This window comes from Ulvibacter sp. 2305UL32-6 (assembly GCF_058148545.1).
Window position 1 is genome coordinate 115,343 of the sequence record NZ_JBYVKA010000002.1, and the last position, 115,343, is coordinate 230,685.

The following is a 115,343-nucleotide window of genomic DNA, read 5'->3' on the forward strand; positions in this document are numbered from 1 at the left end:
TGCGAGCCATTTCCGGATGCCTTAAAAACCCTGAACAAATGGTATGATGACGGTCATATTATCTGTTTTTTTACATCACGTACCGAAGCACATAGAGAAGTAACCGAAACTTGGTTAAACAAACACGGTTTTAAATATCACTCTATGCTTATGGGAAAACCTCGTGGAGGAAACTATCATTGGGTCGATAATCACCTTGTAAAGGCAACTCGCTACAAAGGGAAATTTACCGATCTAGTAGATAAAAAAGTGACGATTCAAGTCTTTAAAGATTAAATATTCAATATGAGTGAAGCGATAAAAGTACCAACGATGGCCGAGTATATGGCGCAAGGAAAACAACCCGAAGTATTGTTTTGGGTGGGTTGCGCTGGTAGTTTTGATGATCGCGCAAAAAAGATCACCAAAGCTTTTGTTAAACTACTCAACAATGCCGGTGTTGATTTTGCTGTGCTAGGAACTGAAGAAAGTTGCACTGGAGATCCTGCAAAGCGTGCTGGAAACGAATTTTTGTTTCAAATGCAGGCTGTGCCGAATATTGAAGTGCTTAATGGCTACGGAATAAAAAAAGTAGTAACTGCTTGTCCGCATTGCTTTAACACCATCAAAAATGAATATCCAGAATTAGGAGGGAATTACGAAGTATTACACCATACCCAATTCTTAAAAGATCTTTTAAATGAAGGCCGACTCAAAGTAGAAGGTGGTAAATTTAAAGGTAAACGTATCACGTTTCACGATCCATGCTATTTAGGTAGAGCTAACAATGAATACGAAGCACCTCGTGATCTGCTTCGGAAACTAGAAGTGGAACTCGTTGAGATGAAACGCTGCAAGACCCGTGGTTTATGCTGCGGTGCTGGTGGAGCGCAAATGTTTAAGGAACCTGAGCCAGGAAACAAAGACATCAATGTAGAGCGTACCGAAGAAGCCTTAGAAATACAACCCAAGATCATTGCTGCTGGTTGTCCTTTTTGCAATACCATGCTTACAGATGGCGTAAAAGCTAAACATGCCGAAGAATCGGTAGAAGTTTTAGATATTGCTGAGATGATCGCTTCTGCACAAGACCTATAAGCAGCATAGCATTTTTAACCTCATTTTCAATTAAAACATATGCTCACCGAATTTAAAGACCTACCCAATGATTCAAGAATTTGGATCTATCAAGCGAACAGAAAATTAACAGATACCGAGGTCACTACAATTGAAGCAAAAATGTCTGAGTTTCTGACGGAATGGACAGCGCATGGCGCTGATCTGGAGGCAGGATTTGAATTAAAATACAATCGCTTTATCATAATTGGTCTTAATCAACAAAATGCTTCGGCTTCTGGCTGTAGTATCGATGCTTCTGTACGCTTTATTCAAACCCTTGAAAAAGAAATGGATATTGATCTACTTGACAAGATGAATGTGACCTACTACAACGGAGAACATATTGCACATAAGTCTCTTACAGATTTTAGAAAGATGGCTAAGGCACGTTCGGTTTCTCCAAATACCATTGTTTTCAACAACTTAGTGAATACCAAAGCTGAATATTTAGAGAATTGGGAAGTGCCTGCTAAAGAAAGCTGGCACAGCCGATTTCTAGCATAGTTTTTGTAACTTATCATACATGAAAAAGACGCTTGCCTCCGCCATATTTTTAATATGCCATATCGCCATTTTTGCCCAACAGCAGAATCCGCTGATCGATACCAAGGATTTTCCGAACCAGCAAAAATGGGTCGATAGTGTCTATGGAAATATGTCGCTTCAGGAAAAGGTAGGGCAACTTTTTATGGTCGACGTATTTTCAAGTGACCCTAAATCTAAAACCGATAAGATCAATAAACTTATCGAAGAACAATACATTGGAGGTGTGATCTTTTCAAAAGGAGGTCCGCAACGCCAAGCCAAATTAAACAACGAGTTTCAAGCTAAAGCAAAAGTTCCTTTAATGATCGCAATGGATGCCGAGTGGGGCTTAGCCATGCGTCTCGATTCCACCTATGCCTATCCGTGGAATATGACTTTGGGTGCAATTACAGACAATAACGTGGTTGAACGCGTAGCAAAACGAATTGGCGAACATTGCAAACGCTTAGGCGTTCATATCAATTTTGCCCCTGTGGTTGATATAAATACTAATCCAGACAATCCCATTATTGGAAATCGTTCCTTTGGAGAAGATAAAGAAAATGTAACAGAAAAGGCCTTGGCATTTATGAAAGGAATGCAGCAAGCCGGTATTATGGCTAACGCAAAGCATTTTCCTGGGCATGGAGATACCGATACCGATTCTCATAAATCCCTGCCAACGATCAACTTTACAAAAGAACGCATAGACAGCATCGAACTGTATCCGTATAAAAGATTGATTAGAGAGGGGTTAAGCAGTGTGATGGTTGCACACTTAAATGTTCCTTCTTTGGAAGACCAACTTGATCTTCCGTCATCACTGTCAAAGACGATCGTAACCGAAATGCTCAAAGGAGAACTCGGCTTTAACGGATTGATCTTTACTGATGCCCTCAATATGAAGGGTGCTTCCAATTTTAAAAGTCCTGGAGAGATCGATCTGGCTGCGTTTTTAGCTGGAAATGACGTATTGCTCATTTCCGAAGATATTCCGAAGGCACATGCCTTAATAGTGAATGCATATCGTGAGCAGATAATTTCTGAAGAACGCCTAGCACATTCAGTTAAGAAAATATTGTACGCCAAATACAAACTTGGTCTTAACGCGTATACACCGGTTAACACCAATTACCTCGGTGAAGAGCTTAACTCGGTTATTGATGATGTTCTTATGGAAGAGGTGATGGAAAAAGCCTTGACCGTGGTTAAGAACAAAGACGCCATATTGCCTATTAAGGATTTAAAAGAAAAAAAGATCGCTTATGTTAACTTTGGAGATGATTCGGGGACACCTTTTCTCGAACAGATGCGTAAATATGCCAAGGTTGATTGGGTAAAAGCAACTAGTCTGGATAGTTATATTACAAAGTTAAAAAACTATAATTATGTGGTTGTTGGTTTTCATAAATCGAACGACAATCCGTGGAAAGATTATAAACTCACTGAAAAGGAATTGGTTTGGCTGTATGAAATTGCCCGAACCAATACGGTCATCTTAGATGTATTCGCCAGACCGTATGCCTTGCTAGACCTAAAAACGACGGCCAATTTTGAAGGGGTGATCGTTTCTTACCAAAACAGTGTAATTTCTCAGGAACTTTCGGCTCAACTGATCTTTGGAGCCCGGGAAGCGACAGGAAGACTTCCAGTTTCGTTGGGCGAAGATTTCCCTCTCAACACACATTTTGAAACTAAAAGTTTAAAACGTTTACAGTACGGAACACCCGAGTCGGTTGGCGTGAATAGCTATAAGCTAAACAAAATTGATTCGCTTGCCAAAGTGGGGTTGTACGCCGGAATGATGCCTGGAGCTCAAATTTTGGTTGCTAGAAAGGGGAAAGTTATCTATAGCAAAAACTTCGGTTATCATACGCAATCCAGAAAAAACTCGGTTAAAGACAATGATCTCTATGATGTAGCTTCACTCACAAAGATCTTAGCGTCACTTCCTATGGTAATGGGGCTTTATGACAGAGACCTTATCAGTATGAACACAAAACTCTCGGAGATGCTTCCAGAGTTTAAAAATTCAAATAAAAAAAATATCACGTTACAACGTATGTTAACTCATACGGCTAGACTTAAAGCCTGGATTCCATTTTATGCTCATACAATAGATTCGGTTACCAAAAAACCAAATAGTAAATACTATGCAACTACCAAAAATGGTGACTTTAAGATCCAAGTTGCGAATGATCTGTATATGCGTTCAGATTATATAGATACCATTTATAAGGAAATCAGAGAGAGTGATCTTCGCGATAGGGCTGGTTATAAGTATAGTGACCTTCCGTATTATCTTATTAAAAAATATCTAGAAGATTTCTACGGAACGTCTATGGAAACCATTGTACAGCGCAATCTATATGAATCGCTCGGTGCAAATTATACTACTTATTTGCCTCTTGAAAAATTTCAGAAGGTAGATATTGTGCCAACTGAAGAAGACAACTATTTTAGAATGCAAAAAGTACATGGCTATGTGCATGATCAAGGTGCTGCTATGCTTGGCGGCGTGAGCGGTCATGCCGGACTTTTTAGCAATGCAAACGATATTGCAAAGATCATGCAGTTGTATCTAAACAAAGGATTTTATGGAGGTGAACGCTTCTTTAAACCCGAAACTATTGATGCGTTCAATAAATGTTATTACTGTGAAAATAATATTCGGCGAGGCGTTGGTTTCGACAAGCCTCAATTGGGCGAATCTGGTCCTACTTGTGGCTGTGTGTCTATGACCAGTTTTGGACATAGCGGATTTACAGGTACTTTTACTTGGGCCGATCCTGAAGAAGAAATTGTTTACGTATTTTTATCTAATAGAACCTACCCAGATGCTAATAACCGGAGTTTAATAGGAAGCGACCTTCGTAGTAAAATACAGGAAGCCATCTATGAAGCTATCGATAGAGAAATTGATAATACCAGCCTATGAAAATCGCAATAGTTTGTTACCCAACTTTTGGCGGAAGCGGTGTTGTCGCTACAGAACTCGGCATCGCACTTGCTGAACGCGGACATGAAATTCATTTTGTGACCTATAAACAGCCAGTTCGCCTAGAGTTACTTTCAAGGAATATTCACTTCCACGAAGTATCGGTTCCAGATTACCCATTGTTCCATTATCAACCATACGAATTAGCACTTTCTAGCAAACTAGTTGACACAATTAAATTGCACGATATCGAACTCCTTCACGTGCATTATGCCATTCCGCATGCATATGCAGGGTATATGGCAAAAAAGATGCTACAAGAAGAGGGTATTTACGTTCCAATGGTTACTACATTACACGGAACCGACATCACCCTTGTTGGAAGTCACCCGTTTTACAAACCCGCAGTAACATTTAGTATAAATAATAGTGATATCGTGACCTCTGTTTCTGCAAGTTTAAAGCACGACACACTTCGCCTGTTTGATATTACCAATGAAATTCACGTTGTCCCCAACTTTATAGATTCAAAAGGCATAAACACCTCATTCACTGATTGTCAGCGTGATCTTATGGCTTCGGAAAACGAACGCATCATTACGCATGTGAGTAATTTACGCCCAGTTAAAAGGGTACGTGATGTAATTGAGATCTTCGATAAAATTCAGAAGGAAATTCCAGCCAAACTATTAATAGTAGGCGAGGGGCCAGAACGTGAGCCCTGCGAATTACTTTGCAAATTGAAAGGAATTTCAGATAAGGTGATGTTTTTAGGTAATAGCAACGAAGTAGATAAAATACTTTGTTTTAGCGATTTATTTTTGCTTCCTTCGGAAAAGGAAAGCTTTGGACTCGCCGCACTTGAGGCTATGTCTAACAGTGTTCCTGTTATTTCAACAAATACGGGTGGTTTACCAGAAGTGAATATTCAAGGCGTTAGCGGCTACTTGAGTGATATAGGAAATATCGACGAAATGGCTCGCAATGCGATCTCTATTTTAAAAGATGACGAAACACTCGCTACTTTTAAGAAACAAGCAAAAAACGCAGCACAACAGTTTGATACGTCCAATATCGTTCCGCTATACGAACACGTTTATGAATTAGCCATGTCAACCCTTTAATAACATACCATGAAATCACTTATACTCTTATTATTATTCGTAGCTGGTTGTGGATCCTCTAATGTTTCCGAAGAAAAAGAAAAGCCAGTTGATCTTCAAGATGAAGTAGATATTCCATTTACGGTACTTTATGGTGATAGTAGCGGAAATTTTATGGAACGGGAGATGATCGCGTTTAATGATGTAAAAGCTTTCGAAAATGCTTTGGCTACTGTAAACAAAACACGTAAACCAGGATTGATGGCTCCCGAAATTGATTTTTCGAAATATTCTGTGGCACTTTTAACCATGGGGCAGCAAACAACAGGAGGATATTCGATCAAAGTAGAAAGGGTAGAACTAACCGACCGTAACATTATTGTCTATTACAGTGAAAGCTTTCCTGACCCGCGATCACCAGTTACCATGGCGTTAACGAGCCCTTGGACCATGATTCAGTTTAAAAACGATAAGATGCCGGTCATTTTTGTTCCAGTTCTCAATTAGTAGTTTCTTTCAATAAACTCCATGGCATTTCCGTGTAAGATACGCTCAACGATAGTTTGGGCAGTAATTCTATTATAATCGTGTAGTGTAGCTTGATTCTTCTTTAAATAATCTTCGGCATATACTTTAAGTTCTCTTCCCATATCACGAATATTTTCGGCGGTCCACAACCCTTTAATTGGATTTACAATACCATCAAAATCACTACCTATAGCTTGTAAACCCCAACAAAATAACCCATTGGCATTTAACACTTCAGCAATGTGTTCTACTTGGCGCCAAACGAGTAATGATTTTTTCCTGATCTGTTTTCGTTTATTCGGAAAATAGATCTTTGATGTATTGATCGCTTCTTTACTTCCTATACGGCGCTCATCTAGTTGGAGACCGAACAATCCATTGCTCTTTGCCATGCGTACGATCTCATCATCATAAAAGTTGATATCGATGTCACTAAAAGAACGAGCCCTATCGGGATAATCTGTTTTATCCCACTGTACGATCGAGCGTTTCCCGTTGCAGGCACCATGGCTTGCAATTACTGGTATCCTTTCATTTGCATAGTTAGTCTCAAGCAGCTTATAATACGCTTTCCTAGCGGTTGTACTCATATGCTTTATGTCTAATGGAATACGATTCCCCTCTGTATTGTCTAATAACAATTTAATGACCTCCTGACCTAGCGAAGTGATGCCTGTGTTCATCTCACGTTCTTGATTTTCCTTTAACGCACCTATACTAATACTGCGGGCATGACCACATAACTCGTTATAAAAATGATGCGCAAATGTCAAAAAGATAGGGCGGTGCTCCCAATTCTTTACTTTTTTTACATTAGCGATAACCTCAACAGGATCGCCTGTATTCCTATCCATTTGCAGACCTGTATTAAACGAATGTCCACCCTCTATGGAAATGATAATATTAATGATCTTTCGCTTATCTGTATCCTTTTGAAGATTTTGTTGAATTTCAGAATAACTACTTACCAGACGATATGTATATGTGACCCCGTTTATCACCTGCGCCATATTGTCTAATTCTTTATAAAATTGAAGTTCATCAATAAGATCTTGGAAATAATCATCGTGATTTCGAACATAATCTATGCGACTCTGGCTCACACTGGCTGCCAAATTTACAAGCAGATCTGTAATTCCTTTGATCCCAAGCAGGCGTTTTGTTAGGAAGTGCTTTTCAAAAGGGTAGAGGCTTATAATCACCACTTGTGTCTTTGCTTTTGCCAAAGCAGTCAAGTCTGTTTGGGTAAACTTGGTAAGTGTGATCATTCGGTTTACAAAACGTTCTAGAAAGTTTGGCGGACTATAATGCCAGATCGAGTTTTTTCTTCCGGCATTTAAAATGTTCTGTTTTGGAGGATCATACTTAAAACTTTTGCTATACGGTTTGAGTGACGGATGACAATGAATATCTACGTAATGCGTTTCCATAAACGGTTATTTGGTTGGTTGTCACAAAGTTGCAATAAATTAAGCAGAACGGAAATAGGATTTTTCCTATAAAAATTAAAAGCAAACACCCCGTTCCTTTAATAAGAAACGGGGTGCCTACGAACATATATTTTTTAACCTAGAACTGGTAGCGTATCCCTAAGGCGATATCAAACTCTACGTCATCGCTGTAATCTCCAAAACCAAACTCTGGTCTAAAATCAAGCGATAGAATTAGCGGAATATCAAAATCGTATTCGATCCCAATATCACCTGCCGCAAAAGCATAGGTCTCATTGTCAAAATCTTTACCAAATACATCATCATCAAAATTAACTTGTACCAAACCCCCACCGGCTCCAACATACCAGTTAAAATTACCATCTAGGTTCCAAACCCATTGATACAAACCAGTAAGTTTAATGGCGGTCACATCACTTCTGCTACGCCATCCTAGACCAAACTCTAAACGATTATTATCTCCAAGACCTCGCTGATAGTTGATCTCTGTCCCGAGTCCGTCACTATCACCAAGACGAATACCGATCGCGTTTTCTGAAATGTTTTGTGCTTCTGTAGTAAACATAAGCCCCAATAATGCAATACTTAAAAATAGGATCTTTTTCATTTTTGTTTGTTTTTGTTTCATTGTTAACAACGATAAAATTAACATAATAGGATACCATAGGCTGTTAAAATGCTGCTAAAGTATTTCAGCAAAGGGCATGGTGATACTAGCTTAGTTTTCTACTTTTACAAAACAAGCCATGCAACATTCTCTCAAACAATTTAAGTCGGTTTTTGAAGGTGATTTTCATTATGATGATCTCCACAAGACTTTGTATGCTACAGATGCATCTGTGTATCGAAAGATGCCGTTAGCCGTTGCATTTCCTAAGAACAGTAAGGCGATCAAACAACTGATCGCTTTTGCTTTAGAACATAAAACATCTTTAGTTCCACGTACAGCAGGCACCTCACTGGCCGGCCAATGCGTAGGTGAAGGGATAGTGGTTGATGTGTCAAAATATTTTACAGAAATTCTCTCTGTAGACGCTAAAAACCGTACCGTTACCGTGCAGCCAGGTGTCATAAGAGATGAACTGAATGCATTTCTTCTGCCTTATGGTTTATTCTTTGGTCCCAATACTTCAACCTCAAACCGCTGTATGATAGGCGGGATGGTTGGGAACAACTCTAGCGGAACAACTTCGATACAATATGGAGTTACACGCGACAAAGTACTAAGGATGAATACGATTCTTTCAGATGGTTCGGATGCTGTTTTTTCTGAAATTTCTTCGGAAGTATTTTATCAAAAGGCGAAACTAACCACGCTAGAGGGGCAAATTTATAAAACCATTCTCGCTGAACTTGCTTCGGAAGAAGCTCAAAACGAAATTATAAGTCAGTTTCCAAAACCCGAAATACATCGCAGAAACACAGGCTACGCCGTTGATGCGTTGCTATCTTCCGAAGTATTTGGAGGCAATAAACCGTTTAACTTGTGTAAATTGTTAGCAGGAAGCGAAGGGACACTTGCGTTTACAACAGAGGTCACTCTACAGCTGGATGTGCTTCCTCCAATGCATGAAAGTATGGTGGTTGCTCACTACCAAACGCTTACCAATTGTCTCCAGGACGTAAACGCCGTTATGGAACACGATCTCTTTAGTTGCGAGATGATCGATGACACCATTTTAAATTGCACAAAGAACAACGCCAAATATGAACCTTATCGGTTTTTTGTTGAAGGCGAACCTAAGGCGCTGCTATTGTTAGAGTTACGATCCAACTCCCCTAAAGATCTGGAAAAACAGACTGCTTTCCTTCTAAATACATTGAAAGAAAGTAAGATGTCATATCATACACCAGTGCTTAAGGGTGCCGAAATTACCATGGCCATGGATCTTAGAAAAGCCGGATTGGGCCTGTTAGGAAATATGGTAGGTGATAAAAAAGCAGTGGCATGTATTGAAGATACTGCTGTTGCTTTGGTTGATCTTCCTGATTATATAAAGGAATTTACCGCATTAATGGATCGTTATAAGCAAGATGCCGTGTATTACGCCCATGCTGGCGCAGGAGAACTTCATTTACGACCAATTCTCAATTTAAAGGAAAAAGAGGGAGTTGAATATTTTAGAAAGATCACCACCGATGTAGCGCATCTCACCAAAAAATACCATGGTTCTTTTTCAGGGGAGCATGGCGATGGTATCGTGCGAGCCGAATTTCTACCTTTTTTAATTGGAGAGACTAATTACCAATGTTTAAGACGAATTAAAGCTGCCTTCGACTCAAATAACATCTTTAATCCAGGGAAGATCGTCGATGCCTATAAAATGGACGAATCTTTGCGATATCAGCCAGAGCACAAGGAACGTGAATTAGAAACGCTACTTAATTTTAGTGACTCACAAGGAATCTTACGACTTGCCGAAAAGTGTAACGGTAGTGGCGATTGTCGGAAATCAGCCGAAGCCTCAGGAACTATGTGCCCTAGCTATCAGGCAACCAAAAATGAAAAAGATACCACACGTGCTCGAGCAAACATGCTTCGCGAAGTGCTCACTAATAATACGGCCACCAATGCATTCGATTCAAAAGATCTCAAAGAAGTATTGAGTTTGTGCCTGAGCTGTAAAGCCTGTGCCACCGAATGCCCGAGTAATGTAGATATTGCCACAGCCAAAGCTGAATTTTTATACCAATATCGCAAATCACATGGAACATCGCGAGCAGATAAATTCTTCGGAAAAAGCAGCTATTACAATCAGTGGGCTGCCAAGTTTCCTAATTTGTCAAATGCACTGTTTCAAAATAAAATAAGTTCAAAATGGATCAAATCGTTTAGCGGAGTTGCGCGCGAAAGAACGCTTCCAAGTATTTCAACAAAAAGTTTTAATAAACATACTCAAAATTCTATAAATCAGTTTAATAAAATTAAAAAAGTAGTTTTATTTATAGATGAATTTAGTAAACATTTGGAAACGCATATTGCACAAGACACCTATGATCTTTTAACTGCTTTACATTATGAAGTACAAGTTGTAGATCACTTAGATAGTGCCCGCGCATTATTGTCAAAGGGATTTTTAAAAGAAGCTAAGAAAACTGCCAACACCAATATTCTATTTGTTGCTGAAATGATCTCTGAAGAGGTTCCGTTGCTTGGCATCGAACCTTCCGCCATACTCGGATTTCGGGATGAATACCTTCGGTTGGCAGACGATGTAGATACAGCTAAACGGATCGCGGCCCAAACATTTTTGATCGAAGAATTTTTAGCTTCGGAAATTTCCGAAGGAAACATTACGAGCGCCCAATTTACTTCCGAAGAAAAAAACATTAAGATCCATGTACATTGTCACCAAAAAGCATTGAGTAATCAAAAAGTGACCTTTGATGTGCTCAACCTTCCAAAGAACTACAAACCAACCTTAATTACTTCGGGATGCTGTGGGATGGCTGGTAGTTTTGGTTATGAAAAGGAGCATTACGATGTAAGTATGAAAATAGGGGAGTTAAGACTTTTTCCCGCCGTACGAAAAGCACCTAAAGAAACGATCATTGCTGCTAATGGAACTAGCTGTAGACATCAAATAAAAGATGGAACGACCCAAGAGGCGCTCCATCCAGTAACTATTTTAAAAAATGCATTGCTTTAGTTAGCAACATAAGTATCTAAAGTTGCCGTAGCCACCTGTGAATCTGATGCAGGGAATGGAAGATCAATTCCAAATGCACTTAAATCTTCTAACTCGTAATTTATTGACACCGTTGAAAGTGTGAGACCAACACGCTGCTCATACATATTGTTTGCTACAAGCACATCTTGCGAGGTCAAAATTGGCACAGGGATCACAAAGCCACCAACTTCTATCTGAGCTGTGATCTCTAAATTAAGAACGATCTCCGTTTCGGGATAGTAGGTTGCAACACCGTTAACCAAATCACCAATCTCAAGAGATTTATGCCTTGTGGTTACAATATAGGTGATCTCCAAAGGAATTTGTTCTACTGTTTCTTCCAGAATACCAGTTGTTGTACTAAGAACAGTATTAGCAGTGTCTACATTATAATCATATAAAATCATATCTGAGAAGGGGATCACAATGTTAGGAAAACCATCAACGGGAGCGCCTATAGATCCGCTAACTTTTAGTTGCGTTTCATTGCTTGCCAACGTGCTTCCTTCAAAAAGGCTTACCATAAAGCCGTTTGCTGGCTGTGTTGCATCCATTTGCGCGGTGGTATCACTGTTTGCCATGCTGGTACTACTAACATATAATGAATCGCGGGTTGTGCCTGCTTGATCCACATTATTATAGGTCCAATAGTTACCATCAACAAGCGGAAATGAGAGCCCAACAGCATCAACATCATCACCACCAGCGTCATCATCACTGCTACAGGCGGTTAGCAAAAGACTTGTTAAAGCCAAAAAGAAAAAAGAACGAATCTTCATAAGGTCTATATTTTAAGCTACAGTGTATTTTCTGAAGCAATTTTGACAAATATACACAAAACTATAAGTACTGATTTCACTATTTAAAATGATACTCCCATGCAATTCAGAAGGTATTTCTAGCCTCTAAAAAATAATTTAATCATTTTCCATGTAGTGATAAACCCTTGACATTTAACAGGTTAAAAACTAGCACAATTCAGTTAAAAACATGTTACTTCCTCATTAGCAGCACTTTAACTTTGTAATTAACAAGATGAGATATTATAGTGCAAATTATAGTCGTTTGCCTTCTACAACCCTAGAGCGCTATCATTTGAACACATAAACTCTTTCGTAAAAACCAATACTAATATCAGGGCTTTCCATAAAAGCAACTGCATTACGGACTGTACCTGTTTAACACTGAGAACTCATGGATGCACACACACAACCAGAAAAGAACCCAAAAGATAAAAATCTGCGTATTTTTATTCGTGAAGGAAAACCAATTGTTGAAGAACCAAAAGAATTTATCGCGGTACTTTTTACAAAAGACAAAAAATTCCTTGAACGCGCTATTGTAAAAAACGATGAAGTCGTTTTTGATTCGGAAATTTGCGAGAAAGATGCTTTTAAATTGCTCTTAGCTCCAAATAGAAAAGAAGTTAGGAAAGAGCAAAATTACGAAGTTCTTCAAACGAGACATAAGGCGTACGACCCTGTTGTCAACATCAATGCAGAAGGGCAATTTGAGATCTTACCTATCCCAGACCTATTTATCGACTTTTGGTTTATCAGAAAATGCCGCGTAAAAGGAAATGTGTCAAAATACTTCGACATTAGTGGCTATAACGCAAAAAAAGGACTTTGTAAAACACGAGTTCACATTTGTGAAGTTGATCGATTATTCTGGATTCTTCCAAGGATCCCTGACCATATTATCACTAAGATTCCAGATTTAATAATACGCCCCGAAATTCCATTTCCTGTTCCTGTAGAAAAAATTCCAAACATACCTCCATTCCCAGATCCTAATGGGCCACGGGCAGATCTAAATATTGATCAGATCTTTCAGGCCACAAGTTTTGAGCCTCCAAAACTACAAGAAGCAACAGATAAGATCTCTGAAAGCTATCTAAAGGAAAACAGACAAGCAATACAAGGAAATCAATCGGTGATGCAATTGCTTCAATCGAGCAATACAGCAAATATCAGACAAGCCGTTCTGAATAATTTCCAATTATTTCACCCCATTTTTTGCATCACACCTTGGCTCTGGCCATATTTCTACAAGTGTGATGAGATCAAGGTGGTTTATACAGATGACAATGGAGATTTTGATACAGAAATAATCTATAATCTTTTTGGCGATAAACCTGATCTTTACTTTTGGGTAGAAGCATTTATAGATAATCAATGGGAAACCGTTTACAAACCATCACTACCATGTAATATCTATTGGAATTATACCTGTGCCCAACAAGTAAATGTTATCGTTACAGACCCCAGAGTTCAATGGGACTGTACCGAAGACCTTACCGGAAAAGTAATTTGGGTCAAAACGATCAATTCCGGTACGAGTGTATCACATATAGAGCAAAGGGATGTAACTGGAGCACTAATTCAAGGACATTCATTAAAAAGACAAGGACTCACAGATAAATTTGAAACTGTGGGTAATTACCGTAGACCTTTTGGTAGCGGACTCTCATTTAAAGTTCAATTTAGTGATGCCGTACGGAGTGACCGCTATTCATACTATCGCTGGTCGTACCGTAAAGTAAAGCACGGAGACCTGTCCTTGGCTTATGGCGCACCAATTCCAATCAATAATCCAGCTCACAAAAGATATTCATTCACTTTTGAAGGAACAGACGGTTTTACTCATATCGACTATAATTACGCAAAATTAGGACCGTTAGAAGAAGCAGGAAAAGTAGGTTTATATCATATTCCAACGGTTTCACCAGCGCAAGCACCATTTTTAGCGCCAGAAACTGACGCTGGTTGGCAATCGCGAGACACTTGGACCATTGGATTCGATTCACATTTGGAAGGTGACGGTCTCTATGAGTTTACACTCGAACTTTTTGACAGCAATGGAAATTTGGTTGAAGATGTGCCGAACGAACTATTTCAAGTTCCGCATTACGACACCTTTGCACCATCTGTTTTAGCTCAAAGCGACAATTTAAGAAGCAGCGGACTAGGAAAATGTAATGCCTTTAAAATGCTTATGCGAATTGACAATAGTGAATGCAGTGCCTTGATTTCAAAAATTAAAGTAGACGGGGTAGAAAAAAATCCAACATGCTGTGGCTTTGTACCGTACAAGCCAACTTCCAATATCGAGATCAAATTTAGAGCGTATCACCCGCACAACTTTGCCGATTTGTCGTTTGTTATTCAAAAAGGTACGTGTAGTGACGGCGGTCAGTCTGGCAAAACCAATGCGCGAGGTATGGTCATTGGCGATGCAATTACCAATGATGGAGTAGGTTATTCAAGAAATAGTTTTAGCGAATATTCAAGAACCTTTACACCTGCTGATCTTTTGGGTATTTGTACTTCGGAAGGGAAAGCAGCATTTGCAGAGCATCTCTATGTGAATGCCCTGGCGGTTAATGGGAATACAGAGGTCAATCAATACGATGCTTCCAAATTAGCTGCTTTTGCCTTGGAACCTGAATAGAAGCAAAGATCACAACTTTATTAAACCAAAAAAGAGAGCCTAGGCTCTCTTTTTTATTGCCGCTTAATGTTTAATAGTACGATGTTGAAATGTCCGTGCTACTTTTCTTTCAATATTCCGCTGTAAGATTTACATTTGTTAAAAAGCACATTATGGCTGGCAATTCCTTCGGAAACATCTTTAACTTAACAACATTTGGTGAATCACACGGTGAAGCTATTGGCGGCATCATTGATGGTTGTCCCGCTGGACTTCCGATAGACCTGAAAGCAATTGAAGTAGAAATGCAGCGCCGAATGCCTGGACAATCGGCTATTGTAACTCAGCGAAAAGAACCAGACACAGTACAGTTTCTTTCTGGAATTTTTGAAGGAACTACTACGGGAACTCCTATTGGTTTCCTAATTCAAAACACCAACCAGAAATCGAACGACTATTCACATATCAAAGATACCTACCGCCCCTCACATGCAGATTACACCTATGATAAAAAATACGGTATCCGAGACTATAGAGGAGGAGGACGCTCTTCTGCAAGAGAAACTGCCTGTAGAGTAGTAGCAGGAGCGATCGCAAAACAACTTATCAAAGACGTTGTCATTACCGCATATGTATCTAGCGTTGGGAATTTGCGATTAGAAACAGCTTTTTCGAAATTAGATTTTTCTGAAATAGAAAAGAATCCTGTTCGTACTGCCGATCCTATTATGGCAAAAAAAATGGAAGCATACATAAAAGATATTCGCAAACAAGGAGATACTGTTGGCGGAACCATAACCTGCGTTATTGAAAATGTTCCTATTGGCCTTGGAGAACCTGTATTCGACAAACTTCATGCACAATTAGGTAAAGCTATGCTATCAATAAACGCTGTAAAAGGCTTTGAATATGGTAGCGGGTTTGAAGGGACTCGTCTTAAAGGAAGTGAGCATAATGATCTCTTTAATACAGATGGAAGCACCCAAACCAATCATAGTGGCGGAATTCAAGGGGGCATTAGCAACGGAGAAACCATTTACTTTAATGTTGCATTTAAACCCGTTGCTACTATTATGCAAAGTCAACAAACACTTACAAAAGAGGGCAAAATGACCGAAATGCAAGGTAAAGGTAGACATGATCCTTGTGTTGTACCTCGCGCTGTTCCTATTGTTGAAGCAATGGCAGCCTTAGTTATAGCCGATTTTTGGCTATTAAACAAAGTGTCAAAATTAGCTTAATGGCACAGGCGTATTTCATGAATGCCGACAAATAAGTCGAAAATTATTCGTGTAATCGTATCAAAAAAAATATCTTGTGGCAATGTATTTCAGCACTACATTTTACATAATCATTAAATCTTGCTTAAAAGACATATGAAAAAACTCGCATTACACTGGCAAATTTTATTAGGAATGGCTCTTGGGGTGATATTCGCCCTTGTTATGACCAATTTTGAATGGGGTGCCGACTTTATTGAAGATTGGATCAAACCCTTTGGAACCATTTTTATTAATGCATTGAAGTTAATTGCTATTCCGTTGATTCTTGCGGCCTTGATCAAAGGTATAACAGACCTTAAGGATATATCGAGTTTATCTAAAATGGGGCTTCGAACTATTGTTACCTATGTTGTCACCACAGTGATCGCCGTAAGTATTGGTCTTATGGTTGTGAGTGTTGTTCAACCTGGGAATAGCATCAATGAAGACACTAGATCTGAATTGGTTGAAGCATATGGAGGCGATGCTGCTATGAAAAAGCAGGCATCCGATAAGCAGAAAGATGCTGGCCCATTACAAGCGCTTATTGATCTGGTTCCCGACAATATTTTTAAATCGGCTGCCAGCAATGGAAATATGTTACAAGTTATTTTCTTTGCCGTTTTCTTCGGAATAGGATTGATCCTTATCCCCGAAGAAAAATCAAAAACAGTAAAAGACTTCTTTGATGGGGTTAATGAGGTTATCCTGAAAATGGTTGATCTTATTATGTTGGCTGCTCCTTTTGGCGTTTTTGCCTTATTAGCAGCATTGGTGGTTGAAGCACCTAGTACCGACCTGTTTGCGGCCTTGGCGATGTACGCTATATCTGTAGTTGGAGGGCTCTTATTAATGATTGGTGTTTATCTTTTAGCAGTATGGCTATTTACTAAAAGATCTCCCTTGTCATTTCTGAACGGAATTGGTCCAGCTCAACTTTTGGCTTTTTCTACAAGTTCGAGTGCAGCAACTTTGCCTGTAACAATGGAACGTACTATAGAGCATCTAGGTGTAGAGGAGGAGGTTGCTAGTTTTGTACTCCCTATTGGCGCAACTATTAATATGGACGGAACTAGCTTATATCAAGCTGTTGCAGCGGTTTTTATCGCCCAAGCCTTTGGTATGGATCTGTCCTTTGGAACACAGATGGGAATTATAGCCACCGCAACCCTAGCATCTATTGGTTCAGCTGCGGTACCAGGCGCTGGAATGGTAATGCTTGTAGGAGTTTTAGCTTATGCTGGAATCCCTGAGGCAGGATTGGCACTAATTTTTGCGGTAGATCGCCCCTTGGACATGTGTAGAACTGTTGTAAATGTTACTGGTGACGCCACTGTTTCTATGCTCGTTGCTAAATCACAAAACAAGCTCGGTGAACCCAAGGTCAAAGAATGGGACGATAATTATAAAAAATAAGCCCAGAATTTCAGTAAGTACAACACTTACGTAATCTTAAATATCTGATCTAAATATAGATTGCATTATTGCAATCCGGATGAACACATACCTACTTGAAGGCTATGACTAAAAACTCATAGTATGAAAACAATTTATTTAGCTTTTTCAGCACTTTGCATGTATTCCTTTGTTTCTGCGCAAGTAGGAATAGGAACAACCAACCCAAGTGCTGCATCGAACTTAGAAGTAAGTGGCTCTACGAATGGAGTCGCTCCTTACAGAGGTTTTATGCCTCCACGTGTTGACACCCCTGCAGAACGCGACCTAATTGCTACAACATCTACGGATGCTGGACTTATGATATTTGTTCGTAGTACAGGATGTCTACAACTATGGGATGGAGACAGCTGGGAAGATCTCGATTGCTACACCGTTCCACCTGTACCAACTCAACCTTGGATCAATGAGATCCATTATGAGAATACCGGTCCCGATGTAAGTGAAGGTGTTGAAATTGCAGGTCCGGCCGGAATAGACCTTAGTATTTATCAAGTGATCTTATACAATGGAAGTGGTGGTGCCTCTTATGCCAATATTGGACTTTCAGGTGTCATTGATGATGAAGGCTCAGGTTATGGAGCGCTTTGGTTTCCTGAAGCAGACATCCAAAATGGATCTCCAGATGGCATGGCACTATACAATACCGTAACAAGTACAGTTGTACAATTTTTAAGTTACGAAGGTGATTTTACAGCAACAAATAGTGTAGCCAATGGAAGTACTTCAGTTGACATTGGCGAGTCTGAACCAGGATCTACCCCCATAGGACAATCACTTCAACTCACGGGAAGTGGTAATCGTTATTCCGACTTCTCTTGGAATCCACCAGCAGCGTCTTCCGAAGGAAGTCTTAATATAGGTCAGATCATATTGTAGATTTTTAACCAACAAAAAAAATCTTCGTAAAAACTATATAGGTTTAGTACGAAGATTTTAAATTTATTTACAATATCGTTCCGAAGAGAAACTAGCCTTGCTTTTGTATTTCTACGGAATGAGGATATGGAATTTCAATGCCAGCTGCATCCAACGCATTCTTAGCCCGCTCAAGAGTTTCAAAATACACATCCCAATAATGCTCTGTTAAGCATGCCGGACGAACGGCAAAATCTACCGAACTATCTCCAAGCCCAGAGACTTCAACCATAGGAGCTGGGTCTTTTAAAACTTTATCTTGTGACGTAAGCACTTCCATGAGTACTTCTTTGGTTCGTTTAATATCGGCATCATAACTCACTCCAATTGTGTGAAATACCTTTAAAACACCATGTTCTGAGTAATTGGTAATGTTACCGTTAGAAAGCGCCCCGTTTGGCATGATTACCAATTTATTCTGTGGCGTTGTGATCTTTGTTGTAAAAAGATCTATGTCGGTTACCGTTCCTAATTCACCTTGCCCTTCTATAAGATCACCTATTTTGAATGGCTTAAAGATCATGATCAAAACACCACCTGCAAAATTTGATAATGAACCTTGTAATGCCAAACCTAACGCAAGACCGGCAGCAGCAATGATGGCTGCAAAGGAAGTTGTTTCAACACCTAAATTACCTAAGATAGCGAGAACTAAAAGTATGCGTAACATCCAGCCAAGCATATTTCCAAGGAAATTCTGCAGACTGATGTCATAATTTTTCTTGGCCATCACATGATTTACGCCTCTGATTATCTTCTTAATAACCCATGACCCAATGACCCAAATAAGTATGGCTCCCAAAATTTTTGGCCCGTAGTCAACTAAAAAATCAATGCCTCTTTCAATCCATTTTTCTATTTCCATCTTACAATACTTTAGTAATTAATAATTAAGTGCTAATTTAGTCATAGCTAACTATTTCAAGTCGTCCTTAAACGAGTAAAGGAGGTTGTTTATAGAAAACACACTAATCGAAAAACCATCAAAAAATGAACGTTTGTTTTATTATGTATCCTTGGGATGAAATGGATCCTGAAAATGATTCTACCTTGGCAATGATCCATGAATTTGCAAAAAGAGGTCATGGTCTTGCCATCACTACGCCTGCAAATCTTACCATCCGAGATAGTGTAGCCTTTGCCTTCTGTAGATGCTTGAAACGCACTGAAAAACTATCTAGCAACCTAAAGTCATTCCACGGAAAATCTCAATTTTATGACGAAATGCTACCGCTAGCTGGTTTTGATGTGATCATTCTACGAAGCAATCCACCACTAGATATGATCATGCTTAATTTCTTAGACAGTGTTAAGGACGACGTGTTTATTATGAACGATTTAGACGGAATACGCCGCGCAAATAATAAATTGTATACGGCAGTTTTTGAAGATGAGAACAATGAGATCCTTCCGCGAACACATGTAACCAAAAACAAAGAATATTTAAAGAAGACCATCAAAGAAGGTCCTGACAAGATGATCTTGAAGCCGCTCAATGGATTTGGTGGTTCAGGTGTGATCTTGATCGAAAAACGAGCAATGCTCAGTATTAATTCTCTTTTAGATTTCTATATTGATAATGCCGATGGCACTTCCAATTATGTAATCCTGCAAGATTATATTCCTGGCGCAGATCAAGGAGACGTTCGTATACTAATGCTTAACGGTCAACCTATTGGTGCCATGAAGCGCGTGCCAGGTGATGAAGACCATCGTTCTAATGTAAGCGCTGGTGGTTCTGTTGAAAAGCACACTCTTACAAAACAAGAAAAGGAACTCTGTAGACGTATTGGACCGAAACTCGTCAAAGACGGACTCTATTTTGTGGGTATTGATGTGATCAACGGAATGTTGGTTGAAGTGAATGTGATGTCTCCTGGAGGAATCACCTATATGAATAAAGTCTATAAAACTCGTATCCAAGAAAAGATCATCGATTTTGTAGAAGATATGGTTGAAGAACGCGTTACTGCCTTTGAACGTAAACAAAAACTGAGAAAGCATGTTAAAGATGCCTAGCCCGTATTAAAAGGGAATTTAACAAAGAAGTACTATTATGACCCTTAAACTTCCTGTTTCAGAAATCATTCAGAAAATAAATAACGAAGACACCTTTGAAGCAGTAGCCGAAGACTACTCGTTTACCATAAAGATCGAAGAATATGTGCCCTATGTCTGCGGCGCAGTTCACGACGGACATCAATTCCGAAGAGAGCTTTGGGAAAATTGTCTTCACACAGAGTACGATCGATGGTTTGAGGAAGATCCCTGTACCAAAGAGTTTGTCAAAACACATCCAATTGTTATCGCGGGCTGTGACAGTAGATTTGAATACGATTTAAATAGAGACCCTGAAAATGCAGTCTATGAAGATGCTTGGGGTAAAAAACTTTGGAAAACACCCTTAGAACCAAGTAAACATAAAAGAAGTTTAGATAAACACGCAGCATTCTATCGTGTAGTACACGCGCTCATCAAAAAACTTGAGGAAAAATTTGGTGTGTTGGTGGTGTATGATATGCATAGTTATAACTGGCGGCGGTGGGATAGAGAAGTCCCTGTCATTAACTTGGGAACCTCAAACGTAGATAATGATCGCTTCGGAACTATGATCGAAATATGGAGACAATCGCTTTCAGAGTTAGTTTTACCCAACGGACTTATATCAACTTCAAAAATCAATGATACTTTTCAAGGAAATGGTTATTTCCTAAAATTTATCACCAAAAACTTCCAAAATACCTTAGTTTTGGCGACAGAATTCAAGAAAATCTATTGTGACGAATTAAATCAGACACTCTTTCCTGAAGTGATCGATGCTATTGAAAAACAGCTTCAAACACGACTTAAAGAACACGCTTATTCGTTCTACAAAAACCATAAAACTCAATGATGGCTACCCCAGAGGCAATCAAAAATTTACACCCTAATTTATTTCAAGTTGATAATAATTTGAATCGTTTGGTTCAAAAAATTGAACTTCTCAATTATATCAACCCTATCAATATTGAGAGAGAAAAGCGCAACTTCTTCTCTTCCAAATACAATGAAAATCCAAAATTTCATTATCGCAAAATTGATTTTAATCCGCATAAACTACAACAAGCACTCTTTTCACAGGATATAGATGCTATTAGAGATGACGAATCGAGAGCTTTTTATAGAGACGTTATTTACGACTATTCCAGTTTAGTACAATGTATCGAAAACATCGGGAAGGACCGGAAATTTTACTATAACGCTCTGAAATCGTTTGGAACACCAAAAGAGAAAGATGTAGAGAATGCTCGCTTTATTCTTCATTTTGCAGATGAGGATTTCGACAAGGAGATGCTTCCTGTTTATTCTGCGGAAGAAGCTGCCGAATACTTTTCGGAGTTTACAAAACGATATTCTTTTGAGTTTAATATTCGTTTTTCAACCAAGATCTCGGCTGCAGCGATGGTTCAGAATAATACCCAAACTCTTATTCTAAAGAAAAATCATAAGTACAGCGCCAACCAATTAAAAGTATTGGCTAATCACGAAATTGGAGTTCATTTGGTAACAACATTCAATGGATTGCAACAGCCTTTGAAAATTTTTCACAACGGTTTTCCGAAGAACGTAGAAACCCAAGAAGGACTCGCAGTATTTAGCGAATACATGAGTGGGTGTCTAACTTTACACAGACTTAAAGAACTGGCTTACAGAGTTATTGCTACCGATAGCTTAATTAAAGGCTTTAACTTTTGTGACACCTTCGATCTTCTTCACAATCAGTATAAATTGAACCGTGAAGAAGCCTATAATATTTCATTACGCGCACATCGTGGAGGTGGGTTTACCAAAGATTACAAATATCTAACGGGACTTAAAAAGGTTTATGATCACTATCATGAGGGAAAAGATCTAAAGCCTTTATTGGCAGGAAAAGTTTCGCTTGATTATATTGAATTGGTTAATAAATGGCAAAAGGAAGGACTGGCAACCGAAATATCATATCAGAACAACGCCTTTGAAACTAATAACAACAACAACGAGAAACTGAATTTTATTCTTCAGAATTTAAAATAAATCTATGCCAAAGTCTATTGTTCTCTTCCTCTTTGGCCTTCTTATTTTTCTTTGTGGTTTTGCTCAAATTCAAGTAACAGACACCAATAGCCATGAGGCATTCGCCGAAAGTCTAACGAAATCTAAAGATCTTAAATACCAAGAGATCGTTAAGCGTTACAATGATTATTTACAAGATCATCCCGATGATATCGCCGTTCGTATTTCGAAATGTAAGTTTATAGGTTCTGCCTTTTACGACGATTATGAAGGTTATGACACCAATTGGGAGGCTACCGATGCCTGCCGAGACGCGCTGCTTGAAGCTTACCCTACAAATCCCAACGTACTAATTTACAAATTGGATGAACTCTATGGAGATGAAAAAGTAGCGCTGCTCGAAACAGCCATTCTGCTTCATGAGGAAGACAACGAGCTTTGGTCCGACAAAAATACAGCAAGCCTATTTGAGATGTATGCGTATGAATATCAGGATCTCGAAAATACAAAGGCCCTGCTTTATGCAAATAAAGCGGAGTTACATGACAGCTTGTTAGACCTTTCCTTACTTAAAGCTCGTATACAGCTCAATCTAAACGATCCTAAAAAAGCCAAAGACATCTTAGTTGAAAAATTAGAGGTAGATAGCCCCGTATGGCAATTAAGTCAGAAGGCAGAACTCTTGATCGAACTTGAAGAGTTTGATCGAGCTATGACGCTATACGATCGAATTAAGACTCAGGATTCGTCATATATAGAGAACACAAGTTTATATACCATCATGATAGGAGGGAATAAGCCTGAGTTAGCCAGAAAATATTTGGTAGCAGATACAATTGGTGAATGGACAAAAGCCGCTAGTTTGCAGCGGTTACTAGAACACGACATGAGCTACGGAACTACCGAAACAGCTTTAATTAGTTATAAACGAATGCAGGAGGTGAGCTATTATGACGATTTCTTCGGAATTAAGCGTTTAAAAATTTTTCTAAAAGATCCGCTTGGAGGGTTTTCAAGCATCGGACTCTCACACTTCTTTTTCTTAGGACTGTTAATGATCGTTTTAATGATCGTTCCTTATCTCTGGGTAGTGCCTGTTTATGCAATTGGGCGTTATTTCAACCAAAACTATGAGTTTACCCAATACTGGAATTTAAAACACTTTTGGTTTATAAGCATTGGTTATATGCTAGTTCAGGTATTAATGATCTTGGTTTTTTACTACCAAGATTATATGAATTACCTGTTCGATGTAACAGGTAGTTATTATTTGGAAGAAACAGAGGACTTGACCCAACCCAATGAAATGATCTTCTTTTCGGCAGCCATGCTGATCACGACCTTAATTTTTCTAAACAAAAGACGCTTAAAGTACGTTTTTGGTTCACGTTGGTCTATTGGTAAGATCATTGGAGCTAGTGTGCTTTTCTTTATTTTTAATATCGTAGTCTTACGGATCTTAGGCTCTTTTATTGACATTACTGATGCAGTAACCTACTTTGAGGCCTTATCAATTAAAGAAGAGATAGGTTTACTAATTACTGAAAAAGGCTTTTGGGTAACGGCACTCATCATCGCTGTTTTAGCTCCTATTTACGAAGAGATCATTTTTCGGGGAATCATTCTCAATAGTGTGAGCCGCTATATGGGCTTTATTCCGGCTAATATCATGCAAGCTACTTTATTTGGGGCCATTCACTTTAATTTAGCCCTGTTTCCGTTCTATTTTATCTTCGGAATAGTTACGGGCTATGTGACTAAAAGAAGCGAAGGATTACTGGCTGGAATTGGTTTTCATATGCTAAACAATTTTATTGTCGTTGCCGTCCTATATTACGCTACTCAGGTACTTGCTACCTTTCCAAACTAAAAAAGGACACCGAAGTGTCCTTTGATTTTACAAATTGATCTGTTTTCCTTTGGGATATTTTACCACATAGGTAAACTGCTTTTTACTGCTGGCATTTGAAGGCAACGCCAGGTTCCATTGAAGCACACCCGTCTTTACGTTATAATTTGCATCGCCCTCTTCCATATCATCTATTTTGATCTCTTTATTTTCTGAAATAGGAATACGGTCTTCCAAACGCAACGTAACAGGAGTTTTCTTATTGTTTTTTACTTCTATTTTATACCCTTTAGCTATAATTCGGTTTCCGCCGAAAAAAGATTTACTCTTAAAGTTATCGATCTTCTCACGTTTTACAACAACACTGGGATCAACACCCAGAGATACATTGAGACTATCGGCGGTTGCAAACGGATCAAGCTGCGTTTTTCCCGCATAATTTCCTTCAAAATAGATATTTGCTTCGCCCTGTAAGAGATCGTATTGCTCCCAATCTTTAATGGTTGCCGTTAAAAACACGTTCTCATTAAGTTCTGGCGCCGCATAATGCTGATAAGTCGCCGGCAAGGCAAACTTGTCAATTTCAACCACGGTGATCTCTGCATTTGAGTTGATGGTGTATTTTTTGTCAATTTCAAATCGAACAGCAGTAAGACCTGTTTCTTTACTCACACCAGCGCTCCCTGTTTTTCCTTTTGTGGCAATAAGCATAACTCCATTCACCCCTCTCGATCCATATATAGAGGTAGCCGAAGCTCCTTTTAATACACTAACACTAGAAATATCATCGGGATTAAGTTTATTAAAATTGTATTCAGAACCAGGAATACCGTCAATAACATATAATAAATCAGAAGTGCTATTTGAAGACATTCCTCTTATTCTAACTGTGCTATTAGCGCCAGAGAAACCACTTGAATTAAGAATTTGCACACCAGCAGCTTTCCCCGCTAATAATCGGTTTACATCTAAAGGATCGCGCGAACCTCTGGCTCTTGAAGAACCCGTCACAACAACCTCCTGCAACACCGCTTGATCTTCATTTAAAGACACATTCATTAAAGAAGAATGAATAGGCATTTGTGTGCTTTCAAACCCAACATAACTATAAACAAGTTCTCTTCCGCCGTTTACATGTAGCGTATAATTACCTTCAAAATCGGTTTGTGTTCCATTACTTGTGCCTTGTTCAATGACATTAACACCTGGCAACGGAACGCCCGAGTCATCGAGAACGGTCCCACTTACGGTACGAATGGTTGGGTTATACTTATAGCTCATATTTTTAACAGCATATTGGGGTTGGCGTCTTCCGTAGGTAAAATTTAAATACTTCGGAAGCAGTTCTGGTTTGGTATTATCTGTATTAGGATCACCTGTCGACAGCACTAACTGAACATCGTTCCAGTCGGTTCCGCTTTGCTGATAAATATTCGCTTTATAAGACAAATCGATAGGCGAGGACGTATTGCTCGCTCTCAGGTCATAAAAAGGAAACCAACCCGCATTATTTATCTTGTATTTGATCTTCAATGTAAGTGAAGTAGCTACTGGCGCATCAATCTTTACCGAGATCTCACCGCGTTTTTCTTGTTTTGTATCGGCTAATTTGGCAAGCTCATTTCCGTAGTCCCGAAACTGCTCATTGATCGTTACGATCTCTAAACGGAGTTCAAAAATTTCATTTTTGATCTCTGTAACACGCTGACGGTAGTAGGTTGCCGTCTCTTTTACCTTCTGAAGAGACAAATCGGTTGCATCGCTATTGATGCGTTGGTTTTTCTGAAGTAGTTTTAGTTCTTCTTCAAAACCATAGATCGTATTTTCTAAGGACGCCTTTTTCATTTCTAGCGCGTCTATAGTAGCTTCTATGGCCTTGTATTCTTCTGAAAGCACTTTCTTGTCTAAATAATCAATATTAAATTTTAAAGCAAGTATGGACGCCTTTTCAAGTCCGGAGATCTGAATGCTACTCTCCTCAATGTCTGGCGACAGATTATCAAAAAGCAGCTCATTAGCCCCAGGAATCACCATGACCGTGGCGGTTCGCTCAATAGAGGCACCTTCAAGATATACGGTGACCCGTTCAATTTTTGACGGTTTTGGCTTGACGTTTTCAGCAAAAAGAAACGCTGGAACAAGGAGTAGGAGTAGGAGTATTTTTTTCATGATGGTTGTGTTTAAATTCATCATAAAACTACTTCCGAAGTATATTATACGAAACAACCAATGAGTCAACCCAAGCTTTCAATTAGTAAAGGCGAGGTATGAAGTAGACTAGACTTTCAGAAACAAAAAAAGTAAGCCTTTCGACTTACCATTTTCAGTGTATTTTGTGTTTCTGAATGATATATTAAAGAAACTTTGCTTTTAATTCGGGTGTTGGAATCATACAACTTTCTCGTTGTCCATACCATTTATAGCGATTTTTGGCAATATAATCGTATACCCAATTCCGAAGAAACCTAGGAACGATCATAAAGCCGTAGAGTAGTGGCCATGCGCCAGAAAGACTTCGCGCAGCGCGTAAGGCGGCAGACGATTTTACATAGGCTTTGTCATTGTCTATCAAGATAATTGAATCGGTTTGCGCCGGGTCTATATTGAATTTTGCGATAAGTTGTTGACCAACCTCACTTTGAAGGGCAGCAAAGCGAAATGCATCCTTTTTATCACGCTTGATCACAAAGGTCACAGAGCTATTACAAAGATTGCAAACGCCATCAAAAAGAATTATTTTTTTATCTGTGTTCATAATTTGTTCCTGCCTGTGATGTTAAACCTTCTCTAATGCATCAACACTTACTTGCGTAGTAAAAATACCATAATTTACAACAGCTCTATTTTTTTCTAAGCTATCAATAGTACCAATAGATTTTCCATCGATCATACGCACGCGATCGCCCAATTTTAAGGTCACCTTCGGTTTTGGCGGCGGTGCCTTTTTGGCCTCTTCCTTTTCTTTCTTTTTGCGTTCGCGGATCACTTCTACCTTTTGCTCGACTTCCTTCTGTGTGATACGCTCTTTTGCCTTGACCTGTTGCTTCTGCTTGGGCGTAACCTTTTTACGTTTACTGTTTTCAATCATCACCAGTTTAAGCAGTTCATCTAATAGCGGTTTCTTCTTTTTATTATTGAAATAACGATCGGCAAGCGCATCTAATTTTTTCCCTAGGCTAATGTGCTTCATGTTCGCGTCATAAAGCTCTTGGTAGTTCTCTAATTTCTCTTGAACCCTAGCGTTCACTTCCTCCAACTGTTTGCTTTCTTGCTGCGCTTTTTTTGCTGAAGTTTCTAGCGTTTCACTCGTTTTCCGAAGTTTAGAACGTTCCTTTTGCAAATTAGCGATGGTCTTGTCAAAACGTATTTTACCCCGTTCTATCTTCTTTTTAGAGCGATTGATCAAGCTATAGGGGATTCCGTTTTTCTGAGCCACTTCAAAAGTAAATGAACTACCTGCTTCCCCTAAATGCAACTTGTAGAGCGGTTCAAGACTTTTGCTATCAAATAACATATTTGCATTGATCGCATGCGGTAATTCATTTGCCAGTAATTTCAGATTGGCATAATGTGTTGTAATAATTCCGAAGGCCTCACGCTCATAAAACACCTCTAAAAAGGTTTCAGCCAAAGCTCCACCTAATTCGGGATCACTACCTGTTCCAAATTCATCGATCAGGAAAAGTGTTTTTTCGTTACATTTCCGAAGAAAATGATTCATTTTTTTTAAACGATAACTATAGGTACTTAAGTGGTTTTCAATCGACTGATTATCACCAATATCTGTTAAGATTCGTTGAAAATAACAGACTTCACTTTTAGGGTCAACTGGCAATAGCATTCCACTTTGTAGCATCACTTGCAGCAAGCCCACTGTCTTGAGCGTAATACTCTTTCCACCAGCATTGGGTCCGGAAATAACGATAATGCGTTTTTCGTGCTCTAAGCCTATACTCTGCGGAAATGTCTTCTCTCTGCGTTTCTTGTTAGCTAACAATAATAGCGGATGATACGCATCGATCAGAAAAAACTGTCTTTCTTTTGAAATATTGGGAAGCACACCATTAATAGCTACGCTATAACGTGCTTTGGCATAAATCGTGTCAATATCTATTAAATACCTTTGGTAGGCAGCAAGTAGCTCCCTATATGGTCTTACAAACTCCGTAAGTGATTTTAGAATACGCTTGATCTCTTCCTGCTCCTCATACACCAAATTACTTAACTCGTTGGTAAATTCTAAGGTTTCCTGAGGTTCAATATATGCAATGCTTCCTGTTTTTGACTGCCCTAAAACCGCGCCTCGGATCTTTTTTCTATGCATCGCCTTAACCGCAAGCACTCTACGGTTGTCTACAATGGTTTCTCTTATTTCATCCAAATAATCTGCCTGAATGTACCGACTTAAAGCTTTGTTGAATGACGAATTAATTTGCCCTTTAACCACATTTAAACGTCGTCTAATAGCGGCAAGTTCGGGCGAAGCATCATTTTTGATCTCGCCATATTTATCAAAAATACTTCGAATTTCTTCGGAAATGACCGGGACATAATCTTCCGTTGCGCTAAAGTCACTCATATAACTATAGAACTCTTCAAATTTTTTAAAGAACTTTAATAGTATTTGCGTCGTTTCTGCTACCGATAGGATCTTTCGGAAACCGAAGGCTTCAAGGCGACTATTTTCAATATCTAAGAGCCGTAATTCTTGAAATATCGGCTCAAACCCGTGGTTTGGGATAGGACTATCACTTCCAAAAGATGCCGAAAATTCTTTGACACGATGTAATTCGGGTTCAATATCTTCGATATCCTTAAAAGGTTTGATCTCCAAAACCTGTTGATTACCAGGTTCGGTGATACAGTACTCAGATATTTGGTTTAAAACCGTAGGAAACTCAAGATCCTCTAATGTTTTTTTGTCAATGCCAGTCATATTGTATTCCGCTATAGCGAAAATCTCTTTCGTAATTGCTTATTTTTAATGACTACAAAAATACACATAATGAACGTAAACATTGAAGCTAGTTGGAAGCAAGTTTTGGCCGAAGAATTTGAAAAACCTTATTTTAAATCGTTAGCTGCCTTTGTAAGATCTGAATACTCCCAAACAACCTGTTATCCACCAGCTCCCGAGATTTTTGCAGCCTTTAACCATACACCTTTTAAAGAGGTGAAAGTGGTTATAATAGGGCAGGACCCATATCACGGACAAGGACAGGCCAATGGTTTGTGTTTTTCAGTGGCAGATGGTATCACGCATCCGCCTTCGCTTCAAAATATCTTTAAAGAACTAAAAACTGATGTTGACAAAGAGATTCCCAACAGCGGGAATTTAACCAGCTGGGCAGATCAAGGGGTGTTATTATTGAACGCTACCCTAACCGTGAGAGCGCACCAAGCCGGAAGTCATCAAGGAAAAGGGTGGGAGGTATTTACAGATCATGTGATCGAGAAAATTTCCGAAGAAAGAGAAGATATTGTATTTCTGCTTTGGGGTGGGTTTGCAAAGAAAAAAGGCAAAAAAATAGATGCCAAAAAGCATCATATTCTATTGAGTGGTCATCCGTCGCCTTTAAGCGCAAACAGAGGGTATTGGTTTGGAAATAAACATTTTAGCAAGACGAATGCTTACTTAAAGGAAAAAGGAAAGAAACCAATTAACTGGTAACTGGTTTACTTAAGAAACGGAGTGGTTTTACTACTACTCGTCTTCCGGAAAATCGGTTTCTGTGGCGTCGTTACAGCTAAATTCTAAAAGCAGAAAATTAATTGCTAGTAAGGCCCCAAGAATGATTAAAAAAGTTGTCATAATCTACTTACTTTACTCTAGTAAGATGTCAACATTGCCTTTGGGTTGCGCAATAACGTTAAAAAAAGTTAAAAATTTTTACTACAAAAGACTAAGATGTTAGTATTGAGCTTATTGGAACTGATTTTTCTATCAATTCTAATTGAACTAATTTTTCTTGAACCCTATTTACCTCGTCTTCACTAAGTTGTTCTTGGCTCCATTCGGTAAGAGAAAGCCATTTTTGAACATCCTCCAGTTTTTGTCCGTAGCGCTTTGAGATCATGGTATCGATGGCTGGAATATCCTTAAATTCTGCCGTTGTTCTATTTATTATCTCTAAGATCTTTTCTACACTTTCACGATCGTTTTCCCACACTTCATCGCGAACAGCAATAACAAAGCACGGCCAGGGTGTTGGACAAACCCCTACAAGATCTAACGGGCCTTCATCGACGAAGGGTTTTGTTGTAAACTTTTCCCACATAAAATAATCTCCTTTCCCCTCTGGGAGACCGTCGAGAGCACCTTGTAAGTTCTTTATCACTTCGAAATCAAGGTCTTTTTCAATATCCCAACCTTCATTTTCGGCATTGACATAAGCCATTAAGTGCGACCCAGATCCATATCTGCTAATAGCAGCTTTTGTTCCTTTTAGGTCTGAAACCGTTTCATAATCGGTGTTTTTTGCTACGTGGATTCCCCATAGCAACGGACTCTTAACAAAAACTTGAACAATCTTACTTGGGTTTCCCAAGACAATATCGCGAATGATGCCTTCGGTGAGTATAACAGCCATATCGATACTTCCATCGCGTAAGGCTTTGCACATTTGTCCGGTTCCGCCACTAAAATCTTCCCATCGCAAATTGATATTCTCTTCGTGATATTCTTTATTCCGAAGTGTTAGATACCACGGCAGGTTAAAATGTTCTGGCACACCGCCAATTTTGAAATTTTTCATGTTGTTACTAAAATATTGAGGGTATGAATGATCAACCTTTCTATAACTTTTTCGGGATGTTCGCTAAAGGTACCATTGGGCCTATTAGCGAGAATCGCATTCAATGAGATCGCTCTATGACCAAATAAGGTGGCCAAGCCATAAATTCCTGCGGTTTCCATTTCTAAGTTTGTAATGCGACTGCCTTGATATAAAAACTGTTGTAATTTATCATTTAAAGTGTCATCGGCTAGGGCTAGTCGTAATTGCCGTCCTTGTGGACCGTAAAAACCAACATTAGTCGCTGTAACGCCGTGAAACATGATTTCAGAAGTAAAAATAGCCATAAGTGCTTTATCTGCCGCTACCACATAGGGAGCCGATTTCTCCTTACTCCATTGGGTTTGATTTACGAATGCTTCGGAAAAAGATCGGTCTAAAAAATCAGTATTTGCGTAGAAATGCAGCAAACTATCAAACCCGATAGCCTTTTCAGATATCAAAAACGAATCGATCGGTATCTCTGGTTGAATAGCTCCACTTGTACCAACTCGGATAATATCAAGCTGTGTGTGTTCTTTTTTGATCGTTTTCGTCTTAAAATCGATATTAACAAGTGCGTCGAGCTCATTAAATACAATATCAATATTATCGGTGCCAATACCTGTAGAAATAACGGTTATTCGCTTTCCTTTATAAGAACCGGTCTGCGTCTTAAACTCGCGTTTTTGGACTTCAAATTCAATAGAATCAAAATGCTTCGTGACTTCTGAAACCCGATCTGGATCGCCTACGGTGATTATGGTATGTGCGATATCTCCCGGCTTTAAATGCAGGTGATAAACACTTCCGTCAGGATTTAAGATAAATTCAGATTCTTTAAGCTTCATGAACAGCTTCCAATTGTTGGGTATTTGCGTTGTAAAAGTAGTCGTATTTTAAAGCACCTCCAAACATCGTGTTATCTTTCAATTGATCGTAGGCATTTCCCGTGTCACTCAATAGCGCTTCTCCCTGTGTATTGAGGGTGAGAGATAATAATTCGGTAAAAAACGGTCGCATTCGAGCTATGATAGTTATCCATTGTAGATCGCCAAAGCCATAAAACTGTTGATTTTTAAGTAAATAATGGCATACTTGCTTTTCGGAAACAAATTCGTTTTCGTGAATAGCCTGTAGCACCATACGTTCAAGTTTATTGATGCCTGTGGATCTCTTCGGAAAACGCTGGAAATGAGCCTCTATACATGAATTTAAGTAGGGAAGTTTCTTTGTATTAAAGTTGATGTTTTTCAAGGCAGTATGATCTTCCGAAGTATAAACATCCCAAAAAGAAACCAAAGCTTTGATCTCAAGTGGAGTTAACAAGATACGTTGCTCTGAAGCTTCAAGGATCTGCGTATTACTCAATTCTGCCAGTCCGTAGTATTTTTCAGAATCATCAATAGTTCCACTACAGATCAAGTAGAGTGGGGTTGTAGTTGTTCTTTTAGATAAAAAATAAACGGCTGCGGCAAGATTTACATGACAAAACAGGTCGTATTCAAACCATAAAAAAACGCCGTTATAGTGTTCTATATTAAGATTATAGAAGCTGTCTGCAAATGCATTATAATTAACTCCTGTGCGTGTTTCCGAAGTAAAATTGCGCAAGAATGATGCGCGCTGATAATTAAATGGCTCTGAAAAAATAAGTTCTGTAGCAGGTCCTTCGCAAAGAATTTCCCGCCATGTCATGATCGTTCCAGGAAGATTAAGACTTTCTAATCGGGATGTAAACGCATCGCCATTGGTTATGTGTAGTAGTTTATCCACCAACCCGTTTGGTTTTAAACCCTTTGTCTTGCAGGAATTTCATGATTCGATCGCGGTAATCGCCTTGAATAATGATCTGCTCGTTTTTAAAGCTTCCTCCAACACTAAGCATTTGTTTGATCTCTTTTGCAAGCTGCTTAAAATCGCTGTCGGCTCCTGTATACCCCTCAATAATAGTGATGGGCTTTCCTTTTCGCTTTTCATATTTACAGATCAGCGGATCATCCTGTAACCAGAGGGTTTTCTTAGGCTCTTCCTGATTTTCTTCGGAAGGCTCATGATCTGGGAACAGGTTTTTTAATTGGTCTTGTAAATCCATTGTATAAACTTAGTTGCTTTATATTTTAATCAATTTCGACTAAATACCGTGCCTTGGGCCCGTAATGTCTTTCAAATTTATCGTTAAAAAAAGGAATCCCAATAGGAAAGATCAACACCAACAAAAAGTAGGGAATCTTTTCAAAAAAGATAGTTTCTTTTTCTTTTCTGGCGAACAAGGCTTTTAATACGCGCGACGTAAAATAACTGCAATACAGGAAACAAATTGGTAAGGTGATGAGATAGGCCGCAATTAAAAAACCGATGGAAGCCACAAACCAGCCGTCGGGATCTGGTTTGATTGTCGCTAATAACAAAGGATAGGAAAAAATGACGGTACTCAGTATCATAAAGACAAACCCATTCCAAAATAGTATTCTGTACCAAAGCGATTTCAACGGTTTTGGTGTTACATACTCGCTGTTAACTCTTACTGAAATCACATATTGCCAACATGCATAAACAAACGCAAGCGCGAAGAAAGGGTAAAGCATAAAAACGAAAACAGTAACCTGTTTTTCGTGATTTACCATAATTCCGGCATAAAGCAGTTGAAGTAAAAACCCCATTGCCGGAAGGATGAGCACCAAAAAAATGATCCAGCCCCAGCCAATCTTCAAAACTTTGTTAATGCCAGTGCGTCTCAAAGTTTCTGCGTTATTTCTTGATCAATCCTATTTCAACCAATCGTTGATGTAAAAATTCACCTGCAGTGATGTCTTCAAATGATTTTGGGTGGTCTTTATCAACACATTCTGGCATACAACTAAGATCCATATCGCCCCGAGGGTGCATAAAGAAAGGGATCGAGTAACGAGGCATATGCCATTGTTCGCGTGGTGGATTTACAACGCGATGTATGGTAGAGCGCAATTTGTTGTTGGTATGGCGCTCAAGCATATCTCCCACATTGATCACTAATTCGTCTTCCTCTGGAATAGCATCAATCCATTCACCATCTTTCCGAAGCACTTGTAAACCGCCTGTAGATGCCCCCATAAGCAATGTGATCAAATTAATATCACCATGCGCACCTGCTCGAACAGCACCTTTAGGCTCAGATGTGATAGGTGGGTAGTGAATTGGACGCAAAATACTATTTCCATTAGCTGCCCAATGATCAAAATAAAACTCGTCCACGCCAATATATAATGCCAAGGCGCGAAGCACATAAACACCTGTCTTCTCTAACATACGGTAGGCTTCCATCCCTGTTTTATTAAAATCAGGAAGCTCTTTAACTTGTACATTTTTTGGATATTCTTCAGGAAGATCAGCATCTGCCGCAGGTTCTTGTCCGAAATGCCAAAACTCCTTTAAATCACCTTCTTTCTTGCCTTTGGCGTGCTCTTTTCCGAAGCTAACATAGCCACGCTGCCCACCAAGGCCTTCGATTTCGTACGACTTCTTTGTCTCGATAGGTAATTTAAAAAATGCTTTCACTTCTTTATAAAGATCAGCCACCAGATCATCACTTAAAAAGTGATTCTTTAGTGATACGAAACCAATCTCTTCATAGGCTGATCCAATTTCATTGACAAATTTCTCTTTCCGTTTTGGATCTTCACTTAGAAAATCGGCCAGATCTACACTCGGGATATTATTCATACTGTTCGTGTTTATAGTACAAAGATACCAAAATCCCGTGGTATTTCCGAAGTGAAAAAAATCGTTTTAAAAGCACTGCTACGACGTATTTTTTCTACATTTGATCTTATCAAAACAATAGGATGAAATCGCAAACTGCAACCATTTCACATTTTACTTACGATCGCTCGCAGATCGACAACGAAACACTCATTACCCTATATAGATCAATGCTTAAGCCGCGTCTTATCGAAGAGAAGATGCTTATTCTATTGCGCCAAGGCAAGGTCTCTAAATGGTTTAGTGGCATTGGACAGGAAGCCATCTCGGTTGGGATTACAAGCGTTTTAACGAAAGAGGAGTATATTTTACCGATGCACCGTAATCTCGGGGTATTTACCACACGGGAGATTCCGTTATATCGCTTATTCTCGCAATGGCAAGGAAAAGCCAACGGATTTACAAAAGGTAGAGATCGTAGTTTTCACTTCGGAACACAAGAATTCAACATTGTTGGGATGATCTCGCATCTCGGACCACAATTTGGCGTAGCCGACGGAATTGCTTTAGCCAATCTCTTAAAAGATAATAAGCAGGTATGTGCCGTGTTTACAGGTGAAGGCGGAACAAGTGAAGGTGACATTCACGAGGCACTCAATGTGGCTTCTGTTTGGAAACTTCCCGTGCTTTTTTGTATTGAAAATAATGGATACGGACTCTCAACACCAACCACAGAACAGTATAATTGCGAAAATCTAGCCGATAGAGGCATTGGTTACGGAATGGAGTCTCATATCATTGACGGAAATAATATCTTAGAAGTTTACAGCAAAGTAAAGACCCTCACAGAAGATATGAGAATCAACCCGAGACCTGTTTTGCTTGAGTTTAAAACATTTAGAATGCGCGGGCATGAAGAGGCGAGTGGTACCAAATATGTGCCAACCGAACTTATTGAGGCTTGGGAAGCAAAAGATCCATTGGTAAATTTTGAAACTTTTTTAACTTCGGAAGGAATTCTTTCCGAAGAAATGATCGCAAATTTTACAACCGAATTTAAAGCCGAGATCGATGAAAATCTCGACATCGCTTTTAATGAGCCCACCATTACATCCGATTTAACTACTGAATTAAATGACGTATTCCAACAATCATCAATTCAAGAAGTTAAACCGAATAACAATACAGAAGAACTTCGTTTGATCGATGCCATTTCGCAAGGATTAAAGCAAAGTATGGAGCGTCATGACAATACGGTGATCATGGGGCAAGATATAGCCGAATACGGTGGTGTTTTTAAAATAACAGAGGGTTTTTTGGACGCCTTCGGAAAAGAGCGTGTGCGCAATACACCTATTTGTGAAAGCGCGATTGTTTCAGCGGCTATGGGACTTTCTATAAGCGGTTATAAGGCTATTATGGAGATGCAATTTGCAGATTTTGCAACCTCAGGATTTAACCCAATTATTAACTATTTGGCAAAGTCGCATTATCGTTGGAATCAGAATGCCGATGTGGTTGTTCGTATGCCGTGTGGTGCGGGTGTTGGCGCCGGCCCCTTTCACAGTCAGACGAACGAAGCGTGGTTTACACATACACCTGGATTAAAAGTTATATACCCGGCGTTTCCGCATGATGCTAAAGGCTTGATAGCTGCGGCCATTGAAGATCCTAATCCTGTCCTTTTCTTTGAGCACAAGGCTTTATACAGAAGTATTAGACAGGAAGTTCCAACAGATTATTACACTTTACCAATAGGGAAGGCGAGTTTATTAAAGGAAGGTGATGATATTACTATTATTACTTATGGCGCGGGAGTGCATTGGGCTTTGGACACATTAGCGACACTAAGTGAGGTTTCGGCAGATTTGTTAGACCTACGAACTCTAGCTCCTTTAGATACGGAAGCTATATACACTTCGGTACGTAAAACCGGGAAAGTGATCATCCTTCAGGAAGACTCCATGTTTGGTGGAATGGCAAGTGATATTTCAGCTTTGATCTCTGAGCATTGTTTTGAAAAACTAGATGCTCCTATTAAACGTGTGGCTAGTTTAGAAACGCCGATCCCGTTCGCCGAAGCATTAGAAAGACAATACCTTCCGAAGGATAAATTTAAGGACGAACTTTTAGCATTGATAGCTTATTAAAACTTTAACATTTGTCGTTAAACTTTAGACAAACCCCATTGTCTAAGGGTTCACAACAACTATCTTAGTACCACTAATCATTAAAAACTCTATATTATGGTACGTTGGATCATCATTTTTTTAGTAATCGCATTAGTTGCGGCAATCTTTGGATTTGGAGGCATCGCTGAAGGTGCAACCGATATCGCGCAGATAATTTTTTATATCTTTATTGTACTTCTGGTACTGTCTTTGTTATCGAGACTATTCAGAAAATAATTTTAATTTCAACCTAACATTAACAAATAAACACAAACATGAAAAAAGTACTTCTATTAGTTGTATTGGCAGCTACCGTGCTAGCGTGCGGAACGCCCAAAACGGTTATCGAGTCAAAAAAGGTGATCAAAGGCTATTGGTCTTTAGACAACATCTCTTACAGTGAATCTGGTAATTTTAACGTAACTATCTTTAATGACACCTCAAAAGAGTGTTTTGAAGGTACTACTTGGCGATTTATTCCCAATAACAATTCCGGAACGTATACAGTAGACAACAACGCATGCCCAACGGGCGACAGAAACTTTATCTTTTCTATAGTAGAAGAGAGCAAAGGTGCTGGTGTGTATGATTTTTTACTAAAACCAACCATGAAACAAGGGAAACCTGATAAAGATAATGCTGTTGGCTTTAGAGTGAATTTAGCACAGTTAAGTGACACCAGTATGCGCTGGCAACAAACGGTTATGCTTGAAGGTAAGCCATTTAAAATTAATATGAACTTTTCAAAAATAGAAGAATAATATGAAGACTCTTGTAAAAAGAATTTCGATCGTAGCCTTTGCAATGGCTATCCTTGTAAGTTTCACTAATTGTGAGGCTACAAAAAATGCAAATAACAAACAAAAAGGTGCCGTAATTGGTGCTACTGGTGGTGCTATTCTTGGTGCGATCTTAGGAAACAATGTCGGTAAAGGTGGTAACGGAGAAGTTGGCGCTGTACTTGGTGGTGTTGTAGGTGGCGCAGCGGGTGTGATCATTGGAAATAAAATGGATAAACAAGCTCAAAAGATCGAGCAGGAGATCCCAGGAGCTCAGGTAGAGCGTGTTGACGACGGTATTGTTGTAACTTTTGATGAGAATAGTGGTGTTTACTTTGATACTGCTAAATACAACATCAATAGTGCGTCTCAATCAACTTTAGACAAACTAACTGGCGTATTACAAGAATATCCTGATACTGACGTCCTTGTTATTGGACATACAGACAGTGTAGGTTCAGATGAATCTAATATGTTGCTTTCACAGCGTAGAGCGCAAGCGGTTACAACATATTTCACCACTACAAAAGGTCTTTCTGCTAACCGTTTCACAACGAACTGGTATGGTGAGCAAACACCTGTAGGTGATAATGCTACTGCTGAAGGTAGAGCACAAAATCGTCGCGTAAACGTTGTTATCGTTCCTAACGAAAAGATGAAAAATGATGCCGAAAAACAAGCTGGCAACTAATTTCATAAATTAATAATGAATCCCGCTCAATAGTTAATATTGCAGCGGGATTTTTTTTTCTTATTACTTTTGAGCTACTTGAATTATGCCTGAAAAAAAATACGATATTATTATCATTGGGGGCGGACTTGCGGGACTTTGTTGCGCACTTCATCTCGCTGATCATGCACGTATTTTATTGATAGAGAAACAACCCTATCCACATCATAAGGTTTGTGGCGAATATGTGTCTAATGAAGTTTTACCCTATCTTAAACACCTTGGTGTAGATCCAATGGTAGCAGGTGCTCAGGCTATTTCAAAATTTGAGATCAGTACTAAAAAGGGATCGGTAATTCACACCAAGCTTCCGTTGGGCGGCTTCGGAATAAGTCGGTATACTTTAGACAATCTGCTCTTCGAAGCCGCCCGCCCTCAGGTAGATTTTTGCTTCGGAACAGCCACTGCAATTTCTCAAGAAAATGACATAGCCAAAGTAACAACACAAGATAAACAGCTGTTTTACGGAAATATAACTGTAGGTGCCTTCGGAAAACGCTCTAACCTCGATATGGCGTTAAACCGACAGTTCACCAAACAAAAATCGTCTTGGCTAGCAGTTAAAGCACATTACAATTATGATCTCCCTAATGATACTGTAAGCCTACACAACTTTGAAGGAGGCTACTGTGGCTTATCACAAATTGAAACAGGTGCTGTTAACGCTTGCTATTTAACTAGCTATGATTCTTTTAAACGCTTCGGAAATATTGAGGAATTCCAAAATAACGTACTTTCAAAAAACAAACACCTAAAACATTTTTTTAATCAGGCTGTTCCGCGTTTTGAAAAACCTTTAACCATCAGTCAGATCTCCTTTGATCAAAAAAGATCTGTTCTAAATCATATATTTATGCTTGGTGATAGCGCCGGACTCATACATCCGCTCTGCGGAAACGGTATGGCAATGGCCATTCATAGTGCTAAATTATTTTCTGAAGGATACATAGCTTTTATATCGGGATCTATAAAAAGTCAAAAAGACCTTGAGCATTGGTATGAACAAACATGGAATGATACATTTGCAAAACGACTAAAGACAGGGCGAACTATTCAAAAGTTATTATTAAATCCTACCTTAACACATCTTGGGTTAATGGTAGCAAAAACATTTCCTTCTGTAGTTCCTAAAATTATAAAACAAACCCACGGTACAGCCATCCTATGATCACTTTTTCAACAACAAAACGATCAGAGCAATCTGAGATCATGGACAACTTCGATCTTAATGGCGAAGAGATGAAACTGCTGCTCACCGACCTTAAAGTGGTCAATTCATTGTTAGGAGGTACTTCAATTACGTTAGACGGAATCAAAAAACTATTACAAGACATTCCGAAGAGCCAAACAATTACAATTCTCGATATTGGCTGTGGTGATGGCGAATTGCTTCGGAAATGTGCTAACTTCGGAAAAAAACTAGGATATACCTTCAAATTGATAGGCGTCGACGCCAACGCACACATATTGGAAGAAGCAGCCGTACGTTCTTCAGAATATAACAATATCACTTTCAAACTAATCGATGTCTTTTCCGAAGAAAAGAGTCTTCCGAAGGCAGACATCATTCTGTGTACATTATTTCTTCATCATTTTAAAAATTCTGCTATTGTAAATTTATTGCAACGAGCAGCAAATGTGGCAAAAGTTGGAGTAGTGGTAAACGACTTACAACGAAGCGCATGGGCATTTAACCTCTTTAAACTCTTTAGTTCTGTATTTATTAAAACAAAAGTAGCTCGACACGACGGACTCGTCTCTATTGCACGTGGCTTTACAAAAGAAGAATTGCAGCAAATGACCAAAAAAATTAAAGGTTGTACAAGTACCGTACATTGGAAATGGGCATTCCGTTACCAATGGATACTAAAGAAAAACCATCCCTGATGTTCTATAGATTTCAAGTATCTTAGTTAAACATAAAAAATTCATTCTATTCAATACATGAGCGTAAAAATCACGGCTGTTGCCAAACAATTACCAAAATATACACGAACCACCGCCGAAATTCTCCCGTACGTGAATGCCTGGCTTGAAGGTCAGGAGCCCCGTTTTAAACGAAAAGTACTCAAGATCTTTGAAGGTGCTGGTGTTGACAGACGTTTCTCTATTATGGATGCACACGAAGTTTTTATGAAAAGTAGCTTTGAGGAGCGAAACGATATTTATGTACGTGAAATACGTAACTTAGGAAGAGAAGCTCTAATTAAAGCACTTGACAAGGCCCAATGGAAGCCCACCGATATTGATTTTATCATCACCGTGAGCTGCACAGGGATCATGATTCCGTCTGTGGATGCTTATTTGATCAATGATCTAAACATGCGGCAAGATGTAGTTCGCCTGCCAGTTACCGAAATGGGCTGCGCAGCAGGTGTAAGTGGTATTATCTATGCAAAGAACTTTTTAAAAGCAAATCCGGGGAAACGCGCCGCCGTCATTGCGCTTGAATCACCAACCGCTACCTTTCAGTTGAATGATTATTCTATGGTAAATATTGTAAGTGCCGCTATTTTCGGGGATGGTGCAGCCTGCGTATTATTGTCCTCTAACGACTTAGATGCAGGTCCAAAAATACTTGACGAGGCAATGTATCACTTTTACGATGCAACGACCATGATGGGCTTTAAACTAGTAAATACTGGGCTCCAGATGATATTAGACAAAGAAGTCCCTGAAAAGATCTCAAAACACTTTCCAGATATTATTTACCCGTTTTTAGAAAAAAATGGTAAAACAATTGACGATGTAGATCATCTTATCTTTCATCCCGGAGGTAAAAAAATTGTACAAACCGTTGAAGAGCTTTTCGGAAGCATGGGGAAAAGCATTGACGATACAAAGGAAACACTTAGGCTATACGGAAATATGAGCAGCGCTACTGTGCTCTACGTTCTCGAACGATTTATGGACAAAAAGCCTGCAGCCGGGTCCATCGGACTCATGCTGAGTTTCGGACCAGGTTTTTCAGCACAACGCGTACTATTAGAATTTTAAACGTATGACAGAAGAATTTAAAGATCAATGGGCCGTTATTTTGGGCGGTAGTAGCGGACTCGGACTCGCAAGTGCACAGAAACTTGCGCAGCATGGGATGAATATCTGCATTATACATCGCGATCGGAAGAGTAATCTTCCGGCATTTGAAGACGCCGTAAACAAAATTCAACACACTGGGGTTCAGGTAGTGGCGTTTAATAAAGATGCACTTCTCGCGGAAACACGTCAAACAATTATTGATTTTTTACCTAAAAAACGTGTCAAATTACTCTTACACAGTGTAGCAAAAGGCAGCTTAAAACCTATGAATAAGTCGGAAAAAGCCTTAACGAAAGCGGATCTCGATATTACGTTGCACGCCATGGCAACAAGCTGGTATGAATGGGCATCTCACTTTTTAAAAGAAGATCTTTTTACTGAAAATGCCAGATCTATTGCTTTTACAAGTGAAGGCAGTACAAAGGTTTGGCCAGGATACGGAGCCGTTTCAGCAGCAAAGGCGACTCTAGAATCTTTAATGCGCTCTATGGCAGTTGCATTTGCTCCCTATAGCATGACAACCAACTGCATTCAGGCAGGCGCTACCGAAACACCTTCGTTTTTAATGATCCCAGGGAGTGACAAACTTGCAGATATGGCAAAAAACAGAAACCCATTTAATAAACTCACACAACCTGAAGATGTTGCTAATAGTGTGTATTTGCTTTGTAAAGACGAAGCGAATTGGATCAATGGAACGATCTTAAAAGTTGATGGAGGCGAAAGTTTACGCTAATGGCATACTACAATTACATACTCGACGCATTACCATACACAACACCTTTCCTCTTTGTTGACGAACTGATTTCAGTTTCTGAAGAAGGCGCATCTGGTGTATATACATTTAAAAAAGACGAACATTTTTATCAGGGGCATTTTAAAGACAATCCAATCACACCGGGCGTCATCTTAACCGAATGTATGGCTCAGATTGGCGTGGTTTGCCTCGGAATCCACTTGTTAAGCACACAGAAAATTCAGCTTAAAAACAAAGCAATAGCCTTGAGCAATACAAATATTGACTTCTTAGGACCTGTATTTCCTGGCGAAACAGTGACCGTTCGCTCTGAAAAGGAATATTTTAGATTTGGGAAATTAAAGTGTAAAGTAAGTATGCGCAATGCGAATAATGAATTGGTTTGCAAAGGAACAATTAGTGGTATGATGGCATAAGTGTTTGGTGATGGAATATGGAGAAATATAGACTTAACTATGAGCGATAAATACTTTGAACTGTCAACTTTAAACTTCTAAATCCATGAAAAAAAGAGTCGTTATAACCGGGCTTGGCGTTGTTGCTCCAAATGGAGTAGGGCTTACTGCTTTTACGGAAGCCATCAAAAATGGCGTTTCGGGAATTGCACATTACCCCAATCTTGAGGCTTTAAACTTCTCTTGCCAATTGGGTGGAATTCCGTCTATTTCCGAAGAAAAAAAACGCGACTACTTTACCGAATTACAACTTCGAAACTTTAACAGCAGCGGTATTCTTTACGGTGTCATGGCTGGTATGGACGCCCTAAAGGATGCTGAGATCGAAACCCAAGGCGACAACCCTAATTGGAATTTCGGTATTATCTTCGGAACAGGCACCAGCGGTGTTGAAAAGTTTCGCGAGGCCATTTATAAATTAGATGAAGGTAATGTACGCAGACTCGGTAGCACCACGGTAATACAAACCATGGCTAGTGGTATTAGCGCGTATTTGGGTGGTATGAGTGGGGCAGCCAATATGGTAACAACTAATTCATCAGCATGCGCTACAGGAACCGAAGCCATTTTAATGGGTTATGAACGTATTGCGGCCGGCAAGGCTACGCAAATGCTCTGCGGAAGCACGAGTGACGACGGACCCTATGTTTGGGGTGGTTTTGACGCCATGAAAGTCACAACTTACAAACACAACAATGATCCCACACAGGCCTCACGCCCTATGAGTGCCACGGCCAGTGGTTTTGTACCGGGTAGTGGAGCAGGAGCCCTACTTCTTGAATCTTTGGAAAGTGCCGAAAAAAGAGGCGCTAAAATTTATGCTGAAGTCTTAGGTGGCGCTGTAAATAGCGGCGGACAAAGAGGGGGAGGTAGTATGACCGCACCAAATAGCGAAGCAGTGCAAAGATGTATTGCAGAAGCCTTACTGGATGCTGAGGTGAATGCTTCGGAAATAGATTATATCAACGGACATTTAACCGCCACCGTAAAAGATCCAGACGAGATCGCCAACTGGTGTGCTGCTTTGGGCCGAAGTGGAGCCAACTTTCCTTATATCAATTCGCTAAAAAGTATGGTGGGTCATTGCTTAGCAGCTAGTGGTAGTATTGAAGCGGTTTCGGCAGTATTGCAATTGTACAAAGGATTTGTGTTTCCGAATGTAAACTGCGACGATCTTCATCCAGAGATCGCTCAAATGATTGATGAAAAGTCACTTCCGAAGAAATACAAAGAAGTTCAACTAAAAACAGTAGCAAAAGCTAGTTTTGGTTTTGGGGATGTAAACGCGTGTGTTATCTTTAGAAAAAAATAAGCAATGACTTCCGAAGAAATTTATGCCAAAATTTTACCTATTGTAAAAGCCTATCTCCCCGAAGATGTATCTGAAGACGCCATTAATCCAGATAGCGACCTAACTCGCGAGCTTAATATTAATTCTGCCCATCTAGTAGATGTGGTTTTAGATGTAGAAGATGCTTTTGATGTAGAATTTGCAAATGAAGACATGGAATCATTACGTACCTTAAATGACGCAATAGCAATTATTCAGAGAAAATTATCAGTCTAGATGTTCCATATAGAATTTCAAAAAAAAAATCCGCAGATCCTTGCCGTTAAACTTACGGTTATGGGCGAACGTCATGTAAGAAGCGGTCATCCCTGGATCTTTTCAGAAAGTATAGAAAAGATCAATAAGGAAGGAAATGCTGGCGATATCGCGATCATTTTTAGTCATACCAAAAATAAACCTTTAGGGGTTGGGCTTTACGATCCAGATTCTCCTATTCGGATCAAAATGTTGCATCACGGAAGCGGTGCGAAACTCAATACCGAATTCTTTACTGAAAAAATTGCAAGAGCGTTCGCTCTACGTACCGAATTATTAGAAACAGAAACCAATAGCTATCGGCTGCTTTTTGGTGAAAATGATGGCTTTCCCGGCTTTATAGCCGATGTTTATGCCAATGTGCTTGTTGTTAAACTGTATTCAGCGATCTGGTTTCCCTATTTAGAAATGATACTATCACCTCTTTTAGAAATTTCAGGTTGTAATACGCTGGTATTGCGATTAAGTAGGAATCTACAACAACTAAGCACTCATGATTTTAAGGACGGACAGGTGCTTTTTGGTACGCTAGCAAACGAAGAAGTACATTTTGTGGAGCACGGCGTAAATTTTTCTGCCAATGTTATTAAAGGCCATAAAACGGGATACTTCCTCGACCATCGAGCCAACAGAAAAAGAGTAGGGGAACTTTCAAAAGGAAAAACCGTGTTAGATGTGTTTAGCTACGCTGGAGGTTTCTCTGTACATGCTTTGGCTCATGGTGCAAAAGAAGTTAGTAGTTTAGACATCAGCAAGCAAGCTTTAGAAATTGCTTTGGCCAATGGAAAACTCAATACATTTTCAGGAACACATAGAACGATCGTTGGTGATGCCTTTACGGAAATGCAACGTCTTGTGCATCTTGGCGAAGTATTTGACGTAGTTGTAATTGATCCGCCAAGTTTTGCCAAAAGTAAAAAGGAGATCGCAGTCGCCAAGAAAAAGTATTTTCAGTTAGCACAATTAGGCGAAAAGTTAACCGCTAAAAAGGGACTGTTAGTACTGGCTTCATGTAGTTCGCGTGTTTCTGCTTCCGAATTTTACGCTATCAATAAAGAAGCGCTTCATTCACAGACACGGCATTCAAAGTGCATTGAAAAAACGGGGCATGATATAGATCATCCTGTGTCATTTCCTGAAGGAGCCTACTTAAAATGTGGCTATTACCAGTTCTTGTCGTAAATACCCATTTCAGAATTACGGTCATAAAAAAACCTCCGATTTCTCGAAGGTTCTTTGTTATCTAATTCTTTTTATTTATTCAATAAAACTCTCACCCTTGGTTTTGTTTTCTGTGGTGGGTTCTTCGGTATACATTGTTTTTTCCAAACCAGCTGAATCAACCCCAAAGAAACGCAGTACTTCCGAAGCATTATCAATTTGTCTGGTTCGGTTACCATTAATGGCAATAGGATGCGAAAGTACTTTGTCGTTATGTTGTAAGATCTTTAACCAATCATCGGTACTAAATTCAGACGTATCTTCTACGTCAACTAAGCGTTTATCAATTAGATCGCCAACTTTACATCCCATTTTCTCGGCAAGCTCCGCCCATTCGGTATCTGCCACTTTTGTTTTGGCAATATCAATGGCGAGTAATTTGTCTTCCATTGCTTGCGCATAAGCTAGTACATGCGTCCCAACACGGGTGTTACTGCTATAAATTAAAGTGAATTGTCTATTAACTCTGGCGAGTACTCCCATGTGGTTCTGGTAAATTAGTGAGTTTGCATTTTATCTTTTTTCTTCTGAAGCTGAACTTTTACTTCATTGGTTGCCTTTGCAATGGCAGATTCAAAAGAATCGGTATTTGATTCAGCAAAAATGGTACTTCCGGGGACATTGATGCGTACACCCGAGATAAATCCTGTTTGAGGGCTACTCGTTTTTTCTCTTTTAAAGTAGACGTCTGCCGCCACCATAAAGTCGTATTTATTTTCAAGTTTGTTTATTTTTTCAGTTGCAAGTCCTTCTAAACGCTGACTAGCAGACACATCGTGATATTCAAAGTTGATATTCATAGTTTTAAGTTTTAAATCTATTTTAAAGATACGATACCTTCAAAAGCATCCCAAATTTTTAGTAGTTTTTTGGCAAACTATTGGTCATTTATTGTTTCTTCTGAAATTGGGATCGTTAAGGAGGCAATTATTCCGGCTACCAAAGAAACAGCAATGACGGCTAAAGACAACCATTCTGGGATCTCTACATGATGTGAAATAAGCATTTTTACACCTACATAACTTAAAATTGCGACTAAACTATAATTGATATAGCGAAACTTCTGCAGCATCCGGGAGATCAGGAAATACATAGATCGTAATCCAAGGATAGCAAGAATGTTGGAACTGAAAACGATAAATGGGTCGGAGGTGATAGCAAGTATAGCAGGAATGCTGTCAAGCGCAAAGAGAATATCGGTGAGCTCAATTATTAGTAAGGCAACAAACAAAGGAGTTGCCGCCCGAATTCCCATTCTTTTAATAAAAAAGTGTTCTCCTTCAATAGATTTGGTAACAGGAAACAATTTACGGATGAAACGATATAATTTAGACGTTTTGGGATCGAATTTGGTGCCAGATGAGGTCGCCATTTTAAAAGCAGTATACAACAAGAATACTCCAAATACATAGATGACCCAATCAAACTTATTGATCAGTACCACACCAAAAACGATCATTATGGCGCGAAATACAATAGCTCCCAGAATTCCCCAAAAGAGAACGCGATGTTGGTATTGCGCTGGTATTCCGAAGGAAGAAAAAATCACCGCGATCACAAACACATTGTCTATGCTTAGAGATAGCTCGATAAGATATCCTGTAATATATTTTAAAACAGCTTGATTGGCAGTTAAATTGGTTGGATTCGCAATGCTACCATTGCTATACAAGAAGTAGATGACTCCTGAAAAGGCGAAAGCCAATAAGACCCAAATGCTTGTCCAAATCGCCGCTTCTTTCGTTTGAACTACATGTGCTTTCTTATTAATGACGAACAGATCGAGTGCCAATAGCACGAGAACGCAAGCAATAAAAATTACCCAAATCATATCTGCTTTTTTACACAAATGTATGTGGTAAGCAAAACTAAAAGTGATAGCAAAATGTTAATTTCTGCAAAAAGCGTTAAATCTTTTTTAATTCGATTAAAAGGGTTCAAGATGCTTCGTAACTTATGAGAAAAATGACACTATGAAAGAACAGCCTTTATTGCAAGCATACAATATGAACGGTCTTTTGCTACCCAATAGAGTAGTAATGGCTCCCATGACTCGCAGTCGCGCAAAAAACAGTTCCAACGCACCTACAGAAGATCTTCAAGCTCGGTATTATACACAGCGAGCTACGGCCGGTCTTATCATTACCGAAGGTTCTCAAGTCTCTAAGCGTGCCGTAGGTTATATCTACACTCCCGGTATTCACAGCGCAGAACAAATTGAAGGTTGGAAGAAAGTAACACAATCGGTACACGAGGCTGGAGGAAGAATTTTTATTCAGTTATGGCATGTGGGACGTATTTCACATCCCGATTTTCACAATGGCGAAGCGCCTTGGGCTCCTTCAGCTATTAATCCAAATGCACAGGTGTTTACTCCTGAAGGCCAGAAGAATACGGTTAAACCAAAAGCCATGTCTTTGGAAGATATTGAAACAACGAAACAAGAGTTTGTACAAGCAGCTAAGAACGCGGTGGAAGCTGGCTTTGATGGCGTAGAGATCCATTCATCGAACGGTTATCTATTTCATCAGTTCTTTAGCAGTTTCAGTAATAATCGCACTGATGATTACGGCGGAAGTATTGAAAACCGCGCACGTTTCTTCTTTGAAGTATTGGATGCTATGAGTGAAGTGATTCCGCAGCAGAAGATAGGAGCGCGATTTAATCCGTCGCTTCATGGGATCTTCGGAATGGAAGTAACCGAAGACACCATCCCGACCTTCGATCATATCATTAAAAAGTTAAATGATGACTACGATCTCGCCTATATCCATTTATCGGAACCCTTTACCGATGTTTCTGATGTTCCTTATGCTGAAACTGAAATAGCTAAACGCTATCGGCCTATGTATAAAGGAACTTTGATGATCAATTCTGGTTTTGACCAAAAGTCAGGAAATAAAGTAATTGCCGATGGTTACGCCGATCTGGTTGCCTTCGGAAAATTATATATCTCAAACCCGGATCTGGTAGGGCGTTTCCGTGAAGATGTGGCAACTTCAGATTGGGACAAAGATACATTCTATACACAAGGGAAGGAAGGCTATATAGACTACGAGGCAAAAACACGAGATCTAATTCCTACTGCAAAATAAGCTAGAGCAACTATTTTTTCAGAAATTATAAAAAACACGTAATTACGAGAAGCAAAAGCTGAATTGAGCAGAAGTGCCATAACCCATCAGTGCTATTCCCGCTGTTAATCTTCTTGCTATTCTGTTAAAAGTTCACTAATTATGATTTTAATTGCGTTAAAATTAAAATCTATTCGTAAAAAAGAACTAGCTTTATCTTCCTGATTTTTAAAAACTTGCATATGGAAACCGAAAAAACAAAACGTCATGCCGACTTCCAAGATTCTTACCGACGATCTTCTAACTTTAGAAGTGTGGTAAAAAAAGAGCGATTGGAAATTTCGGAAAGTGGGGAAGTGATCCTTAAAAACACCTCCGAATAACCTAAACCCATCAACGTAAAAAAGGCAGTATCTTTAGTAAGACACTGCCTTTTTATTTTTATTGATCGCAAGATCTACTTGCCCGATTTTCTAACAATGCTGGTTTCTCCAATAACAATTCCTTTATCTACATCTGGATTTCCTTTGTAGACAATAGTAGCCTCGCCAAAGGAGGTTATTTTTAGTCTGTCTGCTACATTTAATTGAAATGTCCCGCTACCATAAGCCGTTAACTTTGTCTCTTTACTTTCAACATTTTGTGTGTTGACGGTGGTTTCGCCATAAGCCGTGATCTTTTGTTTTCCGACATCACCTCTTAAAATTTCTAAATTGCTTTCACCATATAAGGTGGCTTGCAACGATCTTAGGCTTACATTATTCATGACCACCTCAGACTCTCCAAATATTTTAAGGCGAAGACTTTCTGTATCAATGGTGCTTTCAAAAAGAAACTTTTCCTCCCCACGTAGATCTAGATCATTTATATTTTTATAGGTAACCGTAAGAACGGCAACTGTACCCTTATAAATAGGATTGCTACGTGTGTAATGTTCTGTTTTTTCCTTTTTATTTTTTGTTGTGATACGCGCATCCTTTAAAAATAGGCTTAGGGTGTTGTTTTTAACTTCCAGATTGAATTTCTCCATAGGTTCTGTGATCGATTCAACCACTACAGACTCCTTATCGCCCTGTTTAAAGGTCACAGATATATGCGGACTAACAACAACCGAATCAAAGCCGGAAACGTGAAAGCTTTTGGTTTGAGCGAAGGCAAAATTTGTAATTAAAAAGAAACTGAACAATGAAACTCTAATAGCATTTTGTAACATGATATGTTGTTTTGGTGAAGTTTTGTTTTTATAAAGATAGTCGGTTTCTAAAATTGTTACACTTGCTGCTTTTTTATTTAAAAATGTATCTGGCAATGACATATATCTTTCCGAAATATTGAATGTTTATTACTGCGGAAAGAGCTAAGAGCTTCACAAACAGAGATCGCGTTAACCCCTGTGACTCTTCTTAAACAGTTTTGGATCTGTAAAATTTCAGAAAAACTAAAACGATCAATGAGAGTCCGGCGCAGGCAGCAAAGCCCATAAATAGGGGAAGGGCGGTGTCTTTGATAAAACTTCCGATAAAAATACTGATGGGAACCGACATTAAGGTGGAAATCAAACCAGTGATGGCTGCGGCGATTCCGGCGATATGCCCAACGGGCTCCATGGCTATAGCGCGAAGATTTCCGAACATAAAGCCAAGCGAAAAGAAGATGATACCAAAAAAGGCTAAGATCACCGTGATATCTGGGTTTGGAGCGCCATAGAAGATGATCACATAGGTGACGGGAATAATAAAAAATGCTAGGAGGGAAGCGGTGATCAGGTTTTTCATACCAAAGCGCATCACAAAATTTGCGTTTAATAAAATTGCGAGTCCGATAGAAAATGCGAGTCCGGCGAAAATAAAAGGAAACGCATCTGCGAGTCCGAATTGCTGCTGAAAAATTTGCTGGGCGCTACTGAGGTAAACGAGGAAAGAACCCGTTACAAAGCCCGTAATGATGGTGTACCCAATGGTTGTTTGGTATTTGATCAACTCACGAAAACCATCGCTAAAAAGGTGTTTAGTCCAAGGAATTCGGTTGGCGTCGGTGAGGGTTTCGGGTTGTCGTTTCCAAAACCAGAAAGCGACCACTAGGCTGATGCCCATTTGTACGTAGAAAATAGCTTGCCAATTAAAATGATCGAGCAGAAATTTTCCTAAAAGTGGCGCGATGATGGGTACAAGGAGGAAAACGACTGTTACAAACGACATGATACGCGCCATATAATCACCGCGATACATATCCCGAATAATAGCAATGGCAATAGTGCGCGGCGCTGAGAGTCCGACACCCTGCAGTACGCGTCCGAGTAACATGATCTCCAGATTGGGTGCAAAAACACAGAGAAAACTAGCCGCGAGAAACACGGCAAAACCAGCGTATACCGTGGGTTTTCTACCTTTGCTGTCTGATACGGGGCCAAAGATCAACGGACCAACACCGAGCCCGAGAAAGATCATAATAATTAGGAGTTTGTTGTCTTCTACATCTGCTGTACCCACGGCGAGACCGATGATGTCTAGTGCTGGCAGAATGGCGTCTATCGCCAGAGCAACCACCGACATGAGGAATGCCATAAGGATGACAAATTCGGTTTGTGAATTGGGTTTTGCAATAGTAGGTTGAGACATGAGTGCAAAAATACTACTATTGGTTTAATGAGAGAATGAATTAATGAGGGAATGAGGGAATGAATTAATGAGTTAATAAGTAAATCGGGGTCTATGCACAACTTTCAACTTTTTACTTTTAGCTTTAAGCTTAAATTTTTCAACTAAAGTTCGTATCTTATTCAGAAAGAAAAATTAAATACTGTGTTATGAAAAAATTAATGATCCTTTTTATTGTGGGTGGTGTTTTGGCTGGGTGTCAGAGTACTAAGGTTATTGATCCTCAAGTTCAAAATTTACTGGCTGGAGGGAGTTTTGAGATCGTACAAGATTATGCGAATCCGTTGGTGAGCAGTGGATTGAATCAAGTAGCAAATTCGGGACTTTTACCGCCAGGCGATCAGGCGAGCAGCATTAGTTTGTTTGGTACAGACAACTATATTCGCGTTATAAATGACAGTGTTGCTGTAGATCTGCCGTATTTTGGAACACGCCGTGCGGGAAATGTGGTGGGCACGAACTCGGGGATTAGCTATCGCGGTGTTCCAGCTGATCTTGTTATAGAGTCGAACGAAGCAAAGAAAACCACACGCATCACATTTACCGGTCGTGGCCAGGGTGAAAATTTTGGTTTTAGTATTACGGTACAGCCCAATGGGAATTCATTTACGCAGGTAAATAGTATGACCCGAACAGCCATTTCGTATGACGGACATATAGGTGTGATCAAAGCATTAAAGAAAGAGTGAGTTTAAATAGACGTGCTGTGTATTTGCTGCTTTAGAAAATCATTACTGATTTTGGGTGAAGCGTTGAGCGTATAACTACACAAAACAAAAAGATAACTACAGCTTATAAAAGAAGGAGTTAGCAGCACCTTCTTAAATATTCTATTTTACATAATATAAATTATAGAACATTTATAACAAATAAGCGAAAAGGTGTTTATAATGTATTATTTGCTGATCTCTTCTATGCATTCCTCTCGCCAATATATGATTTTGTTAGTTTGGTTAAAGAGTATTTTGTGGCTCGTCGGATGCAGGAAAAACCAAGGCTGCACAAACCCTTGGAAACAACCCGCCCGAACGTGCCGTTCGGTACGGGCGGGTTTACGGCTCAGTCGCAATATTTTAAGAAGATTATGTTAGTCTTAAAAAGTAAATTTCATTGATAAGTAGCTTATACTCGGTGCATTCCTCTCGTTTGTGCCTCACTCGTCGGATGCAAGATTGTTTTACCAAAGTTTTCTGAGGCCGTTTTGCCAACGCCTCATCTGGGTAAAAATCTATTTTATTGCTCAATCAATAATTCATCAGTTATTTTAATAAGTTCTATTATTTTACTTTCATCATAAACTTCTGGATGAGCTTTCGAAAATTCTCCTTTAAGATTTCCCTTATCATTATCAAAATACTTACCTGAATCATTTTTATGTGCTTCAGAAATTGCTAAATCATATAATATATTAACTCCTTTTTCTGCTGGCGACCAATGCTGACCATATGCTTCTTTTGCCATTTTGGTATTTAAGAGTGAACCAGGATTTACTGCAATAGTAGTAACGTTAGGATGTTGTTTTGCAAAGTTAAAAGACCACATTGTTAAAGCTAATTTACTTTGCGCATAAGCTTCATTCTCATTTACAGTAGCATCTCCTGTTAAAACACCTTTTCTAACTGTAGATTGTGCTGCAGAACTTAAATTGATAATTCTTGGTGCTTTTGAATTTTTAATATTTAAAAGAATAGCATTTGTCAAAATAAAAGGTGCCAAATAGTTTACGGCTATTCTAATATCTAATCCATCTTTTGTTTTATCTATAGAACTTTTTAATATGCCTGCGTTGTTGATTAATATATCAATTGTTGGAATGTCATTTTTTATTTGTTCAGCTAGTTTTTTAACTGCTTTTAAATCTGAGAAATCTGCTACAAGGCCTTTAATTTTTTGGTTATTTGATGTTGTTTTAATTTCTGAAACAACTGTATTTACTTTAGTCTCATTTCTTCCGTGAACGTAAATTGTATGGCCTTCCTTTGCCAATTTTAAAGCAGTTAATTTCCCTATTCCGTCTGTACTTCCTGTAATTATAATTGTTTTACTCATGATTAATTTATTTGTTTTGATTGTCACTTTGAGCACAGTAGAAAAGTTGTTTTGTTTCTCGACTGTACTCTAAAGGACAACTGTATAAGTGATAGATACTAATATTTTGTAATTTACCTAAATATTAAATCTAAACCGAACTGAATTGTTTAAGTTTTAACTAAAGAATTTCGAGTCTTTTAAAATGGTGCAAAGCTATCTTTTGGACTTTCTGGTATACTCCAACGTTCGCGAGCTGTTGCATTTTCTGTTATGACAACATTAGATGATGAATTATTACCATAACTGTTTGCACCACCTCTTGGAATCTGCATACGGTCTCCGTATAACCATACTACCAAATTACTACGCTGTCCAGTTGTGATAGGATGTGTTGCATGTGGTACGTTTCCGGTATGAATTATTGCTTTACCTGGTTCAAAAATAGTTTGAACAACTTTTCCTGTGGTTTTGTCATGAAAATCAACTTGTGAACCTGTAAATTTTTCCTCTGGCAAGTTAATATTTATATTTAAGGTAGCAGCAGAAGCATCTGTGTGCGCATGCAAATCCTTATCTTTATCTGGATTGTACTGAATAGAAAAACCAAATGTTTGATTGTCGTAACCATAAGTACCAAGTAATAAACGAGCAATTGGACGCATGTAACGATTCATGATATCGTTATAAAATGCTTGAAAATTTGGTGCAGCAAGATGTCCTTCTGAACGTGGATCAAGCATCATTCCATAACGATTTAGTTGAATACCATAAGGTGCACGTTTAGGAATTTGCGAATTAACTGCTGCTTCTAGATACTCACGAAAATCTGCTAAACGTTCGAGATCAAAAAACTGTGCAGCATAAACACCTGGAATAATTTCTTCCCATAAATCTGCAACTTCATTTTCTTTTTCTGGGTTTTCCCATGCCTCGTTAATAGCTTTACGTAAACGCGGGTCTAGCAAAGTTTCGTCCGGAACTAGTAAATCGTCTTTGTTTTCTATTTCCCATTCTACCCAAGCAGCTTCTAACAATTTTCGGTTTTCATTCCAAAATTGTGCAACTGATGGATCGCGTCTTAATGATAATTCTCTTGATGGTACTTCTAAAGCACGAGCTTCAGCAAGTGCATTTGTATGTTCTATTGTTTTCATAATTATATGTTTTAAGTATAGCTACTGCTATTGTATTTTTTATCTATAACAAAATTACGCACAACCGGCTGTTCTGCTTTGGTAGTAAAAATGGTGGTTTTAGTAAAAAACAAGGTTTTGCTATGATTTAAATGAAAAATGCCTCTAAAAAAAGGCATTTAACACTATAATCAACCATAAGGATACATTGCAAATCCCTATTGTTTTTAGTTCTCAACTACTATTTTACCAATAGCTTTTCCGCTTTGTAAATGTGCGTAAGCATCACCAACTTCTTCTAAGGAAAACTTGTTTTCATCTACTATTGGCGTTAAATGTCCTTCATTAGAAATTTCAGCTAAACGCTCTAAAATAGTACCGTGTTCCTCTCTTTTAAAATTGTACAACATTGGTATTAGCATAAATACCACGTGTAATGATGCTCCTTTAAAGTGCAATGGCGTTAAGTCTAACTCACACAATGACACCGTAGTAGAAATATGCCCATTTAAGGCAACAGCTTCAATAGAATTGGTCAGGTTTGCACCACCAACGGTATCAAAAACCACATCAAAACCACCATCGGTATGTTTTACAGTATAATCGGCTACTTTTTCAGTTTTAAAATCGATAAAAGTTGCGCCAAATTTTTCAACAATAGCTTTTTGATTATCACCAGTACCTGTAGCAAAAACTTCTGCTCCAAAATACTTTGCCAACTGCACCGCTAAGTGACCAACACCACCAGAACCACCGTGTACCAATACTTTCTGACCTGCTTTTACGCCTGCTCTTGTTAAACCTTCGTAAGCTGTAATAGCTACTAATGGTAAAGCTGCAGTTTCGCGCATTGGTAAGCCTTTTGGTTTGTGCGCTACAAGGTTGCTATCCGCTACAATATATTCAGTTAGGGTTCCTGGTAATTCGGATAATCCGCCAGCGCAACCGTATACTTCATCGCCTACATTAAAACCTTCTACGCCATCGCCAACCGATTCTATAGTTCCTGAGAAATCCATACCTAATAAGGCTGGTGTAGCTGGTGATAATGGTAAATCGGTTCCCATATTCTTAATCATAGTGTCAATTGTATTTACACTAGATGCCGCTATTTTTACCAATACGTGATTTGCCTTTACTGTTGGTTTTTCTATTTCTGATACTTCGAAATTTCCGTTTTCTCCGTAGTTATTTATAAGCATTGCTTTCATATCTAATCTTCTTTTATTTTTCGTTAATCGTTAATCGTTAATCGTTAATTGTGGTTTGTTTTTCGTTGTCCGCTACACGCTTCGCGTTCTATGCAAAAACTGAAAAGCGATTGGCGTAAAGCGTATTGCGAAAGGCGCTTAGCGTTATTAATTTACTTCTTGAATATCCATTAACATAGACTCCCAATTCTTTTGATTGTCATGGTCAAATTGCGCTCCATTTTCATCAGCAATTGTAAAACGCTTAATAGCAGGTGTTTTACTGGTTGCTTGAAATAACTGGTAAGCTTCTTCCTTTAAAGCGTCTTTAATTGGTAAATCGATAGAGGCATAAACTGCACGTTTGCAAGCTTCAATAGATTCTGCTGGGAATTTAGAAATACGTTCTGCTAAAGCATCCACGTAAGGTCCAATCTCGTCAGCATCTAAAGCTTTATTGATCGTTCCGAATTTTTCAGCTTCGTCTGCATCCCAATCTCTTGCTCCCAAAATGATTTCTAAAGCTTTACCAAGTCCTGCTTGTCTTGCCATACGAGAAGCTCCACCACCACATGGTAAAATACCCATACCTACTTCCATTTGCATAAATTTTGCTTTCCCTCTAGCAGCAAAACGCATGTCTAATGCTAATGCCATTTCGTGTCCACCACCACGCGCAAAACCTTCAATTTTTGCTATCGTTGCTTGTGGTACGTTGCTTAATCTTTCTAGTACTGATTGTAGATCTAATAATTGTACTTCGTTTCTTGGTACAGCCTCTTGAGACATATCTCTTAATAAGTTAGTATCATAATGACAAACCCAATAACCAGGATTTGATGATTCAAATACTACAACTTTTACGCTTCTGTCTCGTTCTAATCGTAATGCTAAACTGCTTAAATCTGCTAGCATTTCTTGTCCTTGTACATTTACAGGTCCGAAATTGATATCTACTGTTAAAATTCCACCGTTTTGTTTTGCTGTAAATGTTTGAAAATTCTTGTAATCCATAATGTCTCTTTTTAAATTATTAATTGTTGTGTTTTAATTACACTACAAATTTAGATGAGACACCAAGGTTTAATTTGGTATAAAACAATGTGGTATTAGTAAAAAATAAGGTTTTAGTAAAAAATTAGGCTAATGCTGCTCTAAAAGCACTTAAACTTGTGCCTTTATAAGTTTGAAACGTCTTGTTTAAATGGCTAGAATCTGTAAATCCAAGTTCGATTGCAATTTCAGAATATTGCAAATCTGTATATTTTAGTCTGGTTTCAACTAGCTTCAATTTGTAATTAATGATGTACTTTTTTAAAGACACATCTGTATGCTTTTTAAAATACTCACTAATATAATTATCTGCCATATGAAACTCCTCTGCCAAACTTTTAGTAGATAACAATTCAGCATTATAAATATTTGAATGAATATAATTTATGATTTGCTGAATTTTTGAAGATTTTACCTCTTTTATGTTTTCTACATTTATATACTGAATATTTCTAGCTATTAAATGAAGAATTACAGATAATGAATTTTGAATAATAAAAATATCATTAGATTGTTTGTTAAGGTATTCCGTTGCTACCATATTAACCAAGGAAACCAAATGTGTTTTATCATTAGTAGATTCAAATTGCATTTCGCGAAGCTCATGACTTTCACTATTTAAGATTCCTTCAATTTTACGAAACCAATTATTTACGGGAAGCATTTTGTTTTGTGAAGATGTATTTCTAAAAAAGCTCTTTAAAAACTTTATAGCAGTTACAGTTGTTCCTGCTTCAGCTTGTATAATATAAATGTCATCTGGAATAAATACGAAAATACTATTTGCTGAATAAGGTACAGTTTTACCATTTATTTTTATGGTTCCGTTGCCTTTTTCGATATAAACAATTTCGAAAAACCGAATAGTAGTGTATTTACAAAACGTGAAGAATGTTTCGTCTTTATACTTCTGAATTACGATATTTTCGATAATGGTTCTTGGCAAATGATTAGTGTATTAAAGAAACGTAAAATAGTAAATTTATATTAATATAACCATTCCACACACATCACGCTTCCCTCCTATGTCTTCGTATAAAAAGTGTTTACTCGCTCTCTTATATTTGAGAAAGAGGTGCTCGTGAATCTCCAAAGTCGATTTCATTCACATTTTAAAAGAAATTTTAGATAAGAAAACTTTTGAAAGAAATAAGCTATTATCATTTGCTTTGTCTCAAAGCAAAGCTACATAACGCAGAACATTATAGAGCCTTTATAACAAATAAGCGAATACGCCAGTATTTTACATAATTACAGATATGGTTGCCTTTAGGCCTATATCGTCATTAATTATGTAAAAGCTTATTTGTACTACGATTATCGTGACTTTGGTCCTATAAGGTTTGCGTATTCTGGACAATTGTGCTGGAAACCTTTTTTAAGCGATTCTCGGCTACTCTTAAAGGTGTTTATAATGTATTATTTACTGATCTCTTCTATACATTCCTCTTGCTAATATATGATTTTGTTAGTTTGGTTAAAGAGTATTTTGTGGCTCGTCGGATGCAAGATTGTTTTACCAAATCGAGCGTGCGAGATTCACGATTCCTATTTATTAGAATATAATCTTACGAGTAAAATTCTCTTAGGCAGTTTTCAATTTGATATTAAAACTCTGGCAAAACAACATCTTTAATTTTAGCAATAGCTTCATTTACGGGCGTTTCAGATTTTCTAAGGTTTATTGCCATATGGTTGACTCCCACATTTTCATATGCTTTTAAATATTCTGTAAGATGATTAATCCCTACTGTACCACCAAAACGCTGTGGTTTAAAAGTAGCATTATCATTTGAGTCTAAGTTTAAATGTATGGCAGAAATATAAGGTTTAGATGCTTGATTTTCATCATACAATGCATTACACCAATATTTTCTGTTTTCCAAAGTTTCCACCACCGGTCTTGGGTAATTGAACCAAGCTTGCGCGTTTTTGGCTATCCAATTAATACTTTGCCCTGAATGACCAGCTACAACAAGTGGAATACTTACATTTGGTTTTGGATATACTTCTATCCCATTAGTTAAAAAATCATACTTAGATTTTAAATCGCTGTTTGTTTTCCAAGCTTCTTTAATGATGTCTAGATTGTTTCTAAAGATTTCAGGTCTTTTTTTATAATCGATATTATACATTGGGAACTCTACAGGTCTGTCTCCCAAACCTAAGCCTAACAAAAGTCTGCCATTGCTTAAATTTTCTATGGTAGCAGTAGCTTTCGCTAGCTTTATTGGCTGTTGCAACGGCAATACAATGGCAGCAGTACCCAACAAAATATTCTTAGTTACTGCCGATAAATAGCCTAAATATGGTAAAGTGTCAAATAATTGTGCACCATCGCCAAAATTAGGGTCGTAAACGGGGACATCTCGCACCCATAAAGCTGCAAACCCTGCTTCATCAATTTGTTTTGCCAATGCTAAATGGTTAGAAATATCAGGTACGCCAAAAGGTCTGTTATCTTCCAAGCGTTTGCGGTTACCTTCTGATGACCAATCATTATCTAAGGGGAACTCTATACCCAGTGTCATTTTACCTGGTTTGTATAGTTTATCAAATGGATTCATAGTGTTTTTATTAAATTCATCAGGCATCCCTAAAGGACACCTGATGCATTATAGGATTAAGCATTCCAGATACTATCTGCCGTGTATGGTCCATTTTCAACTTCCCAAAATTTGCCATCTATAAAGCGGTGTCCCTTGTCTAAATCCTTCAGCAATACCATATCTTTTTCTGTAAGCGTATAGTTTAAAGTCTCGAAATTCTGAAGCAATCTTGCTTCATTAATAGATTTAGGAATGACCGCAACACCTCGCTGAATGGTATACGCCAATGCTACTTGCGCAGGCGACATATTTCTTGCGTTGGCAATGTTTTTTATCGTGTCATTATCCAACAAGCGAAGTGTGGTGTTTTCATCTACAAGCGAGCCTAAAGGTGCGTAAGCGGTTAGCAGAATATCGTTTTGTATACAAAATGATTTTAATTTTTCTTGCTGTAAAAATGGATGTATTTCAACCTGATTCAACTCTGGTTTATGAACTGCTGTTGCCATTATTTCTTTAAGCTGATTTTCATTGAAGTTACTTACGCCAATATGCTTTGTAAGACCTTGCTCTATAGCTGCTTCCATCCCTTTCCAAGTATTGGTTAATGGCACTTCTGAAAGGGGAATGAAGTCGGAAGCATTTTCTGGCATTTCAGTTCCTATTTTTAGAGCTACTGGCCAGTGGATAAGATACAGGTCTAGATAATCTAGTTGTAAATCTTTTAAGGTTTGATTCAATGCAGGAACTACATTCTCTTCACCGTGGGAAGCATTCCAAAGTTTTGAAGTCACCCATAAATCTTCTCTTGTAACCAAACCTTGTTGTATCGCTTCGGCAATAGCATTACCTACTTCTTTTTCGTTTCCGTAAGCCGCAGCACAATCTATATGTCTGTATCCCATTTTAATAGCGGAAAGTACAGCATTGTATACTTCATTTGGTTCAGAACGAAACGTTCCTAAACCTAAAATTGGCATTTCGTCGTTATTTCTAAATTTTAATGCAGTCATTATTTATATTTTTTCTTTTTTGAATACAACTAGGGTCAACAAGAATCCCACAATCACTAGGATACCACCTACCCAAGGTGTGGCTTCAATACCCAGATCTGATTCTACAACCATTCCGCCTACATAAGCTCCAATGGCAATACCTACGTTAAATGCTGCGATGTTTAATGCAGATGCTACATCTTCGGTTCCTGGCAGGTATTTTTCAGCCATTTTTACTACATATAACTGTAATGCAGGTACGTTTGAAAACGCTAGGATTCCCATAAAAAACAAGGTTACTATGGCAAAAATCTGACTAGAGGCTGTGAAGTATAAAACAAACAATACTATTGCTTGCAACGCAAACATTACCAATAATGCTTTTCCTGGTTTGTTATTAGACACTTTACCGCCAATAACATTTCCTATGGCTATGGCAATACCATAAATTAAAAGAAATACACTAGTCATATCCGAAGAGAAACCAGTCACTTCTTCCAATAATGGCGTTAAATAAGTAAAGGTGACAAACGTACCACCATAACCAAAAGCGGTTATTGCTAACACTAATAAAATAGACGGATTCTTAATCACTTTTAATTGGTCAATAAGACGTAATGGAGCCGATTGTTTGATGTTTTTGGGAACCAACGCTAAACTAGCTATTGCACCTACTAATCCTAAAAGGGCAACACCAATAAAGGTTGCTCTCCATCCAAAATTCTGACCGATGTATGTTCCTAAAGGCACACCGGTTACAATAGCTACAGTAAGACCTGCAAACATTATAGAAATTGCAGTTGCTCTTTTATCTTTTGGCACCAAACTAGCCGCAATGGTAGATCCGATAGAGAAAAATACACCGTGCGCAAAACCTGTTACCACTCTTGATAATAGCAACAACTCAAAACTTGGTGCAATTGCTGCTAATCCGTTACCAATTATAAATAGTAACATAATGCCCATTAGTAATTGTTTTCTAGGAATTTTACCTGTTAATGCAGTTAGTATGGGTGCACCAATAGCAACACCAATGGCATATAAACTAACTAATAATCCTGCTGATGTTAATGATGTGCCTAGGTCACTTGCAACTGTAGATAATAAACCTACAATTACAAATTCCGTTGTTCCTATAGCAAATGCACTTATGGTCAATGCCCATAATGCGGCTGGCAGACTCTTCTTTTTGGCTACCGAAGTATCTCTATGTATTGTAGATGTTTCCATAATTTCTAATCGTTTTTTGTTATTTAATTGCGACAGGGTTTATTTGTACTTGCGTAGAGCCTTCATATAAAGGATGACCTAAAACAAAAAGGAATTCCCAAGCTTTATCTTCTACCAATTCATCTACAAGAATATTTTCTAATACTTGTACACCGTATTCGGTTGCCATCATTTGATTCACAGGGAAAGAAAGTGCACTGTTTTCGTGTGGTACCGCTTCAAAAGACCAGTTGTCTGCACCTGCTGCTACAATTCCTTTTTTACCCAAGTAATGCGCAGCTTCCGTACCAATTCCAGGTCCGCCAGCTAGGTAACGTTTGTCATCTTTACCCATTAATTTGGTCCATCCTGTGTAAAACAAAACCACGTCTCCTTTACGAATTTCAATGCCTTGTTTTTTGGCTACTTTTTCAATGTCTTCTACTGTAAAAACAGTGCCTTCTTTTACAATATCTTGATTGTAATATGAGCGCATATCTAATACAACACCTCTAGTTACAATTGGAGGTAGTTTTTCTAGCCCTAATTTTTTCACACCAGAAACGGTTAAAAAATCTTCTACTTTATGACCGTTATAATGCACATTATCTCTACCGTAATGTGCCAATCCGTTTATTTGAGACCCAACACCTGTCCAACCAATTAACTGGTCATCTACGTAAGTGAATTTGTTAGAACCTGCAGCAGCAGTTTCTGGTTGTAAAGTTTCAATATGAAAGTATCTATGACGGAAGGCAGCTGTTTGTGCGTTTACCACCATTCCTAAACGGTAAACTTTTCCTTTTTTTACTAATTTAACAGCATCTAAAACCGTTTCTTCATTCAAAAGGTTTAATGCGCCAATTTCGTCATCTGCTCCATAAGGTGATATTGGTACTTGTTGTGCGTTTGTAGTTAAAGCAGTAAAAAGTGTAGCTGCTAATGCAATTGTTTTTAATGTATTTACTATTGTTTTCATTTTAATATATTTTTAAATTTCTTATACAAATTTCCGATTAAAGTGAGGGTTGTGCGAGGATGTATATCACCATTTTAAAGTGATGTATGTCACTTTTAATAATGTTCATACATCACTTGTTTTTTTAGAGATACTTACTCTTCAATCTTCATTTTTAACACCAAGTAAGGCGGTTTACTGGAATCTTTCCCTTCATTTAACAAGGGTAGATTATGAAGTTGATTTGCTACTATATACAGGTAGTTTCCGTGTATGGCAACACCATCGGGCCAAGACAAGTCTTTTTTAGATTGCGCAATGTTTTTCATTCCAGAAGGCGTACTTTCTACAATGGCTGAATTTTCAACATCAGTGACATAAACTTTTCCGTTTGCACCTACTTTAAATCCGTCAGATTTTGGTTTGTTCGCATAAAACTCGATGTACTTATTCAGGTCGCTATCTTGTTTACTTTCATCCGCTAATACAGCAGCTGAAATACGGTAAATTTTAGTGTTACCCATTGCACCATAGTAGATGTAGTTGTTTTCATCGTCTATAGAAATTGGGTTTAAAGGATATCTTGGCTGAATGGTAGTACCGTCTTTTCTTTTGTGAGATACTAATCTTCCGTGAATTTTCACTGGTTCATCAGCGGACAAAAATGAAGTATTCCCTTCCAAAACACGTCTTATAAAACCCGTTTCTAAGTTAATCACGACAAAAGCAGGTGCAATTGGTGGATTTAAAGCATCGGTCATATCGGCAATTACAGCAGTGTTGTTTTTTACATCAATTACAAAATCCTGTAAAAAAGGTTTTGTTGACAATACCGTATTTGGAATAGGAAAAACCTTTGTTACATTTCCGGTCACCAAATCAAAACCCACCAATTTTGGAGCCTGATTTTGCTTTACATTACCCATATCCAACACCCAAAGAATTCCGTTAGCATCGGCTTGAATTCCGATAGTTGAATTGATACCTTTTATACTTCCGTTTTCTGATTTTACGATCCATTCTTTATCGCCAAACGGAATGGCTTCTCCATTAGGTAAAATTTCTTTTACCATATATTTTGAAGCACTTAAGGCACTCATTGTTACAAATATTCTTCCGTCATTGGACACGGTAATATTACCTGGTCTTGATTCGGGAAATGTTGCTATTGTTTCTAATTGTGCTTGTGCTAATAGTGTAAAATTCATTACAAATGCGAGCAAGACTGTTTTTATAATTGTTATTGTTTTCATCATTATTGTTTTTAAAAAGTGAATATGATTTGATTAGTTGCCTAAAAATTTCTTTTGGGTTGATGGGTCTATCCAGATAACATCGCTTGGGTCTCTGGCAATGGCATCAAAAACGAGCACGTCTAACGGACCTTCTAAAATTTTTCCGTTTCCGTGTGCTGTGCCTTTACCCCAGAATAATAGGTCGCCTTTCCCTGCAACAACAGGTCCTTTGTCAGCTACATAAAATTCTGCTTTGCCATTTAAAATGTAGAGGTAGGCATCAGATTTAGCGTGGTAATGCATAGGTACTTCATCATACAACCTAAAGATTCTTACACCTGCGTGTTCACGGTCTAATAATCTGATGTCTTTAATGATTCCGTTGTGACTTTTAGGGAGTAGGTTTACGTATTCCTCAATATTGATAATACCGTAAGAGTTACCCATTAACGGTCTTTTGTCTTCTTGCGCATAGGAATTAAAACCTATGGCAATTACTGTAAATAATAGTAAAAGTGTTCTTGTAGTTTTCATAGTACATTGTATTTAATTGTTCGATACAAAATTCTATGAAAACCAAAGGGTGTGCGAGGACATACATCACGGATTTTTTGTGATGTACATCAATTTTGAAAAGTGATTTAAATCACTCTTAGCTGTTAAAACGACTTAAAGTCTCTCTGGATACGCCTAAATAAGAAGCGATTAATTTTTTAGGAACGCGCTGTATTAATTTCGGAAGTTTATTTAAAAGGTATTCATACTTACTTTCTGCGGTCATTGTAAGTAAAGAAAGGATTCTTTGTTGTAGATTTATATAACCGTGATTGGATTTAATTCTGAAAAAGTTGCCGACAGCAGGTACTTCAAAGCAAATCTTTTCTCTGTTCTCGAGGGATAAACAGAAAAATTCGGAATCTTCAAGACAATCCACAAAAATGGTTCCCGGTTCTTGATGTTGAAAAGCGCAATGGTCACTCACCCAATAGTCTTCCATTGCAAATTGAAGAATATGTTCTTTGCCTTTTTGGTCTATGGAATACGCTTTTACCAAGCCTTTGATAATCCAATATTCAAAAGCTACAGGTTGCCCAACTTGGATTAAAAATTGGTGCTTTTTCAAGCTTTTATATTCAAAGTGTGATTTTACAAAGTCCCACTCATCATCAGTTAAAGAAACTATTTCTTCAAAATGTTGTCTTAGCAACAGCAACTTATCCTCCATAAAGTAAAAATACTTCTCTTTAATCAATATGCAAATAAAAATAATAACGCTTTTAAATGATTATAAATATTTAAAATAGAGGTGGTTGAGCATTTACGAATATTAAAATAATACTACTGCAAATAGTTTTTCACATTCAAATAATCAACCAAGGGCTTATATTAATTTTAAACAGTCACGTAATTAAATTTTCATTCCATACACATTACGCTTCCCTCCTATGTCTTCGTATAAAAAATAGTTTTACTCCAACCTTTAATATTGTTTTGTGAAGGGATAATTCTTACAACAAACACTTTGGCAAAAAAAAGCCCGTGTTTAACACGGGCTACTAATATATGTAGGGTTTACTAATTCGCTAGATTGTGGTTGTTTGATTAGAAGAACGGTTGCAAATGCTTAATATCAAAGCTATCCAACTACAACAGAAGATCAATACAGCGTTACGCTCTTTAGTCTTCTAATTTTTCTTGTGCTATTGCTACTTTAGAATCTTTACCGAGAAAGGTATTAATATGCGTCAGCTTTTTAGCAAAGTCTTCATTATCGGGCTGTGCCTTTACAATACTTTTTATATAAGGAAGTACTTCAGCATATAGATCGACACGTTTTTTCTTTAATTTTTCATATTGTTTATTATCTGCTTCAGACATTCCCAAAGTATTCATTTCGTCATTTATCGCTTTATCTTGTTCTAAAAGCAATACAGACAGATTTATTTTGGCATTTATGTGAGCAGGATCTATTTTCAACGTTTTTTTATAAAATTTCTCTGCCCGCTCCAAGTCGTTGTTTTCGGCACTGCTTATGGCAAAATTATAATATAGATTTGGATCATTTGGAGTCTCTTTAATAAGCTGATCAACCACAGCATTGTATTTTTCATGCGCCTCTAGTTGTTTGTAAAGATGAGAAACCAGGTTTAGAAGGATAGTATTTTTTGGTGTTTTAGCCACTACGTTGTCAATGATAGCCACAGCTTCTGTATTTTTTCCAAGAGGAATAGCTGCCACCGTGATACCTCGCAACATTTCAGGGAGATTGCCAATGGTTGTAATAATTTCAGGATTTTTATACGAACCTTCTGCTACCGCTTCATCTCGTGCCTCCTTCGTGGCGAATGCCTCTTTTTTCTTAGATCTCACGTTGGTAGCTACATATTGCGACTTAACATTGGTGTATCCCAGTTGGAATAACTTACTATATGCCTGAAAAGCATCATTATGCTCCTCTGCCAATAAATGAGATCTGGCAGCTTTAATTAGATGTCTGTTATCCTGCGAAGACTGATAGGCCGTTTTGTATAGCATAGCGGCTCTTGAATAATTTTTTGCCTTAAACTCGCTCGCGGCAATAGCTGCGGAAGAACCTTTAATTTTTAAATTAATTTGTGAAATTCTCTCCTGAAGTGCTGAAGTTATCTCATAACGATCGGCAAGGTTTAGGGATTGAGAAATTAACTCTATCTGTTTTGCGTCTAATTGCTGTTCAGCAAGTCTCATTTCGGCTTCAACAACATAATATTCTGCCCTTGTTCTATCATCTGCGGCAGCAAAAATTCTTTTTGCCTGACTTAAATAAGAAGCGGCACTCGACAAGTTGCCTGCTCTTACCTCCTGTTGGGCTTTTCTAATTTCTTTTTTTTGTGCTTTAAGTCCGGGGATCGCCAATAGCAATATTGCTATAATTGTAATTTGTTTCATAGGGGATTTCTTTAAAATTTAACCTCTAGTGTATTCAATGGAAGCAATTTAGAAAAAAAATATTTATTTGTACGGTTTTTCCGACTAAAATATACTTTTTAACCATGTTATTTACCTTTTATCGGCTTTTTATAGTCGTTTTGATGAAATTTGTGAAGGAAAATAGGTGTAAAATGTAGCGAGATTAGATCCACTCCGTATACGTCTGCTCTATCCCCTATTCTAGTAAATAGGAAATAATGAATCAAGAAGAACTTTGTCTATCGGAAAATCTTTTTTAAAAGGAAAAGACCGTAGCGCGCTCGTTTTTTTCCAAAACAATAAAAAGTGTGACAGACGTCCCGCTTGGCACAATCTATTTTAATTGCTAATTTGGATTAAACCAAAAGTCAAGTGTTACTTCTTTGGGACCTTCATCTTTTTCCGAAGATTGATCTGGTCTTGAGCCGCCTTTACCCTTTCCTTTAGGACGACCGTCTCCACCACCAGAACCGCCTGGTTGCCCGCCACCGCCCATACTTATACTCGGTCTTTTTTCTTTACTATCTCTTTCCCTCTGTGCGCTAACCACGCCTATAGATAGTTTTGAAAGATCAATAGTTTTATCAGAAATCATTGTTTTGGGCATCTTAAGTTTATAATGTAGTTGGTCGTCTTCCACGGAATATGCTATGACAATGCCCAAATTATTAAGATCTAAATGAAATTCCTCCACAAAATCAAAGTTCGTATATCGTGCCATTCTTGGAAGCTCATCCAACATAACCAGCATATTGGGTCCCTTTTGAGCTTGGGTTTCAAGATTACCATTGCTTCCATTATTTCTCCCCGCTTGTCTCGGTGCTGACACTATTTCCGAAGGATATTGAACAGATACATTCTTTTTCTTCTTTCCTTTTACATCAAAATAAACATAGAAACCACGATGTAACATTGAAAGCATGGTGGATTTATCATCTGTACTCAGCTCTACATAGATGTTTTCGGCATCCATAGAACTACTATAAATCACCTGGTCTTTAATGTATTCTTTGGGAGATTGCGCGTAACTATTTAGCGCTGTAAAAAACACAACTATACAAAACGATATACTACTTCTATTTAGATTGAATCTCATTATCTTTTCTTGAATTAGTTAGGATACAAGACAAACCTAAGCAATAATTATAGCCTCTTTTTGTACTTTCAGTGAATGGAGGTTTCCTTACAGTGAATAAGGGATCCTGATCAATAATAAACCTTATACCCACTAGCACAGATTAGGAAAATCAACCCAAATTGGCGTTAAACATTCTAAAGACCCACCACATTAGCCTAACTTTATGGTCAAATTGGATTTTCGCTTGAAAGAAAAACTCAAACAACTAGAATTATTTTTAAAAAGCACCAGCTTTGACCGTGGCATTCGTATTGGGGTTGGAATCGCTGTGCCTTTTGCCCTACTGTATTTTTTAGGGTATTCTGAATATGCTCCCGCTGTTGTGGTAGGTACTTTCTTAAATGCTCCCGGTGACATCCCAGGAAGCATAAAACGTAAGGTCAATGCTATTTTAGTGAGTATTTTGTTAACAATGGTCATCACAACCATAATCCTATTTTCAAAACCTTTTTTACCCTTATTGTTAGTAGTACTTACAGTGATATCGTTTGCAGTATCGCTGATCTCGGTCTATGGATTTAGAGCCTCTTTGGTATCCTTTTCTGGCTTGCTGTCAATGGTATTAGCTTTTGCTATTCAGAAAGAAACACCACATGAGATCTTGGTGCAGGTAGGTTTAATGGGTGTTGGCGGACTCTGGTATTTGTTGATTTCCCTTGTTTTTCAAAAATTGGCGCCTCAAAAAGACCAAAACCAGTTATTGTCGGATACATTACTTCTTATTGGTGACTATTTAAAATTACGCGCCAAATTATTAACCAAGAAAACCAAGCGTGATGAGATCTTAAAACAGACCTTTGTTCTCCAAAATCAGATCAACGAAAAACACGAAACCCTACGAGAAACATTGCTTGTTGAACGTAAACGTTCTGGACGCTCGCGTTATGAAGAAAAGCAACTCCTTATTTTCCTTTCAACTATCAATATCTTCGAATTGATAGAGGCAAAACATTTAGACTATGCCACTATTGATAGGGTCTTTAACGAGCGAAAAGAATTTCTGGAAGCTTCCAAAAAGCTCAACAAGGTCATGGGCGATCATCTCATTCGTTTGTCTGAACTACTGATTCAAAACGAAAAACTACCAAACAAAAATATACTGTTGGATGCATTGTCTAAAGCCAATGAGTCTATTACAAAATATATCGATGCTGTAGGCTTGCCTGAAGCTCGTGAAGGAGCATTGGTGTTAAAAAACTTGTACGATTATCAGGAATTATTACTTCAAGAGATCAGGGCTATTAGGCGTGTCATGGCGAATGTCAAAGACGCATCCAAAGTATCTTTAAAACGACAAGATTCGAGTCAGTTTTTAACGCTACAGGAATACAGGTTGAATGTTCTTATTCAAAATTTAAGTTTTGATTCTAAGATATTTCGACATGCCTTACGCCTTACCATTGCACTTGTGTTCGCCTATGTGCTGGGTATCATTTTTGAGATTCAGAATACTTATTGGATCCTGCTAACCATCATTGTTATCATGCGCCCAAGCTATGGTCTTACCAGAGAGCGTTCAAAAGATAGAATTATAGGCACTCTTATAGGTGCCGCAATAGCCGTAGGTATTGTGTTGATCACTCAAAATGTGGTGATCTATTCAATATTGGCGTTTGTTTCATTGATACTAGCCTTTTCCTTGATACAGCGAAATTATAAGTCGGCTGCCGTTTTGATCACCATTAGTGTAGTCTTCGTGTATTCCCTGATCAATCCTGATGCCTTTGAAGTGATTCAATATCGTATCATCGATACCGTTGTTGGAGCCGCTATTGCCGTGGTCGCCAATTATTTGCTCTTCCCAAGTTGGGAAGCCGACAATCTTAAGGAAGTACTGTTGAATACTTTAAAAATAAACCAAAATTATCTTTTGGCAACACAGACATTATATCAAGATACGTCAACATTCAGACTTTCTTACAATGTGGCAAGGAAAGAAGCTTTTCTAGCTATTAGTAACTTAAATGCGGCCTTTCAGCGATTGACCCAAGACCCAAGATCGAAACAGAAAGAATTTCAGCTTATCTATGAAATTGTAACGCTCAATCAGACCATGATCTCGGCGATTGCCTCAATAGGAAATTTTGTGATCAATCATAAAACGACGCCAGCTTCCGAAGAGTTTAATTTACTTGTTCAGAGAATTACTAATACACTGCAGATCGCAATAGATCTTTTAGAACATACAGAACAGAACAAAAAAGTCGATGAAGAAACGATCGAAAATGCAGAAGAAAAATTATTGAGCAAATACCAGCAGCTTTCAAATTTGCGTGATGAGAATATCAGGAAAGGAAACACCGAAATAGACACGGAGACACTCCATGGGCTGCAAGAAGCCTATTTGATCGCCAATCATATGAGTTGGTTAAAATCTCTTTCAGAAAGTCTTCTGAAGGCAACAGAAAGCTATCAAGCCACACTTAATGATGAGCCACTGTAAGTTTGATCGCTTTTATACTTCCCTCCTACGCTTTATACTGAACTAATTAGACTATGGCAGCTAGATCGTATGTGATAAAATTTGTTCAACTACTTTAGCAATCATTTTTGTTAAATAACAGATCGTCAAATAGGATTTCGTCTAATTCATTGAAAGGTGTTTTCTCTACAGATATCTTTTCTAGTACTACTTTAAATTGCTTTTTTGTATCCGGACTTATCCAGTTTCCGTTTAAAGTGTTATTGTCTTCTTCTAAGAATAAAACCCCGGAGAAACCGTCTTCAACCATACAGTACTTCCTTTTTTCTGTATCAGAAGTAGCATCCAAAAGGATCCATTTATCCTGATTATCACATTTATACATGGCATTTAAAATTGTTAGGTTTCCTCCGCAGGGATGTTCTTGCTCATTTAAATACAACCATATTTTAATTGTTCCATTTAATGTGCCTTTATAAAAGACTCTTCTAACGGAATCGGAATTCTCATTGATAATTTCTTCGACATTAGGCTCAAAACTGCTTATTTCCATTTTCGCGATCAAGTCGGAAGTTTTAATTGGTGTGTTTTTATCATTACAGGATAAAAATAAGAGTACGGTTACTATAAAAAGGTTGTTCATGCTTCTTGTTTATTATTTATCTAAGCTATAAAATATTTTTCTTCTTCTTTTCCTTTGGAATAGTCTATTTAGCAACACGAAGGCGTCGTATCATTGAGTCAACAGCAACTCCTTTATCTGTGTCCCAATGTCCATTATATTCACTAATGGTAAAGTTCTTCAGTATATTTGCTATCAATTAATTTTTACGGTTTGACGCACTTCATATATTCTCTTAACCTTTATTGTCGTGATTATTTATTGTTTTTACCGACATAAATTAATTATTGGATCTATTTTTACTACAGATCCATTTGTAAAGTGACTCAAATTTCCAACGTAATTTACAGTGTCATTAATACAATATTTTAAATCGAATGATGCGATCTGGTACGTTTGGTAATTTGCTAATAACTCACTACTAAAACCCCCAGGATCTTCCTCGTTATTAATAAAATGAGCTGTTCCGGCTTCTCCAAAGGGATTAGATCCCCAACCATTATAATATTCATAAAAACGTATTGAGTAACCTAGTTCAGATATTGATCTTTCCGAATTTAGAAGTTTAAATTTTTCCTCCTTACCAAGAAACTGATCGTTCATTTTCTGGACAACCATAGTTTTTATGATCTCACTTAAGGAGTCTTTGTTCTTAATTGGATTTTTTACAAGATATAGGTTCGGATACACTTTGGATTGTACAAACTCCATTTTCTTAAAAAAGACAGTATTAATAAGTATAGCCAACAAGCAAGCCCCTACTAAAGACATCGTCCCAATGCTTCGGGTTTTGCTTTTTACGATCCATTTGATCACTCTGTACAGGAAGTACAACAATGAAATGATCAGGATTGATAGAAACACTATAATTATTATTTCCATTCGTGTTTTAATTTCTGCCTTCTATTATTTGCGACACTATAAGATCTGGTGTGTTTTATATCCTATTGCTTTCTGCAAAATAATGTTATGCATCATAGTTAATCTCTAGTTCGTAGTAGGTTTTTGTTGTCAAGTTAATTTTAATTGAATAGTAGCAATTCCCTCCATCTTCTACGAGGACTAATGTTGATTTCCAGTCTTTCACCCCGCGCTCTTCGCAAAAGAAATTGATCCAAACCTCTTTTTGACCGATGTTGTTTATTATTGGAACGTATTGTCTTTTATAACCTTCTAAGCTTAATTCATAAGCTGTTTTTGCAATTGGGTTATTTGGATTCGCCTGGTTGTACTTTTGTAATTCTTCTCTTTGTTTATCATTATTGTTTTTAATTGCAATTTTTAAGATTTTATCTATGTCAACTAACTCTGATTGAGAGAGTTTTGCTGGTTTTGCATTTTTAAATGTCCAATACCAATTAGATTGGTACGGAAGTATTACATAAATCTGAATATAACAAATTGAAGTCCGATTCGTCATTTATCCCAAGAATCTCCTCGTAGGCGCCATTAGGAGCTGCTTTACTTCCTTTAAGGCCGTCATATTCTGGAAAATAGTAATAGTTTGTAGCTCCTAATGCGATGTCAAACTCTAATAAAGATAATAAGCTATTTTCCTTGACCTTTTTAGGTGCCTTACCACTATGGTAAATTACGCTAATTGTATCGTCAATTACGTTGCCTTGCAGTTTTTTTAGGACTCGATAGTTGGCCATTAGGACATCATTTCCTTCTTCTATCTTAATGAATCTAGCTACCACTTTAATGGTGTCTTGATTTTTTGTTTCTGAAGTTAGATGGGCTGTAAATTCTTCCCTGGCGTCTAAACTCAAATCAAGAGTTGCAAAATAATCTGATATAATTTTTCTTTTGGTTGAATTGATTTTTTCGGGAGTCATCCGATAATTAGACCCCTCATACCCTCTTCTCGTATTAAAATAAAAACTTCCTATTTCTTTTTTGTAAGAAAACAAGTTGTGAATGGTGTAATCTGTGTTGTATTCATGCGTTGTATTTTCATCTATTCCATTTCCGTATTTAAAAAAGGTCAATGACCATTTTACATTTTTATTTTTCAGTAGAAAAGAATCTTTTTTTAGGTAGGCAAGCACAAAACTGTCTATTTTTATTTTGTGTTGCTCGTTATTAATATCGAAATTTTTTACGACAAAAAAAATCACTTCTTGCTTTAGCAAACCATCCATGGCTTCTTAGCGTATCTGAAGTGAATTGTATCTTATTAGGTTCTAAATAATATATTTTAAACGAGGTATCTTTTTCCTCTTTCTTGCAAGCGAACGGTACGCAAACAAATAAAACCATTACGAGTATGATAGCTCTTCTCATGCTTATGAGTTAAACAAAAAATAGTCTGACAGGAACAAATATATTTGTTCTCCAATAAACGCAATAATTACCGTTACAATCATTAGAATAAAGCGTGTTTTATTGAAAGAAAAGGGATGTTGTTCCTTTTGTTTTCTCGTTATGAAATAATTTATTGTAAAAAAGAGGATTGTTGCTACCAATGTAGCAATCGAACCAGCAATTACTATGTAAAAATCGGCTAGCCAGTAATATCCTCCTTTAAAAATTTCAACATATAAATATCTCCCAACTTCATTGATGATAAAGATCAAAACAATCCATAAAAAAACATTTATAACTTTCTTCATGGTTTTATTTATAGATGGTAAACATACATCTTACTTCATTACAGTACGTTTTTTTAATTCGAATTTAAATTAGTTAACCGTCTAAATATATACGGCGCCACTATTCGCTACTGAATTATCTCCTTGATTACCGTTTATACCGGTTGAATTACTCGCCTCTTAAATAGTTACAAATAGGGTTAATAAAATAAGCAGGGTTTTTTCATGATATATAATTTATAGCTTCATGGGTTAGCACATTTATTATTTTTAATAGTCCATTTTTATAAAATCTCCCTCTAGCGTATAATAAAAACTAAAGGACGTCCCGCCATTTTCTGGTTCTAGTTTTATGGCATATTCTGTTTCAGCTAGAGATCCGTTCTTCGGAAATTTTATAAAAGCCAGAGATAGCGCTGGGTTTTCAATATTCTTTTCAGCAGTTAATTGTTTCATAGATTTTTCAACTAATTCTCCCAATTTTGAAAGACTGATTTTTTCATCTAATTGAAACATAAAATCTGATGCTTTGCTACCTTCTGGAACTTCCAAGGTAATTTCAGAATTTTGTTTCCACGTACCTTGATTCAAGTCCCATTCTCCCATTTTCATAGATTCTGGAGCATCTGTCACTGTAGTACTTACTATATTTCCAATAGACTGAACATTGATAATTGTTAAATCTGTATAGTAAGCATCCGTTCCAAATTTGTCTTTTATCTCATTTTCTATCGCTCCAAACCCTTCCTTATTAGCTCCTTGTTTACTGGTTGAGTCTCCGCAAGATATGAATGTTATCATTGCGGTAATCAGGGTCAATTTTAATATTTTCATATAAATGTTTTTTAGTTAATTAGGTTTAATCTTCGTCTTCTTCTCTTCCGAAGAAAATAAACAGGGCGCCTCCACCAATTATTAATAGAATTCTAATGATCCACCCTGCAGTACTGCCCCAGATATCGATCCAAGCCAGTAATCTGAGGTTGTAATTAAAAATGGAGAGTACAATAGACATGATGCCAATTGCTGCAAGTAGCAATCCTCCTTTGCCAAATTTTGATGTGATGTTTTCCATACTATTTATCTTTAATAAAGACGAAATATATGGGGTACTTAGGAAGAAAAAAATAGGGAACTTATTTCCGTGGCTTCAGAATAAATAAGCGTGATACTTGATGAAATAACCGTAAACGAAAAGTATATTAAATTATACGAAATGTAGCTTTAATGGAGTCTTTCAGCATTTGCTCCACTGTAGAAAAGTAGTAAGAAAAGAATCCTTTTTTCGGGAGGATACAGGGATCTTCTTTCCATTTTTTAAGTGAATTACACCCGATTTGTCATATTTGTCTATAAACTTTAGGTTTACCATAAACGACTGATGTGGTCGCGTGAAATTTGCTGTAGAAAGACGTTCTTCAAACTCTTTCAAGGTTTTTGAAACTACATACTTTTTACCTTCACTACAGTAAAATGAGGTATACCCTTTGTCTGATTCACAAAACATTAATTCGTTTAGATCGATTACTTGAAAACTATCGTGAAGAGACAGTAGAATATTATTGCCCTCATGGTTCCAAAGTTGCTTTACGGTATGTATTCGTTGTTTTTGTTCTGCAATTGGTAGTGCGGTAACTTTTTTTATGGCAATTCTCAATTCTTCTATATCAACAGGCTTTAAAAGATAATCTACCGCGCCCATTTTTAAAGCTTTAAGAGCGTATTCCTCATAAGCAGTAATAAAGATAACTTTAAAGGCTAAATGCTCAACCTGTTCTAAAAAGTCAAAAGCATTTCCGTCAGAAAGATTAATATCCAAAAAGATCAATTCAGGTTTGCAAGCATTTGCCACAACAACAGCATCTTTTACAGACTCACATTCGCCCACCACCTCTATTTCAGCATCTATTAGCTGTAATAAGTTGCGTAACCCCTTTCTAATATAAGCCTTGTCTTCTACGATGATCGATTTCATAATGCTGGATTCATTTTATATGGAATTAATAAGGTAACCCTTGTACCTTGCTCATTGTATTTTTGACGGTCTTCAATGGTGATAGAACCTTTCATTTTAAAATCTTTCGATAAAATTTGCAACCGCTCGGAAGTGATGGTTGTTGATAACGACTTTTTATCGCCTCGTTTATTATCTATTTGAGTGCCAATCCCTACTCCATTATCTGCAATGGTACAGATCAACTTTTTACCTATGTATTTTAAGTGAATCGATATCTTTCGATTTTCTTGTTGATTGCTAAACGCGTGTTCTATGGCATTTTCAACAAACGGCTGAATAAGCATGGGTGGGACCTCAAATAGTGAAATATCAATAGTTTCATCTACTGAAACAGTATAATTATAGGCCTCATTTTCTAAATTCTGAAGAGCCAAGTAGTTTTCTATTGCGGCTAATTCTTGCGAAAGTGCAACCGTTTTATCTCTTGAGTTTTCTAAAATGATCCGAAGTAATTTTGAAAATTTTGAAAGATAAGAAACAGATTTTTTTTCTTCTTTATTTAAAATCATCCCTTGTAATACCGAAAGCGAATTAAATATAAAGTGAGGCGTCATTTGCGAGCGCAAAAGCTTTTGCTCCATGACAATATTTTGTGTTTGGGATTTAATATTCCTGAATTTCAGATAAAAAATCATGCCTCCCAATAATATGGACACAAGTAGAATTCCGATAATCGCCCAAAGATAATTACGCTTTGATTTTTCTAAATCTTTACTAGTTGCAGTTACCGTTTTTGTAAGCTTGAGTTCTCTAATATTTGCAGAGTCTAATGCTTGCTGGTATTTATACTCGGCCTCAAGTTTTGCAAATTTCTCAATATTCTGTTTATTAAAGAGTGTGTCATTATAGATTTTTGCAAGTTTATTATTCTCTAGTGCCTTTTTATAATTACCAGTTAATTCATATAACTTGGCCAGTAAGTTATATGAGTCACGCTGAAAACCTAAGGCTTCAAGTTTATTAGCAAGGTTATTGCATTTTTGTGCATTTATTAAAGCATCTTTATACTTTTTTTGCAAGTAATAAGATTCTGCTAGTAATTTATATGTATAACATAAGCCAAATTGATCACCTAATTCCATATTTATTTTTATGGCTTCTTTATAATTATCAATAGCCTTAGTGTGATCTTCGAGCCGCATATACACACCCCCAATATAAGTTAAATAACGCGCTTGACTGTCTCTATCATTTATTGCCTTACTAATCTTAATCGCTTCATTATAGTGCAAAAGGGCATTTGGATAATCTTCTTTTCCAAAATATACAAGTCCTAAATTCCCCAATCCTTTCGCTACATTTCTTTGAGTCCCAATTTTTTTTTGAATCGCTAATGCTCTATTATAATGCGTTAGTGCCTGATCATAATTATTAGAAATATCATAGATGATACCAATATTGTTAAGGGCTTTAGCAATGCCTATGGTGTCTTTTATTTCTTCAGATATTTTTAAAGACTTATTGTAATACTCTAAAGCAGTAGGGTATTTACCTTTCTTTAAATAGACACTTCCAATATTCAAGTTGCAACTTGAAATCTCCAACGTATTGTTATATTTTATATTGATGGCTAGCGCTTTATCATAATAAGTATTGGCTTGATCATAATTACCCATATCTAAATAATTGTAACCTATAAACTTTACGGGCAAAGCAGTTTCAGTCTCAACTCCATACTTATTACTAACTTCTATTGATTTTTTTAAGTTAATGATGGAGTTATTAAATTCTCCAGAATAATGTAATGCATAGCCTATGGCAGCATAACACTTTGCAATTCCTTCCCAATTATTCAATTCTTCGTAAACTAATAATGCCTTATTATATTGAGCAATAGCTTCTGGATAATTGGATTGCTCCTGTTGCGTTTTCCCTTTTAAATATAAACTTCTTGCTTTACCTTTATTAAAATTTATGGAATCTGCAATAGCAAAAGCTTGGTCTATATATTCTGCTGCTTTATCAATATTTTTTCTATAATATAAATAAGCTAAACGATCAAGATTATTGACTCTTGTGGTGTCCTTATGTTTATTAATAGTCAGTTCATTCTCTAAACTATCTATTGCTTTCTCTTGCGAATAAGTAAGCGTCTGTGATGACAGCGAAAAGATTAAAACTAAAATTGATATTTTGATATTTTCCATCAAGCTTAATTGCTATGCAACTTTAACACAATTTATCTTATACGGAATTACTAATGTCACCACTGTTCCTTGTTCCCTATATATTTGCCTATCCTCTATCATTACAGAACTTTCCATTTTAAAATCTTTAGATAATATTTTTAAACGTTCAGAAGTAATAGCAGTCGATAGAGATTTTTTATCGCTTCGCTTATTATCTATCTGAGCGCCAATCCCAACACCATTATCTGCAATGGTACAGATCAACTTTTTATCTACAAATTTTAAGTGAATCATTATATTTCTGTCTTCTTGTTGATTACTAAACGCATGCTCTATAGCATTTTCAACAAATGGCTGAATTAGCATGGGTGGGACCTCAAATAGCGAAATATCAATAGTTTCATCTACTGAAACCGTATAATTATAGGCCTCATTTTCTAAATTCTGAAGAGCCAAGTAGTTTTCTATTGCGGCTAATTCTTGAGCGAGTAGCACCATTTTGTCTCTTGAATTTTCCAAAATAATCCGCAGTAGTTTTGAAAATTTCGACAGATATAAAACAGATTTTTTTTCCTCTTTATTTAAGATCATTCCTTGTAATACCGAAAGCGAATTAAATATAAAATGCGGCGTCATTTGCGATCGTAAGAGCTTTTGTTCAATCACTATATTTTGCGTTTCAGATTTAATATTCCTAAATTTTAAATAGAAAATAATACCTCCTAAAAGTATCGTAACCAGAAGAAAGCCAATTATTGATAATAAAAAATTCCGTTGTGATTTTTTTAAATCTTGAGAAGTATCCTTTACTGTTTTGGTAAGCTTTAATTCTCTAATACTCGCTGAATCCAGTTGCTGCTTATACTTGTATTCATATTCTAATTGCGTCATCTTTTCAATATTTTCTTTATTGAAAAGGCTATCATTTAAGATCTTGAACTGTCGATGACTAGATAATGCTTTTTTAAATTCTCCTCTTACTTCATAAATTTTAGAAAGTGTATTATTGACTTCTTTTTGCTCTGCGAGCATCTCCAGTTTATCAACAATTTGCTTGCCTTCTATGGCGTGTTGTAATGCTTTCGGATACTCTTTAAGCATAAAATATGCTTCTGCTAAATTGATGTTGGAATATCCAATATTACGTTTATCGCCAAGAGATAAACCTAAATTTAGAGAGGATTCAAAATTCTTTAAAGCCAATTTGGGCTGTTGCAACAAAAGATGCACTTTTCCTATATTATTATTACACGTAGCCAGCGTTTCTTTGGCATCAATTTCTTGAGCTATGATTAAGCCTTCGGTAAAATATTCTAAAGCTTTTGGATACTCTTTAGAAGCTGTAAACACATCGCCAATGTTGATTAACGCTTTGGCTATTCCCTCTTTTTCTTCTAATTCTTTATAAAGTTGTAAGGATTCGTCAAAATAAGAATAGGCCTTTTCATGCTGACCTAATTTAGAATATAGTACACCTATATTTTGAGTAGTCATGGCTATATCGTCCCTATTATCATCTTCTCTAAAACTTACTAAGATCTTATTATAATACTCTAAAGCCTCTGTATAACGACCCTGTATGGTAAAAATTACAGCAATATTGTTTATGGCAGATTCTGTCCTTTTACCTAATCCTAATTGTTCATATATAGCAATTGATTTTTTATAAAAAGTAACAGCTTCATCTAGATCTCCTTTTGAATAATAAGTGATCCCTATATTATTTAACATATCAGCTTGATCTCTACGATTACCTCCTTCTTTAGCAACCTCTAGAGCCTTATTAAAATAGTCTAAGCTTTTATTAGGGTCATTTTGATAGCTAGATATCATTCCTAACGTATTGTAAACAGCAATTATATCTTTATGCTTATAGTTCTCTTCTTTCTTATATAATTCAAGTGATTTAAGAGCATCCTCTAAAGCTTCTGGGTACTCTGATTTTGAAACATGTATTTTACTAAAAATCAAAATACTTTTAGCTAAACCTTCTCCATAGCCTAGCTCTTTAGCCAAATTATTTGCTTCGATAGATTTTTCTTCGGCTCTAGAAATATCATTCCTACGATAATTATATGCTAATGTATTTAGTAAATCTACACGTGTTGTATCTCTTTGCGTATGAATAGATAATTCTTTTTTAAGACTATCTATTGTACGACTCTGTGATAAGACAATTGTCGAAAATAACAAGAAGAGGATTAAAATAAGAAACGATGTATGGGTGATTTTCATATTAAAAACAGACGTATTTTAAGCTAAATAACAATATAATTCTGAATAGTAAGATTATCTTAAACATTTATACCCCATTCTGAATAAAGATTACACAGTTTTAAACTATTTGGCCGATATAGAAACATGGTTAAAACCAATAATTAACCGCAAGCTTTATAACTAAAAAGCCTACGGTTAATAAAATTGGTAGTAATAGAGTGACTCCTCGAACAAATACGTGCCTCAGGAGTAATCTATTTTGCAAACCTTTTAACTAGTCCGCCAGTATCAAAAGTAAGTGCTATTACATAAACTCCACTAGACAAGTTACTTATAGTAATTAAATTTTCAACACCATTTTTCACCATAGCTCCTGAAATATTAAATACCTGATAGCTCTGTAGTTTTGAAGCACCATTTGTAATGATCTGTAACATTTCCGAAGTATTTAGTATCGTTACCTCTTCTGATAGCGTTACATCAGAAATACTTAATAGTGGATCTGTAACAGATTTGAAATCTGTCCACAAAGCACCAGCATTTGTTACATAAGCATCATACGTTCCTCCAGGTATAAATAAATCTATATTAGCACGGTCATCGCCAAAAGTATCAGTAGCGTTTCCAGTAGTTGTTATTGTTGGAGGTATTATGGCTTCTGAAGTAACGGTAGTAAGAAGATTGTCGCTAAAAGCACTAGCTCCAATAGTAATAACATTTTCTGGTATGGTAATACTTGTTAATTGATTCCCTAGAAAAGCGCTTATTCCTATGCTTGTTGCGGCATCTGGAATAGTGAAACTTGTTAAACTATTATTAGTAAACAAGTTGTTACCTATTGTTGTAAGGGTATTAGGTACTGTTGCGCTAGTGAGTGTATTATTTTCAAATGCACTATCTCCCAGACTAGTTACACTATCTGGAATCACAATACTACTAAGGTTATTAATAGCAAAAGCACCTTGACCAATACTTGTAACACCATTAGGAATTGAAATACTTGATAGTGCATTGTCTACAAAAGCTTGCTGACCAATGTTTGTAATACTACTCGCTAGCGTTACATCTGTTAAGTTTTTACTTGCAAAAGCAAAGTCACTAATTTCAGTTACATCATAGGTAATCATTCCATTCATTTTTGTAGCAGGAATGTCAACCATAACACCACCGGCGGTATCATAATCTATAGCAGAAACTGAAGCGTTTGTACTAAGTTCATAGGTGATAAAATCGCTTATAAAGGTATCTCCCACTTGAAAATCTTCTGTAACCGTATTAAATCCTGTCCATAAAGCACCAGTATCTGTAACGTATGAGCCCAATGTGTTGGCTGGTATTGTTAAATCTATACCGCTGCGGTCTATATTAAAAGTATCATCTGTTCCAGTGGTGATAGTTGGAGGTGCAATAGCTAATGAAGTAACACTGTTTAATGGGTTATTGTTAAACGCAGCATCACCAATGCTCAAAACACTAGCTGGAATTGTAATACTTGTAAGCTGATTAAACCTGAAAGCACCAACACCAATACTTGTTACATTATTAGGAATAGTAACACTCGTTAATTCATTATCATTAAAAGCAGCCTGACCAATACTAGTTACACTATTTGGAATCACAATACTGCTAAGATTGTTTGAGAAAAAAGCAGCATTTGAAATGCTTGTTATAGCATTAGAAATAATAGCAGTAGTCAATATGTTATCAGCAAACGAAAGAGTGCCCATACTTGTAACACTATCTGGAATAGTAACACTTGTTAAGCCCTTTTGATAAAAAGCAGAATTTCCAATACTAGTAACACTATATGTTACACCATTATAAGTTACGCTGGCAGGTATGTCAACAATAGATCCTCCAGCAGGGTCATAATCTATGGTTTCAACCGTATTATTTATAATAGATGTAATTTCATACGAGATAAAATTACTTACAAAGTTTACATTTTCTGTAACGCTATTAAAACTAGTCCATAATGCTCCAGGGTCTGTTACGTAAGGTGCTGTAGTACCAATGGGTATTATTAAATCAATACCGCTACGGTTATTAAAAGTATCCGTTGATAGCCCTGTAGTAGTTATGGTTGGTGGCGTTGTTGCTTCTGAGACAACACTTGTTAAAGTATTGGCGTTAAAAGCACCATCACCAATGCTCGTAACACTACTAGGAATAGTAACCGTTGTTAATTGATTAGATCTAAAAGCATTTGCTCCTATGGTTTGAATACTATTACCTAATGTGACACTACTCAACTGATTGATAAAAAAAGCATCATCGCCAATGCTCGTAACATTATCAGGAATAATAATACTTGTTATTTGGTTTTGAAGAAAGGCACTATTACCAATAGTTATAAGACTATTAGGTAAAGTTAAGGTTGCTAATTGATTAGAATTAAATGCATTTGTTCCAATACTCTGAACGCTATTACCAATAGTGACACTTGTCATTAGATTATTTAAAAAAGCACTGTCACCAATGCTTAACACACTATTGGGAATAATAGCACTTGTCAATTGATTTTGAAGAAAAGCAGTATTACCAATACTTGTAACCCCATTAGGAATTGTTATAGTTGTCAATTGGTTAGAGCCGAAAGCATAATTACCTATAATTGTAACATTATTAGGAATTGTGAGGCTCGTTAGTTGGTTTACAGCAAAAGCACCAGTACTAATACTCGTCATGCTATTAGAAAGTGTGAGACTACTTATCTGATTGTTTTGAAAAGCTGAATTCCCAATATCCGTAACGCTGTTAGGAATAATAACACTTGTTAATTGATTATTTGCAAAAACTTCAGAACCAATAGTCGTTAGGCTATTAGGAAAAGTAATACCCGTTAATTGATTCCCTAAAAAAGCTTCATTACCAATACCTATAATACTATTAGGAATAATTACACTAGTTAATTGCTTGTTTCCAAAAGAACCAGCCCCTATTTCTGTAACATTATAAGTTGTGCCTCCATTAAGTACTGTAGCTGGAATAGTAACAACAGTACCACCAGCAGCATTATAATCAAAAGTTTTCACTGTAGTAGGAGAAGTTACTTGATACGTAATAAAATTTTCTGTAAACTGTTGCGAATACCCTATTCCTGTTATAAATAAGGTAATTAAAATTAGTAGTGCTTTTTTCATAATTACTGGGGTTTTTAAGATTAAAAAACCGAAAGTAGATTTATTAAACACATCAAGAAATAGGGAATCTTTTTTTGAAGGAGTATAACCAATAAGCGTGGTGATTGATTTTATATTCGTCTCTGTCCAATTCTAAACTATAGTAGTATTTCTGAACTAGCGAGCTTAAAAAGCTAGATATATAAGGCATATTATTTAGTGTAAAATATGCTTTAACAATTTTAGGTACAAATTCGATTCCTGTATTGACATTAATTGCCTAATTATGGAGCATCTGCTAAAACGGTTCATTTAAAAATTGGTTGGGATACGACTATTGCGGAGTTTGCAATTACACGAAAATAGATAGAACTATTATTTATTGTTTTATTACATGGCGTTTCCGTAGGATAGCTAGTATCTTTGTCTGATATATTTTACATACTATTCACAACCTTACTATGCCTTTTAAAAAACTACATCCTCGTCTGCAAGAGAAGTTAGTATCTCAAGAAATAACAACGCCTACTCCTTTACAGCGTAGCAGCATTCCTGTAATAAAAAGTGGAGCCAACGCATACATCACAGCACCAGAAGGAAGTGGAAAAACAACGACGCTTATACTTACAACCTTGCAAAAGCTAAAGTTTGAGGCCGTTGGAAATGCCCCGAGAGCGGTGGTTCTTGTAGAAAATAAGGAAAAAGCTTTAGCTATGTATGATGCTTTTTTTGAATTTACAAAGCACACGCCACTACGGGTGTATGTAGGTCACGAACAACTTCATATTGATGTTCAGAAATCTGAAATATTTATGGGTGTGGATATTCTAATTACGACACCAAAGTCAATGAACAAGCTATTTTTAATGGAAGGCGTAAGTATCTCTCAATTAAAGATTTTTAGTATTGACGACGCCGAATTTTTGCTTCAACAATCCGCATATGCTGCCTTAATGTCGATTACGCAGAGCATTAAAAAATGTCAGTATGTTATCTATTCAGAAAAAACGCATCCAAAATTAAACCGTTTTGAGTCCTACTTTATGGAATATTCTAAAAAGATCACTGTGTAGGTATATTCTTTAAGTGATACGAAAATTTAAAAGCTAGATGATACCTAAACTACATTATATATCTCAAGGAAACTCTCCCGCAGTCCATTTGGAAAATATTCAGAAAGCGTGTAATGCCGGCGCAGAGCTAGTTCAATTACGGTTAAAGGATATTTCAGAAAAGAAACTCTTAAAGTATGCCTTAGAAGCTAGAGAGATCACTTCTCATTTTCAAACTAGATTAATAATAAACGATCATTATAAATTAGCAAAAGAAGTAAAAGCAGACGGTGTTCATTTAGGAAAAACAGATGCTAGTCCTACGATAGTTAGAAAGCATTTATACACCTGGCAACTCATTGGTGCCACAGCAAATACCTTACAAGACTGCGAAGAATCAATACGTAAGGAAGTCGATTATATTAGTTTAGGACCTTTTAGATTTACAGAAACCAAAGACCATCTACCTCCGGTCTTAGGCTTAAACGGCTACACCGCCATTTTAGATGTCTTAAAAACCGAAACTCCTATTCTAGGTGTTGGAGGAATCACTACGGAAGATGTTACTGCTATATTGAAAACAGGTATTTCAGGAATTGCGGTTTCCGAAGCTATTACGCGCAACTTTAATAGTATCAAAACATTTAATCAGTTATTAAACGCATCGTCAACTGCAGAGCAACGATATACATTCGACTAAAGCACTAATACCTCGTAAAATTACGACTAGCAGTAATTTTAGCAAAAGATCATGCTACCAATCTATAGGGAAATAATCTTTTAAAAATTTACCACACCAATGCTTTCCTGTGTTAATACCATCAATTAAAGGATCCATGACCCTCGCAGCGCCATCAACAATATCTAAAGGTGGCTGAAAATCATGAATTTCTACTTTCCTTTTAGACAATTCGGCAGGGTCTTCATCTGTTACCCAACCTGTATCTACCGCGTTCATATAAATACCAGACTTGGCAAATGTTGCTGCAGACGTATGTGTAAGCATATTTAGGGCTGCTTTTGCCATATTTGTATGCGGATGTCTATCTTCTTTTTTAAAGCGATGAAACTTCCCTTCCATCGCCGATACATTTATAATATGCTTTTTACCTGTATTTTCCTTCATCATTAAATTAGACAAACGATTACAGAGTACAAAGGGCGCTACGGCATTTACTAATTGTACTTCAACCATTTCAGTTGTTTCAATTTCGCCCAATTTTAAGCGCCAACTATTGGTTTTTCTTAAATCGACTTGCTGTAGATCGGCATCCAACTTTCCTTCCGGGAATACTTCGGCTGTTTGCAGTGAATTGTCAAAACTATACGGAATTTGCGATAAGGCAGCAGAATTTCGTAATCCAATTCCCGGTTCTGGTCCGTGCCAGGTTACTGGGAGCACATTATTTTTATTCGTTTTTGATGTCCCTATGCTTAAACTCGATAACTCTTGTAAGCAATCAATATGGTCTTTCAATAATGGTTGTGCTAATTTAGGAAGTTGGTCTACAGGTAATTTTTCGTTCTCCATTAAATGAAAATAAAAGCCTGAAGGTCTTCTTACGGTTTGTGCCGCATTATTTATCAAAATATCAAGTCGATCGTATTTTTGTTCAATATAATTACAGAAAATTTCTACACTTGGTATATGGCGTAAATCGAGCCCGTGAATATGCAAACGGTGGCTCCATTGGTTATAATCATCTTCTTTAGAAAAGCGAATAGCAGAATCGGCAGGAAAACGAGTTGTAGCGACTACAGTAGCACCCGAGCGCAACAGCATTAATGTTATGTGGTATCCAATTTTTAATCTAGAACCTGTGATGACCGCTACCTGACCTTTTAGATCAGTGGTTTGAAAACGTTTAGCGTAGTTTAGATCGCCACATGCGGTACACATGGTATCATAAAAATGATGCAATTTTGTATATACCGTTTTACAAACGTAGCAATTTCTAGGAGATTCTAATTCTGGTGTTTCCTCTGGTATGGATGCTGCAGCAAGTAACTTTGGTGCAATAAATAGGGCTGCTTCACGTGCAGACCGAATTCCGGTTGTTTTTCTCGCGTGAGTGTCTTTGGCGATCATCTTGCGTTTTGCCGCCTTTTTAGCATCTTTTCTTCTACGTTGAAATTCGTCACGATGCGGTCTAGAAAGCATTCCGGAAGCTTTTAATAATGCTGTTCTCTTTTCTTCTGAAAGCTCAAACATTTGGTTTGTATCTGAAACCAGCTGCTCCAATACTGAAATACATTTATCTATTTCTTCAGGTGAGACAATTCGCGTAGCATCTTTGATGTTTTGATCTTCAAGCATATAGCAATAACGGTTATACAGGAAATATTATCTAAATAATTTTGGCGAAGATACCACTACCGTTTTCAGAAAAAAGCAAAATGTAAGTGTAATTGTATCTCTTCGTTGACGCTATGATATTAGTCTTTGATTTTCTTTAGTCTATTAAACTTATCTCTTATTTCTTTAAGACACAAATTATGAATACTCCCCGCATGCGTATGTTTTTTGGTCGTATCGGGCACATAAGTTCCGTTTTCAACCTTGGCTCCAATTTCTCTATATGCATCTCTATAGGCAATACCATTTTCTACCAAGGTATTCATATTGTCCACGGTAAATAGAAATTTGTATTTATCATCATTTGGATCTACTGGTTTGACGATGATTTGTTTGATCGCGAATTCAAAAATCTCCAAAATGTCCTTCACATCTTCAAAGGCAACGATCATTTTCTCCTTTAATAGTTGAAATTCTCTGTGATAGCCACTGGGTAAATTGTTAGTTATTAAGATCATCTCCGTCTGCAAGGCCTGAATTTTATTGCACTTCCCCCGAATCAATTCAAACACATCCGGATTCTTCTTATGTGGCATGATGCTACTTCCTGTTGTTAATTCATCCGGAAAGGATATAAAATCGAAATTCTGACACATATAGAGGCAAATATCCATCGAGAATCTTGCGAGGGTGTTACAAAGTCCGCCTAAGGCTGCAGCAATAGTCCTTTCACTTTTTCCTCTGCTCATTTGGGCTGCAACCACATTGTATTTCATAGTTGCAAAATGTAAGGATTGTGTTGTAAAAGTTCTGTCTATTGGAAAAGAACTGCCATAACCCGCAGCTGAGCCTAACGGATTTTGATCTACCACTTTATATGCCGCTTCCAACAAGTAAACATCATCGATCAATACTTCTGCATATGCCGAAAACCATAATCCAAATGATGAGGGCATGGCAACTTGAAGATGCGTATACCCTGGTAACAGCTCATTTTTATGAACTTCGGCTAAATCTAATAATGTCTCGAACAAGGTATGTGTTTGTTTGATCACTTCGGAAATGTTCTCTTTGTAATAGAGATGTAAAGCCACTAAAACCTGATCATTTCTTGATCTTGCTGTATGAATTTTCTTCCCAACTTCACCCAATTTTTGTGTCAGTTCAAACTCAATTTTAGAATGTACATCTTCGAAATCTGCTTCAATAACAAACGTATTATTTTCGATCTGTACTTGTAAATCTTGCAGTCCGTTGATCAATTGATCTACTTCTTCCGAAGTAATAATTCCTACGCTATGCAACATTTTAGCATGTGCCAAGGAAGCTTCTACGTCGTATTTTGCAATATACATATCTACTTCCCGATCGTTTCCTACGGTAAATTGCTCTATTTTTTTGTCAATACTTACGCCTTTATCCCAAAGTTTCATAGTTGTATTTTTTGATGTTGTTTTCTTCTGGAATATTTAAATGATCACATCATTTAACAATGCGATATAAATTTGAATTCCATCTTCGATCTCTTGTAAATAAATGAATTCGTCTGCTGTATGGGAGCGAGTGCTATCACCTGGTCCTAATTTTAAAGACGGACAGCCCAATACAGTTTGATCTGAAATTGTTGGAGAACCATAGGTTTCTCTCCCTAAAGAGATTCCGGCTTGCACCAATTCATGTTCTAGAGGAATTGACGATGAATTCAGTTTAATTCCTCTAGGTATGATGCGATCGCAAGGCGCTTCCTTTTGTAAGATTTCAACGATCTCCTGATTTGAATACTTGTCGTTTACTCGCACATCCACAACCAGTTTCACGTCACTTGGAACAGCATTGTGTTGTTTTCCTGCATTGATTTGAGTAATGGTCATTTTAACACTGCCCAACACATCCGATTTCTTCTGAAATTGATAGACTTCGAACCACTTTAAAACATCGATGCAATTGTAAATAGCATTATCGTTATTTGGGTGTGCTGCATGACTCGGCGTTCCCGTTACTACCGCATCAAAAACCACTAAACCTTTTTCTGCAATAGCTAAATTCATTAAGGTTGGTTCCCCAACAATGGCCACATCAATTGTAGGAATAATAGACAACATCGCTGCTAACCCATTAGTGCCACTCGTTTCTTCTTCCGCAGAAGCAACAAATACTAAATTGTATTTTAAGTTTTTATGTTCAAAAAAATAGGTAAACACAGCTAGTAACGAAACCAGACATCCACCAGCATCATTGCTGCCTAATCCGTAAAGTTTTCCTGATTCAACGATAGCCTTAAAAGGATCATTGGTATAACCGTTATTAGGCTTAACCGTATCGTGATGCGAGTTTAAAAGTAAGCTCGGTTTGTTTTTATCGAACTGTTTATTTACAGCCCAAACGTTGTTTATATGGCGATCAAATGGAATGTTTCTCGCTAGAAACCATTTTTCTAACAAAAGTGCGGTTTTATCTTCTTCTGAAGAAAACGACGGCGTTTCTATCAAGTTTTTTAGCAACGTAATCGCGTCAAGCGTTAATTGTTGGATTGTTTTCATTTTTGGATGGTTGTGTATTTTATATTCATGTTATAGAGCATTTCAGGCTTTCCAATACATACTTTATCTACATTTTGTTGAATGGCACGGAAGCAATTATTCAGTTTTGGCAGCATGCCGTCTGCAATAATGTTTCGGTTTATTAATTCCTGATAATTTTGCTTATTGATATTTTCAATAACCGATTCATCATCATTCACGTTCAACAAAACCCCCTTCTTTTCGAAGCAATAGTATAATTCTGTACAGTATTCCTTAGCAAAACCGATAGCCAATTCTGAAGCAATCGTATCTGCATTTGTGTTGAGTAATTGTCCGTTACCATCATGTGTGATCGCACAAAACACAGGAGTCACATTAGTATGGAGCAAGGTTTCCAAAATTGCTGTATTTACGCTAACTACGTCTCCAGCAAATCCATAGTTGATCTCATTAACAGGTCTTTTAACCGAGGTGATGGTATTTCCATCAGCTCCAGTAAATCCAATGGCATTACAGGCATTCGACTGTAATTGTGCTATAATATTTTTATTGATTTCACCCGCATATACCATCGTAATGATCTTTAAAGTGGCCGCATCTGTTTTTCTTCTTCCATCGACCATTTCAATGCTCACATTCATCTTCTCGGCTATTTTAGTCGCTAATTTTCCGCCGCCATGAACTAAGATCTTAGGTCCTTTAATTTCAGAAAATACACTTAAAAAAGCTGCTAAGGCTTTCTTGTCATCGATTATCTCCCCTCCTATTTTTATTACTTTTAGAGTCTTCATAGGGCGAGGTTTTCAAGAATTTTTTTTAGTACTATTTGCGCAGCGAATGTTCTGTTATTTGCCTGATCCATTACAATCGATTGATCACCATCCAATACGGCATCTTCCACCACAACATTTCTTCTTACGGGCAAACAATGCATAAACTTTGCATCTCCCAGTTTTTCTTTTGTCATCATCCACTGGGGGTCTTCTGAGGTAACCTTTCCGTAATCATTATAATTGCTCCAATTTTTTACGTAAACAAAATCTGCATCTTTTAAGGCTTCTTTTTGATCGTAACTAATAGGAATATCTTTTGTGACCTCCTTATTCAACTCATACCCTTTTGGGTGCGTAATTAAAAAATCAACATCTAATACCTGCATCATTTGTACAAATGAATTTGCAACTGCGTGAGGAAGTGCTTTGGGATGTGGAGCCCAAGACAAGACCACTTTAGGTGTTTTTTTGGTCTTTAGGTCTGTAATGGTCATGGCATCGGCTAAAGCTTGTAAAGGATGCGCTGTGGCACTTTCCATACTTACAATGGGAACGGTGGCGTATCTCAGAAAGCTATTGAGCACAAATTCCGATTCATCTTTGGTTTTATCTGTTAGTGCTGGAAAAGCTCTAATCGCAATTATATCTGCATACTGCGATATAACCTGGGCTGCTTCTTTTACGTGCTCTGAAGCACTTAAATTCATGATGCTTCCGTCTGCAAACTCTAGTTGCCATGCGTCATTTACATTCAATACCATTACCTGCATTCCTAAGTTTTTTGCCGCCTTTTCGGTGCTTAGTCGTGTTCTTAAACTCGAATTGAAAAATAACATGATTAAGGTTTTATGACGACCTAAGCTTTCAAATTGAAAGGGCTCTTCTTTTAATTGAAGTGCTTCTGAAATCATTTCCGAAATGCTTTCTATATCTTTTATGTGTGTATATTTTTTCATCCTACTTCCTTCTTTAAAGCTTTAAAAAATTGATCGATATGTTGCTTCTTTACTGTTAATGGCGGAAGAATTCGCAATATATTTGGATTCTTTGCGCTACCCGTAAATATGTGGTGGGTGTAGAGCAGGTTTTTTCTCAATGTTGAAACGGGAAAATCAAATACCAACCCAAGCATTAATCCTCTTCCTTTTACTTTTACGATCTTCGGAAGTTCCGCAGCTTTCTCAATAAAATATGCTGCCATCGCGGTTGCATTTTGCATTAATTTTTCTTCTTTCAGCACTTTTAAAACGGTTGAACACGCGACACATGCTAAATGATTTCCACCGAAGGTAGTTCCGAGTACCCCGTAAGAGGCTTTTATTTTAGGGTGAATTAGAATTCCTCCCACAGGAAATCCATTTCCCATTCCTTTTGCCATTGAAATAATATGTGGTGTAATCTTATGTTTCTGAAAAGCAAAAAATTCGCCTGTTCTTCCAAAACCAGATTGTACTTCATCAACAATAAACACGGCATCGTATTTAGCGCATAATAGTTCTAAACCCTTATAAAAATCTGTGGTATTTTCATCCAATCCACCAACTCCCTGAATACATTCTATAATAACCGCACAAACATCTCCTTTTTGCAATGCGGTTTCTACCGAAGCTAGATCGCCTAAATTAAAAAAATCAACTTCGTGTTGTGCGTTGACAGGAGCTACAATTTTGGTATTGTCGGTTGCTGCCACGGTCGCCGATGTCCGTCCATGAAAAGAATTGGTAAATGCAATTACCTTTTTCTTATTCGTATAAAAAGAAGCTAATTTCAATGCATTTTCATTGGCTTCTGCACCTGAGTTACATAAAAACAATTGATAATCTACACAATTAGACTGTAGTGCTAATTCCTTTGCTAAAGCAATTTGCAACGGATTCTGAACCGAATTGCTATAAAAACCTAATTTGCTAAGTTGATCATACATGTTTTTTACATACGCGGGATGTGAGTGCCCTATAGAAATAACGGCATGACCCCCATATAGATCTAAATATTCGGTTCCGCCATTATCATATACATAGACATCTTTCGCACGAACAGGCGTAACATCGAATAGTGGATATACATTAAATAAATTCATAGTTTTTCAGTCTAAAAAAAGTTGGCTTTTAAATTCAATCCTTCATCTTCCGCAAAACCAAACATCAAATTCATATTTTGAACTGCTTGTCCGGAGGCCCCTTTCAACAAGTTGTCAATGATGCTCGTAACCAAAAGCCTATTTTTGTACTTATGCAGATGAAGCAAGCATTTGTTGGTGTTAACCACTTGCTTTAGGTGGATTTCTTCTTCGGAAATGTGAACAAATGCAGCATCGTTATAGCACGCTTCGTATATTTCTTTCGCTTCCTCTAAAGTCCCCTCGTAATTGGTATATGCTGTAGCAAAAATTCCTCTCGAAAAATCTCCTCTATTTGGTATGAATACAATTTCACTATCGTAATCGTTTTGTAAAATCTTTACTGATTCATTTATTTCCCCTAAATGCTGATGTACAAATGGTTTATAATAGGAAAAGTTATTATCTCTATATGTAAAATGGGTGGTTGACGTGAGGCTTACTCCGGCGCCAGTTGCCCCTGTTACTGCGTTAACATGAACGTCTCTGGTCAATAAATCTGACTTTGCCAAGGGTAAAACAGCCAATTGAATAGCCGTTGCAAAACAGCCCGGATTTGCAATATGATTTGCCTTTTGTATGGCCTCTTTTTGAAATTCTGGCAAGCCGTATACAAATTTTTTGTTTTGGTACTTACTATCTTTTTCTAGTCTAAAATCATTTCCCAGATCGATAATTTTAGTAGCATCTGAAAATGAATTGCGTTCCAGAAATCTTTTCGCATTTCCGTGGCCAACACATAAAAACACTACATCAACATTCGAATTAACTGTATCTGTAAATTGCTGATCGGTGGTGCCTACAAGATCCTGATGAACCTCACTAAACTTATTTCCTGCGTTTGAAGTACTGTAAACAAAATTGATCTCAACATTTGGGTGATGCACCAACAATCTGATCAATTCCCCGGCTGTATAACCCGCTCCTCCTATTATTCCTGCTTGTATCATTCCTGTGAATTTATTTGCTGATATATTTTGTTTTGATTTCCGAGGATCTTAATAAAGCCTTTAGCATCATCTGCTGTCCATCCTAAATTTTCTTCACCATAGCTGCCAAATTTCGGATTCATTAGATCATGTTTTGAATCAATTCCATCTAAACTAAAATGATATGGTCTTAAAGTTAAATACACGTCTCCCGAAACATGAGCCTGACTGCTATCTAAAAAAGCTTCAGTATCTCTCATTGCGGGATCTAAATACTGCCCTTCGTGTAAATGCATTCCGTAGAAACTAGACAAATATTCCTTATGCTGCAGTTGCCACTTGCTTAAAGTATGCTTCTCTAATAAATGATGAGCTTTGATTATAAGAAGTGCCGCAGCTGCCTCAAAACCAACTCTTCCCTTGATACCAACAATAGTATCGCCCACATGAATATCTCTGCCAATGGCGTAAGCCGAAGCCAGCTCATTTAGTTTTTGAATATTTTTTTCTGGGGAATCAATGATGGCATTCAACGCAACAAATTCTCCTTTGGCAAACGTTAGCACCACCTTCTCTTCTCCTTGCTTTTCTAATTGAGAAGGATAGGCAAATTCTGGTAAGGCTTTGTTGGATGTAAGCGTTTCTTCTCCTCCAACGCTGGTTCCCCACAACCCTTTATTTACCGAATACTTTGCCTTGTCCCATGACATGTCAATACCATTCTCTCTCAAATATTTTATTTCTTCTTGTCTCGATAGCTGCTCATCTCTAATGAGCGAAATGATCTCAATTTCTGGAGCAATTGTTTGAAAGATCATATCAAATCGCACCTGGTCATTACCTGCACCCGTGCTTCCGTGTGCGATATATTGCGCGCCTATACTTTTGGCATAGTTCGCAATTTCTATAGCCTGAATAATTCTTTCGCCACTCACAGATAGTGGATAAGTATTATTTTTTAGCACATTTCCGAAGATCAAATACTTAATTACTTTTTTGTAAAAAGTACTTATAGCGTCCAGGTTTTTATAAGTTGAAACACCCATCTTATAGGCATTAGCTTCAATTTCTTTAATTTCAACAGCTGTAAATCCGCCGGTATTGACACTAACAGCATGGACATTATAACCCGCTTTAGATAAACGAACAGCACAATATGAGGTGTCTAAACCTCCGCTGTATGCAATGACTAATTTTTTCATTTTTTATCTTTTTTTAGAAACATGCTTTCTTTGATACTTTTTAACCTTTGAAAAACGGCTTCCTTGATTTTTACTTTTTTGTAATTATTGTTCGTCGATGGATCGTATAACATTCCGGTACACAGGCACATTTGCTGTTTTGTTCGTTGCAAAACATCATAGTTTTGACAGGTTTGACAGCCATTCCAAAAGGTTTGATCATCTGTGAGTTCTGAAAATGTAACGGGTTTATATCCCAGGTCACTATTGAGCTTCATTACAGCCAAACCTGTTGTGATTGAAAATACCTTCGCATTAGGAAACTTTGTTCTGGAGTGCTCAAACACCTTTGCTTTTATTTTTTTAGCGAGGCCTTGATTTCTAAATTTCGGATTTACGATCAAGCCAGAATTTGCAACGAATTTTCCATGACTCCAAGATTCTATATAACAGAAGCCTGCAAACTCATTACCTTCAAGAGCGATGACAGCATTCCCGTTTTCCATTTTAGTAATAATATACTCTGGCGTTCTTTGGGCAATTCCGGTACCTCTAATTTTGGCAGATTCTGTTATGGTCTCAGAGATAATTTTTGCGTAAATACAATGTGATTTATCAGCAATAACAATTTTCATTGTTTTTGATATTAAATGATTTATAAAAAGTGTATTTGGTGGAAAGAAGAACCGGACTCACCTAAGTTCAAGAGTTTATATAGCGCCCAAAAGGCGACGGCGAAAAAGAGGGCGTATACAGCGTACAGCAGTTATGTTATTCGAGAGAATAACAAGGGAGATTATTGATATGAAATTGGATTTGTGCAAGAAATAAAAAATATAAATGACGTATAACAGAAGGGGTTCTTTACTTAGCGTCTACAGCGAAAGCGAACCATTGTACTTAAAGCAGTACTACGTATTATATTTTTTGAGATATTCACATTACAATATTATGATATTTTTTATTGCAATTCATGATTTTTTTTAAGTTTTATAAAATTTCTGAAAATATTCACTTCAAATTCATAGTGTATGTGCTCCATTAAAAAAAAATACTTAGAGCGTCAATAAACATAAAGAACATGGCGTTAAGAGCTTCTCTTTTCTCTAAAACAGGCAAAAATGATGTGGTGTTAAGAACCGTAAGATTATAAAACAATAGAGTTGAATTAAAAGAATCTTTCTTGAAGAAGAAGGTTTTATTCATTAACGAAGTGCCGTGGATCTTGATTCACGGCACTTTTATATATCAATGACACAATTTTCTTATTATTCGATGACCACAGGATTAACAGGTGCAGGATTCCTGGGATTTGGATTTCCACCAATTGGATTTGGAGCTACTGCTTCGGCTTCTTCACATAAAACAAATGCGATCTCATCACTTAATATATTAACGCTTAACATTCTTTTGGTATCGAGAATTCCGAAGATATTGACAAATGATACGATCCCATTGGCAATGGCTTGCTCGATCCCCGCTTTCTTAGATTCCATCACCATAGGCAAGACAGAATTCATCGCTTTTGAAACAATTCCTGTACAACCAGCCGTCAAAATATGTTCTCCCGCACTATAGTCAAAGTCGGAATCGATATCCACATGAACATCTAAAAAAGATTCTGACTCATTGTGATCTATAGAAAGAAATACTTTTAGCTTTACATCCAAGTCGGCATCAAAGAAATTCGGCGTATTGATCTCAAACGGAAATGACACTTTAATAACATTTGGAATATCTTCAAAAACCGTTTTAACTTCATAATAACCACGATCAACATTGTCTGGCCCTACGGGTTTTTTTCTCTTCTGTAAACCCTTTGTTTCTCTCATAAATCGGTCGAACTCTGAGATCGCAAAGCTGTTAAAAGCATCTTTCGTCAAACTAATGATCACACAATCGGTATCATCTACGTTCATTAGCAGTTTCTGACTTATAGTCTGACCACTTCCATTGCCTCTTGGCTCTGCCGTAATTACGTAATAAAGTTTTTTTAGGGGTCTGTGTATTACACTACCATTCGCGGCCAAATCGGCATCTACAGGCGTAGAATCTCCCATAATTTTAAGTCGGAATCGATAATCGGCCATGTTTATTGTATTGTCAATCGCCACGATAGACCATGAAATGGTTACTTCTTGGAAAGGTCGCACTTCATTTGTAGACAATTCGAACGTTTCAACATTAAAAAGTTCAGACATACTTGTTGTGGGTGGCTGTGGAAAACCGCCCCCACCGTCGATTACTATGTTGTTGTTGTTTATTCTACCCGGACTCACATTGATTCTCATAACATTTTTTATTATATATTAGGCAATAAAGGTAGTATGAGAGTTGTCTAAACTTAGTAAGGGTTCACTCCTTTCTGAAGGAGTTTTAACTTATTATATATCAGGTTTTTACCTAAATTAGTTAGTTGGAAACGAAAGAAGTTTCTAATAGTTAGCTTCGTTAGTAGAGACACTAGTGTAGAACCTCAATGTGGTAGGTACAACTATGACGTTATTGATCTTCCATTTTATTTAACGCTTGTTTTATGGCTTCACTATCCCATTGATTGTCAAAATCAACAATACCGCGTTTAAAATCTTGATCCAATAATTTTTCTTGCTCTTCAATTTCTTTTCGAGCCTTAAAAATATAGTTGTCATCACGTTTAGACTCCTTTGCTAATCGTCTTAAGCTTTCTTCGTCGTATTTAATAAAATTTTGAACCTGCCTATTCAGCGTATATTTTCTGAAACCCATTTTACTCAATACATCTTTCGCAAGACTTAACGAAGTATCCAGCGATTCGCGATAAATATTTTCAATTCCCAAATTTAATAGATCATAGGCCTCGTATCTGTTCTTCGCGCGAATCATAAGTTCTACATGTGGATATTTTTCTTTTATTAGCTTCGCAATTTCTTTGGTTACACTTGGATTGTCAATCGCGCATATTACTATTTTGGATTCGGCGATCCCAGCAGATTCTAATAAATCCATACGAGTAGCGTCACCATAATACACTTCAAAGCCCATTTTCCGAAGAAAATCAACGCGGTTCGAATCTTGATCTAAAATGGTAGCCTCTACTCCGTGCGATCGTAGAAAACGTCCTACAGTGCTTCCAAAATGGCCAAAACCTATCAATATTATTTTTTGAGATTTCGCTATATGGTCCATAGGTCGTTTTACATATTCTTTTGTACCGACCCTCGGTAATAGCAGGCGCTCGTTCAGCAGGCTAAGAATGGGTGTAAGCGACATAGAAAGTGCTGTTATCACTAGCATCATGTCCATTTCATCCTGCTCCAGGATGTTTAAATTAAAAGCAAATGCAAGTAATATGAATGCGAATTCACCAATTTGTGCAAGGCCAAAGGTGAGCAGTAACTTTTGATCTAATTTTAATTTAAAAACTCGGCCGGTCAGAAACAAAACGATGGCTTTTATGATGATAATTGCCAATAAAATGCCTCCAATGGTGAACGGGCTCTTGGCAATTACTATAAAATTAATGGATGCGCCAACAGCCATAAAAAACAAGCCAAGAAGTAAGTTTTTGAAGGGTTCCAGTGTGCTTTCTAACTCATGCTTAAATTCGCTATTTGATAGCACGACTCCGCCTAGGAACGCTCCCAATGCTGGGCTTAAACCAACAAATTCCATTAAAAATGAAATGCCAAAAACAATTAAAAACGCAGCTGCTATTAATAGTTCTCTCACTCCTACTTTGGCTACTTTCCGAAGCATGGGCACAATGAAATAACGCCCTAGTACGATAATCAAAACGACCGATAAAATAATGGCTGACGTTTGTAAACCAAAGGGTAGGTTGTCTAATAAGTTGGTATGCTTTTCACTATCTTCTATGCTAGTTGTTCCATCTGAATTTGACAATAGCGGAATCAATCCGAGCATAAAAATAACAATGATATCTTGAAATAATAAGATTGAAAATGACGACGTCCCGAAAGTGGTATCCATCAAACCTTTTTCTTTGATGGTTTGTAATGCGATCGCGGTAGATGACAGTGCTACAGCCATAGCGATGACCAAAGCCACCTTCCAATCAAATCCTAATGCTATGAACAGCAGATATGTTAGTATCATGGTTCCCCCTACCTGAACACTTCCCATACCAATAATGGTCTTTCGCATGTTCCAAAAGTTCTTCGGGTCAATTTCCAAACCAATTAAAAACAGCATCATTACGACGCCAAATTCAGCAAAATGAAGGATATCATCTCCTTCTTCTCCAATAAAACCCAAGACATACGGACCAATGATTACACCAGCCAATAGATAGCCTAGTACAGAACTTAAGCCGAGTCGCTTTGCGATAGAAACACAAATTATCGCTCCAGCAAGGAAAATTATTGCTTCAAAGAGTAAACTTCCCGTCATTAGTTACGCTTTTAGTTGTGGTATATCATTTAAAAATGAGTAGCCGCTAAAATCACTGCGGTTCATTCCATTTTGGACTAGATCTAATAATTGATCGTATTGTTTCGCGTAGCTAAGTAAGTCCTCATCCAACAAATTGTGTGTCCCCATAACGGCGAAAGGTGGAAAATAGGTCATTCCACACAAGTTGGCTGTTTGTTCAAAAGGGCGTAAAAATTGATTCACTGTAAAACTGTTCGACCCTTCAGAACAATAAACATCTCTAGATCCGCCCGTAGTAATTACGTTAAAGCAGATTTTTGATCGTAGCGCATTCCCATTCGGCCCATAGGCCCAACCAAACTCTAAAACTAGGTCGATCCACTGTTTCATGATGGGCGGACAACTATACCAATAAAAGGGATGATGCCATATAATGACATCGTGTTGACTTACCAATTCTTTTTCTTTGCTAACATCAATATGGAAATCTGGATAGCGTTCATATAAATCATGAAATGTGATACCTTCCTTATCCTTTATCTGATCTACAAGAACCGCATTGGCTCGTGATTTCTCATATTTTGGATGTGAAAACAGAATTAAAATTTTTTTCATGATACGCTGTGTATTAAACTAAATTCTGTCGAATATTCTTCGTTTAAATTTACCAAAAGGTCTAGGAAAGTAAACTAAAGGAAATTTTAATTCCTTCTATAATCATACCGGTTCCAATGATGGCTATGATCAATCCCATAATTTTTCCAATGACCGAGATAACGTTATTTCCTACAATTTTGACAATCAGATTACTTAATCTAAAGGTAAAATAGGTGATTAAACTCATTGACCCAAAAATAGCGATTACTAAGAACATTTGTAACGGAGCTGCATTAGATACGAAGTTCATAGCAGTAACAATGGTTCCAGGTCCTGCCAGAATAGGAATGGCTAGTGGTGAAACAGCAATATTTTCATCGATATTGACATGTTTTATACTTTTCATATTGGATTGTTTTGACTGTAACATTTCAAAACCAATAAAAAATATCAAAACACCACCTGTAATTTTAAACGCTGGAATACTAATATTAAAAAGCTCAAAAATATACTTCCCTAAGAGAATAAAAATGGTGACAATGATAAATGCTATGATATTTGCTCTTTTATTAATATCAGCTTTGGTTTTTTCGTCTGCGCCCTGAGTCATAGACACAAAAACAGTCATATTGGAGATAGGGTTGGTAATGGCGAAAAAGCCTGTAAATACTGTAATTGAAAAGGTTATTAGGTTGTCCATCGTTGGCAAAATTTAAATCTCGAAAGAACTTGAATTACGCCTATATTTCCAAGTAATTATGATTTTTTTAGGACGACTTATTTCACGTTCTAACATTAAAAATTTTCAGGACAATCAGAAAATGGAGCGAATAACATTTATGGTTGATCCGCTATTTTATCACTTTACCAAATGCTCGGTTAGACGTAGTAATTTTTCAATTTTAACAACATCGTAAGCATCTGGATGCGCTGGTGAAAAATAGCCTTTTTCTTCCCCTTTATCATTATCGAAATACTTCCCCGAATCGTTTATGTAATCATCAAACAACGCCAAGTCTACCAAAATAGTAACTCTGGTATTTGGTTTGTGCAGTAGTAAGCTGGACGCTTATAACCAGTTTACTAGGATATGGTCAAGTTTGGTTTAATAAAAAAAGCACGCTCCTTAAACAATGTAATGAAGCAATTTATCCTTTTTATATACTGCATCAAACCGTCATAATTATAGTAGGGTATTGCATTATTCAATTGGATATGAGTATTGCTTCAAAAATTATAATCTTGCTTTTACCTCAATTCCTATAATTATACTTATTTATAGAGTATTTATTTACCCTTTCAAAATACCAAGAGTATTATTCGGAATGAAGAAAAAAGAGCGTTCTTGATAATTATTGTGACAGCCATTTTTTAAACTTGCCTAACTTTTCGATCGCTACAGATATTTGCTCATCTGCTGTATTTGGTTCTAAATGCAACATAATTTTAGACTTTGAAGCGTAGTACATTTTTGAAATTGAATTTCTATTAACGATATATTTTCTATTTATGCGGTAAAAATGGGAAGGATTAAGTAGTTCTTCCAGTTTTTTAAGAGAGTAATCTATAGGAATATTCTTGTTGCTTCTATTCTTTATAAATGTTAGTTTGTCTTCAGCATAAAAATAGGCAACATCTTCTATTTCAACTGTCTGAAGAGTTGTATTCATTTTTACAAGAAATCGTTTTTTATAGACATCAGCAGGGTGATAGAAAATCTGATTGTAGTCTGGAGTTTCTTGATTATAATATTTTCTGAATTTGTCCAAACTGCGCTGTAATAACTGTTTTGGTATGGGTTTCAGTAAATAATCGATGCTATTTTGTTCAAAAGCTTTAATGGCATATTCTGAATATGCGGTGGTAAATATTATTTTAGACTGAATATCGTTTACGAGGTTAAATATTTCAAACGAATTATCGTCAGATAAATTGATGTCCAGAAATATCAAATCGGGTTTATTTTCTGAAAGGTATGCGACAGATTCCTTTACCGAAGACAGAATTTTTTTTATATGAATTCCTTCATCTAACTCTAGAATCATCTTTTGCAGTTTGATGGCTGCAATGTCTTCATCTTCTATTATAATAGCATTAATCATAAACTTGGCTTTATCAACGGTATTCTAACCACATAGGTATTATCTATTATTTCAAAAGTTGGTATTCTATCGTGTATTAGCTCGTATTGCTTCCTTAAATTATTATTCCCAATGCCTAAAGATGTATTTAATTTAGACTCTTTTCTGGGTTGGTAATTATTTTTAACAACCACATCATCATTTTCGGTATAAACTTCAATTACCAATGGGCTTGTTTTCTCTGCGATGTTATGCTTAATTGCATTTTCAACCAGCAACTCCAGTGTCATGGGAGGTAACAAATAAATTAACTGGCTTGATGTAATATTATAAGTAATTTGTATACTCTCCCGAAAACGAATTCTCTGTAATTCCATATAGGATTTAATGAGGTGAATTTCACTATTTAAGGATACAACCAATTCTTCGCTATGATCTAAATTATAGCGGTACACATTGGATAGCTCTTGTAAAAAATGTTCTGCTTTTTCAACATCTATGGTCATTAAGCTATATAAACTATTAAAACTATTGAATAGGAAATGAGGATTTAACTGGTTTTTTAAGGAATGATATTTCGCTATGGTTCTTTCATTTTCAATTTCATTTAACCGCAAGGTAAATTCTTGCTTTTCGGCTTCAGACTCAAAGAAGGCTTCCAACATATATACAAAAAGAACTATGCAAAATACAGCTGTAAAAATAGCCCAAAAGAATACGCCTGTTATAGAAACATCCCTTTCCCCTGGGGACGCGACCTCAGCAATAGTCGCTGCAACATATGAAAAAACAAATGACTTAAAAAGAATAAAACAAAGCCATACCCACCTATAATAATTGTTCTTTTTTAGGCGAGGACTATTCAGAAAAGGCAATTTTACCAAATAAAAACGCAAATAATAAATACTCCATGTAAAAGCCAGTATAATACATATGTAGGGAAAATACTTTATTGGGTCAAGCGGTGTTTCATCTGCAGCATCCTTTAAAAAGTTTACCACTAGCACTAGCGTAGCTATTAAAAGGTAAAAAAAGGATCGTTTTCTATTCATTTGGATACATTTTCTATTCTTCCACGACCACCGAACCTTCTTCTACATCTACCGAGTAGAAATAGCCTACTGCTCTATTACTTGGGGTGGTTAGGTTAATCACATTACTTCGAATGGTTGCTGGGGGAGGATTCCCACCAAAACCTCCTGAACTACCTGTTTGAGTAAAAAGTTCGAAAAGATAGTCAAAATATTTTTCTGAAATACCTAATTGTTGCCCCGTTGCTAATTCTCCTGGCTCAAAAGCTATTTCCCTGTTAAGGGTTACTCCCGAGCGCATTTGCCCATCAAAAAACTCATCGGAAGTTATTAAATTGAATGAATTTCCTCCATCGGGAATGATAAAATACTCCCCATCTTTTACGACTCTGTAATAATAATAATTTTCAATGTCTGCTGGATCCTGAGAGTCGAATTTTATAAAATAACCACCTGTAAAGAAAATAGTTTCTTCTTCAAATTCAGTATAAAAATTGGTGAATTTAGGCGCTTCATTTAACGGGTCTGCTCCTTCATACGTTTCTCCGTTCCATTCAATAGTAATCGTGTATGTTTTATCTAGCGCGGGCATCATTGAATTGGCATAATACCCATCTCCCTGATGACTAAAAACCCACGTCTCTGCTCCATCAGTTATAGATACAGTTGCATCTGTAACTGGCGGATTGGGTTCATTAGATAAAAAATTAATCGTAGTAGTTAGCCTTATTTGTTGTGTTGCCAATGGACTTGTTATATTTCGTTCTAAACCACCATTTATTACCAATTTTGGGGTCGATTCGGCTATGGTAATATCATCAGTAACATCGGTCTCACAGGAAATTGTAAGGATGCTAATACACAAGAATACGATAAGCTTATATTGTTTTGTGATTGTTTTCATATAGTTTGGTATTAAAATTTGAATTCATAGGTAATAGATGGTACAATTCCTAGAAAAGAGAATTTACTTGCTTCGGTTTGTCCTGTTGGTACATCTATATTGTTCATTTCTTCTGTACGTTCTCTAAAAAAGATGGTCGATGCATTTTTTCTATTATATACATTTCCAAGACTAAATATCCAGGTGCCATTCTTTCCTTCTTTAGGATTTAATGTGGCTGAAAGGTCCAAGCGATGAAAAGCGGGCAACCTATCACCATTTCTACCATCATAGTCGGCAACAATCAAACCGTTTTGTTCAAATTTACCTGTAGGATAGGTCACTGGTTTTCCTGAACCATACACAAAGTTTCCTCCAAAATCCCAGCGATTATTAAATTTATAGATTCCTGTAAGACTTAACTCATGAGTCTGATCGTTATTGGAAGGATAATATTCGTTATTATTAATTCCTATCACTTTTCTTTCAGAACGAGCTAAGGTATAACTTAACCAACCCGTCAATTTTCCTACATTTTTATTAAACTGAAGCTCTAACCCATAGGCACGTCCATTTCCTTGCACAACTTGTGTTTCAATATTTTCCTGAAACAGCAAATCTGCACCATCTACAAAATCGGTTATATTTCTTAAATCTTTGTAATACGCTTCTACGCTGAAGTCGTAGTCATTGTTTTTTAATGTTTTAAACAAGCCTACTGCATATTGATCTGACGATTGTGGTTTCAGGTACGGTCCACTAGGCGCCCAGATATCCAAAGGAGTTGCCGAAGTGGTATTTGAAATTAAATGTAGGTATTGATAGTTTCTATTATAACTTGCTTTTAGTGAAGTTGTTTCATTCAACAAATATCTAAGTGAAGCGCGCGGCTCAAAATTATTGAAGCTTTCAATAACATCTCCCGATTCATAACTAGTTTCTCCAATCGTTTCATTTTCATCAAACAAATCTAACGTTGAATTGTACGTAAGGGGAGATCCATTTGTATAGGTTGCGATATTTTCTTTACCAATACGCTGAAAATTAGACCAGCGAAGACCATAATGTAAACTTAATTTATCGGATATTTTAGTTTCGAAATCCAGATACGGTGCAGTTTCAATAGCAAATTTTTCCTGAAACTTTTCTGCTGTAGTAGAAGAATTATTAATTGGTGCAATCTCTCCAGGATTAAAATTATAGTATGTAAAATCTACTCCTGAGGTTAAGGTATTTCCTGGACTTACATACCAACTCAATCTAGGTTTTAAATTGTAGTTAAGAATACTAGATTTCCAGCTAAATTCAGACCCAGACGTAAGTAGTTCTACTTCGTAATCGTAATCGCTATAAATTGCTGAAGTTTGAAAAAACAGTTTATCGCTTAATTGGCTTGTCCATCGTAAGGTAGCAGATGTATTTCCATAAGTATTTCCAAACACGTCTTCTATAGCAAACCTATCTTGACCCAAATAGCCTGAAAGATATAAGCGATTGGTATCGTTAAGGTTGTAATTCATTTTTAAATTCATATCATAGAAATACAGTTTTGTATCTTCTAGGTCTTCGGAAAGTGGTGCGAAAACATCTATATACGAACGTCTTCCTGCTATAAGGTAACTTCCATTTCCTTCTTCATTATCGCCTTTGTTTATAGGTCCTTGTAATAAGGCTCTACTTGATATAAGCCCAATTCCTAATTCGCCTTTAAACTCTTTTAAATTTCCTTCTCTTTGTCTAATATCCAAAACGGAAGACAAGCGCCCCCCGTATAAGGATGGAATTCCTCCTTTATATAGTTTTACATCTTTAATCGCATCTGCATTAAATACTGAAAAAAAACCTAATAAATGCGACGCATTATAAATTGTTGCTTCATCTAAAAGAACTAAATTTTGGTCTGTAGAGCCTCCTCGCACATTAAAACCTGACGATCCTTCATTCACACTTGAAACACCAGGCAATAGCTGAATAGATTTCAAAATATCTACTTCTCCCATTCCCGTGGGTAACTTCTTCATTGTCTCAGCTTTTACGGTAGATACGCTCATTTCGGTAGATTCTAATCCCCTACTCGCTTTGGTCGTGGTAATAACTACTTCGCCTATGGAGGCAATATCTTCTTCTACTTCAAAATCTAATTTTATATTCTTGTCCAATACAATTTCTTTGGTAAAGCTCTTATATCCTAACGAAGAAAAAGCTACAGTATACGTTCCTTTTTTTAGAGTTATAGAGTAAAATCCATACTCATTGGTAACCGTTCCCGTGGTTGGTCCCAAAATTACATTTGCTCCCCATAAACTTTCTCCAGACATGGCATCTTTTAGATATCCACTTAGTGTGAATGTTTCTTGTGCTACGGAAATAGTCATAAACAGCAGTCCGAATACAATACTTACATATAATTTCATTAACTATTCTTTTTTAATTACGCGTCAAAACTATCGTGTTAGCGGGTGCATTGTGTGGAGAATATGATAAGACTTGATTTTTTCCGATAAACCAATAGAAATTGGTAATAATACGTGTTACGCAAAAAGATTTTTAAGTTTCTTTTGTAATGAAAAGGAATACCCACAAAATAAATATGTACTATTTTGTATAGTGGCATATTTATTAGAAAACAATTTTTACTGTATTTAAATATTAAGAATATTCTTTTTAATTATTAGTTTTTAGTTCAGCTACCGATTCAAAAAGCGTAGTAATGATATGTTGTTGATGCGCTAGCGTAACTTCTCTAAAGTGTTGTAACAAATCCTAACTTGTTGTATAATTTTTGGTGGTGGCTTTTACGGTACCATCTATTATATTCCAGGCTTCAAGAAACCGCTTTATCGCCAGGTTGGCCTTGTCTTCTCCTATGGTTTGCTGAAGGGTATACATAGCAAGTGTGCCTTTTACATAATATACATACGCTTCATTCTCCACAAGTGCCAAAAGAAAGTTCTACATGTGCTTCTTTACGTTTTCCATCAGTATACTTTTCTAATTGCATTTCTAAAAATTGCCGTACTTTTTCTTCGGAATACTTTTCTTTAATTACCATAAGCGCCGCATATTGAGATAGTGTTTCTAAAATGAAATGCCTTCCCTGAACATTTGCAGCTTCTACTTGCATCCCAAACCATTGATGCGCGACCTCGTGCGCCGTAATGAAATAAACCATATCTACATCTTTTTCATCATCAATATCCAGTACAAAACCGATAGACTCTGAAAATGGAATCGTAGCTGGAAACGATTGCGCAATGGGGAAAAATTGTCGCTGATGAAAAAGGGGAAATCATTGAATAAATTCATTCCTTAAATCTTCCATATATATTAAATAAGGAAAATCTGCTTGTTATAAGGACATCGTAATTTTCTCTAAAACTATAACAGCAAATTACCGTTAACGTATTACCATCCTCTGGAATGAAGTCTGTTAATATAGAACCCAAAACTCATTTCCTTCAGTTGCATCTCAAAATAATAAACCTTTGTTAAAAAAAGAATGAACGTTCATTTTTATGATATCTTTGTTTGAGAATTAAGATTTATGGCCAAACTTCAAAAAAGTATCGACAAACGGAACGCCCTTATCAAGGCGACCATTGAGCTGGTGAATAACAATGGTTTTCACGCTACTCCTATGAGTAAAATCGCCAAAATGGCGAATGTTTCGCCCGCAACCATATATCTCTATTTTGAAAACAAACAAGATCTTGTAAACAAAACGTATATCGAGGTAAAAACCGCCTATACTTCATATGCTTTTGCTACTTATAACGAAACTATGGCGGTTAAAGAAGGTTTTGAAGTAATATGGAAGCGCATAGCCGATTTTAAGCTGAAAGACCGTGATAACGCCATGTTTCTGGCTCAATGTGATAATACCCCTATGATTGACGATCATAGTCGAGAAGTAGGAATTAAACACCTGCAACCCCTACTCGATCTATGGGCGCGCGGTAAAAAAGAAGGTATTATTAAACCCTTATCAGATTACCTATTATATGCCTACGCGATCAATCCATTATCTTTTTTAATGATGTCTGATAATCGTGGAGCCTTTAAACTCGACAAAACACATATAGAAGAAGCTTTTCAAGCTGCCTGGAGCAGCATTAAAGCGTAATAACAAATTATATAAACTAAAAGAACTATGGAATTACTAGATAAATTAAACTGGAGATATGCTGCCAAAGCGATGAATGGTGAAAAAATTGCTGAAGACAAGGTTGAAAGAATTTTAGAAGCAGCACGACTGGCACCAACGTCAAGCGGATTACAACCTTTTGAGATCATAGTAATTAAAAATCAGGAGGTCAAAGAAAAAATTAAACCAGTGGCTTGGAACCAATCGGTAATCACAGATTGCTCGCACCTTCTGGTTTTTGCCGCTTGGGACACTTATACGGCAGAGCGAATTAATTATATGTTCGATTTGACCAACGAGATCCGCGGATTTAAAAACGAAGGCTGGGAAAATTATCGCCAGATGCTATTGAACTCCTATCCTCAAAAAGATGCGGAAGAAAACTTTAATCACGCGGCAAAACAAGCCTATATCGCATTTTCTCAAGCTATTGCCGCCGCTGCTTTTGAAGGCGTAGATGCAACTCCTATTGAAGGTTTCGACCCAGTTGCAGTTGACGAAATTTTAGGGCTGCGAGAAAAAGGACTACGAAGTGCCGTGCTATTGCCATTAGGTTATAGACAAGTAGATGAAGATTGGTTGGTAAATCTAGTAAAGGTTAGAAAACCAATGGAAGATTTAGTAACTGTAATAGAATAAGAAATTATGAAAACAAAGACCATTGTATTAAAAAATAGACCTGAAGGAAAACCTTCACTTTCAGATTTCGAATTTGTTTCTGAAGAAAAAGATTTGAATATCAATGAGGGTGAAATACTATTAGAAGCTACTTATGTTTCTGTAGATCCGTATTTACGAGGAAGAATGAGCGACGCTAAATCATACGTCCCTCCTTTTGAACTAAACAAACCCATTCAGTCTGGCGTCATAGCAAAAGTGATCGATTCTAAAAATGAAAAATTTGAAGTAGGCGACTTTGTTTCTGGCATGTTAAGTTGGAAAACGAAACAGATCTCTACAGGCGAAGGACTTTTAAAAGTGGATGCTACAAAAGCGCCTTTGAGCGCTTATTTGGGAATCTTAGGAATGACCGGATTAACGGCCTATTCGGGTTTAACCCAAATAGGAAAACCTAAAGCAGGAGAAACTTTAGTTGTTTCCGGCGCTGCTGGTGCCGTTGGAAGTGTGGTTGGACAAATTGGAAAAATTCTCGGACTAACAGTCGTGGGAATTGCAGGAACAGACGAAAAAATTGAAATGCTTAAAAACAAATTCGGTTTTGACGCTGGCATTAACTACAATACGAGTAAAGATATTAGAGCAGACATCGCAAAAGCAGCGCCTAATGGGGTTGACATCTATTTTGATAATGTAGGCGGTCCCATTTCTGATGCTGTTTTATTCAATATTAATAGACTTGCCAGAATTATTGTCTGCGGCGCCATCTCAGTTTACAACAACACAGAAACTCCTAAAAGTATCAGCGTGCAACCATTCCTTGTAAAAAACAGCGCTTTAATGCAAGGCTTTATTGTTTCTAACTATGCAGACAAATTTCCAGAAGCAATGAAGCATTTGTCAACTTGGTTAGCTGAAGACAAACTAACCTATACAGAAACGATCGTAGATGGTTTTGATAACATTCCAAGTGCTTTTATCGATTTATTCGAAGGTAAAAACAAAGGAAAAATGATTGTTAGCATTTAAAAACAAACTAAAAAAAGAAAAAGAAGATGAACAATTTTGAATTTAAAAATCCGACTAAAATTATTTTTGGAAAGGATACCATAGAAAAATTAACTGATGAAATTCCTTCAGATGCCAAAGTATTATTGTTATACGGTGGAGGGAGTATCAAGAAAAACGGAATATACGATCAGGTAAAAACAGCCTTAGCAAACGTATCGGTCATTGAATTTGGCGGTATTCCTGCTAATCCCGAATACGCCGTTTTAATGAAGGCTTTAGAAATCATTAAAACAGAGAACATAACCTATTTATTGGCTGTGGGTGGCGGTTCCGTAATTGATGGTACCAAATTTTTATCGGCTGCAGCTTTATTCACAGGATCTACGCCTTGGGATATTTTAACCGATAATATTAAAACTGAAAAAGGCTTACCCTTTGGTACCGTGCTAACATTACCCGCAACAGGTTCTGAAATGAATTCGGGAGCGGTAATTACAAGAAAGGAAACTGGTGAGAAGCTAGCAATGGGCGGACCAGGTTTGTTTCCTGAGTTTTCAATATTAGATCCACAGGTCATCACTTCTATTCCAGAACGTCAACTAGCCAATGGAATTACAGACGCTTTTACACATGTATTAGAGCAATATATGACCTATCCAATTGGAGCTTTATTACAAGATCGCTTTGCTGAAAGTATTCTGCAAACACTTATTGAGGTTGCACCAAAAGTATTAAGAGACCCTACCGATTATAAAGCAGCATCCAATTTTATGTGGAGTTGTACCATGGCTTTAAACGGACTGATACAAAAAGGAGTTCCAACCGATTGGGCTGTTCACGCTATGGGTCATGAACTTACCGCTTTATTCGGAATTGATCACGCCCGTACCCTAGCCGTTATTGCTCCGAGTCACTACAAATTTAACTTCGAAGCTAAAAAAGAAAAATTAGCCCAATACGCAGAACGAGTTTGGGGTATTACTGAAGGAAGTACAGACGATAAAGCGTACGCGGCGATCGAAAAAACAGAAGCTTTTTTCCATGAGTTAGGAATTGATACAAAGCTATCCGATTACACCAAAGAGTATGAAGGAACTGCCGAAAAAATATCGAAACGGTTTACTGATCGTGGTTGGTTAGGATTAGGTGAACATCAGTCATTGTCACCAGATAAAGTTGAAAAAATTGTAAAAATGGCATATTAATTTAGACATATGAAAATACTACAAACATTAGCCATAGCGCTTACCATTATTACAGCTTCTAGTTGTAAGGAATCAAAAAATGAAACACCTTCAGAAAGCATTTCCGAAGAAAACACAGAAATTAAAAAAGAAAAAGAAATGAAAATATTATTTGTTTTAACGTCACATGATCAATTAGGCGATACAGGAGAAAAAACAGGGTTTTGGGTAGAAGAATTTGCAAATCCGTATTATACATTATTAGATAAAGGAGCGCATATCACTATTGCTACACCCAAAGGAGGACCTGCTCCCATTGATCCAAGAAGTGACTCGCCAGACGCTGCTACCGAAGCAACAAAACGCTTTGATAAAGATGCCGAAGCAAAAGAAAGAATCGCAAATACCAAAGTATTATCAGACATGAATCCAGATGATTTTGATGCGGTATTTTATCCAGGCGGACATGGCCCTTTATGGGATCTAGCCAATGATCCAACTTCAATTGCGTTAATAGAGAAATTTAATATGCAAGAAAAGCCGATTGCCTTTGTATGTCATGCTCCTGCTGCCTTAAAAAGCGTTAAAAATAATGACGGAACCCTTTTAGTACAAGGTAAAAGAGTAACTGGATTTACTAATACTGAAGAAGCTGCTGTACAATTAACAGATATTGTTCCTTTTTTAGTTGAAGATATGTTGCGCGCAAATGGTGGGATCTATTCTAAAAAAGACGACTGGGAAGCCTATGCGATTCAAGACGGAAATTTAATTACAGGACAAAACCCTGCTTCCTCTGAATTGGTTGCTGAAAAATTATACGAAAGTTTGAAGTAGTTTAAATCAAACTATTGAAAAAAGGTTGTCTGTAATGGACAACCTTTTTTGTTTTAAGTAACATTGTAAAACCATAGTTTTAAGAAAAACATTGAAAAAATGGTCTATAGTCTATGCGAACTATTTTATGTGTTACACACTAAAATTCGTAAAGAAATTGGAGACAACAGCTACTATTCTATATGCATTTAATGCAATCATTTAATAATAATTCTACTAAATTCTTAATCAAAACAGAAAAAAAGTACCTTATATTTGGCATGAATTTAATATATTTAAAAAATCCCCGTTTTAAAAAACAACAGATCAAGCATAACTAGCTTATAATGAGTAGTTAAGGTAATTTTCCATGTTTAATCATGATTATTTTATCGTTCATCCCTGAGTTATTTGAGTAAAATCTAAAACAAACAAACCTTAATTTAGTAAATTATAATCCCAAATGATTGAACAAAGCCCCTACTTAATCAAGACATATTCTATTTTCATAAAACATGTTTTATTTGCTGAAACATATTAGTTAATTGATGTTTTATGAAGGACCTCACTAAATCTATTAAACAGAGGTATTTATTATTTATAATTACTATTATAATAATAATTGTTTCGGGTTTAATTATTATCCAAAAAAATGTTAATGCTCAAAAACAGACTGCTTTATTGATTAATAAAGCATCTGAACAATGTATGCTAAGCGAGAGCATTACTGGTTTGGTATTTTCTTTTGATAATAACATAAATCAAACCATAAATCCAGACTCAATAAGCTCCTTAAAAACACTTGTTGAAGAGTTTGAAAACTCACATAATTATCTCTACTCAATAAACAAGAAAAATGGCGATAATAATACCTTAGACTCTTTGCTTAAAATCAGTGAGACATATTTAAAAACAATTGTAACTTCTAGTAAATACATCATAGATAATCCTCATTCAGACTTAATTAGAAAAGATGTAAACATTATCGCAGAAACGGAATCGCCTTATTTCTTGACTATGCAGGCTGCAGTCCTAGAATATCAAAAAGCTGCCGAAAAAAATATTGACGCTTTAAGAAGTACCGCCTACTTACTTGCCATAATAGCTGCAATCATATTAATAGGTCAATTTTTATTTATTCTAGTACCAGCATTAAAGCAGCTCTTTAAAAAAAGTAATGCCCTCTTATTGTCTAATAATGAATTAGCTATTTCCGAAAGCAAATTAACGTCGAGCATGTTAGAGCTTAAAAAGCTCAAAACCGATTTAGAAACCAAAGAAGCTCACAACAGAATTTTTATTGAGCAAGCACCTACAGCGATTGCAATGCTTGATAATAATATGTGCTATATAGCTGTTTCGCAGCGATGGATAACTGACTATAAAATGGAAGGACAAGAAATTATTGGTCGTTCTCACTATGATCTCTTTCCTGAAATAGGCGATGACTGGAAAGAAAATCATCAAAAATGCCTGAAAGGAGCAATAGATGTCTGTGACGAAGCCCCTTTTGAACGTGATGATGGATCGGTTCAATGGATCTACTGGGATGTACGGCCCTGGTATATCTCAGAAGACAATATTGGCGGACTTTTAATGCACACTGGTGACATAACACATATCAAAGAAAAAGAGGAAGAAAAGAAACGCATTGAAGAAATTTTATATAAAACAAATGAAGTAGCACGAATAGGCACTTGGGAGCTTGATCTAGTAAAAAATAAAGTTTTTTGGAGCAAAATAGTTTGCGATATACATGAAGTACCCGAAGGATATTTGCCCAATTTAGAAACTGGCATTAATTTTTATAAGGAAGGAAAAAGTAGAGAGACGATCAAAAAAGCTGTTCAAGAAGCCATAGATCACGGTACCGCTTATGATGTGGAAGTAGAGCTTATTACTGCAAAAGGTGCCGAAATTTGGACCCGCGCTATTGGACAAGCCGAAATGGAAGAAGGAAAATGTACGCGACTTTTTGGAGTGTTTCAAGATATTGATAAGATGAAACGTTCTCAATTGGCTTTAGATAAAGCACATTCAGAATTACAAGCAATCTTTAATTCTGGGCCAATCGCATTAGTTTCGACCGATAATAATGGTATAATCAATCATTTTAATTATGGTGCAGAACTTTTATTAGGTTATTCCGCTGCGGAAATGATCGGACTAAAAGCTCCTGAGTGTTATCATATTGAAGAAGAACTAGACAAATTCAGAATTGACATCGCAGCCATGTATGATGCAGATCCGAAGGGGTTTGATCCTTATTCGGCATTATCAAAAAACAATCAACATGATACTCGTGAGTGGACGTATCGACGAAAAGATGGTTCTACCTTTCCTGTACAGTTAACTTTAACTGCCATTAAAAATGAAGTAGGTGAGAAAATAGGCTTTTTAGGAGTTTCTTTTGATATCACAGAAAGGAAAAAGACTAAAGATGAGCTATTAAAGAAAAATCAACTATTAAATTTTGCCGAGGAGATTTCTATGATGGGGAATTGGCAATGGGATTTAACTACCAATAAACTAAAATGGTCTACCAATCTTTATAAAATTTTTGATGTCAAAGAAAATACAGATTTAACTATTGACACCTACTTTGATTTCGTACACCCAGAAGATAAAGTTAGAATAAATAAGAATGTACAAGAGTCTATTAATGGCAAATTGTTAAACGATATAATCCATCGTATCAAGCTAAAAGACGGTACTATAAAAACGATACGTCTATTAGCAGTAGTTAGTCCCGATAGCGACGGGAAGATTTCTGAGATTGTTGGTACCTGCCAAGATATTACCCAACAACAAATGGCAGAAAATAAATTTAGAGGTCTTTTAGAATCGGCCCCTGATGCCATGGTAATTGTGAATGAAAGAAGAGAGATTCAACTTATAAACAAACAAGCAGAAAAATTATTTGGATATTCCGCAGAAGAATTAGTCGGAGAGCAAGTAGACATTCTCATTCCAGAGCGATTCAACAATACCGACCTCAAAATTAAAGTAATAAATGACGCAAAGGAATCTGTTGGATTGAATAAAAACGGAAAAGAAATTCCAGTACAAATTAGTTTTAGCCCATTACAAACCGAAGAAGGTTTATTAGTATCTGCGGCAATACGTGATATTACAACACAAAAATTAGCTGAGACCGAATTACTACGGAAAAATCAGCTATTAAATTTTGCCGAAGAGATTACGCTAATGGGAAATTGGCAATGGAATATTGTTGCTGATGAAGTTCGATGGTCTCATAATCTATACAATATCTTCAATCTAGATAAGGAGATAGATGATTTAAGTTTCGATACATATTTTAGTTTTGTTCATCCCGATGACAAAGACCTTGTTACCGAACATTTTACTAATGCCACTGAGGGCAAGGGATTTGAAAACTTTGCACATCGCATTATAACTAATGGCAAAACTAAAACTATTCAGCTTTTAGGGGAGGTCTTTACCAATGATAAAGGAGAAGTAATAGAAATGATTGGTACTTGCCAAGATGTAACGGAGCAAAAAATGGCGGAAAATAAATTTAGAGGGCTGCTAGAATCTGCTCCAGATGCCATGGTAATTGTAAATGATAAAGGAAAAATTCAATTAATAAATAAGCAAGCCGAAAAACTATTTGGTTATACCGCGGTGGAATTGTTAGAAAAATCTGTTGAAACTCTTATTCCAAAACGCTATACTGGTAATCATAAAGGACATCGGTCAGGCTTTTTTGCCAATCCTAAGGTTAGGGCTATGGGTGTTGGACAAGAAAAAGAATTATTCGGTATAAATAAAGACGGAAAAGAAATTCCAATCCAAATAAGCCTAAGTCCACTTCGAACAGAAGAAGGCTTATTGGTTTCGGCAGCAATACGAGATATTACAGATCAAAAAATCGCGCAAAATAAAATTATCCAAGCAAAGGAAAAATTAGAAGTTTTAACACACCATCTTTCTGGACAAAATGAGCAATTGGCTAATTTTGCTCATATTACTTCTCACAACTTACGTTCCCCCGTAAGTAATTTAAATGCCCTTCTTCATTTGTATAAACTTTCAGAAAGCGAAGAGGAACGAAAACTACTATTTGATAAATTCGAGGTGGTTATTGGTCACTTAACCTCTACTTTAAATACTTTAATTGAAGCCTTAAAAACTAAAAAAGAAGGAGCAAAATCGCTTGAATTAATGGATTTTGAAGAAGTTTTAAGTAAAACAAAAGAAATCATTACAGGTCAAATCATTAAAACAAATGCAATAATAACGAGTGATTTCTCAAAAATTCCTAAAATTGAATATCATAAAACCTATTTAGAAAGTATTTTTCTTAACTTAGTAACGAATGCTTTAAAATATCGATCCCCTAATCGAAATCCAGAATTACATATTAAAACAGAATATGTAGGTGATAGAATTAAGCTTACATTTCAAGACAATGGATTAGGTATCGACCTAAAAAAGAATGGTCATAAATTATTTGGCTTGTACAAAACGTTTCATAGACATCCCGAAGCCAAAGGTGTGGGATTGTATTTAACCAAGATTCAAATAGAAACCATGGGAGGAACTATCACTGCGATTAGTGAAGAAGATAAGGGTTCTACTTTTATAATAATTTTTTAATTTGAAATTCATGAAAAATCAATATAACATCTGTGTGATTGACGATGATAGTATTTATCAATACACTATTTCAAAAACAATTAAGGCACATGACTTAGCCAAAGAAATCATGGTTTTTTCTGACGGAGAAGAAGCTTTAGATTTTCTTATTAGAAACCTTGATCATAGCGAAAACCTCCCTGATATCATATTATTGGATATTAATATGCCAATAATGGATGGTTTTCAATTTATGGAAGAGTACATAAAAATCAAACCTAGAGTTGGAAAGAAGATCCTTATTTATATGGTATCGTCATCAGTAGATGGTAAAGATATAGATAGAGCCAAAAGAATTT

104 protein-coding genes (2 of these 104 running past the window's edge) are annotated in these 115,343 nt (G+C 37.0%); 41 read left to right on the top strand and 63 right to left on the bottom strand.

Going from position 1 to position 115,343, the window contains the following annotated elements; genetic code table 11:
- The 6 genes in view from ACY2RU_RS06290 to ACY2RU_RS06315 are tightly spaced (at most 39 nt apart) and all read left to right on the top strand, a layout consistent with a single transcriptional unit that may run on beyond the window.
- Window positions 1–276, top strand: the 3' portion of a protein-coding gene (locus ACY2RU_RS06290) for an LNS2 domain-containing protein (protein WP_490137579.1). It extends 159 nt beyond the left edge of the window; the window shows 276 of its 435 coding nt (coding positions 160–435); its start codon lies beyond the left edge, outside the window; it ends in the stop codon at window positions 274–276.
- 9 nt (window positions 277–285) lie between these two features.
- Complete coding sequence (locus tag ACY2RU_RS06295; protein ID WP_490137580.1) at window positions 286–1,077, top strand: (Fe-S)-binding protein; 792 nt, start codon at window positions 286–288, stop codon at window positions 1,075–1,077.
- Between the two features lie 39 nt (window positions 1,078–1,116).
- Complete coding sequence (locus ACY2RU_RS06300) at window positions 1,117–1,602, top strand: ABC transporter ATPase (RefSeq protein WP_490137581.1); 486 nt, start codon at window positions 1,117–1,119, stop codon at window positions 1,600–1,602.
- A 19-nt stretch (window positions 1,603–1,621) separates the two neighbouring features.
- Window positions 1,622–4,561, top strand: coding sequence for a serine hydrolase domain-containing protein (locus ACY2RU_RS06305; RefSeq protein WP_490137582.1), 2,940 nt, complete (start codon window positions 1,622–1,624; stop codon window positions 4,559–4,561).
- Window positions 4,558–5,685, top strand: a complete 1,128-nt coding sequence (gene bshA / locus ACY2RU_RS06310; protein WP_490137583.1) for an N-acetyl-alpha-D-glucosaminyl L-malate synthase BshA — start codon at window positions 4,558–4,560, stop codon at window positions 5,683–5,685. Before ACY2RU_RS06305 ends, bshA begins: the two co-directional genes overlap by 4 nt.
- Before the next feature lie 9 nt (window positions 5,686–5,694).
- The gene (locus ACY2RU_RS06315) at window positions 5,695–6,171 is read left to right on the top strand and encodes a protease complex subunit PrcB family protein (protein WP_490137584.1); all 477 of its coding nucleotides are present in this window, start codon (window positions 5,695–5,697) and stop codon (window positions 6,169–6,171) included.
- On the opposite strand, the gene ACY2RU_RS06320 is transcribed toward ACY2RU_RS06315, so the two are convergent.
- On the bottom strand, window positions 6,168–7,622 hold the full coding sequence (locus tag ACY2RU_RS06320) for a membrane dipeptidase (RefSeq protein ID WP_490137585.1): 1,455 nt from the start codon (window positions 7,620–7,622) through the stop codon (window positions 6,168–6,170). The two genes, ACY2RU_RS06315 and ACY2RU_RS06320, sit on opposite strands and share 4 nt — an antisense overlap.
- A 139-nt stretch (window positions 7,623–7,761) precedes the next feature.
- Window positions 7,762–8,250, bottom strand: a complete 489-nt coding sequence (locus ACY2RU_RS06325) for a hypothetical protein (protein ID WP_490137586.1) — start codon at window positions 8,248–8,250, stop codon at window positions 7,762–7,764.
- Window positions 8,251–8,389: 139 nt separating this feature from the next.
- On the opposite strand from ACY2RU_RS06325, the gene ACY2RU_RS06330 reads away from it, so the two are divergent.
- The gene (locus ACY2RU_RS06330) at window positions 8,390–11,293 is read left to right on the top strand and encodes an FAD-binding and (Fe-S)-binding domain-containing protein (RefSeq protein WP_490137587.1); all 2,904 of its coding nucleotides are present in this window, start codon (window positions 8,390–8,392) and stop codon (window positions 11,291–11,293) included.
- Here the strand turns inward: ACY2RU_RS06330 and ACY2RU_RS06335 are convergent.
- Window positions 11,290–12,093: a hypothetical protein gene (locus ACY2RU_RS06335; RefSeq protein WP_490137588.1), complete on the bottom strand. Its 804-nt coding sequence runs from the start codon at window positions 12,091–12,093 to the stop codon at window positions 11,290–11,292. The two genes, ACY2RU_RS06330 and ACY2RU_RS06335, sit on opposite strands and share 4 nt — an antisense overlap.
- 415 nt (window positions 12,094–12,508) lie before the next feature.
- Here ACY2RU_RS06335 and ACY2RU_RS06340 point away from each other — a divergent pair, with 415 nt between their 5' ends.
- The 4 genes from ACY2RU_RS06340 to ACY2RU_RS06355 all read left to right on the top strand — a co-directional run bounded on the left by ACY2RU_RS06340 (window position 12,509) and on the right by ACY2RU_RS06355 (window position 18,342).
- Window positions 12,509–14,767, top strand: coding sequence for a hypothetical protein (locus tag ACY2RU_RS06340; RefSeq protein ID WP_490137589.1), 2,259 nt, complete (start codon window positions 12,509–12,511; stop codon window positions 14,765–14,767).
- Window positions 14,768–14,919: 152 nt separating this feature from the next.
- The gene (gene aroC, locus ACY2RU_RS06345; protein ID WP_490137590.1) at window positions 14,920–15,987 is read left to right on the top strand and encodes a chorismate synthase; all 1,068 of its coding nucleotides are present in this window, start codon (window positions 14,920–14,922) and stop codon (window positions 15,985–15,987) included.
- A gap of 135 nt (window positions 15,988–16,122) precedes the next feature.
- Window positions 16,123–17,424 carry a dicarboxylate/amino acid:cation symporter gene (locus tag ACY2RU_RS06350; RefSeq protein ID WP_490137591.1) on the top strand — a complete coding sequence of 434 codons (1,302 nt, stop codon included), beginning with the start codon at window positions 16,123–16,125 and terminating at the stop codon, window positions 17,422–17,424.
- Window positions 17,425–17,547: 123 nt separating this feature from the next.
- Window positions 17,548–18,342 carry a phage tail-like protein gene (locus tag ACY2RU_RS06355; protein WP_490137592.1) on the top strand — a complete coding sequence of 265 codons (795 nt, stop codon included), beginning with the start codon at window positions 17,548–17,550 and terminating at the stop codon, window positions 18,340–18,342.
- A gap of 91 nt (window positions 18,343–18,433) precedes the next feature.
- Here ACY2RU_RS06355 and ACY2RU_RS06360 read toward each other — a convergent pair whose 3' ends face one another.
- Window positions 18,434–19,246 carry a mechanosensitive ion channel family protein gene (locus ACY2RU_RS06360; protein WP_490137593.1) on the bottom strand — a complete coding sequence of 271 codons (813 nt, stop codon included), beginning with the start codon at window positions 19,244–19,246 and terminating at the stop codon, window positions 18,434–18,436.
- A gap of 125 nt (window positions 19,247–19,371) precedes the next feature.
- Between ACY2RU_RS06360 and gshB the strand changes: the two genes are divergently transcribed.
- The 4 genes from gshB to ACY2RU_RS06380 are packed head-to-tail and all read left to right on the top strand — an operon-like array spanning window position 19,372 to window position 24,286.
- Window positions 19,372–20,400 (top strand): glutathione synthase, encoded by a 1,029-nt coding sequence (gshB, locus tag ACY2RU_RS06365; protein WP_490137594.1) that lies wholly within the window; start codon window positions 19,372–19,374, stop codon window positions 20,398–20,400.
- Window positions 20,401–20,437: 37 nt separating this feature from the next.
- A complete protein-coding gene (locus ACY2RU_RS06370; RefSeq protein ID WP_490137595.1) occupies window positions 20,438–21,274 on the top strand; it encodes an N-formylglutamate amidohydrolase in 837 nt (278 codons plus the stop codon).
- Window positions 21,271–22,437 (top strand): peptidase MATCAP family protein, encoded by a 1,167-nt coding sequence (locus tag ACY2RU_RS06375; RefSeq protein ID WP_490137596.1) that lies wholly within the window; start codon window positions 21,271–21,273, stop codon window positions 22,435–22,437. The genes ACY2RU_RS06370 and ACY2RU_RS06375 overlap by 4 nt, the downstream gene beginning before the upstream one ends.
- Before the next feature lie 4 nt (window positions 22,438–22,441).
- Window positions 22,442–24,286, top strand: a complete 1,845-nt coding sequence (locus tag ACY2RU_RS06380; RefSeq protein WP_490137597.1) for a CPBP family intramembrane glutamic endopeptidase — start codon at window positions 22,442–22,444, stop codon at window positions 24,284–24,286.
- 27 nt (window positions 24,287–24,313) lie between these two features.
- Here the strand turns inward: ACY2RU_RS06380 and ACY2RU_RS06385 are convergent, their stop codons facing one another.
- From ACY2RU_RS06385 to ACY2RU_RS06395, 3 genes are all read right to left on the bottom strand, one after another.
- Window positions 24,314–26,434, bottom strand: coding sequence for a mucoidy inhibitor MuiA family protein (locus ACY2RU_RS06385; RefSeq protein WP_490137598.1), 2,121 nt, complete (start codon window positions 26,432–26,434; stop codon window positions 24,314–24,316).
- Window positions 26,435–26,618: 184 nt separating this feature from the next.
- Window positions 26,619–27,020, bottom strand: coding sequence for a thiol-disulfide oxidoreductase DCC family protein (locus ACY2RU_RS06390; RefSeq protein WP_490137599.1), 402 nt, complete (start codon window positions 27,018–27,020; stop codon window positions 26,619–26,621).
- Between the two features lie 21 nt (window positions 27,021–27,041).
- Entirely contained in the window at window positions 27,042–29,201 is a 2,160-nt protein-coding gene (locus ACY2RU_RS06395; protein ID WP_490137600.1) for an endonuclease MutS2, read from the bottom strand.
- Between the two features lie 69 nt (window positions 29,202–29,270).
- On the opposite strand from ACY2RU_RS06395, the gene ung reads away from it, so the two are divergent.
- Entirely contained in the window at window positions 29,271–29,936 is a 666-nt protein-coding gene (gene ung / locus ACY2RU_RS06400) for a uracil-DNA glycosylase (RefSeq protein ID WP_490137601.1), read from the top strand.
- A gap of 232 nt (window positions 29,937–30,168) precedes the next feature.
- Here the strand turns inward: ung and ACY2RU_RS06405 are convergent, their stop codons facing one another.
- Genes ACY2RU_RS06405 through ACY2RU_RS06430 form a run of 6 tightly spaced genes read right to left on the bottom strand, consistent with a single transcriptional unit; the run spans window position 30,169 to window position 34,740 of the window.
- Window positions 30,169–31,020 (bottom strand): substrate-binding domain-containing protein, encoded by an 852-nt coding sequence (locus ACY2RU_RS06405; RefSeq protein WP_490137602.1) that lies wholly within the window; start codon window positions 31,018–31,020, stop codon window positions 30,169–30,171.
- The gene (locus ACY2RU_RS06410) at window positions 31,017–31,889 is read right to left on the bottom strand and encodes a nucleoside phosphorylase (RefSeq protein WP_490137603.1); all 873 of its coding nucleotides are present in this window, start codon (window positions 31,887–31,889) and stop codon (window positions 31,017–31,019) included. Before ACY2RU_RS06410 ends, ACY2RU_RS06405 begins: the two co-directional genes overlap by 4 nt.
- Complete coding sequence (locus ACY2RU_RS06415; protein WP_490137604.1) at window positions 31,879–32,814, bottom strand: hypothetical protein; 936 nt, start codon at window positions 32,812–32,814, stop codon at window positions 31,879–31,881. The genes ACY2RU_RS06410 and ACY2RU_RS06415 overlap by 11 nt, the downstream gene beginning before the upstream one ends.
- Window positions 32,807–33,133, bottom strand: coding sequence for a translation initiation factor (locus ACY2RU_RS06420; RefSeq protein WP_490137605.1), 327 nt, complete (start codon window positions 33,131–33,133; stop codon window positions 32,807–32,809). Before ACY2RU_RS06420 ends, ACY2RU_RS06415 begins: the two co-directional genes overlap by 8 nt.
- Before the next feature lie 25 nt (window positions 33,134–33,158).
- A complete protein-coding gene (locus tag ACY2RU_RS06425; RefSeq protein WP_490137606.1) occupies window positions 33,159–33,779 on the bottom strand; it encodes a hypothetical protein in 621 nt (206 codons plus the stop codon).
- 10 nt (window positions 33,780–33,789) lie between these two features.
- On the bottom strand, window positions 33,790–34,740 hold the full coding sequence (locus tag ACY2RU_RS06430) for an isopenicillin N synthase family dioxygenase (RefSeq protein ID WP_490137607.1): 951 nt from the start codon (window positions 34,738–34,740) through the stop codon (window positions 33,790–33,792).
- Between the two features lie 122 nt (window positions 34,741–34,862).
- On the opposite strand from ACY2RU_RS06430, the gene ACY2RU_RS06435 reads away from it, so the two are divergent.
- The 12 genes from ACY2RU_RS06435 to ACY2RU_RS06490 all read left to right on the top strand — a co-directional run bounded on the left by ACY2RU_RS06435 (window position 34,863) and on the right by ACY2RU_RS06490 (window position 45,438).
- Window positions 34,863–36,869 carry an alpha-ketoacid dehydrogenase subunit alpha/beta gene (locus ACY2RU_RS06435; RefSeq protein WP_490137608.1) on the top strand — a complete coding sequence of 669 codons (2,007 nt, stop codon included), beginning with the start codon at window positions 34,863–34,865 and terminating at the stop codon, window positions 36,867–36,869.
- 96 nt (window positions 36,870–36,965) lie between these two features.
- Complete coding sequence (locus ACY2RU_RS06440; protein ID WP_490137609.1) at window positions 36,966–37,127, top strand: DUF1328 domain-containing protein; 162 nt, start codon at window positions 36,966–36,968, stop codon at window positions 37,125–37,127.
- Between the two features lie 38 nt (window positions 37,128–37,165).
- Complete coding sequence (locus ACY2RU_RS06445; protein WP_490137610.1) at window positions 37,166–37,651, top strand: lipocalin family protein; 486 nt, start codon at window positions 37,166–37,168, stop codon at window positions 37,649–37,651.
- A 1-nt stretch (window position 37,652) separates the two neighbouring features.
- The gene (locus ACY2RU_RS06450; RefSeq protein WP_490137611.1) at window positions 37,653–38,360 is read left to right on the top strand and encodes a YiaD family glycine zipper/OmpA-like lipoprotein; all 708 of its coding nucleotides are present in this window, start codon (window positions 37,653–37,655) and stop codon (window positions 38,358–38,360) included.
- Window positions 38,361–38,445: 85 nt separating this feature from the next.
- On the top strand, window positions 38,446–39,567 hold the full coding sequence (locus ACY2RU_RS06455; RefSeq protein ID WP_490137612.1) for an NAD(P)/FAD-dependent oxidoreductase: 1,122 nt from the start codon (window positions 38,446–38,448) through the stop codon (window positions 39,565–39,567).
- Window positions 39,564–40,286: a methyltransferase domain-containing protein gene (locus tag ACY2RU_RS06460; RefSeq protein WP_490137613.1), complete on the top strand. Its 723-nt coding sequence runs from the start codon at window positions 39,564–39,566 to the stop codon at window positions 40,284–40,286. The genes ACY2RU_RS06455 and ACY2RU_RS06460 overlap by 4 nt, the downstream gene beginning before the upstream one ends.
- A 57-nt stretch (window positions 40,287–40,343) precedes the next feature.
- Window positions 40,344–41,396 (top strand): type III polyketide synthase, encoded by a 1,053-nt coding sequence (locus ACY2RU_RS06465; protein ID WP_490137614.1) that lies wholly within the window; start codon window positions 40,344–40,346, stop codon window positions 41,394–41,396.
- A 4-nt stretch (window positions 41,397–41,400) separates the two neighbouring features.
- The gene (locus tag ACY2RU_RS06470) at window positions 41,401–42,174 is read left to right on the top strand and encodes an SDR family oxidoreductase (RefSeq protein ID WP_490137615.1); all 774 of its coding nucleotides are present in this window, start codon (window positions 41,401–41,403) and stop codon (window positions 42,172–42,174) included.
- Entirely contained in the window at window positions 42,174–42,611 is a 438-nt protein-coding gene (locus ACY2RU_RS06475; protein WP_490137616.1) for a 3-hydroxyacyl-ACP dehydratase FabZ family protein, read from the top strand. The genes ACY2RU_RS06470 and ACY2RU_RS06475 overlap by 1 nt, the downstream gene beginning before the upstream one ends.
- 85 nt (window positions 42,612–42,696) lie before the next feature.
- Window positions 42,697–43,962 (top strand): beta-ketoacyl-[acyl-carrier-protein] synthase family protein, encoded by a 1,266-nt coding sequence (locus tag ACY2RU_RS06480; RefSeq protein WP_490137617.1) that lies wholly within the window; start codon window positions 42,697–42,699, stop codon window positions 43,960–43,962.
- A 3-nt stretch (window positions 43,963–43,965) separates the two neighbouring features.
- On the top strand, window positions 43,966–44,217 hold the full coding sequence (locus tag ACY2RU_RS06485; protein ID WP_490137618.1) for an acyl carrier protein: 252 nt from the start codon (window positions 43,966–43,968) through the stop codon (window positions 44,215–44,217).
- The gene (locus ACY2RU_RS06490) at window positions 44,218–45,438 is read left to right on the top strand and encodes a class I SAM-dependent rRNA methyltransferase (RefSeq protein ID WP_490137619.1); all 1,221 of its coding nucleotides are present in this window, start codon (window positions 44,218–44,220) and stop codon (window positions 45,436–45,438) included. It abuts the gene before it with no gap.
- Window positions 45,439–45,513: 75 nt separating this feature from the next.
- Here ACY2RU_RS06490 and ACY2RU_RS06495 read toward each other — a convergent pair whose 3' ends face one another.
- The 3 genes from ACY2RU_RS06495 to ACY2RU_RS06505 all read right to left on the bottom strand — a co-directional run bounded on the left by ACY2RU_RS06495 (window position 45,514) and on the right by ACY2RU_RS06505 (window position 47,308).
- On the bottom strand, window positions 45,514–45,960 hold the full coding sequence (locus tag ACY2RU_RS06495) for an arsenate reductase family protein (protein ID WP_490137620.1): 447 nt from the start codon (window positions 45,958–45,960) through the stop codon (window positions 45,514–45,516).
- Between the two features lie 14 nt (window positions 45,961–45,974).
- Window positions 45,975–46,277 (bottom strand): ribosome hibernation-promoting factor, HPF/YfiA family, encoded by a 303-nt coding sequence (gene hpf / locus ACY2RU_RS06500; RefSeq protein ID WP_490137621.1) that lies wholly within the window; start codon window positions 46,275–46,277, stop codon window positions 45,975–45,977.
- 77 nt (window positions 46,278–46,354) lie between these two features.
- Window positions 46,355–47,308: a TerC family protein gene (locus tag ACY2RU_RS06505; RefSeq protein ID WP_490137622.1), complete on the bottom strand. Its 954-nt coding sequence runs from the start codon at window positions 47,306–47,308 to the stop codon at window positions 46,355–46,357.
- 142 nt (window positions 47,309–47,450) lie between these two features.
- On the opposite strand from ACY2RU_RS06505, the gene ACY2RU_RS06510 reads away from it, so the two are divergent.
- Window positions 47,451–48,572: an alkene reductase gene (locus ACY2RU_RS06510; protein ID WP_490137623.1), complete on the top strand. Its 1,122-nt coding sequence runs from the start codon at window positions 47,451–47,453 to the stop codon at window positions 48,570–48,572.
- 221 nt (window positions 48,573–48,793) lie between these two features.
- Window positions 48,794–48,934 (top strand): hypothetical protein, encoded by a 141-nt coding sequence (locus tag ACY2RU_RS06515; RefSeq protein WP_490137624.1) that lies wholly within the window; start codon window positions 48,794–48,796, stop codon window positions 48,932–48,934.
- Window positions 48,935–49,008: 74 nt separating this feature from the next.
- Here the strand turns inward: ACY2RU_RS06515 and ACY2RU_RS06520 are convergent, their stop codons facing one another.
- Together ACY2RU_RS06520 and ACY2RU_RS06525 are read right to left on the bottom strand one after the other, a co-directional pair.
- Window positions 49,009–49,866 carry a head GIN domain-containing protein gene (locus tag ACY2RU_RS06520; protein ID WP_490137625.1) on the bottom strand — a complete coding sequence of 286 codons (858 nt, stop codon included), beginning with the start codon at window positions 49,864–49,866 and terminating at the stop codon, window positions 49,009–49,011.
- A gap of 88 nt (window positions 49,867–49,954) precedes the next feature.
- The gene (locus ACY2RU_RS06525) at window positions 49,955–51,169 is read right to left on the bottom strand and encodes a multidrug effflux MFS transporter (protein WP_490137626.1); all 1,215 of its coding nucleotides are present in this window, start codon (window positions 51,167–51,169) and stop codon (window positions 49,955–49,957) included.
- Between the two features lie 188 nt (window positions 51,170–51,357).
- On the opposite strand from ACY2RU_RS06525, the gene ACY2RU_RS06530 reads away from it, so the two are divergent.
- On the top strand, window positions 51,358–51,897 hold the full coding sequence (locus tag ACY2RU_RS06530; RefSeq protein ID WP_490137627.1) for a DUF4251 domain-containing protein: 540 nt from the start codon (window positions 51,358–51,360) through the stop codon (window positions 51,895–51,897).
- 544 nt (window positions 51,898–52,441) lie between these two features.
- Here the strand turns inward: ACY2RU_RS06530 and ACY2RU_RS06535 are convergent.
- The 14 genes from ACY2RU_RS06535 to ACY2RU_RS06600 form a co-directional block, all read right to left on the bottom strand.
- Window positions 52,442–53,257: an SDR family NAD(P)-dependent oxidoreductase gene (locus ACY2RU_RS06535; RefSeq protein ID WP_490137628.1), complete on the bottom strand. Its 816-nt coding sequence runs from the start codon at window positions 53,255–53,257 to the stop codon at window positions 52,442–52,444.
- A gap of 179 nt (window positions 53,258–53,436) precedes the next feature.
- Window positions 53,437–54,393: a 2OG-Fe(II) oxygenase gene (locus ACY2RU_RS06540; RefSeq protein WP_490137629.1), complete on the bottom strand. Its 957-nt coding sequence runs from the start codon at window positions 54,391–54,393 to the stop codon at window positions 53,437–53,439.
- 206 nt (window positions 54,394–54,599) lie between these two features.
- The gene (locus ACY2RU_RS06545; protein ID WP_490137630.1) at window positions 54,600–55,583 is read right to left on the bottom strand and encodes a zinc-dependent alcohol dehydrogenase family protein; all 984 of its coding nucleotides are present in this window, start codon (window positions 55,581–55,583) and stop codon (window positions 54,600–54,602) included.
- A gap of 147 nt (window positions 55,584–55,730) precedes the next feature.
- A complete protein-coding gene (locus tag ACY2RU_RS06550) occupies window positions 55,731–56,576 on the bottom strand; it encodes an enoyl-CoA hydratase/isomerase family protein (protein ID WP_490137631.1) in 846 nt (281 codons plus the stop codon).
- Window positions 56,577–56,700: 124 nt separating this feature from the next.
- Window positions 56,701–57,561: an AraC family transcriptional regulator gene (locus ACY2RU_RS06555; RefSeq protein ID WP_490137632.1), complete on the bottom strand. Its 861-nt coding sequence runs from the start codon at window positions 57,559–57,561 to the stop codon at window positions 56,701–56,703.
- A 661-nt stretch (window positions 57,562–58,222) separates the two neighbouring features.
- Window positions 58,223–59,182, bottom strand: a complete 960-nt coding sequence (locus ACY2RU_RS06560) for a TIGR03571 family LLM class oxidoreductase (protein WP_490137633.1) — start codon at window positions 59,180–59,182, stop codon at window positions 58,223–58,225.
- A gap of 56 nt (window positions 59,183–59,238) precedes the next feature.
- The gene (locus ACY2RU_RS06565; protein ID WP_490137634.1) at window positions 59,239–60,177 is read right to left on the bottom strand and encodes an aldo/keto reductase; all 939 of its coding nucleotides are present in this window, start codon (window positions 60,175–60,177) and stop codon (window positions 59,239–59,241) included.
- 3 nt (window positions 60,178–60,180) lie between these two features.
- Window positions 60,181–61,389 carry an MFS transporter gene (locus ACY2RU_RS06570; protein ID WP_490137635.1) on the bottom strand — a complete coding sequence of 403 codons (1,209 nt, stop codon included), beginning with the start codon at window positions 61,387–61,389 and terminating at the stop codon, window positions 60,181–60,183.
- A 19-nt stretch (window positions 61,390–61,408) separates the two neighbouring features.
- Window positions 61,409–62,347 carry a cyclase family protein gene (locus ACY2RU_RS06575; RefSeq protein WP_490137636.1) on the bottom strand — a complete coding sequence of 313 codons (939 nt, stop codon included), beginning with the start codon at window positions 62,345–62,347 and terminating at the stop codon, window positions 61,409–61,411.
- 134 nt (window positions 62,348–62,481) lie between these two features.
- Window positions 62,482–63,579 (bottom strand): L-dopachrome tautomerase-related protein, encoded by a 1,098-nt coding sequence (locus ACY2RU_RS06580; RefSeq protein WP_490137637.1) that lies wholly within the window; start codon window positions 63,577–63,579, stop codon window positions 62,482–62,484.
- A 33-nt stretch (window positions 63,580–63,612) separates the two neighbouring features.
- The gene (locus ACY2RU_RS06585) at window positions 63,613–64,095 is read right to left on the bottom strand and encodes a cupin domain-containing protein (protein ID WP_490137638.1); all 483 of its coding nucleotides are present in this window, start codon (window positions 64,093–64,095) and stop codon (window positions 63,613–63,615) included.
- Between the two features lie 118 nt (window positions 64,096–64,213).
- Window positions 64,214–64,786, bottom strand: a complete 573-nt coding sequence (locus ACY2RU_RS06590) for a Crp/Fnr family transcriptional regulator (protein ID WP_490137639.1) — start codon at window positions 64,784–64,786, stop codon at window positions 64,214–64,216.
- A gap of 452 nt (window positions 64,787–65,238) precedes the next feature.
- On the bottom strand, window positions 65,239–66,489 hold the full coding sequence (locus ACY2RU_RS06595) for a tetratricopeptide repeat protein (RefSeq protein ID WP_490137640.1): 1,251 nt from the start codon (window positions 66,487–66,489) through the stop codon (window positions 65,239–65,241).
- 367 nt (window positions 66,490–66,856) lie between these two features.
- Complete coding sequence (locus ACY2RU_RS06600; protein WP_490137641.1) at window positions 66,857–67,606, bottom strand: hypothetical protein; 750 nt, start codon at window positions 67,604–67,606, stop codon at window positions 66,857–66,859.
- A gap of 226 nt (window positions 67,607–67,832) precedes the next feature.
- Here ACY2RU_RS06600 and ACY2RU_RS06605 point away from each other — a divergent pair, with 226 nt between their 5' ends.
- Window positions 67,833–70,091, top strand: a complete 2,259-nt coding sequence (locus tag ACY2RU_RS06605) for an FUSC family protein (protein WP_490137642.1) — start codon at window positions 67,833–67,835, stop codon at window positions 70,089–70,091.
- Between the two features lie 94 nt (window positions 70,092–70,185).
- On the opposite strand, the gene ACY2RU_RS06610 is transcribed toward ACY2RU_RS06605, so the two are convergent.
- From ACY2RU_RS06610 to ACY2RU_RS06660, 11 genes are all read right to left on the bottom strand, one after another.
- Window positions 70,186–70,713, bottom strand: a complete 528-nt coding sequence (locus ACY2RU_RS06610) for a hypothetical protein (protein WP_490137643.1) — start codon at window positions 70,711–70,713, stop codon at window positions 70,186–70,188.
- Window positions 70,714–70,959: 246 nt separating this feature from the next.
- The gene (locus ACY2RU_RS06615) at window positions 70,960–71,574 is read right to left on the bottom strand and encodes a hypothetical protein (RefSeq protein WP_490137644.1); all 615 of its coding nucleotides are present in this window, start codon (window positions 71,572–71,574) and stop codon (window positions 70,960–70,962) included.
- 85 nt (window positions 71,575–71,659) lie between these two features.
- Window positions 71,660–72,112, bottom strand: coding sequence for a hypothetical protein (locus ACY2RU_RS06620; RefSeq protein WP_490137645.1), 453 nt, complete (start codon window positions 72,110–72,112; stop codon window positions 71,660–71,662).
- Complete coding sequence (locus ACY2RU_RS06625; protein WP_490137646.1) at window positions 72,051–72,836, bottom strand: hypothetical protein; 786 nt, start codon at window positions 72,834–72,836, stop codon at window positions 72,051–72,053. Before ACY2RU_RS06625 ends, ACY2RU_RS06620 begins: the two co-directional genes overlap by 62 nt.
- A gap of 144 nt (window positions 72,837–72,980) precedes the next feature.
- Window positions 72,981–73,307 (bottom strand): hypothetical protein, encoded by a 327-nt coding sequence (locus tag ACY2RU_RS06630; RefSeq protein WP_490137647.1) that lies wholly within the window; start codon window positions 73,305–73,307, stop codon window positions 72,981–72,983.
- A 249-nt stretch (window positions 73,308–73,556) separates the two neighbouring features.
- Entirely contained in the window at window positions 73,557–74,120 is a 564-nt protein-coding gene (locus ACY2RU_RS06635) for a hypothetical protein (protein ID WP_490137648.1), read from the bottom strand.
- A gap of 25 nt (window positions 74,121–74,145) precedes the next feature.
- Window positions 74,146–74,361 (bottom strand): hypothetical protein, encoded by a 216-nt coding sequence (locus tag ACY2RU_RS06640; protein WP_490137649.1) that lies wholly within the window; start codon window positions 74,359–74,361, stop codon window positions 74,146–74,148.
- A 162-nt stretch (window positions 74,362–74,523) separates the two neighbouring features.
- Window positions 74,524–75,261: a LytR/AlgR family response regulator transcription factor gene (locus ACY2RU_RS06645; protein WP_490137650.1), complete on the bottom strand. Its 738-nt coding sequence runs from the start codon at window positions 75,259–75,261 to the stop codon at window positions 74,524–74,526.
- On the bottom strand, window positions 75,258–77,450 hold the full coding sequence (locus tag ACY2RU_RS06650; protein WP_490137651.1) for a tetratricopeptide repeat-containing sensor histidine kinase: 2,193 nt from the start codon (window positions 77,448–77,450) through the stop codon (window positions 75,258–75,260). Before ACY2RU_RS06650 ends, ACY2RU_RS06645 begins: the two co-directional genes overlap by 4 nt.
- A 12-nt stretch (window positions 77,451–77,462) precedes the next feature.
- On the bottom strand, window positions 77,463–79,667 hold the full coding sequence (locus ACY2RU_RS06655; RefSeq protein WP_490137652.1) for a tetratricopeptide repeat protein: 2,205 nt from the start codon (window positions 79,665–79,667) through the stop codon (window positions 77,463–77,465).
- Between the two features lie 236 nt (window positions 79,668–79,903).
- Window positions 79,904–82,792: a leucine-rich repeat protein gene (locus ACY2RU_RS06660; protein WP_490137653.1), complete on the bottom strand. Its 2,889-nt coding sequence runs from the start codon at window positions 82,790–82,792 to the stop codon at window positions 79,904–79,906.
- A gap of 440 nt (window positions 82,793–83,232) precedes the next feature.
- On the opposite strand from ACY2RU_RS06660, the gene ACY2RU_RS06665 reads away from it, so the two are divergent.
- Both ACY2RU_RS06665 and thiE read left to right on the top strand, forming a co-directional pair.
- On the top strand, window positions 83,233–83,844 hold the full coding sequence (locus ACY2RU_RS06665; protein WP_490137654.1) for a DEAD/DEAH box helicase: 612 nt from the start codon (window positions 83,233–83,235) through the stop codon (window positions 83,842–83,844).
- A gap of 37 nt (window positions 83,845–83,881) precedes the next feature.
- Window positions 83,882–84,523, top strand: a complete 642-nt coding sequence (gene thiE, locus ACY2RU_RS06670) for a thiamine phosphate synthase (protein WP_490137655.1) — start codon at window positions 83,882–83,884, stop codon at window positions 84,521–84,523.
- 54 nt (window positions 84,524–84,577) lie between these two features.
- On the opposite strand, the gene ACY2RU_RS06675 is transcribed toward thiE, so the two are convergent.
- The 20 genes from ACY2RU_RS06675 to ACY2RU_RS06770 form a co-directional block, all read right to left on the bottom strand.
- On the bottom strand, window positions 84,578–86,140 hold the full coding sequence (locus ACY2RU_RS06675) for an SDR family NAD(P)-dependent oxidoreductase (RefSeq protein WP_490137656.1): 1,563 nt from the start codon (window positions 86,138–86,140) through the stop codon (window positions 84,578–84,580).
- A 119-nt stretch (window positions 86,141–86,259) separates the two neighbouring features.
- The gene (argH, locus tag ACY2RU_RS06680; protein ID WP_490137657.1) at window positions 86,260–87,552 is read right to left on the bottom strand and encodes an argininosuccinate lyase; all 1,293 of its coding nucleotides are present in this window, start codon (window positions 87,550–87,552) and stop codon (window positions 86,260–86,262) included.
- 36 nt (window positions 87,553–87,588) lie between these two features.
- Window positions 87,589–88,659 (bottom strand): M20 family metallo-hydrolase, encoded by a 1,071-nt coding sequence (locus tag ACY2RU_RS06685; protein WP_490137658.1) that lies wholly within the window; start codon window positions 88,657–88,659, stop codon window positions 87,589–87,591.
- Window positions 88,656–89,432, bottom strand: a complete 777-nt coding sequence (argB, locus tag ACY2RU_RS06690; RefSeq protein WP_490137659.1) for an acetylglutamate kinase — start codon at window positions 89,430–89,432, stop codon at window positions 88,656–88,658. Before argB ends, ACY2RU_RS06685 begins: the two co-directional genes overlap by 4 nt.
- A complete protein-coding gene (locus ACY2RU_RS06695; protein ID WP_490137660.1) occupies window positions 89,429–90,370 on the bottom strand; it encodes a Rossmann-fold NAD(P)-binding domain-containing protein in 942 nt (313 codons plus the stop codon). Before ACY2RU_RS06695 ends, argB begins: the two co-directional genes overlap by 4 nt.
- Complete coding sequence (locus tag ACY2RU_RS06700; RefSeq protein WP_490137661.1) at window positions 90,367–91,494, bottom strand: aspartate aminotransferase family protein; 1,128 nt, start codon at window positions 91,492–91,494, stop codon at window positions 90,367–90,369. The genes ACY2RU_RS06695 and ACY2RU_RS06700 overlap by 4 nt, the downstream gene beginning before the upstream one ends.
- A gap of 11 nt (window positions 91,495–91,505) precedes the next feature.
- Window positions 91,506–92,483: an N-acetyl-gamma-glutamyl-phosphate reductase gene (gene argC, locus ACY2RU_RS06705; RefSeq protein WP_490137662.1), complete on the bottom strand. Its 978-nt coding sequence runs from the start codon at window positions 92,481–92,483 to the stop codon at window positions 91,506–91,508.
- On the bottom strand, window positions 92,480–93,664 hold the full coding sequence (locus tag ACY2RU_RS06710) for an argininosuccinate synthase domain-containing protein (RefSeq protein WP_490137663.1): 1,185 nt from the start codon (window positions 93,662–93,664) through the stop codon (window positions 92,480–92,482). Before ACY2RU_RS06710 ends, argC begins: the two co-directional genes overlap by 4 nt.
- On the bottom strand, window positions 93,661–94,278 hold the full coding sequence (locus ACY2RU_RS06715) for a GNAT family N-acetyltransferase (protein ID WP_490137664.1): 618 nt from the start codon (window positions 94,276–94,278) through the stop codon (window positions 93,661–93,663). The genes ACY2RU_RS06710 and ACY2RU_RS06715 overlap by 4 nt, the downstream gene beginning before the upstream one ends.
- 633 nt (window positions 94,279–94,911) lie before the next feature.
- A complete protein-coding gene (locus ACY2RU_RS06720) occupies window positions 94,912–95,934 on the bottom strand; it encodes a hypothetical protein (RefSeq protein ID WP_490137665.1) in 1,023 nt (340 codons plus the stop codon).
- A 211-nt stretch (window positions 95,935–96,145) separates the two neighbouring features.
- Window positions 96,146–98,035: a monovalent cation:proton antiporter-2 (CPA2) family protein gene (locus ACY2RU_RS06725; RefSeq protein ID WP_490137666.1), complete on the bottom strand. Its 1,890-nt coding sequence runs from the start codon at window positions 98,033–98,035 to the stop codon at window positions 96,146–96,148.
- 3 nt (window positions 98,036–98,038) lie between these two features.
- Complete coding sequence (locus ACY2RU_RS06730; protein ID WP_490137667.1) at window positions 98,039–98,632, bottom strand: NAD(P)H-dependent oxidoreductase; 594 nt, start codon at window positions 98,630–98,632, stop codon at window positions 98,039–98,041.
- Window positions 98,633–98,693: 61 nt separating this feature from the next.
- Window positions 98,694–99,314, bottom strand: a complete 621-nt coding sequence (locus tag ACY2RU_RS06735; RefSeq protein ID WP_490137668.1) for a MarC family protein — start codon at window positions 99,312–99,314, stop codon at window positions 98,694–98,696.
- Between the two features lie 159 nt (window positions 99,315–99,473).
- Window positions 99,474–99,638 (bottom strand): hypothetical protein, encoded by a 165-nt coding sequence (locus ACY2RU_RS06740; protein WP_490137669.1) that lies wholly within the window; start codon window positions 99,636–99,638, stop codon window positions 99,474–99,476.
- Window positions 99,639–99,966: 328 nt separating this feature from the next.
- Entirely contained in the window at window positions 99,967–100,716 is a 750-nt protein-coding gene (locus ACY2RU_RS06745; RefSeq protein WP_490137670.1) for a LytR/AlgR family response regulator transcription factor, read from the bottom strand.
- The gene (locus ACY2RU_RS06750; RefSeq protein ID WP_490137671.1) at window positions 100,713–101,747 is read right to left on the bottom strand and encodes a sensor histidine kinase; all 1,035 of its coding nucleotides are present in this window, start codon (window positions 101,745–101,747) and stop codon (window positions 100,713–100,715) included. Before ACY2RU_RS06750 ends, ACY2RU_RS06745 begins: the two co-directional genes overlap by 4 nt.
- 13 nt (window positions 101,748–101,760) lie before the next feature.
- On the bottom strand, window positions 101,761–102,630 hold the full coding sequence (locus tag ACY2RU_RS06755) for a DUF4249 domain-containing protein (protein ID WP_490137672.1): 870 nt from the start codon (window positions 102,628–102,630) through the stop codon (window positions 101,761–101,763).
- Window positions 102,631–102,641: 11 nt separating this feature from the next.
- On the bottom strand, window positions 102,642–105,023 hold the full coding sequence (locus tag ACY2RU_RS06760; RefSeq protein WP_490137673.1) for a TonB-dependent receptor: 2,382 nt from the start codon (window positions 105,021–105,023) through the stop codon (window positions 102,642–102,644).
- A gap of 349 nt (window positions 105,024–105,372) precedes the next feature.
- The gene (locus ACY2RU_RS06765) at window positions 105,373–105,552 is read right to left on the bottom strand and encodes a hypothetical protein (RefSeq protein WP_490137674.1); all 180 of its coding nucleotides are present in this window, start codon (window positions 105,550–105,552) and stop codon (window positions 105,373–105,375) included.
- Window positions 105,533–105,781 (bottom strand): hypothetical protein, encoded by a 249-nt coding sequence (locus tag ACY2RU_RS06770; protein ID WP_490137675.1) that lies wholly within the window; start codon window positions 105,779–105,781, stop codon window positions 105,533–105,535. The genes ACY2RU_RS06765 and ACY2RU_RS06770 overlap by 20 nt, the downstream gene beginning before the upstream one ends.
- Before the next feature lie 372 nt (window positions 105,782–106,153).
- Here ACY2RU_RS06770 and ACY2RU_RS06775 point away from each other — a divergent pair, with 372 nt between their 5' ends.
- The 7 genes from ACY2RU_RS06775 to ACY2RU_RS06805 all read left to right on the top strand — a co-directional run.
- On the top strand, window positions 106,154–106,732 hold the full coding sequence (locus ACY2RU_RS06775) for a TetR/AcrR family transcriptional regulator (protein WP_490137676.1): 579 nt from the start codon (window positions 106,154–106,156) through the stop codon (window positions 106,730–106,732).
- Between the two features lie 27 nt (window positions 106,733–106,759).
- A complete protein-coding gene (locus ACY2RU_RS06780) occupies window positions 106,760–107,392 on the top strand; it encodes a nitroreductase family protein (RefSeq protein WP_490137677.1) in 633 nt (210 codons plus the stop codon).
- A 6-nt stretch (window positions 107,393–107,398) separates the two neighbouring features.
- Window positions 107,399–108,400 (top strand): NADP-dependent oxidoreductase, encoded by a 1,002-nt coding sequence (locus tag ACY2RU_RS06785; RefSeq protein WP_490137678.1) that lies wholly within the window; start codon window positions 107,399–107,401, stop codon window positions 108,398–108,400.
- A 26-nt stretch (window positions 108,401–108,426) separates the two neighbouring features.
- Window positions 108,427–109,587, top strand: a complete 1,161-nt coding sequence (locus ACY2RU_RS06790; protein WP_490137679.1) for an iron-containing alcohol dehydrogenase — start codon at window positions 108,427–108,429, stop codon at window positions 109,585–109,587.
- Between the two features lie 9 nt (window positions 109,588–109,596).
- A complete protein-coding gene (locus ACY2RU_RS06795) occupies window positions 109,597–110,403 on the top strand; it encodes a type 1 glutamine amidotransferase domain-containing protein (RefSeq protein WP_490137680.1) in 807 nt (268 codons plus the stop codon).
- Between the two features lie 660 nt (window positions 110,404–111,063).
- A complete protein-coding gene (locus ACY2RU_RS06800) occupies window positions 111,064–115,005 on the top strand; it encodes a PAS domain-containing sensor histidine kinase (RefSeq protein WP_490137681.1) in 3,942 nt (1,313 codons plus the stop codon).
- 10 nt (window positions 115,006–115,015) lie between these two features.
- A protein-coding gene (locus tag ACY2RU_RS06805) for a response regulator (protein ID WP_490137682.1) crosses the window boundary here: on the top strand, window positions 115,016–115,343 show its 5' portion. Its footprint extends 86 nt past the window's final position; 328 of the gene's 414 nt are visible here — the first part of the coding sequence; it begins with the start codon at window positions 115,016–115,018; the stop codon falls past the right edge of the window.

Coding starts and splice junctions, on each gene's coding strand:
- ACY2RU_RS06625 (WP_490137646.1), bottom strand. CDS start 72,836: ATGGATGGTTTGCTAAAGCAAGAAGTGATTTTTTTTGTCGTAAAAAAT.
- ACY2RU_RS06305 (WP_490137582.1), top strand. CDS start 1,622: ATGAAAAAGACGCTTGCCTCCGCCATATTTTTAATATGCCATATCGCC.
- ACY2RU_RS06535 (WP_490137628.1), bottom strand. CDS start 53,257: ATGAGTAAAACAATTATAATTACAGGAAGTACAGACGGAATAGGGAAA.
- argC (WP_490137662.1), bottom strand. CDS start 92,483: ATGATACAAGCAGGAATAATAGGAGGAGCGGGTTATACAGCCGGGGAA.
- ACY2RU_RS06550 (WP_490137631.1), bottom strand. CDS start 56,576: ATGGATTACAAGAATTTTCAAACATTTACAGCAAAACAAAACGGTGGA.
- ACY2RU_RS06770 (WP_490137675.1), bottom strand. CDS start 105,781: ATGGTTTATTTCATTACGGCGCACGAGGTCGCGCATCAATGGTTTGGG.
- ACY2RU_RS06750 (WP_490137671.1), bottom strand. CDS start 101,747: ATGAATAGAAAACGATCCTTTTTTTACCTTTTAATAGCTACGCTAGTG.
- ACY2RU_RS06745 (WP_490137670.1), bottom strand. CDS start 100,716: ATGATTAATGCTATTATAATAGAAGATGAAGACATTGCAGCCATCAAA.
- ACY2RU_RS06700 (WP_490137661.1), bottom strand. CDS start 91,494: ATGAATTTATTTAATGTATATCCACTATTCGATGTTACGCCTGTTCGT.
- ACY2RU_RS06580 (WP_490137637.1), bottom strand. CDS start 63,579: ATGAAAACAATAACAATTATAAAAACAGTCTTGCTCGCATTTGTAATG.
- ACY2RU_RS06340 (WP_490137589.1), top strand. CDS start 12,509: ATGGATGCACACACACAACCAGAAAAGAACCCAAAAGATAAAAATCTG.
- ACY2RU_RS06490 (WP_490137619.1), top strand. CDS start 44,218: ATGTTCCATATAGAATTTCAAAAAAAAAATCCGCAGATCCTTGCCGTT.
- ACY2RU_RS06640 (WP_490137649.1), bottom strand. CDS start 74,361: ATGGAAAACATCACATCAAAATTTGGCAAAGGAGGATTGCTACTTGCA.
- ACY2RU_RS06560 (WP_490137633.1), bottom strand. CDS start 59,182: ATGAATCCATTTGATAAACTATACAAACCAGGTAAAATGACACTGGGT.
- ACY2RU_RS06610 (WP_490137643.1), bottom strand. CDS start 70,713: ATGAACAACCTTTTTATAGTAACCGTACTCTTATTTTTATCCTGTAAT.
- ACY2RU_RS06360 (WP_490137593.1), bottom strand. CDS start 19,246: ATGGAAATAGAAAAATGGATTGAAAGAGGCATTGATTTTTTAGTTGAC.
- ACY2RU_RS06390 (WP_490137599.1), bottom strand. CDS start 27,020: ATGAACACAGATAAAAAAATAATTCTTTTTGATGGCGTTTGCAATCTT.
- ACY2RU_RS06325 (WP_490137586.1), bottom strand. CDS start 8,250: ATGAAAAAGATCCTATTTTTAAGTATTGCATTATTGGGGCTTATGTTT.
- gshB (WP_490137594.1), top strand. CDS start 19,372: ATGAACGTTTGTTTTATTATGTATCCTTGGGATGAAATGGATCCTGAA.
- ACY2RU_RS06620 (WP_490137645.1), bottom strand. CDS start 72,112: ATGACGAATCGGACTTCAATTTGTTATATTCAGATTTATGTAATACTT.
- ACY2RU_RS06385 (WP_490137598.1), bottom strand. CDS start 26,434: ATGAAAAAAATACTCCTACTCCTACTCCTTGTTCCAGCGTTTCTTTTT.
- ACY2RU_RS06510 (WP_490137623.1), top strand. CDS start 47,451: ATGAAAGAACAGCCTTTATTGCAAGCATACAATATGAACGGTCTTTTG.
- ACY2RU_RS06525 (WP_490137626.1), bottom strand. CDS start 51,169: ATGTCTCAACCTACTATTGCAAAACCCAATTCACAAACCGAATTTGTC.
- ACY2RU_RS06585 (WP_490137638.1), bottom strand. CDS start 64,095: ATGAAAACTACAAGAACACTTTTACTATTATTTACAGTAATTGCCATA.
- ACY2RU_RS06695 (WP_490137660.1), bottom strand. CDS start 90,370: ATGAAAAAATATACACACATAAAAGATATAGAAAGCATTTCGGAAATG.
- ACY2RU_RS06790 (WP_490137679.1), top strand. CDS start 108,427: ATGAACAATTTTGAATTTAAAAATCCGACTAAAATTATTTTTGGAAAG.
- ACY2RU_RS06725 (WP_490137666.1), bottom strand. CDS start 98,035: ATGACGGGAAGTTTACTCTTTGAAGCAATAATTTTCCTTGCTGGAGCG.
- ACY2RU_RS06330 (WP_490137587.1), top strand. CDS start 8,390: ATGCAACATTCTCTCAAACAATTTAAGTCGGTTTTTGAAGGTGATTTT.
- ACY2RU_RS06675 (WP_490137656.1), bottom strand. CDS start 86,140: ATGCTTGAAGATCAAAACATCAAAGATGCTACGCGAATTGTCTCACCT.
- ACY2RU_RS06630 (WP_490137647.1), bottom strand. CDS start 73,307: ATGAAGAAAGTTATAAATGTTTTTTTATGGATTGTTTTGATCTTTATC.
- ACY2RU_RS06455 (WP_490137612.1), top strand. CDS start 38,446: ATGCCTGAAAAAAAATACGATATTATTATCATTGGGGGCGGACTTGCG.
- ACY2RU_RS06540 (WP_490137629.1), bottom strand. CDS start 54,393: ATGAAAACAATAGAACATACAAATGCACTTGCTGAAGCTCGTGCTTTA.
- ACY2RU_RS06295 (WP_490137580.1), top strand. CDS start 286: ATGAGTGAAGCGATAAAAGTACCAACGATGGCCGAGTATATGGCGCAA.
- argH (WP_490137657.1), bottom strand. CDS start 87,552: ATGAAACTTTGGGATAAAGGCGTAAGTATTGACAAAAAAATAGAGCAA.
- ACY2RU_RS06655 (WP_490137652.1), bottom strand. CDS start 79,667: ATGAAAATCACCCATACATCGTTTCTTATTTTAATCCTCTTCTTGTTA.
- argB (WP_490137659.1), bottom strand. CDS start 89,432: ATGAAGACTCTAAAAGTAATAAAAATAGGAGGGGAGATAATCGATGAC.
- ACY2RU_RS06380 (WP_490137597.1), top strand. CDS start 22,442: ATGCCAAAGTCTATTGTTCTCTTCCTCTTTGGCCTTCTTATTTTTCTT.
- ACY2RU_RS06730 (WP_490137667.1), bottom strand. CDS start 98,632: ATGAAAAAAATTTTAATTCTGTTTTCACATCCAAAATATGAGAAATCA.
- ACY2RU_RS06775 (WP_490137676.1), top strand. CDS start 106,154: ATGGCCAAACTTCAAAAAAGTATCGACAAACGGAACGCCCTTATCAAG.
- ACY2RU_RS06635 (WP_490137648.1), bottom strand. CDS start 74,120: ATGAAAATATTAAAATTGACCCTGATTACCGCAATGATAACATTCATA.
- ACY2RU_RS06430 (WP_490137607.1), bottom strand. CDS start 34,740: ATGAATAATATCCCGAGTGTAGATCTGGCCGATTTTCTAAGTGAAGAT.
- ACY2RU_RS06440 (WP_490137609.1), top strand. CDS start 36,966: ATGGTACGTTGGATCATCATTTTTTTAGTAATCGCATTAGTTGCGGCA.
- ACY2RU_RS06565 (WP_490137634.1), bottom strand. CDS start 60,177: ATGACTGCATTAAAATTTAGAAATAACGACGAAATGCCAATTTTAGGT.
- ACY2RU_RS06320 (WP_490137585.1), bottom strand. CDS start 7,622: ATGGAAACGCATTACGTAGATATTCATTGTCATCCGTCACTCAAACCG.
- ACY2RU_RS06505 (WP_490137622.1), bottom strand. CDS start 47,308: ATGATTTGGGTAATTTTTATTGCTTGCGTTCTCGTGCTATTGGCACTC.
- ACY2RU_RS06735 (WP_490137668.1), bottom strand. CDS start 99,314: ATGGACAACCTAATAACCTTTTCAATTACAGTATTTACAGGCTTTTTC.
- ACY2RU_RS06780 (WP_490137677.1), top strand. CDS start 106,760: ATGGAATTACTAGATAAATTAAACTGGAGATATGCTGCCAAAGCGATG.
- ACY2RU_RS06405 (WP_490137602.1), bottom strand. CDS start 31,020: ATGAAAAATTTCAAAATTGGCGGTGTGCCAGAACATTTTAACCTGCCG.
- bshA (WP_490137583.1), top strand. CDS start 4,558: ATGAAAATCGCAATAGTTTGTTACCCAACTTTTGGCGGAAGCGGTGTT.
- ACY2RU_RS06460 (WP_490137613.1), top strand. CDS start 39,564: ATGATCACTTTTTCAACAACAAAACGATCAGAGCAATCTGAGATCATG.
- ACY2RU_RS06445 (WP_490137610.1), top strand. CDS start 37,166: ATGAAAAAAGTACTTCTATTAGTTGTATTGGCAGCTACCGTGCTAGCG.
- ACY2RU_RS06760 (WP_490137673.1), bottom strand. CDS start 105,023: ATGAAATTATATGTAAGTATTGTATTCGGACTGCTGTTTATGACTATT.
- ACY2RU_RS06665 (WP_490137654.1), top strand. CDS start 83,233: ATGCCTTTTAAAAAACTACATCCTCGTCTGCAAGAGAAGTTAGTATCT.
- ACY2RU_RS06755 (WP_490137672.1), bottom strand. CDS start 102,630: ATGAAAACAATCACAAAACAATATAAGCTTATCGTATTCTTGTGTATT.
- hpf (WP_490137621.1), bottom strand. CDS start 46,277: ATGAATATCAACTTTGAATATCACGATGTGTCTGCTAGTCAGCGTTTA.
- ACY2RU_RS06515 (WP_490137624.1), top strand. CDS start 48,794: ATGGAAACCGAAAAAACAAAACGTCATGCCGACTTCCAAGATTCTTAC.
- ACY2RU_RS06530 (WP_490137627.1), top strand. CDS start 51,358: ATGAAAAAATTAATGATCCTTTTTATTGTGGGTGGTGTTTTGGCTGGG.
- ACY2RU_RS06600 (WP_490137641.1), bottom strand. CDS start 67,606: ATGAGATTCAATCTAAATAGAAGTAGTATATCGTTTTGTATAGTTGTG.
- ACY2RU_RS06545 (WP_490137630.1), bottom strand. CDS start 55,583: ATGAAAGCAATGCTTATAAATAACTACGGAGAAAACGGAAATTTCGAA.
- ACY2RU_RS06795 (WP_490137680.1), top strand. CDS start 109,597: ATGAAAATACTACAAACATTAGCCATAGCGCTTACCATTATTACAGCT.
- ACY2RU_RS06590 (WP_490137639.1), bottom strand. CDS start 64,786: ATGGAGGATAAGTTGCTGTTGCTAAGACAACATTTTGAAGAAATAGTT.
- ACY2RU_RS06485 (WP_490137618.1), top strand. CDS start 43,966: ATGACTTCCGAAGAAATTTATGCCAAAATTTTACCTATTGTAAAAGCC.
- ACY2RU_RS06720 (WP_490137665.1), bottom strand. CDS start 95,934: ATGAGAATCAATGTGAGTCCGGGTAGAATAAACAACAACAACATAGTA.
- ACY2RU_RS06660 (WP_490137653.1), bottom strand. CDS start 82,792: ATGAAAAAAGCACTACTAATTTTAATTACCTTATTTATAACAGGAATA.
- ACY2RU_RS06475 (WP_490137616.1), top strand. CDS start 42,174: ATGGCATACTACAATTACATACTCGACGCATTACCATACACAACACCT.
- ACY2RU_RS06615 (WP_490137644.1), bottom strand. CDS start 71,574: ATGGAAATAATAATTATAGTGTTTCTATCAATCCTGATCATTTCATTG.
- ACY2RU_RS06710 (WP_490137663.1), bottom strand. CDS start 93,664: ATGAAAAAATTAGTCATTGCATACAGCGGAGGTTTAGACACCTCATAT.
- ACY2RU_RS06595 (WP_490137640.1), bottom strand. CDS start 66,489: ATGAAACAAATTACAATTATAGCAATATTGCTATTGGCGATCCCCGGA.
- aroC (WP_490137590.1), top strand. CDS start 14,920: ATGGCTGGCAATTCCTTCGGAAACATCTTTAACTTAACAACATTTGGT.
- ACY2RU_RS06410 (WP_490137603.1), bottom strand. CDS start 31,889: ATGAAGCTTAAAGAATCTGAATTTATCTTAAATCCTGACGGAAGTGTT.
- ACY2RU_RS06715 (WP_490137664.1), bottom strand. CDS start 94,278: ATGAAAATTGTTATTGCTGATAAATCACATTGTATTTACGCAAAAATT.
- ACY2RU_RS06650 (WP_490137651.1), bottom strand. CDS start 77,450: ATGGAAAATATCAAAATATCAATTTTAGTTTTAATCTTTTCGCTGTCA.
- ACY2RU_RS06575 (WP_490137636.1), bottom strand. CDS start 62,347: ATGAAAACAATAGTAAATACATTAAAAACAATTGCATTAGCAGCTACA.
- ACY2RU_RS06470 (WP_490137615.1), top strand. CDS start 41,401: ATGACAGAAGAATTTAAAGATCAATGGGCCGTTATTTTGGGCGGTAGT.
- ACY2RU_RS06450 (WP_490137611.1), top strand. CDS start 37,653: ATGAAGACTCTTGTAAAAAGAATTTCGATCGTAGCCTTTGCAATGGCT.
- ACY2RU_RS06520 (WP_490137625.1), bottom strand. CDS start 49,866: ATGTCATTGCCAGATACATTTTTAAATAAAAAAGCAGCAAGTGTAACA.
- ACY2RU_RS06420 (WP_490137605.1), bottom strand. CDS start 33,133: ATGGATTTACAAGACCAATTAAAAAACCTGTTCCCAGATCATGAGCCT.
- ACY2RU_RS06395 (WP_490137600.1), bottom strand. CDS start 29,201: ATGACTGGCATTGACAAAAAAACATTAGAGGATCTTGAGTTTCCTACG.
- ACY2RU_RS06375 (WP_490137596.1), top strand. CDS start 21,271: ATGATGGCTACCCCAGAGGCAATCAAAAATTTACACCCTAATTTATTT.
- ACY2RU_RS06300 (WP_490137581.1), top strand. CDS start 1,117: ATGCTCACCGAATTTAAAGACCTACCCAATGATTCAAGAATTTGGATC.
- ACY2RU_RS06480 (WP_490137617.1), top strand. CDS start 42,697: ATGAAAAAAAGAGTCGTTATAACCGGGCTTGGCGTTGTTGCTCCAAAT.
- ACY2RU_RS06570 (WP_490137635.1), bottom strand. CDS start 61,389: ATGGAAACATCTACAATACATAGAGATACTTCGGTAGCCAAAAAGAAG.
- ACY2RU_RS06435 (WP_490137608.1), top strand. CDS start 34,863: ATGAAATCGCAAACTGCAACCATTTCACATTTTACTTACGATCGCTCG.
- ACY2RU_RS06315 (WP_490137584.1), top strand. CDS start 5,695: ATGAAATCACTTATACTCTTATTATTATTCGTAGCTGGTTGTGGATCC.
- ACY2RU_RS06495 (WP_490137620.1), bottom strand. CDS start 45,960: ATGGGAGTACTCGCCAGAGTTAATAGACAATTCACTTTAATTTATAGC.
- ACY2RU_RS06465 (WP_490137614.1), top strand. CDS start 40,344: ATGAGCGTAAAAATCACGGCTGTTGCCAAACAATTACCAAAATATACA.
- ACY2RU_RS06350 (WP_490137591.1), top strand. CDS start 16,123: ATGAAAAAACTCGCATTACACTGGCAAATTTTATTAGGAATGGCTCTT.
- ACY2RU_RS06785 (WP_490137678.1), top strand. CDS start 107,399: ATGAAAACAAAGACCATTGTATTAAAAAATAGACCTGAAGGAAAACCT.
- ACY2RU_RS06355 (WP_490137592.1), top strand. CDS start 17,548: ATGAAAACAATTTATTTAGCTTTTTCAGCACTTTGCATGTATTCCTTT.
- ACY2RU_RS06645 (WP_490137650.1), bottom strand. CDS start 75,261: ATGAAATCGATCATCGTAGAAGACAAGGCTTATATTAGAAAGGGGTTA.
- ung (WP_490137601.1), top strand. CDS start 29,271: ATGAACGTAAACATTGAAGCTAGTTGGAAGCAAGTTTTGGCCGAAGAA.
- ACY2RU_RS06370 (WP_490137595.1), top strand. CDS start 20,438: ATGACCCTTAAACTTCCTGTTTCAGAAATCATTCAGAAAATAAATAAC.
- ACY2RU_RS06685 (WP_490137658.1), bottom strand. CDS start 88,659: ATGAAAACAATCCAACAATTAACGCTTGACGCGATTACGTTGCTAAAA.
- thiE (WP_490137655.1), top strand. CDS start 83,882: ATGATACCTAAACTACATTATATATCTCAAGGAAACTCTCCCGCAGTC.
- ACY2RU_RS06335 (WP_490137588.1), bottom strand. CDS start 12,093: ATGAAGATTCGTTCTTTTTTCTTTTTGGCTTTAACAAGTCTTTTGCTA.